Here is a 115,343-nt window from a genome sequence, read left to right on the forward strand (position 1 = left end):
CGGAGGCTGTCCTGGACAGCGGTGTACTCCGCTGTGCCGTCGTAGCTCGGTGGGGTGTCGTCCCGGAAGGCCGGGAGGGGTGTGTCCGTTCCGTGCGGCTGGAGTGCGTAGAACCGGGCCTGGCCGTCGGGGGCGGAGGTGTCCTCGAAGACGGCGACGGTGGGCAGGTCGAACACCGGGGTGGACGGTCCCGGCTGGGTCGGGTCGGTGTGGGGTGGCGCTGAGGGTGCCGGCCGGGTCTCGAGCCGGCCGGTGATGGTGGGAGTGGCGCCGCCCGTGCTGGTCGGGGTGTGGATCACCAGCCGGACGCCCAGGAGATCGGCGAGAACGCGCGGCAGATCGCTGCGAGACCGGTCGGCGGGGATGCTGTCGGCGTCCCGGAGGACGGTCACCTCGTCGAGCAGCGGCGAGGCCTGGCCGGGCTGGCCGTTGTGGGCGAGCGGGCCGAGGTGGTGCTGGTACAGGTCCGCGAGACCGGTGCGCAGCCCGGCGAGGAACCTCGTCGGAGCGACCGCGAGATCGTGCAGCATCTGCGTGAAACCGGAGCCGGGATGCTGCGCGGCGGCACTCGCGATGACCGCGGCCAGCAGCTCGTCGACGTCGCTCGGACTCGTGTTCGTGAGCTGCACCGTCCGCGCCGTCGACCCGTCCCCCAGCGTGACCAGGCTGCCCGGGCCGGGGTAGACCGGTCCGGGCGCGGCGATCTGCTCCGTGTTCAGGAGGCCGTCGAGCAGTCGCCGGACCTCGTTCTGGAAGCGGTTCAGCCGCTCGGTGTATCCCGCTTCGGCGGGGTTCCCCGGCTGTGTTCCCTCCGGGGTTCTGACCAGGAACCTGATTTCCGCCGGCAGGTTTCCGCGGTTCGCGGTCCGGCCGGCGTGGGCCGCGATGAGAAGCGCGACGACGTACGGTTCGGTGGGTACCGGAGCGCCGTCGAAGTACACGGCCATCCGGCCGTCCGGAAAGCTCCCGACGATGATCACCTGGCTGCCGGCGGCGACGGCCGCTCTGATGTGCGGGGGTGCCTGGCGGAGCGCGGTCGCACTGTCCGGCCCGGCCAGGTTGAGCGCGGTCGGCCGTCCGCCGCGGTCGGTGATGGTCTGCCGGCGGGACAGCCGCGTGATCCTGGGCCACTGTCCGGGCGGCTGAGGCCGGACGGGGCGCACACGCACCGGCATGTTCAGCGCGACGGCGAGCAGCGCCGGGAACGAGGTGAGGCCGAGGTCCTCCCGTGGCAGCGGCCGTGCGGTCACCAGCGCGACGGATTCCGGGGCACCGCTGTTCGGGGCACTGCTGTTCGGGGCACCGGCACCCGGGGTGGCGGGGGTGGGCATGTTCCGCCGGATGATGGCGGCGAGGGCTGGCGGGGGGATCATGACGGGTCCCCGGCCGTCGTCCAGTTGCACGGTCACGGAGTCGAGCCCGCCCTGGACGATCACCTGGAGGACGCCGGGGATCCGCCGGGGTGTCTGCGGGGCGTCACGTTCGTCGGGCGTCGGGCCGGCCAGGTCGACGGCGTAGACGCCGTGCTCGTCGGAATGGACCGTCATGAGCACGTCCGCGAACGGCTCCTCGAGCTGGTACCAGTGCGCGTAGTCGAGGCCGTCGCTGGTGAGGCCGTGGTCGAGGGGGACGAGCTGGCCGGTCAGGCTGTCCCGCACCCGGTCGATCCGCGGGGTGGTCCCGGCCGGTGACGCGGCCACGGGCACCCAGGCGACGGCCTGGATGTCGGCCAGATCGGCCACCGGGGTCGCGTCGTGGCCCACATAGATCGGCAGGCCGCCGAGCCCTTCCGAGATCTTCCGGGCGAAACCCTCCAGCCGGGCCCGCCCTTCCGGGCCGAGCATCCGGGGCGTGATCAGCCGGTACGGCGTCAGCGGGACCGCCGGGGCCGCTTTCCCCCCGCGCGCCGCGTTCGCCGGCCGGCCATGGGACCGGAGCACGCTCACGACTTCCCGAGCAGTGATCCGGACGTGGCGCTCCGACTCCCAGGAGGGCCGTCCGTCCTCGTCGGTGTGGATGACGAGCAGCGGGAGATCCGCCGGCCAGCGCAGTGCCGCGTCCCACTGCTCCACGTCCATGTTCCCGGCGGGCGAGTCCGCGCGGTCACCGAACATGTAGGAGCCGTTGTCGTAGGCGCGCGGTCCGTGGGCGTCGACCTCGTCGATCCTGGCCAGGCTGCCGTCCGACCCCACCTGGACGTAGGCCGGGAGCCCCTCCCGGCCATGTGGCATGACGACGGTGATGTCCGGTGTGTACAGCAGGCCACCCGGTGCCAGGCCGGTCAGCAGGCTGCTGCCCGGAGCCTGGCGGTAGGAGAACGGGTCGGTGCCGGGCACGATCCGGATGACCGGAACTCCGAGCAGATCCGCGAGCGCCTCCACGTCCTGGTCGAAGGTGATGGTGGCGAGATCGCCGGGGTTCTGGTCGGCGGCCGGGGCCGGCGGCTGCGACCACAGCGCCACCGCGCCGATCGTCGCCGTCGTGCCGTCGGGCCCGGTCGTCCTGCGGATCTGGGTGCGGAGTCGGTGGGACAGGCCCGCGAAGAGCGGTCGGGCCGTGCCGTCGCTGAAGGCCAGTCCCAGCCGCCCGTCGGGCAGGACCGGGAGGTCCAGCGCGAAGACACCGTCCGGATAGGCGATGCCGCCGTCCGCCACCGGATGGTCGTTGCGGGCTGAGGCCGGTGACGCCAGACCGAAGGAGGCCATCTGGACCCAGACGGGGTCCCCCGGCGGCCACAGCCGTCCGAGCGGGTCCGTCACCAGGGGCAGTCGGGTCCCGGGTGGGCGGTACAGCAGCTGCCAGCGCGGCTTCGGGTGGACCATGTTGGGCCACAGGTGGGAGTCGCCGCCGATGATGGTCGACAGCCCGAGGCTGACTCCGGGTGGTGGCGCGTAGACGTGGGCGCCGGCGGCGGCGCCGATCCGCGCCCAGGCGTTCCGGGCGGCGGAGTCCAGGCCGTTGCCGGCGATGACCAGTGGCTGGCCGGTCCAGCCGTGGGCGCCGAGGAAGGCGGGGACGTCGGCGGCGGGCAGGTCGTGGGTGGTGCCGTCGAAGCGGTGGACGACGAGTACCGCCTCGTCATCGTCGTCGAGCCGGACCTCGGCGTTGCGGATCTCGAACCGGTCGGGGCGGCTGGGGACGTCGCCGGGGGTGGGGAGCGCTCCGCGCCCGCCGGGCCCCAGCATCATCAGGCCGGCGGGCAGGTTGACGACGGCGTCGTCGGTGCGACGGTGTGTCTCACCGTCGACGGACGCCCATTTGCCGGCGCCGAGTTCGCCGGGGCGCCCCAGGGCCTGCCAGGTGCCTGGTGTGCTTGGGGCCGGGGCCGTGACGAGGCGCGGCTGGCTGCCGCCGGTCGGCGGGCTGGTCGGATCGGGGAAGGACACCCGGCTGCCGGGGGCCGGGACCAGGATCTCGATCTCGAAGGCCTCGGCCGTCTGCCGCAGTTCGGCTCCGGCCTCCCCGATACCCCCGTCCACCAGGATCCGCAGGTCCTCGGGGGGGCGCCACCCGCCACGGATCAGAGTGCCCACGGTGCTCGCCTGCAACGGCTTGAACCGCCCGTCGGGTGTCAGCGTGCCGGCACCGAGGGGTCCGCTGGGGAGGATGACGTCGAAGATCCCGGGCTCATCCCGGAYGATCATGGGCAGCACCGGCAGGGTCGCCAGGTAGGTTTCCAGCGTCATCACCGCCATGCCGCCGGGCCAGACCACCGAGCCTCCGATCAGCGGCGTCAGGCTGCCGTCCGGATCCGGCGTCAGCCAGGTGGGCGGGGTGATGAGCGGTCGGCCGCCGCGCGGCTGAGGCTGGGGAACGGCGGAGAACCAGCTGTCCGGGCTCCCGTCGGTGCGCAGCACACCGTTCTCCACGTGCGGCCGGGCATCGGGGCGGGGCGCCCAGATCTCCGTCCGCAGGGCTTCGGCGAACGACGCGAGCTGGTTCTTCAGCGCCGTGAGGCGGACCGGGTCCGCTCCGAGCGGTTCCGGGGGGACCCAGAACTGCACCGGGCCGCCGCGCCAGCCGGCCGCGTCGAGCAGCCGGCGCAGGCCGTCCACGCTGAGAGCCTGCGGGTCCTCGGCGCCGGCCGGGGCCGGCAGGGCGATCCGGCCGTCGGCGGCCCGTGGCAGGAACACCGTGGTCACATCGGGCAGGGGTCGCAGGCTGGCGGCCCTCCTGGCGGTCGCCGCGGTGAAGACCGTGCGGTTCTCGGGACGGGCCTCGACCCCGGGGTGGACCCGGGGTGCCGGGCCGGGCGTGCTCGGGTCCGCGGATTCGTCGACGAGCGTGTCGAAGTGGTCGCCGCCGTCGTGGAACAGGTACACCGCCTGGCCCTGGCCCTGGCCCTGGCCCGACCGCGACCTGCCGGAACCGTCGGGCATGCCGGAACCGTCGAGGGTGAAGGCACTCAGGCCGCCGCCGGAAGCGGGCCTGACCAGGACGAGATCCGTGCCGAGCGCCCGAGCCACCACCATCGGGACCGGCGCGAAGAACGGCGTCCGCCACATCTCGGGCAGGCGGACCGCCAGCGCCACGAGTTCGCCCATTCCGAGGGACGCCAGGCCGCCATCGGGTCCGCCCAGCGAGGCCAGCGCCGGATGTGTCCGCAGCAGCCGCTCCCACACGGGGCCGACCGGGTCGGCGGTGAGCTCGGCGACGGCGAGGTTCCGGAGGATCTCCAGGTCGGCCCGGCCGCCCGGCGGATTCCCGAGGACGGTCATCAGACCGGCGGCGTCGAGACCGGCCACCAGTTCCCGGATGATGTCCTGGTGGGTGTCGTTGTGGGGGTCGTCCAGCATGACCCGGGTCGACAGTCCGCCGGCGCCCAGGAGCCACTCGAAGGCGGCCAGCCGGAGGTCCTTGTCCGAGAACTGCCCGAGCGGGGCACTCGGGAGCTGGCTGCGCGCACTCGCGATCAACGCCTCGACGAAGGAGCCGCCGCCGGGGACTCCCCGTTCCAGCCGGAACCCGCGACCATCCACGAGCACGCGGTCGTTCCCGGACCGCACCACGACCGGTGCTGCGGGCTGCCCGGCCCGCGCCACGGCCGGCTCGCCGGGTCCGGGTCCGTTGCCGTGGAGGAAGCCGGGCTCCTCGCCGCGAAGGATGGCGTCGACGATGCCGGCGAGGTCGTGGGTCGTGGTCCGCTCGTGCTCCGTCTGCTGGGTCAGCGGGCGGTAGACGTCGAGGATCTCCTGGTCGGTGATGGTGCGCCCGGCGGGGCGGTTCTGGAGGCGGACGCGGACACCGCTGATGAGCTCGGTCTCGGTGCGGGTCACCGGTTCCGGATCGTCCGGCACCGGTGACGGCGGTGGGGCGGGCTCGTCCGCGGGCGCACGGGTGATCGCGTCGAGTTCGTCCTGCGCCGGGGGTGGCGTGACGGTGCCGGACGGTGCCGGGGGGCCGTCCGGGCTGGGCGGTGTGACCAGGCTCGGGGCTACGCCGAGAAGGTCCCGGACCTCCTCCTGGAATCGGGCGACCAGCTCGTCGTAACCGGCTTCGCGCTGTGCGCCTGCCTGGCTCTCCTCCGGTGTCCTGACCCAGAACTCGATCGCCGGCAGGGAAGGGCTCTGGTTCTGACGCCCGCTCTGGTTCTGGCTGGTCGACTCCACGATGAGGCGAGTGACGACGTCGGGAGTGGCGGGAGTGGGGACGCCGTTTACCCGAACGGCGATCCGGCCGTCCGGGAAACTGTCGACGATGACCACGTAGCCGCCGTCCCGGACCGTCCTCCTGATGTGGGCAGGTGCCTGGGCGAACGGATTCATGCTGCGGGTGGCGGTCAGGTCCAGGGCGAGTGGCCGGCCGCCCGAGCCGGTGATGACCCGCTGGTGGGGCAGCGGCTGCACCGGTCCCGTTGACTGCGGCGGTCTCGTTGGCTGCGCCGGCTCCGTTGGTTGCACCGGTCCCGTTGGCTGCGGCGGCTCGTTGCGCCGCTGCGGTGTGACGAGCTCGGTCTGCGGTGCCCGGCGCTGGGGGCCGGACGGCTGCACCTCGCTGCTCGGCACGTGCCCGTTGAGGAACGGGTCGGCTCCGGTGGCGATCCGGATGACCGGGAGCCCGAGCAGGTTCGCGAGTGCCTGGACATCCCGGTCGAAGGTGGCGATGGCCGCCCGGGCCGCCCGGGCCACCCGCGCTGCCTCGGCGGAGTTCGGGGGTGCGGAGGTCGGGGGCGTGGGGTTCGGGGGCTGTGACCAGAGCATCACCGCTGTGATCGCCGGTGTCGTGCTCCCAGGCGGTGTCGTGCCGCCGGGCGACGTCCTGCCGCGGGGTGCCGGTGTGCTGTGGATCCGGGTGGCCAGTGTGGGTGCCAGCTGCGGGAAGAGCGGGCGCACCGTGCCGTCGCGGAACGACGGCTCGAAATGGTGGACGGGTGGTCCTGAATCCGTCGGATCCTCGCTGAACATCAGGCCCAGCCGGCCGTCGGGCAGCACCGGGAGGTCCAGCACGAAGACCGAGGGCGAGTAGGGAAGCTCGGGGTTTCGCAGCGGGTGCTGGTTGAGCAGCGCCGGGGTGGGTGAGGCCAGGCCGAAGGCGGCCAGGTGCAACCAGACGGGGGCGTTCGGTGGCCACAGTCGTCCGAGGGGCTCCGTCACCAGCGGTGGCGGGGAGTCGTCCGGGCTGTGGAGCACCTGCCAGCGCGGGGACCGGTTCGTCTGGGTGGGTGTCAGGAACGTGGCGCCGTTCAGGGTGGTCCTTGCCAGCCCGGCGGTGGGGGGCGGCGCGAACACGTGTACCCCGGCGGCCGCGCCGATCTGGGCCCAGATCCGCCGCTGGTCGAAGGTTTCGGGAGGGTTTGTGAGGACCAGTGGTTGGCCGTTCCAGCCGTGTGCGGCGAGGAAGGTCGGGAAGTCGGCGGCGGGCAGTTCGAAGAACGACCCGTCGAAGCGGCCGACCTCGAGCGCCGTGCCGCGAGAATTCAGACTGAAGGTGTCGCCGCGGATCTCGAAGGTGTCTGGGCGGGTGGGGATGTCCTCGGGTACCGGGAACCTTCCGCGACCGCCGGGCGGGAGCAGGATCAACCCGGCGGGCAGGTGGACGACCGCGGGGTCGGTACGTCGGCGTGTCACACCGTTGACGGAGTGCCATCTGCTGGCGTCGTGGTCGTCCGCCCGGCTCAGACTCTGCCAGGTGCCCGGAGCTCCCTCGGCGGTGACGAGCCGTGGCCGCCCGCTCCCGGCGGGCGGGGCGGCGGGGCCGTGGAAGGACGGCGCACTGCCGGGAGCTGGGAACAGGACCTCGATGTTGAGCCCGTTGGCGAGTGCCCGCAATGCGGGCTGGGTCTCCCCGAGGCCCCCGGTCACCCAGATTCGCAGGTCCTCGCCCTGATAGCCGGCCTGTCGCAGCGCGCCGAAGATGCGCTCCTCCGGGCTGCTGGGGTCCCCCTCGGGTGCGAGTGCGCCGGCGCCCGCGGAGCCGTTGGCGAAGACGACGTCGAAGATTCCGGGCTCGTGCCGTTGCGCCAGGTGCTGCAGGACGGGCAGGGCTGCCAGGTAGGCGTCGAGTGTCATCAGCGCCATGCCCTCGGGCCAGCGGACCAGGCCGTCGCCGGAGGGCGCCAGGCTCCCGTCCTGGTGGGGGGTCAGCCAGATCGCCGGGGTGACCAGTGGCTCGCGGCGGAAGCTGGGAACACTGGCGCGCCAGCTGAAGGGGCTTCCGTCGGTACGTAGCGCGCCGTTCTCCACACGTGGCTGGGCACCCGGATCGGGTACCCAGATCTCGGTGCGCAGCGTTTCGGCGAACGATGCCAGCTGTCCGTCCAGCGCCTCCGCCCGGGTTTCTTCCCGGGTCTCTTCCGGGCCGGCTGTCTCCTCGCCGTCCGGGTTGACGTGGACTGGTTCCCCGTCCGACAGCCCCAGGTCGGCTGGATCTGTGCGGAACGATTCAGCGGTGGAGGATCCCGCAATTGAGGATCTGGCGTAGGACGATTCCGAGTACGATGATTCGGTGCTGTATGTGGATTCTGCATAGAAGGATTCCGGCGGAATCCAGAACTGCACTGGTCCGCCCTGCCAGCCAGCCATTTCCAGTAGTTCCCGCAGAGCGGTCACGGTGAGAGCCTGCGGGTTTTCTTCGGCCGGGGTGGGAAGGCCGATTCGGCCGTCGGGGTTTCGAGGCAAAAACAGGGTGGTGACGTGCGGCAGGGGGGTCAGGCCGGCGGCGAGTTCGGCGGTGTCCGCGGTGAAGACGGTGCGCTGGTCGGGGTTGATCCTGATGCGGGAGTTGTCCGGGCGCTCTGGGTCCGGCGCGGCAGGTCCGGATGCGCTGGGCTGCGCCGCCTCGGGAGCAGGCCCGGGGGCGTTCAGGTCGGCGGGTTCGTGGGTGAGGGCGCTGTAGCTGCCGCTTCCGTTGTCGAAGAGGTAGAGCCGCTGCCTCGGCCGTGGCCCGTTGGTGGGCCAGGTGATGCTGCTGGTGGTGAGGCCTCCGCCCGGCGCCGGGCTGATGAGGGTGAGGTTGACGCCGAGTGCGCCGGCCGCGACCGCGGGTACCGGCCGGAAGAACGGCGTCCGGTACCTCGGCGTCATGGCTATCGCGACGGAAACGTGTTCGCCGATCCGGTAGTGATTCACCAACAGGCTGCGGTCGGCGCCCAGGTCGTCCAGTGCCGGGGTTGTCTGGAGCAGTCGATGCCACATGTCGCCGTACGGCTCGTTGATGAGCGCGGAGACAGCGAGATCCCGCGAGGTGCTGTTCGGACCGGCCGTATTAGCCGTATTAGCCGTATTAGCCGGAGTGTCCGGCGGGAGAGCGAGAACTGTGTTCAGAGCCGCGTCGTCGAGGCCGTCGACCAGCCCCCGAACGATGTCCTGGTGGAAACTGTTCTGCGGGTCGTCCAGGGTTATCCTGGGTCTCCAGCCATCGCTTCCTCCCCGGCTGAACCAGGAGTTCAGCCACTCGCGGGCGCCGTCCTGGCTCAGCTGGCCGAGTGGGAGGTGCGGCAGCTGGCTGCGTGTGCTGGTGATCAGCGCTTCGAAGAAGGAGCCGCCGCCCGGGGCGGTGGGACGCACCCGGTACCGGGAACCGTCCACGAGGACGTGGTTGTCGCCGTTCTCCTGGGCGACCGGTGGTTCCTCGGTGTCCGGGTTCTCCGCGAGCGGCTGGACGAGGGCGTCATAGTGGCCAGCACCGTCGTGGAACAGGTACAGCGGCCGGGTTGGCGCCGGCTCGTCGAGCCCGTGGAAGGTGACCGTCCCGCCATCCGGCCCGACAAGGGTGAGGTCGATGCGGAAGGCCCGCGCCACGAGCTCCCGTACCGCGGCGATGAAGGGTGTCCGCCACAGGTCGTCGGTGCCGATCGCCAGTGCCACGACGTCGCCCATCCGCAGGCCGGTCAGGATGCTGCGGTCGCGCAGGGGGGCCAGCGCGGGGGTCACCTGGAGCAGCCGGTTCCACATGTCGCCGTGCGGTTCGGCGGTGAGCCCGCCGATCACCTGGGACCGGAGGTGCTCCGGACTGGTCTGATTGCCTGGAGTGTCGCCGAGAACCGTGGTGAGGGCGGCGTCGTCGAGACCGGCGACCAGCTCCCGAATGATGGAAACGTACTGCTGGCCGGCTGGGTCGTTCAGCGCGGCTCGCGCCGGTTCCCCGGCGGGCGAGGCGAGCCAACCGGCCAGGTCGCGCTGGAAACCCCACCGGGTCGCGTTGTCGAGCGAGGAGTTCCGGAACTGGCTGCGCACGCTGGTGATCAGCGCGTGGATGAAGGAGTGGTTGTCCGGGGCGGTGGGATGTATCCGGTACCTGACGCCGTCCACGGTGATGTGACCGTCGCCGGCCTGGTCCGCGGCCGGTGATGCGGGCCCGGGTGGCGGGTTCTCGGCTTGCTGGGTGGAACCGTCTGACGGGTGCTGGCCGGGCCGGGTCCGCTCGGGTGCGGGCCGCGGCTGGCCCGGGTCGGGCTGGGGCTGGCCCGGGTCGGGCTGGGTCTGCCCTGGTTCGGGCTGGGTCTGCTCCGGGTGGCGCGGCCCGCCGTCACCGGTCTGCGGTACGTCGGTCGTCTCGGGAGTGGGGCCGGTGGTCGGCGCGGCGATGGCATCTGCCGGTTCGAGGCCGCTGGCCGGTTCGGCGGCGTTGACCGGGGCTGGGCCGGGGGCCGGGGCCTCGTTGATCCATCCGAGGACCTGGCGTCGTTCGGCCGCGGACGGGGTGGCTGCCCGACCGTTGGTGGCGTGGACGGGTGAGTGGGTGGGGCGGGCGCCGCGGCTGGTGGTGCGGATGGTGACGAGGGTGGGGGGCAGGCCCGCCGCGGTGAGGCGCGCGGCGATCAGGGGGGTGAGGATCGCGGCACTGGAGGTGGCGCGCCGGTCGCCGCTGCGGATCGCGCGGGCTGGTTGGAAGGGGCGGCCGTTCCCACCGCCTTCGAGGTCAAGGATGAAGGACGGTTCCCTGGTGTTCGCGCGGTGGATGACTTCGGTGGCGATCTGGTCGGCGAAGGCGATGAACTGTGCCCGCTGCTGCGCGCCGAGGTCGGCGAGGGTGAAGAAGTGGACGCCCTCGTCGACGTTGAGGGTGAACCGGATCTGTTCCCACGGCCGGCGGTTGTCGCTGTGGTCGCCGGGTGCACCGGCATGGAGGAAGCCGGGTTCCTCGCCGCGGAGGCGGGCGTTGACGATGGCGGCGAACTCGGGGGCCGTCGTCCGGTGGTGTTCCGTCTGCTGGGTCAAAGGGCGGTAGACCTCGAGGATCTCCTGGTCGGTGATGCTGCGCCCGGCGGGACGGTTCTGGAGGTGGACCCGGACCCGGCTGATCAGTTCGTTCTCGGTGGGTGTCGGCGGCACCGATTCGTCCGGCACCGGTGCCGGCGGCTCCGCGGCCTCGTCCATGGGTGCGCGGGTGATCACGTCCAGGTCGTCCGGCGGCGGCATGACGGTGCCGAGCGCTTCGGGCCGTCCTGGGGCTGGCGTGGTGGATCCGGACCCGCCGGATGCCTGGACGAGTGCGTCGAAGCGGCCCGGTCCGTCGTGGAGGAGATAGAGCGTCTGGTCCGCCGGTGTTCCGTCGAGCCCGTGGTGCGTCTCGGACGTCAGACCGCCGACGGGTGCCGGCACGACGAGAGTGAGATCGATGCCGAGTGCACGCGCCACGAGCGCCGGTACCGGCGTGAAGAAAGGTGTCTGCCACAGCTCCGGAGTACTGATCCCGGCCGCCACCAGCTCGCTGATCGACAGGCTCACCATCTCGCCGCGCCGGTCACCCAGCGGGTCCAGCGCGGGCGACACCTCCAGCAGCCGGGTCCACGCGGCCCCGAACGGATCGTCGATCAGCTCGGCGATGAGATCCGCGGCCGCGAGCTCGTCGTCGATCGCCCGATCGGCCTCGCCGTCCGGCGGACGCCCGGCGCTGTCCGGCGGACGCCCGAGCGCGGACGTCAGACCCGCGGAGTCCAGACCAGCGACCAGCTCCCGGACGATGTCCAGGTAGATGCCGCCCTCCGGGTCGTCCAGAATCCCCGCCAGCGGACGCCCGTCGGGCCCCGGTCGCGCGAGCCAGTCCGTCAGCGCCTGCTGGACCCCCGCGCCGGTCAGCCGGCCGAGCGGAGTGTCCGGGAACTGGCTGCGCGCACTGGTGACCAGTGCGTCGACGAAGCTCGGACCATCCGGCGCGGTGGGCTCCACCTGGAACCCACGCCCGTCGACGGTCACGGCGTCGTCCCCGGAGCGTTCCACGACCGGGAGGTCTTCGGTTCCCAGGCGCACGCGCGGGCGGATGAGCGCGTCGTAGCCGCCCTGTCCGTCGCGGAAGAGGTAGAGGCTGCGGTCGGGCACCAGCCTGCCGGTGCCGTTGTGCATGGCGGCGCGCAGGTCGCCGTCGGGTCTCTGCTCGATGAGGACGAGCTCCACGCCGAGCGCGCCGGCCACGATCGCGGGCAGCGGCTCGAAGAACGGTGTCCGCGACAGCCCCGGCAGACTGGTCGCGGCCGCCACGATCTCACTGATCCGGGAACCCAGAACCCTGCCACGGAGGTCGCCGAGCGGGTCCAGCGCGGGGGAAAGCTGGAGCAGACGGTTCCAGGCGACGCCGAACGGTTCGATGGTGAGCCGGGTGGCGACGAGATCCCGCAGGACCGCCGGGTTGCCCTGACTGCCCGGCGCGCGTCCGAGGACGGCCGTCAGGCCCGCGGTGTCGAGGCCGTCCACCAGGCCCCGGACGATGCTCTGGTGCACGCTGCTCCGCGGGTCGTCCAGCGGGTGCGGCATCGGCAGCCCGGAGGGTCCCGTCCCCTGGAGCCGGTCGGTCAGGAGGCCCTGGATCTCGGTGTCCGTCATGCGGCCGAGGGCGGAGTCCGGGAACTGGCTGCGCGCGCTGGTGACCAGCGCGTCGATGAAGCCGGGGCCGTCCGGGGCCGTCCGCTCCACCAGGAACGTGTGACCGTCCATGGTCAGGCTGCCGATCCTGGGCTGCTCACCGGAGCCGCTGGCCGAACTCCGGCTGGCCCCGGACTGCTCGGACCCGGACTGCTGCGACCCGGACCCTTCTGACCCGGACCGTTCCGATCCGGGCTGTTCTGGCGGGGACTGTCCTGGGCTGCTGCTGCTGGTGCTGGCTGTCGACGCGCCGCCGGCCGGGAACGCGCCGGTTTCGGTGAGCCAGCCGAGGACCTGCCGCTGCTCCGCCGCCGACACGGATGCCGCCGGCCCGTCGGGGGCGTGGCCCGGGGCGCGGGTGGGAAACGGGCCGCGGCTGCCGCCCTCGAAGGTCACGAGGGTGGCGGGCAGCCCGGCGTCGGCGAGGCGCGCGGCGATCAGGGGGGTAAGGATCCGGATGGCGGCGTCGGCGCGTTCGTTGCCGTCGATGTAGGCGCGGAAGATGTCGCCGGATTCGTTGCTCGCACCGCCTTCGAGGTGGACGGTGAGCGGCGGCAGCCCGTTGTCGGCCCGGTGGACGGCCTCGGCGGCGATCTGGTCGGCGAACGCGGTGAGCAGCGCCTGTTCGGCCGGGCTGAGGTCGGCGAGGGTGACGGTGAGGACGCCTTCGCCGAGGTTGAGGGTGAGCCGGATCTGTTCCCACGGCCGGCGGTCGCCGCTGTGGTCACCGGGTGCGCCGGCGGGCCGGAAACCGGGCTCCTCGCCGGCCGACAGCGGCCCCGGTTCGTCCGGTACCGGTGCCGGCGGCTCCGCGGGCTCGTCCGCGGGCGCGCCGATGATCACGTCCGGGTCGCCCGGCGACGGCGCCACGGTGCTGGGCGCTTCGAGCCGTCCCGCGGCTTCGGGCTGATCTGGAGCTGGCGTCGCGGAGCCGGACCCGCCGGGTGCCTGGACGTCTGCGGGGACGGGGGTGGGGACGAGCGCGCCGTAGCGGTCCCGCCCGCCGTAGAAGAGATGGAGGGTCTGGTCCGCCGGTGTTCCGTCGAGCCCGTGGTGCGTCTCTGCGGTCAGACCACCGACCGGTGCCGGCATGACGAGGGTGAGATCGACGCCGAGGGCGCGCGCCACCAGGGCCGGTACCGGGCCGAAGAACGGCGTCCGCCACAGCTCCGGAGTACTGACCGCGGCCGCCACCAGCTCGCTGATCGACAGGCCCACCATCTCCCCGCGCCGGTCACCCAGCGGCGCCAGCGCGGGCGACACCTCCAGCAGCCGGGTCCACGCGGCCCCGAAGGGATCGCCGATCAGCTCGACGATGAGATCCGCGGCCGCGAGCTCGTCATCGATCGCCCGATCGGCCTCGCCGTCCGGCGGACGCCCGGCGCTGTCCGGCGGACGCCCGAGCGCGGACGCCAGACCCGCGGAGTCCAGACCGGCGACCAGCTCCCGGACGATGTCCAGGTAGATACCGCCCCCCGGATCGTCCAGAATCCCCGCCAGCGGACGCCCGTCGGGCCCCGGTCGCGCGAGCCAGTCCGTCAGCGCCGCCTGAACCCCCTCCTCGGTCAGCCGGCCGAGCGCGGTGTCCGGGAACTGGCTGCGTGCGCTGGCCACCAGCGCGGTGATGAAGCCGGGACCATCCGGCGCCGCGGGTTCCACCCGGTACCCACGCCCGTCGACGAGCACGCCGTCGTTCCCGGAGGGTTGCACGACCGGTGGGGCAGCGGTCCGCACGCTCACGGGCGCGGGAACGAGTGCGCCGTAGTGGCCCGCCCCGTCGGAGAAGAGGGGGATCGAGGCCGTTCGCGGTCCGCTGAGCGGCCTGACCACCTCGGTCGTCAGGCCTCCGCCGGGTGCCGGGCTGACGATGACGAGCTCGACGCCGAACCGCTGCGCCGCGAGTGCGGGCACCACCTCGAAGAACGGGCTCTGCCCCAGCGCCGACGTGAAGAGCGCCGCGGCCACGAGCAGGTCGATCCGGAAATCCAGCATGTCGCCGCGGACGTGGTTTACGGGGTCCAGCGCGGGGGTTGTCTGGAGCAGCCTGACCCACGCGGCGCCGAACGGGTCGCTGATCAGCTGGGCGACGACGAGCTCCCGCAGGGCCTCCGGCCCGACGGGACTGCCGGCACCGTCCCGGCCGTCCTGGCTGCCGTGCGGGGGTCCGAGGACGGTCGTCAGGCCCGCCGGGTCGAGGCCGGCGACCAGGCCCCGGATGATGTCCTGGTGGATGCCGCTCCGCGGGTCGTTCAGCGCGTCCAGGATCGCCGGCCTGCCGGGTCCCGGCTCCTCGAGCCAGTTGATCAGGTCATCCCGGATCTCCTCGTTGGTCAGGCGGCCGAGTGGGATGGGCGGGAACAGGCCGCCGGCGCCGGTGATCAGCGAGTCGATGAAGGATCCACCGAGCGAGGACGTCCGTTTCAGCCGGTAGCGGCGGCCGTCCACGATCACGTGGTCGTCTCCGGACCATTCCGCCTCCGGGGGTGCGGGCTGCGGCTCGGGCTGCGGGCCGTCGGCCCGGTGGCCGACGTCGCCTGGTGGGCTCGCCACGGGCTGAGGCGGTGTGGGCGTCTGCGTCTGCGGGCGGGCCTCGTCGTCACCGGTTCGTGGTCGTCCGGTGTCCGGTGCCGGCGCCGGCTCCGGCGCGGGGACGAGCGCGTCGTAGCGGGCCACCCCGTTGAACAGCAGACGCAGCGTCGTCTCCGGGGTGTCGAGCCGGTTGATCGTGCGGGTGACCAGGCCTCCGCCGTACGTCGGTGAGACGATGGCGAGCTCGGCCCCGAGCGCGCCGGCCGCGACGGACGGCACCGGCTCGAAGAGCGGGGTGTGCTCCATCCCCGGAGTGCGGATCGCCGTCGCGACGAGGTCGCTCAGCCGAGCTCCCGCCAGACTGTCGCGATCACCGACCGGCGCCAGCGCGGGAGACAGCTGCAGCAACCGGCGCCACTCGAAGCCGGCCGGATCGTTCGTGATCGCGGTGATGACGAGGGCCTCGATGTGGTCGGGATCGAGCTGACCGTCCGGTGGGCTTTCGAGGACCGTCGCGAGGGCCGCGTCGTCGAGACCGGCCAGCAGATTCCTGATGACGGGCAGACGGCTGTCACCGGTCGGTTCGTCCAGCCCGAGCCGGATCGACGCCCCCTCGGGGCCCATGAACCAGTCGGCGAGGAAGGCCCGGAACTCCGGCTCCGACATCGAGCCGAGTTGCCCCGGCCGCTGGCCCCGCAGGCTGGCGATCAGCGCGCTGATGAACGAGTCGCTGCCCGGCGCTGTGTGCTCCACCCGGTAGCCGCGGCCGTCCACCGTCACGTGGTTCAGGGGTTCGGGCGGCTCGGATGACGAGCTTTCGCTCTCGTAGGCGGAGGGGCCCGGCGAGACCGCCGTGAATCGCGGCCACTCCATGGGCGGAGCAGCGTCCGCATGGTCACCGGGCGCGCCACCGGCAAGCCCGCCCGGCGGTGCGCCGCGCAGCCTGTCGGCCACCAGCGGGGCCAGCGTCCGGACCGGCGTCCGCTGGACGGCGGACTGGGCGCCGAGCTCCCGGAACGCGGTCAGGATCTCGTCGTCGGAGACGGTTCGCGGGAGCGGGTTCCGCTGGAACTCGATGTGCACCAGCCGCAGCAGGTCGCGCTCGAGGTCGTCCGGCGGGCGCGGCGGTGCCGCCGGGACGTGATCGCCGACCACCGGGGTGATCGCGTCCGGGTCCGGGGTCGGTTCCACCAACCCGTGCGGTTCGCGCGCCTCTGGCGTGCCCAGGACGGACACCGTGTCCGCGGACGGGGTCTCCACGGGAGTGATGTCCACGGGTGCGGTCGCCCGCGGTGTCGGGTCGGCGCCGCGGGCCCAGCCGCCGAGTGGCGCGGCGGGTGCCGGGGCCGGTGCCGACGGCGGGACAGGCGCCGGAATCGCGGGCACAGCGGATGCGGACGCGGGTGCCGGTGGGGTGAGCCCTGGAACCGCGGGGGCCGGCGCGGGCACTGGCGGTACGGCCGGCGCGGGCGTGGGTGCCGGCGGTCCGTCCAGCAGGGGCACCGGCGCCGCGGGTACTGGCGGCGTCGGATTCGGGACGGGCGCGGCGGAGGTGGGGACGTCCGGCAGCGGGTTCGCGGATGGCGGTGCCGTCGGCGGCAATGGTCCGGGACGGGGATCGGGGGCACCGCCCGGTGGTTGCGCGCCGGCCGGGACGGCTGAGTCGAGCGCCCCGCCGGCAGCGGGCATCGGCTGCCCGGGTGCCGGGAGTGGCCCGGGAGGACTGGGGGAACTGGGGGGAACGGCCGGGGGTTCGGAGCCGCTCGGCGCTCCCCCGGGCGGCTGGTCGAGTGCCGGCGGCTCCAGCGGGGGCGGATCCTGGCGGGTGGTGAGACCCGGCACCGGATCGCCCTGACCGGGAGGGCTGGACGAGAGCGGCACGTCGTTTGCCGGCGGCTCCAGCGGGGGCGGATCCTGGCGGATGGTGAGACCCGGCACCGGATCGCCCTGACCGGGAGGGCTGGACGAGAGCGGCGCGTCGTTGCCGGAGGGTCCGGCGGCGGGTGCTCCGGGCGCGGGTGGCCCGGCGGCGGGTGTGCCCGCGCCGGGCTTGGCACCGTCGAAGCTGCCGGGGCCGGGTGCGGAGGCCGGCGGCGAGTCCGGGGCGGGCTGCGTGGTCAGTGGCGCCGCCGGCTCGTAGTCGTCGGGGTCGGTCAGCCGGCTGATCACCGAGTCGTTCGACGCTCCGCTGTTCACGGACCAGGTGTCGGATACCCCCGAGACGACGGAGCTGGCGTCGTCGTCGAAGTCGAAGCTGGAGCTCGCGCTGGCGCTGAGGTCGAGGTTGATCGGTGGAATCGTCAACGGTGGGATCGGCACCGGTGCCGGCGGCCCGCCGATCGGGGGGACCGTCGAGGCGTCGGGCTCGTCGCCGGTGGGGTGGTCCGGGCCGGCGAGGGGTGGGTGGTTGCCCTGCTCCGCGGCACCGGCCAGCGGCGCGATGACCAGCGGGGGCACGTTCACCGTGGGCGTGTCCTTCCCGCCCGCGAGACCGCCGCCGCCCCCGGGCCCGCCGTTCGAGGACGCACCGTTGTTCGAGTTGGCACCGTTGTTCGGGTTGGCGCCGTTGTTCCCGGCGGAGCCGTTGTTCGCCGACGTCCCGCCGGGGCCGTCGTCGCCGCCGGGACCGGGGGGGTCGCCGCCGTCGTCGCGGCCGCCGTTGCCGTCCAGGCCGGAGACGTCCAGCTTGTTCAGCATTTCCTGGATCGCGGCGATGTTGGGATCAGCGCCGGGTCCGTGGATGCCGCGCCCGGCGGCGCGGCCGCCGCCGCGGGCGACGCTCTCCGTCGATCCCTCGGTCGTCCCGGAGATGATGTCGTCGACCATGCTCTTGCCGCTCCAGTCGCCGTCCACCATTCCGGCGGCGAAGAAGCCCCCGCCGCTTTCCAGCAGGATCGACGCCACGGTGGAGGAGAACAGGTCGGCGAAGGGGTTCGCCGCGCCGCCGTGGACGCCCTGATTGATCAGGAGCTGGTTCCACTTGTTCATGGCGCTCTGGAGCCCCGGTACGGCGACGACGGAGGTGGCCGCTGCCGCCAGGCCATATTTGATCATGTGCCAGGTCTCGTCGCCGTCCAGATCGTCACGCTTGCCTTCGATGATCTGCCAGACCTGAGCCACGATCGACGAGCCGGGCATGAACAGCATCTGCATCGCGGTGATCTTGGCGACCGTCTTGGCGAACTCCAGCGAGAGGATCCGCTGGATGAACGTGCGGGTCGCGGCGACGCGGGCGGCGGCCTCGGGACCCGCGCCGAACGCCGCCTCGATCGCCGCGATCGCGAGCTGGATCTGCATGAACAGGAACATCACGAAGCCCTGCTTGCGGGTCAGCTCCATCTGCAGGGCCTGGGCGCGCAGCATCGCCGCCGCGGCGCGCAGCAGGTTGCCGCCCTGCGGCAGCACCTTCGGCTCGTCGACGACGAACTGCGCGGTCTGGGCGACGAAGCGCCGCCCGGCCTTGCTGTCGACGGTTGTCCGCACCGCCCGGATGACCTTGAGGAGGGCCAGGGCGAGCTGGTCGACGGCATCGGCGGCCGCGTCCAGGATGTCGGCGAGGGCCAGCATCATCCTGGTGCTGGCCCTGGGCAGCCGCATTCCGGTGAAGGCGTAGATCGCCTCGTCCATCGACTTCGACATCGTGCCGCGTCTCGTCCGGGTCGGTCGGTTGGTCGGTGGTCAGCCGCGCGCCCCGCCGCCGCCCGACCAGTTCCCGGCGGTGTCGGCGGCACCCGCCTCGGTCGCCTCGCCGATGTTGCGCACGATCCCGAGCCGGTCGCCCTGCACACCGATTGCCGTGCCGAGCGCCCCGTAGATCTTGTCGAAGGCCTGCATCACCTGCCGGAACATGGCGTACGCCAGCTTGGACGCCTCGTCCTCCGCGTCTGCGGCGAAGTTGTTCTGCGCGATCCCGTCGGCGAGCTCCTTCCCGAAGGCGACCACGTCGTCGCGGAACTCGGCGAGGATCGGCACCTTGTTGGCCAGCTCGTCACCGTCGAAGGTGATGTTCTCCCCGCTCATGCCCGGTGCCCGTTCTCCGGCTGCGCGGGGCTGGCGTCGTCGTCCGGGATGTTCCGGGTGAACATGCCGAGCAGTTCCTCGACGAGTTCGTCGGAGGACTGCACCTCGGCCAGCCGGCCGATCGAGGAGGGCAGTTCCAGCATCAGGTCCCGCATGCCGGCGAGCGCGGTGTCCAGGGCGCCGGATCGGGCCTGCTCGATGGTCTTCACCAGCAGGTCGGCGAACTCCGCGGGCGCCAGCTCGCGGTAGGCGTCCCCCCGGAACGAGATGTCGGTGATCTTTCCGTCCCCGCTCGCGGTAACCGTCAGGAGTTTGCCGCGGTCGCTGGCCCTGTGCCGGGCGGCGACGCCCTCCCGCCGGATGCGGGCGGTCACCTCCTCGGTGCGCGCCAGCTCGGCCAGCGCGGCCTCCATCAGGTCGTCGTCGAACAGCCCCACGCCGTTGTCCTCTCTGTACTGGTCGCGACTCGGGTGTCGTGACGCCGCGGGATGCGGATCCGGGGATGCGAATCCGGTGCGGTCAGCGGCCGCGGCGAACGCGGTCCCGTCCCGGGGCCGCGGGCTGCACGACGCCGGTGGAACGCTCGGTGCCGGCCTCGGCGGAGGTGTCGTCGCGGCCGACGACCGCGGGTGCGCAGTCCGGGTCGGTGCCCCAGACCTCCTCGTCCTCGGTCAGCCAGGTGCTGCGCTGACGGTCCCGGGAGGAGGAGCCGCCGGCCGCGCCGCCGCCCATCCCCCCCATCGGCATGAACGGCATGCCGCCGCCCCCACCCGCCGTCGATCCGGCTACGGCGGGAGTGGCCGCCGAGCCGAGGCCGCCGGCTGACAGCGCGCTTGCGGACTCCAGTGCGCCGCCGGCGGCCCCGGCGGCGAGGGGGGACGCGGCGGTACCGAGCGTGCTGCCCGTGCCGAGACTCGTCAGCTGCGCGCCGCCCAGGTTGACGCCGGACGTGCCGACCCCGCCGAGGAGATCGCCGGAGAGGGTGCGGACCATCGGCTCGCTGATGTCCCCGATGGTCACGCCGGAGCCCGTCGTCAGAGGCGACGCCACCTGGACACCGTCGATCTGCGTCGGGAAGGCCGAGCTGGGTGTGCTGATGTCGGGCATCGTCAGGCCACTGGCCGCACCCGACTGGGCGCCGAGCGATGACAGCGCGTCGGGGAGGCCGGCCTGACCCGAGGTGAGCAGACCGGCCTGGCCCAGGTCCGCGAGCTGGGCGGGGGTGACGGGCACCGAGTCGAGCAGCCCGGCGTCACTGAGCGCGTTCAGCTGGGCCGGAGACAGGTCCCCCAGCGAGCCCACGCCCTGACCCGAGCTGAGCAGCCCGCTGTCCCGCAGCTGGTCGAGCTGGGCGGGGCTGACCGGGATGTCGTCCAGGGCACCGGACGCGTCGAGCCGGGCGAGCTGAGCCGGGCTGAGATCACCCAGGTTGTCCAGGCCCCCGACACCGCTCAGGGTGCTGGCGGGCGAGCTGAGCAGGCCGGCGTCCGCGAGTGCCTGCTGGCCGGCCGGGCTGAGCGGGACGGAGTCGAGCAGCCCGGCGTCGCTCAGCACGTTCAGCTGGTCGGGGCTCAGCTCGCCCAGGGTCGCCGCGTCGGTGCCGAGGCCGGCGGCGCGCAGGGCCGCCGACTGCTCGGCGGTCAGCGGTGTGTCGGCCAGCACACCCGCCCGCCCGAGTGCCTGCAGCTGGTCGGGGCTGAGGTCACCCAGGTCCGACAGCCCGGACGAACCGAGCAGGGTGCCGGCCTCGCGCCGGGCCGCGCCGGTCAGGCCGGTCCCCCCCGAGCCGAGGCCGCCTAGACCGGCGAGGCCGGCTGCCCCCGCTCCGAGGCCGGTCTCGGCACCCGGCACGTAGTCGACCAGCTCGTACCCGGTGGCTCCGGTGCCACCCAGGCCGTTGCCGAGGTCGCCCAGGCCACCGCCGATGTTGTTGATGCCCTCGCCGAGCTGGTTCAGGCCGCCGCCGATCCCGTCACCCAGCTGGTTCAGACCACCGCCGAGCTGGTTCAGGCCACCGCCGAGGTTGTTGATCCCCCCGCCGATGTTGTTGATGCCCTCACCGAGCTGGTTCAGGCCGCCGCCGAGGCCGTTGATTCCTCCGCCGATGTTGTTCAGGCCCTTGCCGAGCTCGTTCAGGTTGGCATTGATCCCGTTACCGAAGTCGTTGACGCCCTCGAAGTTCTTGTTGACCCCCTCGAACCCCTTGTTGATTTCATCGAAGTTCTTGTTGATGCCCTCGAAACTCTTGTTGAGCTCCTCGTTGAGTTTCTCCAGGTATTCGTTGAGCTCCTCGTTGCCGCCGGCGAGGGCGGTCTCCGGGGCCGGGCGGGGTGGCGGCGGCGGAGGCATCCGGCCGAGCTTGACGGCGGCCTGGGCGGCGGCGAAGGCAGTGATCATCTCCTGTGCCTTCGTCACGGACGGCCTGAAGGCCTCCTGCACATGGTTGGCCCACTGGGCCCGCAGCTTGTTGTCGACGTCGGGCCAGGTCGGTTCCCGCAGCACGGCGTACTCGCCCTGTATTCCGACCCAGTCGGGAAACCTGATGTACATCTCCCGCCACTGGAGATCCGCCATCTGGCCGCGCCCGCCGCGGATCCAGCCCCTGTCCCACAGGCCGCCCGAATGGTTCCAGTTCTCCGTCTCGGTGGTCGGCCGGTCGAACACGACCGACCCGTTGAACATCTCGCCGACCAGCTTCCAGGGATCGGACCACACCCCGGGCGGCCCGGGGATGATCCCGCGGGGGTCACCGGCTTTGCCCGACCAGTAGTCGTTGTCCTTGTGCAGCTGTTCGACGAAGGCCACGGCGCTGAGGTACGCCTTGTTGATCGGATCGATCCAGGGCGTCGACTGTTCGCGGACGCCCTGGACGCCGGCCTGGGCGGCGAGGACCCGGGCACGGTACGCCTGGGCCGCGGAGCCCGAGAAGTTGTCCGCCTTCGTGTCGATGCGGGCGATGTCGTCGCCGAGGTTGGCGAACACGGTGGCCGACCAGGCCCCGATGCCGTCCAGCGCCTGCCCGATCCCGCGCAGTGTCTCCGGGTCGAACGGGGTGCCCAGACCGGCGAGCTGCGGGATGTTCGTCTCGACGGCCATCCAGGCCTTCCGCACGTCCATGAGCGGGTTCGAGGTGTCCTCCGCCGGGGTGAGCGAGTTCTGGGTGGGCGTCGACGACGAGCCCCGCTTGCCCACCCACACGGTGACCCATTCGGTGTTGCTGGCCCAGTCGTCCGACATCCACCGCCAGAAGGTGAGCGCGCCGTACTGGAAGGGCGGCGTCCAGCCGCCGCCGGTGTGGTACTGCTCCTTGCGCGGATCGGCTATCAGCCACGGCGGCCCGGAGGCCCGCACCGTGTCGGGCCGCAGGCCCGCGTCGATCGCGCCCCCGGTGGCCGCCGCGGGCGTGGTGGTCGAGGTCGTCGAGCCGGTCGCGGCCCCGGCCGCGGCGAGGTCGAGCGTCGCGCCGGTGCTCGACCCGATGGTGTAGCCGAGGATGTCGTGCAGGACGTCCTCGATCTTTCCGGGAGCGGCCATGGCGTCAGGTCCCGGTCGTGGACGACGATGTGGACGATGTGGACGACGACGTGTCCGGTGTGGTCGTCTGGCTGGGCATGAACGAGTCGAACAACGTGCCGGTGAGGGTCGAGGCGTTGGCGCTCTCGACCGCGTCGGAGTCCGCCAGCAGGTACTCCAGGCCCCAGCGCAGGTTGGACGTGTTCGTGTAGACGGTGTTGACCCGTTCGACCAGGTTCTGCCGCACCCGTTCGAAGTTCTGCGCCAGGCCGACCGCCTCGGTGAAGCCCGATCCGCCGAGCCGCAGCGGGAAGGGAGCCCCGAGGGCCAGCGTCGAGACCGCATCGGGGCCCCACTGGAAGGTGGACGACCGGCGGTCGATGTCGTCGAGCAGCCCGATGTATTCCTTCATGCGGTCCCGGAGGGCGGTTTCGTCCATCCTGATCGTGAGTTCTTCGCCCATGTCAGATCAGGGAGCCGAAGACGTTCGCGCCGCGGTTGTCGCCCAGCACGTACTGGTTGTGGATCTCCTCCAGCTTCACCTTCCCGACGGCGAGCGAGAGCTCCATCTCCTGCTGGCCGGTGTTCCACTGCTGCTGGGCGAGGACGTAGTTGTCGGGGGCGGCACCCGAGTTCCGGTCCGCGAAGACCCGGACGCTGTTGATCAGGGCCTCCAGCGAGTCCTGGAGCTTGGTCGTGACGAACTGCAGCTCGGCCGCTGTGTCGAGAGCGCCGTTCGGGTTGAACTGGTAGGTGGCCATGTCTCCCTCACGGAGGTTGGGGGGCGGGTGTGGGGCTCGCGTGCGACGGACGGGCTCAGGTGAGGCCCTGGGCCCAGGTCGAGCCGATCATGACGGCGTTGTCCTCGACCGTGGTCGTGGTGTTCGCGTAGACGACCATCGACTCGTTCAGGAGGTCCAGCCCCTGGCGGACCTTGTTGAAACCGTTCTGCCAGTTGGCGATCGCGTCGCGGTACCTGGCGGCCGCGACGCCGCCCCACTGGACGAACAGCATCGACGCGGCGGACTCGATGGTGTTCTGGATGTTGACGCACTCGTCCTGGCAGAGGTCGAACGCCTTGATCATCGCGACGGTGCTCGTTTCGTCGGAGATGAGACTCGGGTCGGGCATGGTGGCCGCCTTTCCGTTCGGTTCAGGATGTGGACGGACCGCCGGGTGGCGGTGCCGCGTTCAGGAGTGCCGTGCTCGGGGCGGCCGCGTTCGGAGCAGCCGAGTTCGGGGAGGTCGGGTGCGGGGAGGCCGCGGTCGGTGAGGCCGACTCCGCCGGGGTGGTCAGCCGCGGTCCCGTGGGCAGCAGGGTCAGCAGCGGCCACGGGCTGGCCACCGCCAGGTGGGCGTCGTAGCCGAGGGCCTGCATCGCGCGCCCGCTCAGTGGGTACGCCGTGCCGCTGCCGTCGACGAGCACGCCGCGCAGATCGTCGACCCGCAGCTCGTCCGGCGGCACGGGCTGTTCCATGAGCAGCGCGCCGCGGCCCGGGGCGACCCGCACCGCGATTCCCCGCGTCGTGACGCTGCCCGGCACGCTCGGGATCGACACCGTCACGACCGCCAGCGCGGCGGGTTCCGCTTCTCCGCTCGACTCGGCGCAGACGGCCTGGTCGGCCGCGAGGTGGCGAACGACGGGCGGCAGGGCCGGTAGTCCGTCCCAGGGTGCGGGCATGCTGGTCCGCGGCCCGGCCGCCAGGTCGGCCGGGGTCAGCTCGCGGGCGGGCGTGTCGCCGGTCTCGGCACGGGTGAGCGCGAACTGCACGGGGGTGAGCGGGGCCAGCCCGGCCGGCAGCAGGATGTAGTGCGTCGTCACCCCGCCCGTCACCGCGGCGGTGAAAAGGTCCCCCACCTTCGCCGGTGCGCCCCCGACCAGCCAGCCGGGGGCGCCGGGGTCGACGCGCACCGGGGCGAGGTCGGGGCCGGCCGGCACCACCTCCAGCCAGCGTGGGTCGACGGGCGTCGGTCGGACGTCGCCGAAGCCGAGCACGTCGGCGACCCACGGCCGGGCCAGCCGCAGCCGCCGCCCCTGCCAGAGCAGGTAGGTCTCGCTGCCGTCGGAGCTGTCCGCGGTGACCAGCACACCTTCGCGGACGCCGGGGCGGTCCGGCTGGCTCGCTGGGCTCACCCCGATGTCGAGGATGGCGGCGATGTCGGGCTCTCCGCTCGCGCAGATCCGCCAGACCCCGCTGTTCAGCGCCGCGGTGGCGGGCAGCAGGTCGGGAGCCGAGGCGATGCCGACGGGCGCTCCGCGGGGAGTGTGCTTCAGCCGGGAGGCCGGCACCACCTGCGGGTTGACGACCGCTCCGGTCAGCAGCCGGGCCGAGGCGATGTTGGGCACGGGACGCAGCTCGCCGTCGATGAGCAGGAAGCGGCTGCCGGTGCCCTTCTCGATGATCAGCGTGTTCGGTTTCCGCCACTCGGTCGACCCGGAGCCGGACACCAGCGCCCAGATCGCGACGACGCCCAGGGTCAGGGCGGCCAGCACCGTGCCGCCGACCAGGCCGCGGACGTCGCGGCGCCCCAGCGGGTCGAGGGTGTCGGGGTCGGCACGCACCAGTGCCGCCGACAGGCGGGTCAGCAGGTACCGCTGGGCGTCGACCTGGTCGCGGCGGGACTGCATGTCAGCCCACCACCGAGCGGATGAGCCCGATCAGCCCGAGCAGCCAGGAGACCAGCGGCACAGCGAGGACCAGTGCCGTGATGTGGGCGAAGTCCCCGGCCCGGCCCCACATCGGCGTCATCCGGCGGCGGGGCAGCACGCGGGCGCAGCCGGCCGCGGCGAGGGCGAACGCCAGGGAGACCGCCGGCGCGAGCCAGCCGGGCTCCGAGCCGTCGCCGGCACGCGCGCCGATCGGCAGCACGATCACGACCAGGCCGGCCACCGCCGGGAGGAGCAGCGCCGCCCGATGCCAGGTGCTCGTCATCGGCCGCGACGCCAGCGCCTGCGCCAGCCCGACGAGAACGACGAGAGCGGTGGGGATCCAGTGGTGGTCGAGAGCCATGGTGACCAGCGCGGCGGCGGACAGCACCCCGCACGCGGCGTGCAGGGCGGTCATGTTGACGTCGGCGGCGGCGGCGCGCGCCAGCACCTCCGCGCTGGGCTCCGGGTCGATGTCGTCCTGCAGCTCACCGGGCTCGACGGGCAGTGGCGGCAACGCCAGCCCGGCGCAGGTGAAGGCGGCCACCGGCACCAGCGGCCGGGCGCCGACGCACAGCAGCGCGATCACCGCCGCCGTCTGGGTCCGGTCGAGTCCGGCGAGGGTACCCAGCCCGCAGCCGACGAAGCCGCCGCACGCGACGGCTGTCCCGGCCAGCGCGAGCGGGCGAGCCGACGGGTGGCCGGCGGTGAGCAGCAGCAGGAGGCCGGCGCCGACGACGGCCGCGGCCGAGCCGGTCATCAGCATGAGCCGGGCGGTGGACGCCGGGTCCCCGCCCGCGCCCGCGTCGGCCACGCCGAGGGCCGCCGCCTCGATGACGAAACCGACCATCGCGGCGCCGGTGAGGGCGGCGACGGACCGGTCGACGACGAGGCGGGACGTCGCCACGGTGACCGCGCCGAGCAGCACGACGGCCTCCGCGGCGATCAGCGCGCGGTAGTGGTAGCCACTGGCGGGCAGGGCGGCCAGCGCGACCACCAGCCAGCCGGCGAGGGCCAGCAGGGAGGCGAGGCGGGTCGTGCGCGGGCGCCACAGCCCGGAGCGGGCCTTGATACCGCTGGACACTCCGTCGATGAGGTCGTCGAAGTCGAGCGGGGGGATCTGCTCCGAGCGTGGCCGCAGGTGCACGGTGTCGCCGTCGAGCAGGCCGTGCTCGGCGACACTGTCGTCCTCGTCCAGCGGCGGCTCGCCGAGGCGCTGTGCCACCCAGCCGCTGTGCTCCAGGCCGCGGTCGGCGAGATCCGGCCCGAGGCCGCGCAGCAGGGCGGGCATCAGGTCGGCGAGCGGCACATGGCAGGGCACCGACAGCTCGACCTGGCTCGTCGGCCCCACGACGAGCAGGCGGCATACCTCCGCCACGCTGGACTGGCCCATGACCTCGGCACGGCGTCCGCCGCCCATCGGGTTCACGGGAGTGACCCGCATCACATCGGCGGTCTGTCTGGTGTCGGTCGAAACGCCGAGGGCCCGCCAGCCGTGGTGCGGATATGTCCACGGTCGCCTTTCGCCGCCCGGCCCGCCGCTCCGGACCGGATCTGCCGCACGGCGAGATCACCCTGCAGGAACCGCCGACCATCCCCGAGACCCAGGGGCAGGGCCTGCGCACCCTGGCGATGATCGTGCCGTCACTGCTGATGTCCTGCGGGATGATGTTCTTCTTCTTCGGCTTCGGGACGAACGGCCCACTCGGCCTGATCATGATGGCGATGATGGGCGCCGGCATGGCCGGCATGGGCGTGACCCAGATGTTCACGCAGTCCGGCGACCGCAAGCACAAACTCGGCGGGGAGCGGCGGGACTACCTGCGCTACCTGTCCCGCACCCGCCGGCAGGTCCGCGGCTACGCCGAGCAGCAACGTGAGGCGCTGGCCTGGCGCCACCCCGACCCGGCGTCGCTGTGGTCGCTGGCCATGACCAGCCGGCTGTGGGAACGCCGCCCGGCGCACCCCGACTTCGGCGAGGTTCGGGTCGGCACCGGCAGCCAGCGGCTCGCCGTGCGCATCACCCCGCTGCAGACCAGCCCGGTGGAGGACCTCGAACCCGTCGCGGCCAAGGCGCTGCGCCGCTTCACCCGCGCATACACGACGATTCCCGCCCAGCCGGTCGCCCTGTACGTCCGCGGGTTCGCCAGGGTCCGGCTGGACGGCGACCGGGAGACCGCCCTCGGCGTGGCCCGTGCGCTGCTCGCGCACCTGGCCACCTTCCACGCCCCCGACGAGCTGCGGATCGCGGTCTGCACCGACACCGACGGGCGCGCCGAGTGGGACTGGGCGAAATGGTTCCCGCATGCCCAGCACGTCACCGACCGGGACGCCGCCGGGCCGGTCCGGCTGTTCGGGGAGTCGCTCGACGAGGTCGAGCGGCTGCTGGGCTCCGCCTTCAGCGAGCGGGCGCGGTTCGAGACGGGGACGGCCCCGTCCACCGCCGAGCCGTTCGTCGTCGTGATCGTCGACGGGGGCCGGATCTCCCCGGGTGCCCGCTTCCTCGTCTCCGGCTACCGCAACGCGGTGCTGCTCGACTTCGACGCCCACCCGGCCGGCAGCGGCCAGCAGGTGCTGTGCCTGGACATCGCCCCCGGCGACATCGAGATGGTGCAGACCGACCGGGTCGGGAGGGAGGTGCGTTCCCGGCTCGCGACACCCGACACGCTGTCGCGCGTGCGGGCGACGACGCTGGCGCGGCTGATGGCCCGGCACAGCGCCGGCGCCAGCGCGGAACCGGTCTCCGACGGTCTGACCACCAGCCAGGACCTGCCCGATCTGCTCGGCATCACCGACCTGGAGACCTATCAGCCCCGCGCGGTCTGGCCCGCCCGCCGTGGTGCCGAGCGCCTGCGGGTGCCGATCGGCCTCGCCGCCGACGGGTCGCCGATCGTGCTCGACATCAAGGAGTCCGCCGAGGACGGTATGGGCCCGCACGGCATGCTGATCGGCGCCACCGGCTCGGGCAAGAGCGAGCTGCTGCGCACCCTGGTGCTGGCCCTGGCGGCCACCCACTCCTCGGAGACGCTCAACTTCGTCCTGGTCGACTTCAAGGGCGGGGCGACCTTCGCCGGTCTCGACCGGCTGCCGCACGTGTCGGCGACCATCACCAACCTCGCCGACGAGGCGTCGCTGGTCGACCGGATGCGCGACGCGCTGCGCGGCGAGCTGGTGCGCCGCCAGGAGCTGCTGCGCCGGGCCGGCAACTTCAGCTCCGTGCGTGACTACGAGGCCGCTCGCATGCAGGGCGCGGCCCTCGACCCGCTGCCCACCCTGTTCGTGGTCGTCGACGAGTTCAGCGAGCTGATCGCCGCGCACACCGACTTCATCGAGCTGTTCGTCATGATCGGCCGGCTGGGGCGTTCGCTCGCCGTGCATCTGTTGCTGGCCTCGCAGCGGCTGGACGACGGCCGCATCCACCAGCTCGAGGGGCACCTGTCGTACCGGATCGGCCTGCGGACGTTCTCCGCGATGGAGTCACGGTCGGTGATCGGCGTACCGGACGCGTACGAGCTGCCCGCCGCCCCGGGCAACGGCTACCTGCGCTCCGACGTCGCGACGATCACCCGGTTCCGCGCGGCCTACGTCTCCGGGCCGTATCGGTCCCGCTCCGCGCGGGTGCGCCCGGACGTGATCGAGAGCCAGGTCGTCCCCTACGGCACCACGCACGTTCCGGTCGCCTCCCGTGCGGCCGAGTCGGATCCGCCGACCGGTTCGACCGGTTCGACCGGTTCAACCGGATCGACCTCGACCGGTTCCGCCGGGACTGACGGGTCGGACGGGTCGGACGGCGGGGCAGGGGCGGCGACCACCGCCGACACGGTCCTGAAGGCGCTGGTCGACCGGCTCGTCGGCCAGGGACCGCCCGCGCACCGGGTGTGGCTCCCGCCGCTGGAGCAGTCGCCCTCGCTCGATCAGGTCCTGCCGCCCCTGCTGCCGGACCTCGACCACGGGCTGCGTCCGGTGGACGCCGACGCCACGGACCGGCTGACCGTCCCCGTCGGCGTGATCGACAAGCCGTTCGAGCAGGTCCGGGACCTGCTGGTGCTGGACTTCGGCGGTGTCGGCGGGCATCTGGGCATCGCCGGCGGCCCGCAGAGCGGCAAGAGCACGCTGCTGCGCACCCTCGTCGCGGGGCTTGCTCTCACCCATTCGCCGCGCGAGGTGCAGTTCTACTGCCTGGACTTCGGTGGCGGCGCCCTGGCCGCGCTCGCCGATCTGCCGCACGTCGGCGGGGTCACCGGCCGGCACGACCCGGACCGGGTGGGCCGGACCGTCGCCGAGGCCGTCGCACTGCTCGCGGACCGCGAGCGGCGCTTCGCCCGGCTCGGGATCTCCGGGATGGCCGCCTACCGCGAGGCCGTCGCGGCCGGGAAGGTACCGGAGGAGGAGTTCGGTGACGTGTTTCTCGTCGTCGACGGCTGGGCCACCCTGCGCCAGGAGTTCGAGGCGGTGGAGGAACAGGTCCGCGACGTCGCCGCGCGAGGCCTGAACTACGGGCTGCACCTGGTGCTCACGGCGAGTCGCTGGTCCGAGGTCCACCATTCGATGCGGGACAAGATCGGATCGCGGCTGGAGCTGCGCCTGGGCGACCCGGTCGAGTCCGGCATCAACCTGCGGGCCGCCGCCTCGGTGCCCAAACTGCCCGGGCGCGGCCTCACCGACGCCGAGCTGCACTTCATCGCCGCCCTGCCGCGCATCGACGGCGCCGGGTCCGTCGCTGATCTCGCCCACGGCACCCGCCATCTGGTCGCCTCGGTGGTGGACGCCTGGACTGGGCCGAAGGTGCGGCCCGTCCGTACGCTGCCCGCCGTCCTGCCAGCGGAGTCGCTGCCCGAGCCGGAAAGCGAGGGAAGGGGGCATCTGCGGGTCGCCCTCGGCCTGGAGGAGAGCCGTCTCGAACCCGTCTGGCACGACTTCGGCCAGCTCCCGCACCTGACCCTGCTGGGCGACAACGAGAGCGGGAAGACCAACCTGCTGCGGCTGATGGCACGCGCCATCACCAGCCGGTTCACCCCGCAGCAGGCCCGCATCATGGCGGTCGACTACCGGCGCCGCCTCTTCGACGACATCCCGGACGCCTACCGGCTCGGCTACTCCGTCTCACCGGACAGCACGAAGAACACCATCCGCGATGCCGTCGCGGGCCTCACCCCCCGCCTGCCCGGCCCGGACGTCTCACCCGAGCAGCTGCGCCGCCGGGACTGGTGGACCGGGCCGCTGCTGTTCGTCCTCGTCGACGACTACGACCTGCTGACCGGCCCCGAGAACCCGCTGGTCCCGCTGGTCGGGTTCCTGCCGCAGGGCGGTGACGTGGGCCTGCACGTCATCCTCGCCCGCGCCGCGGCCGGGGTCATGCGCATGTCGATGGACCCGCTGCTGCGCCGGATGCAGGAGCTCAACACCCCCGACATCGCGCTGTCCTGCCCCCGGTCGGAGGGGCCGCTGCTCGGTGGCGCCCGGCCACGGGAGCTGCCCCCGGGCCGCGCGCTGCTGTGCAGCCGCCGCGGCAGTCGGCTGATCCAGACCGGCTTCGTCGCGACGGACCCGATCGGGGAGCCTGTCGCCGAGACGGCCGGGTAGCGTGCGGGCGTGTTGATCGGATCGGAGCTTGTGGCGCAGGTGCTGCGGCGGGCTGTCGAGCTCCCCGTGACCGGGCCCCGCGGCGGCGACCTCACGCCGCTCGCGGAGCTGATCGGCCGGCGGCTCGACCTCCCTGCGGTGCGGCTGCGGATGTTCGTCGACAGCCGCCCGGTCGACCACACCTGGCCCGCCGGGCGCGGCACGCCAGGCGGAGGTGGGCCAGGCGGAGGTGCGCCAGGCGGAGGTGCGGCAGCCGGCGGAGTGTTCGACGGCTCCGCGTTCGACGGCGGTGCATCCGGGGATGTCGCGTTCGCGGACGTCGCGTTCGGCGGTGGGCCCGATGGCGGTCCGGCCGCGGCGTGGGCGATCGTGTACCGGGGCGAGGAGATCGGCGGCCTGTTGGTCAGCACCCGCGCCGAGCACCCGGTCCCGGCCAGGACGCACCGGGCGCTCGGCGACATCGCCGGTGCCCTCGGTGCCGTCCTCGCCGCCGCCGCCGCGCAGGAGCGTCGCCGCGCCGCCGCGGACACGTGCTGGCAGGCCACCGCGCGGATCGCCGACGCGCGGACCCGCGCCGCCGCCGACATGGAGAGCGAACGCCACGCGCTGGAACGCGACCTGCACGACGGTGCGCAACTGCACCTCGTCTCGCTGCAGATGGCCGCCGCCGTGGTCGAGCACCGGCTGGCAGCCGGCGAGCTGCCCGGCCCGGACCTGCACGAGGCCCTCGCCGACCTGGGCGCGCGGCTGGAACGCGGGCACACCCTGCTGGTCGAGACCGCCGCCGGGATCACTCCGCCCCTGCTGCGCACAGCTGGCCTGGAGCCCGCGCTGGCCGCGGCCCTGCGGGAGGCTCCCGGGATGGCACTGGAGGTCGGGCGGGACGTGCGTTCACGCCGCTATCCGCCGCCGGTGGAGAGCGCGGTCTACTTCGCCTGCCTGGAAGCCGTCAGCAACGCGCAGAAACACGCGTCCGGCGCGTCCGTCCGGGTCCGCCTGCACAGCACCTACCAGGGGCTGGCGTTCACCGTCGAGGACGACGGGCCTGGAATGAACCTCTCCGGGGCGGTGTGGCTGCGCGGGCCGCGCGACAGGCTCGCCTCGGTGGGCGGCACGCTGTCCGTCACGTCGACGCCGGGCGCCGGAACGCGGATCTGCGGGGTCGTGCCCTTCTGAGGCCCGGGCAGCCTGGCCTCGGGCAGCCTGCCGTCCAGCCGCTCCGGAAGCCACAGGTCGATCCGGCCGGATCCGTCCGCCGCCACCGTGCAGTGCAGAGCGCCGCCGAGGGCGGACAGCCGCCGGGCATCGTCGCGCAGGCTGTCCCGGGCCCGGGCGACGGCACCTGGGGACGGATCGTCCACCCGCACGCCGAACCGGCCGTCACCGTGGACGAACCGCATCGACAGCGGCCCGGTCCCGGCCTCGCCCAGCAGGTTCAGCGCCGCGGCGCAGGCGTGGTAGACGCCGGATTCCACCTCCCACCCGACCCGACGTCCCGGATCACCATCGATCCGGACCTGCCGCGGCAGCCTGGATGCCAGCTCGGTCAGCGCGACGGCGGTCCCCGCCCTGCGCAGCAGGACGGGATGGACGGCCCGCACGACCGTCCGGAAGTCCTCCAGCAGGTCGTCGACGGCGGAGCGCAACTCCCGCAGCTCGTCGCCGGCCCGTGCCGGCTCGTCGCGGACAGCCGCCACGCACGCCTGCCAGCGATCCGTGACCTCGCCCAGCCGCCGGCTGACACCGATCAGCAGGCTGCCGCTCAACCGGTTCCGTTCCGCGTCACGGACGGCGGCGAGATCGGCCTCGACTCGGGCCAGCTCCTCCGCGCACCGCCGGGCCCGTGCCGCATGCTCGTTCGCGGCCAGGGTGAGCTCGTGCTCGCGCAGCACCAGAGCCAGGCAGTCCCGGGTCTGGTCGAGCAGGTCGGCGGGCGGCATGACCACGGCCCGGCCCGGCCACCCGCCGATCACGAGGGCCGCGGCCGGCGTCCGCCCCTCATCGCCATCGCCACCGCCACCATCACTGCCACTGCCACTGCTATCGCCGACACCACCGCCAGCACTGTCGCCGCGCCCTGGGCCGGGGATCCGCAGCAGGAGACGTACTCCAGGCCTGCTCCGCAGCGCGGCGAGATGCCCCGCCGCGCCCGCCCGCACCGCCATCGGCTCCATTCCGGCGGGCAGCCACGACGGCGACTGAGCCCAGCCCAGCACAACCCAGGACGCCACACCATCCACCGGGGTGGCCTCTTCCTGGGTGACCGCGGCCCACAACGCCGCGTAACAGCCCTCGCCCGCCCTCCCGAGATTCTCCAGGAGTGGCATGACCCGCTGCCGCAGACCGGCTTCGGCCGGCATCGGCGAAACCTCCCGGGCGAGCACCTCCGCCGGGGCGAGCACCTCCGCCGGGGCGAGCACCCCCGCCGGGGCGGGCGGCGAGCCGGCCGGCTCTCGCCGGACGTCCGTCATCGCGCGCCGAGGTAGGTGAGAACGGCCAGGACCCGGCGGTGGTGGGTCGTCGCGTCGAAGGGCAGGTCCAGCTTCGTGAAGATGCTGGCGATGTGCTTCTCCACCGCCTTGGCGGACAGCGACAGCAGGCCGGCGATCCCGGCGTTCGAGCGCCCCTCGGCCATCAGGCGGAGAACCTCCAGCTCCCGTTGGCTCAGCAGCGCCAGCGGCCCGGACACCCCGGCGGGGCGGTTGACGAGCCGCCCGGCGAGCGACGGCTCGATGACGAGCTCACCCGCGTTGATCCGGTCCAGGGTGTCCGACAGTACCTGCGTACCGGCTACCCGCTCCTTGAGCCGGTAGCCGATCCGCTCGGTGCCGATCTCCAGGCACCGCATCAGGTAGTGCGTCTCGGCGTAGTGCGACAGCAGCAGCAGCCCCGTCTCGGGGTACGCGGCCCGGACGCGTGCCGCCGCGCGCAGCCCGCCCTCGGTACCCGGCGGCATGCGGATGTCGAGGATCGCCACATCAGCCGGCTCGGTGCCCAGCAGCCCCATCAGCGCGTCCCCGTCCGCGACGCTGCCGACGACCTGGTGCCCGGCCGCGCCGAGCAGCAGGAGGAGCCCCTCACGGAACAGCGCGCCGTCCTCGGCGAGCGCTACCCGCACGGCACGAGGGCGCCGGGGCCGAGACGGCGGCCGACGCGGTGGCCCGGGCCGTGGCCGACGCCGCGGGCAGGTGCGCCGACATCCTCCCGATACGGAATATTTGTCATTCCGTAACCGCTTTTGCACAGCATGCGCCAATGATGCCGCCATGTGTGGGGCGCGCCAAGCGATCGCGGGGGAGGACGTCACCCGGATGCCTGGAAGCACATCCGGCCTGATCGGGTGACAACCAACGTCAGCGCCGTGGCGCGGCCGACCGCGTGCCTGCGTGGCGCCCCGCCCGTCGGCCGGGCGTTCGCAGGCCTGGCCGGGCTGGCCCTCCCGGTCGGCCTGGCCGGTTGAGCCGGTCGAGCCGGTCGAGCCGGCTGGGTCGTCTGCGTTGGCTGAGCTGGCTGGGTCGTCTGGGTTGGCTGAGCCGGTTGGGTCGGTTGGGTCGACTCGCGCGGGACGGCGCCGGCGGATGGTGCCGCGGCGGGAGTGGCGCGTCGGACATGCTGGGGAGCGGGAACGGCGAGGCGCAGGCGCCGTGCCGCCAGGTCGTCGGTGCCGGCGGAGAGGACGAGCCGCAGCCGGACCCGCGCCGCGGCGGGCAGCGCGTCGGCGAACCGGCTCAACGCGGTCAGCACGTTGTCGGTCAGCTCCGCCACCGGGCCGTCGACGGCGAGATCGAGACGGGCCGGGTCGAAGGGCGCGAGGTCGGTGGCGGCGTCCGGGGTGAGCCCCACCCGGCGTAGCGCCAGGCCTGCCGGTACGACCCGGACGAACCAGGGGCCGACGAGGCGGTAGCCCGCCCTGCCGTGCGGCACCATCCCGGCCACCGGAGGGTGCCAGTGCACGAGCCGCGGCGGCCCGTCCGGCGGGTGGAGGACGCGCTGCGCGAACGGCGCCCACGACTCCCGGCGGCCGGCGTCGGTGGCGAGCACCCGCGACACCCCGTCCTGCCCGGGCATCAGCAGGCCGTACTCGGCGACGACAGGCCGGCCGGCGGCCACGGCGAGCCCCTGGGCGAGGCCCGGACCGTCACCCGGCTCGCAGCCGTACAACGAGACGATCACCGTCGCCTGCGCGGACAGGTCGTCGAACGCACGGTTGACGTCCGGCAGCGCGGGTGGCTGGCAGCCGGGCGCGCCGACGATCAGCGTCCGGACGTCCGGTGCGTGCGGAACGGTCGTGAACGCGGGGTCATCCGGCTGGGTCTGCGGGTCCTGCGCAGAGCGGATCCACAGCCCGGCCGGCACGGTGGTGATCCGCGGCGGCGCGCCCGGCGGTGACGGCGCTGTCGCACCGTCCGCGGTGCTGTTCGTCAGCCTGTCCGTCACGGGGRAGCCTTCCGGGTCCGGTCGGCGCGTCGAGCCGACGGTCAACCCATGTCACGGCTGCCGCCCTCGGCATGGTTCAGCGCGACCCGCTCGGTTTCACCACCACCGCTCGTAGGTCCCGCCACCGCCGGAGATGCAGATCCCCGCGAAGACGTAGGAGGTGGCGTTGGTGGACAGGCACCTGCCGCTCGCGACGTTGACGAACATCTTCGACGCGTCTGACTGTGTTGAAACCCGCCACTGCTGGGTCGAGCCGCTGTTGCAGGTCCTCGTGTAGGCCGATCCCGCTCCGTCGCTGTCCAGGCAGAGGCCCGTCCCGGCATCGGTGAGCACCACGGTGCCGGAGCCGGAGGTCCTCCACACCTGGTAGGAACCGCCGTTGCAGTCCATCGTGTAGATCTTGCCGTCCCCGTTGCTGTCGAGGCATTCACCCGTCACGTAGTTCACCAGGGTGCCCGGGCCGCCGGCCGCCTGCGCCTGCCCGGTGGAGGCGGCCGCGGCCTGGGTGACGGGTGCGGCCGCGGCGGTGGGTGCGGCCTGCGCGGTGGGTGCGGCGGAAACCTGACCCGCTTTGGCCTGGGTGGTCGCGGCCGTCGGCGTGGTGGGCCGGGAGGGCGACGAGCCCGCGCGCCCCGGTCCCGTTCCGCCCGACGACACCGCCCCGCCGAGCTCGGGCGGAGCCTGCCCGTCGGCACCGGGCTCGCCTGTCGAGTCTGCCGCGGCTGTCTGGCCGGGTGCCGGCGGCGATGTCATCCAGGCACTGCCGGGGCCCGTCATGCCGGCCGTGGGAGGGCCGGCGGCGAAGGCCCCCGAGTTCGTCCCCTCCTGCCCGGCGGCACGCGCGCCGGGCGGCCTGGTGTGGCCGACCATGCCCTGCACCGATTCGGAGGCCACGAGGAAGAGCAGTCCAGCGACGGCGCCGTACGCGGTCGCTGCCAGCACGCGGGTCAGCCAGCGCCGCCGCGGCCAGTTCGGCCACCACCGCGACAGGGCCCGCAGCTCCGGTGGATGCCACCGCGCCGCCGACCGCTGGCCACCGGGTATGCCCTCGCCGGGCGGTGTCCCACTGCCCGGCGGGATGATCTCGCCGGGCGGAACAATCTCGTCGGGCGGGATGATCTCGTCCGACGAGCTGCGACCGTCCAGTGGACTGTGCCCGTCTGGTGGACTGTGACCATCTGGTGAGGACGGCTGATCCGCCTCGGCCTGGTCGGCTGACGGGTGCTGCCCGTGCGGAGCCGAATGATCCGCGGCCTCGAGTTTCATGGCGTCTGGGCCCTTTCCCTGGCCGCCACCGGGCATGAATGTTCCGCGGTGCCGCGAGATCGGCGCGGTACATCTGATTTCGAGCGATTTCGTTCCCGATGTGCGCGGAGAAGGATAGCCGAGCCCACAGTGTGTCGCGGGCCCGCGGGCAGCACGCGATCCGTGCCCACGAGCCGCCATCGGCTGAGGTCAGTCGGTGACAGTCGCCTTCTGAAGGCGCTGACCAGGGCGAACGGTGAACATAAAGGCTGAGCCGTCCGGTCGGCCTCCGGCGGTGATAGCCGGCCATGGCGCCACAGTTTCACGTGGCGTTCACCTCTGGTTTGTCGCGTCCGGAGGCGGCCCGATCGGAGGCAGGGCTGTTCGTGGTCTCGTCCCCAGGCTGCCAGCCGGCCGCCTCCCAAGGTGGAACAGCCGGCGCGGCGGATACCGGACCTTGCGGTGCCCACCGCTTCGACGTCTCGACGACCCGCGCCTCGGTGGGTGTCTCGGCCGAGCCACCAGTGGTCAGCGCGGCCCAGGGTGCGGCCATCCGAATGCGGGCTCCAGAAAGCCCGTCGCGGAATCCCGGGCCTCGGACTTTCGCTACTGCCGAGCAAGAGGTGGGAATGTTGGCTGCCGAAACAACCGAAATCCTCAGTTCTTGTCAATTGTCAAGGGTAAATTTCGGGCTCTGTGGGCTCTGTGGGCTCTGTTGGGTTGAACGTGTGGTCGACCTTCCGGATTTCTGACAGCACTGGTCAGCATTCGACGGGCCCATGACTGTTCTGTTTGCGCGACTAAAGGGCCACGTGTACCTCTTTCTTCGGGTCTCTTGACATCCATTTTCTTGTCGGTTTTGCAAGGCTCTTGGGGGTGGATAGTGGAAGAGCAACGAAGAGCCCTTTAGCTGCCGATCCCGCGCACCTCGCCGGGTCCCGCGGGGGTCGGATTTCTTCCGCCCAGGGAGCCGTGGACGCCGCCGACGAACCCTGAAACCACTGGTCACAGGGGCTGTTCAGGTCTCGCCGGCCGTCCTGGCGCGGTGCCGGGCCGGCGATGTCGGACGCGCGGACTGTCCGTGGCGGCGATTCGCCCGCGATGACCGATTACCGGAGACCCGCAATTCATCCACCGGATGGTGACGATTCATTTTTCTGGCACCTCTGTCAGTTTGCTGATGTGCCGGGAGCGGGTCCGGACGGCCGGGTGACCGGACGCCAGTGACCATGGCCGAAACAGCTCGGAGCCCGTGAGTACGCCGGCTCCCCGGCCCCGGCCCCGGCCGCGGCCGAGCACGAGTGAGGACTGAGGAGTGAGTAGTGAGCGGGCGTTGAGAATCTCGGGTGTTCTGGCGACCAAAATCCTCAACGCTGTGCGCCCGGCATGGGCAGTCCCTTGGAGGTGGAAATTCTCTGGGGGGGAGGTGGCTGCGCCCGAGCGTCGGTGATGATCCGTGGCGGCGCGCCCGGCGGTGGCGGTGGTGGCGCCGCCGCACCGTGCGCGGTGCTGATCGTCAGCCTGTCCGTCACAGGCGAGCCTTCCGGGTCCGGTCGGCTCGTCGAGCCGACGGTCAACCCATGTAACGGCTGCCGCCCCCGACCTGGTTCACCGCGACCCGCTCGGTCTCACCGCCACCGCTGGGTGGGCCCGCCGGAACCGCTACAGGTCCCCGTGAAGATGTAGGTGGTGCTGGAGTCGGTGTCCAGGCACTTGCCGCTCGCGACGTTGACGAACGTCCGCGTGCCTGACTGGTATGCCACCTGCCACTGCTGGGTTGAGCCGTTGTTGCAGATCCGCGTGTAGGCCGATCCCGATCCGTCGCTGTCCAGGCAGAGGCCCGTCGCGGAATCGTTGAGCGCCACGGCGCCGGAGCCGGAGGCCGTCCACAGCTGGTAGGGACCGCCGTTGCATTCGAGCGAGTAGAGGTGGCCGTCCTCGTTGCTGTCGAGGCATTCGCCCGTCACGTAGTTCACGAGGGTGGTCGGGCCGCCAGCTGCCTGCGCCTGCTGCGTTGCGGGTGGGACCTGGGTGACGGGCGCGGCCGCGGCGGCGGGTGCGCTCTGAGGGGCGGGCGCTGGCGATACCTGGGCCGGCTTGGTCTGGGCGGGCGCGGTCGTCGGCCTGGTGGGCCGGGAAGGCGATGGGCTCGGGCGCCCCGTCTCAGCCTGGTCGTTCTCGGGCAGCGCCTGYGCGCCGGCGTCGGGCTCATCTGTCGCGGCTGTCTCGCCGGGTGCTGGCGTCGATGTCAGCCAGGTGCTGGTGGGGCCCGTCATCCCGGCCGTGGGAAGGGCGCCGGCGCCCGGGTTCGTCTCCTCCTGCCCGACGGCACGCGCGCCGGGTGACTGGGTGCGGCCGGCAATACTCTGCACCGATTCGGAGGACACGAGGAAGAGCAGTCCGGCGACGGCCCCGTACGCGATTGCCACCAGCACGTGGGTCAACCAGCGCCGCCTTGGCCAGTTCGGCCACCACCGCAGCAGGGCCGGCCGCCCCGGTGGTCGCCGCCGCGCCGCCGACCGCTGGCCGCCGGGCACGCCCTCGCCGGGTGGTGTCCCACTGTCCGGCGGGATGACCTCCTCCGGCGGAATGATCTCGTCCGACGAGTCGATCGGGTCGATCTCATCCGACCGGCCGTGACCGTCTGGCGGCCTGTGACTGTCTGGCGACGACGGCCGATCCGTGTCGGCCTGTTCAGCTGACGGGTTCTGCCCGTGCGGAGTCGAATGATCCGCGGCCGTGAGTTTCATCGGGAATCCCGGAGGAGACCCTGGCTCGCAGGCAGGGGAGGAATCCGGGTTCCCGCGGAGCGGGGCAGCCTGCGGTGGTTCGCGGTCAGGCGGACCACCGATTTAGAGCCCGGTGCACCGGGTAGATGATCTCGCTGTTCGATGACTGGTCGTCGTTCGTCGTCGCCGTGAGGAGCCGGGTGCGCGGGTCGTCGGGAGATCACGCGGAGACCTCCTTGACGGTCCTGTCGTGTTCCCCGGCGCCACGGAGCCAGCGCGGTACATCTGATTTCGGGTGATTTCGTTACCCGATGTGCGCGGATAAGAATAGCCGAGCCCACCGTGTGTCGTGGGCCTACGGGCAGTGCACGATCCGTGCCCGCGAGCTGCCAGTGGCTGAGGCCGGCCACTGAGAGCCGGCTTTTGAAAGCACTGACCAGGTCGAACGGCAAGCATGAAGGTTGAGGCGTCCGGTCGGCCTCCGGCGGTGACGCCACAGTTTTCCATGGGGTTCACCTCTGGTTTGTCGCGCCCGGGTGTCGTGGCCTGATCGGCGGCGTGGCTGTTCACGTCCTGCTCGGTAGCAACGGCAGCCCGAAGTTCGGGATGTCGAGGATCAACGCGGGGAGGGGGTACGCCACCTGGGCGACGAGCACTCCGAGACAGCCGGCGATCAGGGTGAGGACGAAGCGGGTCGGCGCCTGTGTCGGCGCCTGCGCCCGCATTGGGGCACTCGTCAGTGCTCCGTTGCAATGGTGATCACTGTGCCCGTTGTCGCCTGCGGGTAGGGATGCTCGCGCCAGATTTACGGTGGATCAAGTTTTTGTTCGTGATGTATAAAAAACGGTGTCGACGGCCGGATAACGGACGACCACGCTAGGCTTCGGTCATGGCCAAGCTCCGGGAAGCACAGAAGCGCCTGACCCGTCAGCTGCTCCTGGGTGCCGGCCTCGAGCAGTTCCAGGCGAAGGGCTACGCCGCGACGACCGTCGACGACATCGCGAACGCGGCCGGCACGACCCGGGTGACCTTCTACGCCTACTTCCCGTCCCGGGGAGCGCTGATGAAGGCGCTCATCGACGAGCAGCTCAACGAGGCGCTGGCGCGGGAACGGTCCTCCGAGCACGGCTCGACCGCCCACGACCTGGTGGCGACCGTCGCCGCCGGCACCCGCGAGGCAATCGACGCCTGGGTCCGGCGCACCGCGCAGTCCTGGCCCGACATCCGGCCGATCATCCGCATCGGCCGCGACGCCGCGGTGATCGAACCCGAGCTCGCCCACCTGGTGGAGAAGTGGATGGAGGAGGCCATCAGTGACGTCGCCGACGGCCTTGCGCAGGCCGGTCGCTTCGCACCGCACCAGCGTCACTTCAAAGGCGTCCTGGCCATGGCCCAGCTCGACTATGTCGCCCAGAACTGGGGCGACGCCGACTGGAAGATCACCCGCGACCAGATGCTCGACGAACTAGTCGACAGCTGGGCCGGCCTACTGGTCTAGTCCAGCCTGATCCCCGAGGCGAACACCCCCAGTCGTGGATCTGGGACGTGATCGTGACTACTGCGAGCCCTGTGGCCTACGGCGTACAGTGAGCGCCATGAAGCGGATGGTCCAGATCCCTTATGAGCTGGAGCAGGAGGAGGACGGCACCTGGGCCGCGCACGCGTCGTTCCCCAGCGGTGGTGCGCACGGGCTCGGTGCTTCTCCCGAGGAGGCGGTCGCTGATCTCTACGAGGCGGTCAGCCTGGTCATCGAGGAGCTCGGTGTTCCACCGGTCCTGACGATCGTGCAGGACGTCGCCTGATGCCACCTCTTCCCGTGCTACCAGGCGGGGATGTGGTCAAGACTCTGGAGAAGCTCGGCTTCGAGGTGATCCGCGTCAGGGGAAGCCACCACATGATGCGGAGCGCGGCAGACGGGCGTTTCACGGTTGTGCCCGTTCACCCAGGTCGCGACGTCGCCGCCGGGACATTGCGTCGGATCATCCGTGACACCGGGTTGTCGGTCGAGGAGTTCGTCGCCGCGCTCTGAAGGTCCAGCGTGACCACGACGTCAGTCCAGCTCGAACGCCTCGACCCCAGTCGGTCGCGACTCGCTGCCCGATGATCAAATCTCCTGCAGATAGTGCGCGAGCGCCTCTGGCTGTGACAGGGCGAGCAGATGGCCGCCTGGCAGGACGTCGGCATCGATGCCCAGCCGGTCCCGCGCCACCTGGCGTTGGAACTCCACCGGGAAGAACCGGTCGTCGGCGCCGGCGACCACGCGGATCAGGACCGGTGGCCATCCGCCGAATTCGCAGACGGAACCGAACACGACGTCATCCTCGGGGCGAGGATCCGCCGAGATCGCTGCCGCGTCGTCAGCGGACAGGTCGTGCAGGAAGTACGTCTCGAGGTCGAACTCGGGGCTGTAGCCGCCGCGCTCGGCTGCGGTGGCGAGGGCTTGGGCCTGCCCGGTGCTGTCCCACCAGGCGCCCGGGGTCTCGCCGGGAACGGGGATCATCGCGTTCACGAACACGATCGCGCGCACCGGAACCAGCTCGGCGACCAGCGGCGCGGTGAACCCGCCGAGCGACTGCGCGACCAGCACCACGTCAGGTCGCCCTTCTACCGTCGCGCCGATCGCCGCCTCGACGACGGCGGCGTACTCCGGCAGAGCGGCGCCCGGGTCGCCCCCGGGCAGATCGACGGCGACCACCTCATGGCCCGCCGCGCGCAGCAACGGCACGACCCGGTGCCAGTAGATCCCCGCACCACCGGCCCCGGGGATCAGCGCGAACGTCCGCCGCCGTCCCGGCACCCGCTCGTCCATCCCGGTCATCTCGCTCATCTCCGCCATGTTGTCCACACCTTCCTCGCCTCATCTGTCAGACCCCTGCTGGGGGCGCGAATCATCGGTGCGGAGCGGCGAAGTCGGAAATCGGGCGTGGATGGGGCGCGTGGCGAGAAGGTCGCCCCGTACCCAGGCGATGACCACCTAAGCACCCGAGCGGGAGCCACCATCGCCCGGAATTCATCCGACCTCCATGCGGACCTCGTCGCACAGTGCTTGGCTGGGTCGGTGCAGAGCTGCCAACCGACGCCGAAGGCACAGCCGGCGTGGGCCTGATCGCCGTGACCGGCGCGTCCGGGCGGCTGGGCGGTCGCGTCGCGCGCCGGCTGGCCGCGGCAGGTGTCGCGCAGCGCCTGGTGGTCCGGGATCCGGCGCGCGCACCAAGTCTGCCCGCGGCCTCTGTCGCCCGGGCGTCGTTCGACGAGCCGGACATCGCACGCGCCGCGCTGGCCGGGGTCACGACGCTGCTGATGGTGTCCGCCGCGGAGACCTCGGACCGGTTCCGGCAGCATCAGACGTTCGTCGACGCGGCGGCCGCCGCCGGCGTTGAGCACCTGGTGTACGTCTCGTTCTACGGCGCGACGCCGACCTGCACGTTCACGTTGGGGCGCGACCACGCCGCCACCGAGCAGTACATCCGCGACGCGGGCAAAGGCATGAGGTTCACCTTCCTGCGCGACAACCTCTACGCCGATTTCATGACCGCGCTGGTCGGCTCGGACGACGTCATACGGGGCCCGGCGGGGAACGGGAAGGTGGCCCCCGTCGCCCAGGACGACATCGCCGACGCCGCCGCGGCGATCCTGCTCAACCCGCTCCCATACGCTGGCCGGACCTTCTCGCTGACCGGTCCTGAGGCACTGACCCTTGATGAAGTCGCCGCCGTTATCTCCGACGCAGCTGGCCGGCGGATCGTCTACCGTGCGGAGACGGTCGGCGAGGCGTACGCCTCCCGCGCCAGCTACGGGGCACCCAGGTGGCAGGTCGACGCCTGGGTGTCGACGTACACGGCCATCGCCGCGGGTGAACTCGCCACCGTCACCTCGGACGTGCCAGAGCTGACCGGCCATCCGGCGACCTCACTAGCCGACCTTCTCCGCCRGGGCCGTTCCGCCTACCCCGCCGACTGACCGCTCGCACGCTGTTCTCGCAGGTCCTGTGCCCCGAAAGGACGCCAGGAGCGTGGTGCGGCGCGTCGTTCAGGCGGATGGGTGGTGCTGGGCCTGGGCGATCCGTCTCGGTGAGAGGCGGGCGATGGGCAGGAGCATCAGCGTCGCGACAGCGGCCAGCAGGCCGAAGCCGAGCTGGAAGTCGCCGGTGGCGTCACGCAGACCGCCGACGACGACCGGGCCGGCGGCGGCGCAGGCGTAGCCGATGAAGAACGCCATGGCGCTGAAGCGCCCGGCCTGGGTGGCGTCCCGGCTGGCAGCCACCGGAAGTGTCATCACCAGGGTGAACAGGCCGCCGTGCCCGACTCCCATGGCGACGATCCAGAGCCAGGCGCCCGCTCCCGGGCTGAGGGCGAAACCCAGGAAGCCGATCGCGGTGAGCACCGTGGTGGCGGCCAGGCCGGCGCGCCTGTCCTGCCGTTCGCCGTGCAGTGCCGGGACGGCGAGCATCGCCGCGACCTGAATGGCGATCATGGTGGTCAGCATGAGGCCGGCCTGCGACTCGCTCCGTCCGCCGTCGTCGTGGAGCAGGGGTGCGATCCAGGCCAGCTCGCAGTAGTACAGCGCCGAGTTACCGGCCGACACGGCGGTGATCCGCCACGCCAGTGGGGAGCGCCAGGGCAGGCCGGAGGTGACGATGCGCCTCGGGTCACCCGCCTGCTCCAGCTGAAGCGATCCTTTTGCCGCGGACCACAGGACCAGGCCCGCGACCGCGAGGACGGCCCAGCAGGCCAGTGCGGCCGGCCACGATTCGAAGGCGTCGGCGAGCGGTGTGCTCACCCCCGCCGCCACCGCGCCGCCGAGGCCGAGGCCGGTGGTGTAGATGCCGGTCACCAGACCGGGTCGGTCGGCGAAGCGTGCCTTCACCACGGCCGGCAGCAGGGTCTGGGAGAGCGCGATGCCCATGCCGACCGCGGCGGCGCAGACCAGCTGCAGCCAGGCGGACTGGCTGAGCCCGCGGGCCGCGGTGGCGAGGCCGACGACGGCCAGCCCAAGCTGGACGCCCCTGTGCAGCCCCCATCTGCGCCCGACGGTGACGGCCAGGGGTGCGCACAGCCCCATGGCCAGTGTGGGGATGGTCGTCAGCAGCGACACCTCCGTCGCCGACAGGCCCAGATCGGTGCGGATCCGGTCGACGAGGGGGGAGAGCGCGGCGATCGCCGGGCGGAGGTTCACCGCGGCCACGAACAGGGCGATCACCGCGAATCCAAGCGTGTTCCGGGTCTGTCGAGGTGGGGCGGCGGTCGATACCTTCGGCCGATCCTGAATCTCGGACACCAGCTGGACCTCCATCTCGGATATTTCCTGTCCGCGTTTATAGCAGAGTCGCGGATGGTTTCTATCCGGGATAGGTAGGCTGGCTGCCGTGAAGCTGTCCAACGGCGTCGAGTGGGCGCTGCACTGCTGCGTCTCGATCGGGCAGAGCGAGGCCCCGGTGCCGGCGGCACGGCTCGCCGAGCTGCACGGCGTCGCGCCGGCCTACCTCGCCAAGCATCTCCAGGCGCTCTCACGGGCTGGCATCGTGAGATCCACTCCGGGTCCGACCGGCGGGTACGCCTTCACCCGACCCGCCGCGCAGATCACTGTTCTGCAGGTCGTGCAGGCCATCGACGGCCCCGAGCCCGCGTTCCGCTGCACCGAGATCCGCCGGAACGGCCCGCTGGCCGTGCCCGATGATCAGTGCTCCGGGCAGTGCGCCATCGCCCGGGCGATGGCAGCCGCGGAGCAGGCGTGGCGTGACGCGCTGGCCGGTGTCACCATCGACGACCTCGGTCGGGGCATCGACGAGGACAGCTCGGGCACCGCGATGCGCGCCGTACGGGAGTGGCTGGCCGACGCGCGATAGCCGGATGCAGTGCGGTCGGCGGCGCCGTGTGGCCCGCCGTGGCCCGGTGCGGTCGGAGGCGCCCGTGCTGGTCGGCGGCGCTGTGGTCAGAGGTGCAGCGTGGTCAGAGGTGCAGTGTGGTCAGAGGTGCTTGGGGACGCGCGGGCCGGTGACGCCCCAGAAGACCAGCCTGGTCATGGCTTCCCGCATCTCGTCGATCGGGATCTCCCACGCCTCGAAGCCGGCGCGGTGCGAGGCCACGTGCGCGAGCATGGACACCAGCGCCCCGGCCATCGCCATCGGGGCGACCTCCGTCACCCGGCCGGCCCGGGTCTGCGCCTCGGCGATGACCGCGGCGAGGGCGCGGGTGATCTCGTTGAGCATGGCCACCCGCACCCGGCGGAAGCGCTGGTCGCCCTCCTCGGTGAGCAGGTCGACGACGCGGAGCACGGGCTGGTGGTGGGCCCAGAAGGTGAGGATGCCGTCCACGAGGGTGCTGGCGTTCTGCCAGCCGGCGGCGCCCCGCCACGGCCGCTGGTCGACGAGCTCCGACAGCTTCGCGCCCTCGGCGGCGACCTGGTCGGCCAGCGTCAGCATGGCCGCCTCGATGTCGACGAAGTACTGGTAGAAGGTGGCGGCCGAGGTGCCGGCGGCGCGGCCGATGTCGGCGACCGTGAGCTCCCGGTACGGCGTGGTGCGCAGCAGCTCGTAGGTCTGGTCGAGCAGCCGCTGCCGGGTCGCCATGCCGCGCCGGCCAGGAACCCGCCCGTCCGAGGCGCGAAGTGTGTTCACCGCGGTGCCGATGCCCGTGGTGTCGATGCCCGTGGTGTCGATGCCCGTGGTGTCGACGACTGCAGCGCCGACGCCTGCAGTGCCGGTGCCGGTGCTCGCGTCGGCGATGGGCGCCGGTGTAGTCCTGATCGCCGCGGTGGCGACCGCAGGGGTCTCGCGCACCGGGGTCTCGACCACCGGGGGGACCGCGACGGCAGCGTCAGCTCTGCGCACGTAGCAAGCGTACTGGCGGTTTCTGGCGACCCGTCAGATTCGTGTTGTGACGCCAGCCACCCTGTGCGCCGATCTCGTGCTCCGGGGCGGCCGGCGACGGCGCCGGGAGGCCGGATCACGCCGGACGCGCCCGGGGCCGGGGGCGACGCCGGGATCAACGGGCCGAATGCCGGATCAGGTGGCCGCGGGCCGGTCAGCGGGTGCGGGGCCAGGACCGGGGTGCGCCGACGACTCGAGCTCGGGGCGCAGCAGGTCGGGGCGGCGCGCGGCCACGCTGCGACGCAGCCCCTCCCGCCAGTCGACCCGGGCGTGCCCGGCGAGGGTGTGCATGGTCGTCAGATCGAGCACGACCCCGCGCAGGTTCTCCGGCGACGGCTCGATGACCGGGGTCAGGCCGGTGAGAGCGGCCAGCTCGGCGCACCATTCCTCGACGCTGACGGCCTCGTCGCCGGCCCAGTTCACGAGCGTCGCCGGGACGTCGGCCGCGGCGAGCAGCGCGGGTACCATCGCCACGATGTCGTCGTCGTGGATCAGCTGGTAGCGGCTGGGGCCGTCGGGGTGCACGGTCACCGGCATGCCCGCGGCGATCATGTCGAGGTGGTAGAGGGGGAGACCACCGAAGGGCCCGTACGGCATGTTCAGGCGGGCGATCGTCGTCGGCAGCCCGAAGCGGGTGGCACCGTACCGGGCCGCCCCCTCCGCGGCGATCTTGCAGACGCTGTAGGTGGCCAGGAACGGCAGGACGTGGTGGCTGTCCCCGAGCCGGTCGCCCTCGGCGAGGGGCCGGACCGCCTCCGCCGAGCCGCCGCCGCCCGTGCCCGAATCGGCGTCCGCCGGGCCGCCGCACCCGCCCGCCGGGCCGTCGCCCGCGTCGCCCGTTCCGCCTGCGTCGCCCGTTCCGCCCGCGTCCGCGTAGACGGCGCCGGAGGAGCAGTGCAGGAAGGACCGGGCGGTGGCGTAGCGCTCCATGAGCGCCAGCGTCCCGCCGACGTTTCCGTCGAGGTCGACGCCCCACCGGTTGCTCTTGACCACGCCGAAGTGGAGCACGTGGTCGACCTGCTCGGGCAGGGCGGCGAGGCCGTCCCGCCCGGCCGTCACCAGGTTGACCGGTACGCAGCGCACACCGGCAGCGCTCAGTTCGTCGCGGATGCCGCTGTCGCGGAAGCGGGCCGCGCCGTAGACGGTGTGCTCCCGGGCGAGGGCGGCGGCCAGGGGCCTGGCGACCTGCCCGGTCACCCCGGTGACGAGGATCGTGCTGCCGGTGCGCATGCCGTCAGTGCCCGTGCAGGATGACGCCGCGGATGTTGCGGCCGGCTCGCATGTCGTCGTAGCCGGTGTTGATCTCGTCCAGGGTGTAGCGGTTGGTGATCAGCTCGTCAAGCTTGAGCTGGCCGGACCGGTAGAGCGACAGCAGCCGGGGGATGTCGGCCTGCCCGTTCGACGCGCCGAACAGGGTGCCGCGCAGCTCCTTCTGAAAGATGGTCAGATCGAACAGGGACAGGGTCACCTCGGTCTCGACGGCCGGCGCGACCGCGGTGACGATCGCCCGCCCGCCCTTCGACACGAGCCCGAGCAGCGGCGCGATCTGGTCACCGTGCGCCACGCCGACGGTCAGGATCGCCGCGTCGGCCATGACGCCCCTGGTCAGCTCGCGGACGAGCTCGGTGGCCTGCGCCATCGACGGGCTGGTGTGGGTCGCCCCGAAGACCTTCGCCTGGTCGCGCTTGAACTCCACCGGGTCGACCGCGATGATCAGCTCCGCGCCGGCGATCCGGGCGCCCTGGATCGCGTTCATGCCGACCCCGCCGGCGCCGACCACGACCACCGCCTCCCCGGGGCGCACCCCGGCGGTGTGCACGGCGGAGCCGAAACCGGTGGGCACCCCGCAGGCGACCAGCGCGGCGGCGTCCATCGGCAGGTCGTCGTCGATCCTGATGACGGACGCCTCGTGCAGCACGGCGTACTGGCTGAACGTGCCGAGGAAGCACATCGTCGTGACGTCCTTGCCCCGGGCGTGCAGCCGGGACGTCCCGTCGACGCCGACACCCATCATCAGCGACCCGCCGAGGTCGCACAGGTTCGTCCGGCCGGTGGCGCACCAGCGGCAGTGCCCGCAGCTGGGCATGAACATCACGACGACGTGGTCACCCGGGCGGACCCGGGTGACGTTCGGCCCGACCTCCTCGACGATCCCCGCGCCCTCGTGGCCGGCGACCATCGGGAGGACCGACGGCATGTCACCGGTCGCCAGATGGTCGTCGGAGTGGCATAAGCCGGCTGCGACCACCCGGATGAGCACCTCACCGGCCTTCGGCGGGTCGAGGTCGACCTCCTCGACGCTCCAGGGATCACCGACGTTCCAGAGCACTGCGGCCTTCGTCTTCATCTGCGGACCCGCTTCCTGTGCGGTCGGCGCCGGATCGCGGCGCGGTTGTCTCGCTGGGTCAACGAACCTTCTGGACGTACTCCCCCAGAAGGTAGGAGTCGGCGGCGTAACGGTCCACGTCCGCGCCGGGCCGCAGGTGCACCAGATCGACCGAACGCAGATCGGGGCCTTCACCGATCGTTTTCAGGACGTCATATCTGAGGTGGTCGCGGACGAGCTCGTCCGGTGGGTCCGGCATCGGCCGGACCGGGCCGCTGTCACCCAGCTCGAGCCGGGCCAGCGTCACCCCCGGTGAACGCGATCCCGGCACATGATCCTCCAGCTCACCGGATCGGTCCGCGGCCCGAAGCACGGTGCGGCGGACCTGGTAGATCGGGAAGGGGGCGAGGAAGTTCAGCGAGTCGGTGATGACCTCGACGGCGTCCTCGGGGGAGGTGAAGCCGCGGTCGGGGTCGAAGAAGACGTCGGCGGACGGGGTCACGATCTCGGTGACGGCGTCGACGGGGACGGGGCCGTGCCCGTCCTCGGTCAGCCGGACGACATACCGGCCGGTCGCCGTCGACGTCCGGATCGCCAGCGGCACGTGTACGTCGAGGTAGTGGCGGCGGAAGGCGTCGACCGTCATGCCCGCGCGCCGCATGAACAGGAACAGCAGGACGTCCATCACGAGATCCGCTCGATGATCGTGCCGGTGGCCAGCGCGCCGCCGGCGCACATCGACACCAGGGCGGTGGTGCCGCCGGAGCGTTCCAGCTCGTGCAGCGCGGTGGTGAGCAGCCGGCACCCGGTGGACCCGACGGGATGGCCGAGCGCGATCGCGCCCCCGTTGACGTTGACCCGGTCCGGGTCGGGGCGCAGCGCCCGGGCCCAGGAGAGCACGACGGCCGCGAACGCCTCGTTGACCTCGAACCGGTCGATGTCGGCGACGGACATCCCGGCCCGGTCGAGCACCCGCCGGCTGGCGGCGATCGGGCCGTTGAGCAGCAGGTACGGGTCGTCGCCGACGAGGGCCTGGGCGACGATCCGGGCCCGGGGCCGCAGCCCCAGCGCCCGCGCGCGGTCAGCGTCCATGATCAGCAGGGCGGCGGCCCCGTCGGAGATCTGCGACGACGTCCCCGCGGTGTGCAGGCCGTCGGGCAGCACGGGCCGCAGCGCGGCGAGCTTCTCGACGGACGTGTCGCGCAGCCCGCCGTCGACGTCGACGGTGACCGACTCGCCGGTCGGGTCGCCCGCGTCGTCCAGCACGGGCGCCTCCAGTGGGGCAACCTCGGCCTTGAACCGGCCCTCGGCCCACGCGCGGGCGGCGAGGGCCTGCGAACGGGCGCCGAACTCGTCCAGCTCGGCGCGGCTGACGCCGACGCCGCGGGCGATGCGGTCGGCCGCGGTGAACTGGTCGGGCAGGCCGCTGTCCCAGCCCGGCGGGCGCGGCAACCCGGGGCCGCCCTGCACCGCCGCGCCCAGGCCGACCCGGCTCATGACCTCGACGCCGCAGGCGATGCCGGCGTCGATCGTGCCGGTGGCGACCAGCCCGGCGACGAGATGGGCCGCCTGCTGCGAGGAGCCGCACTGGCAGTCGACCGTGGTGGCGGCCGTGGTGGTGGGCAGCTCGCTGGCCAGCCAGGCGTAGCGGGTGATGTTCGACGCCTGCTCGCCGGCCTGGGTGACGCAGCCCCCGACGACCTGCTCGACGCTCGCGGGGTCGAGGCCGGCGCGTTCGAGGACCGCGCGCTGCGTGTGGCCGAGCAGGTGGGCGGGGTGGACACCCGCGAGCGCCCCGCGCCGTCGGCCGATGGGTGAGCGGGTCGCCTCGACGATCACTGGATTCGGCATGGGACGCCTCTCGGTCGTCGCCGGCTGCCGCCGGCGGATCGGCGCCCTCCAAACTAGTACGTGTTCTAGTTTCCGGCAATCATCATCTGATGACCTGTCAGGAGTTCTTGCCAGCCGTGGTAGAACGCGTTCTCATCGGAACGGTGACGTCGAGACGCGCGCGGGCCCGGTGCGGGCGAGCGGCGGCCGGGGCGCGGCGGCGGTGCTAGTGGACGAGCTCGCGGACGACCAGTTCCAGGTCGTCGAGCACCTGCCGGGCCTTGGTGCGGCCGGACAGCCACTGGATCTCGCTGACGAACCACACCTTGGCGATCAGGCCCGCCACCGCGATGTCACGCGGGGTCGGATCGCCGTCCTCACCGCGCATCATGCGAATGATGATCGAGTTCATCCGCTGGGTGACCTGGTCGACCTCGGCGGTGGCCGACGCGTCCGCGAACATGACCGCCCGGACCAGCGCGCCGGCCAGGTTCGGATCCCGCTGGAAGACCTTGGTGGCGCGGCTGAGGACGGCCAGGATCCGGTCCGCCGGGGTGAGGCCCGCCATGCGCTCGGCGGACGGCAGCCGGATGCCGTCGATCTCGCGGGCCATCGCGGACACCAGCAGCTGCACCTTCGACGGGAAGTAGCGGTACAGCGTCCCGAGCGCGACCCCGGAGCGCTCCGCCACCGCCCGCATCTGCACGGCGTCGTACCCGCCCTCGGAGCCGAGCGCGACGGCGGCGTCCAGAATCCGCTCCCGCCGTGCTCGCTGGGCGGGCCTGTCCAGCCCGTCACTGTCCGCTGGGGGCGGAACCGCCGGTGACGCCATGGACCGGAGCGTACCCGTGATCAGCCCGAACCCGGGTGCGGACATCCGAGCAGCCGGCAATCCATCTGCAACCAGGACATAACGCCATCCAGGAGGATTGTTGTGACCGCTGATCTGGCACTCGGCCTGATGCTCGGCTACTGGCCGGCGGTGCCACCGGACGATCATCTGGAGCTGACGCTCGCCGCCGAGGAATACGGCTACGCGTCGGTGTGGACGGCCGAGGCCTACGGCTCCGACGCGATCAGCCCGTTGGCCTGGCTGGGCTCGCGGACGAGCCGGATCACTCTCGCCACCGGGCTGGCACAGCTGTCCGCCCGCACGCCGGCCTGTCTCGCGATGACCGCGGCGACCCTGGACCACCTGTCCGGTGGGCGGTTCCTGCTGGGGCTCGGCGTGTCCGGCCCGCAGGTGGTCGAGGGCTGGTACGGGCAGCCCTTCGCCCGGCCGCTCGCCCGCACCCGGGAGTACGTCGACATCCTGCGGGCGGTGTGGCGCCGCGACGCCCCGGTCACCAGCGACGGGCCGCACTACCCGCTGCCACTGCCCCCGGCGGCACCGCCGGGGGTGCCGCCGTCGGCCGGGGCCGGGGCCGGGGCCGGAGCTGGGGCCGGGGCTTCGGGTCTGCCGCCGGCGGGCGCTGGCCCGGCGCGGGGCGTCACCGGGCTCGGCAAGCCGCTGAAGATCACTACGCATCCACTGCGGCCGCGGATCCCCGTCTACCTCGGCGCCGAAGGCCCGGGGAACGTGGCGCTGGCCGCCGAGATCGCCGACGGCTGGCTGCCGATCTTCTACCACCCCGAGCGCGGGCCCGCGGCGTACGCGGCGGCCCTGGCCGGGGCGCCCGCCGACTTCTCGATCGCCTGCCCGGTGACGGTGGTCGTGGACGACGACGTCGAGGCGGCGTTGCTGCGCATCAAGTGGACGCTGGCGTTCTACCTCGGCGGCATGGGCGCCAAGGACGTCAACTTCCATGTGGACGTCGTGTCGCGGTTCGGTTTCGGCGACGCCGCCGCACGGGTGCAGCAGCTGTTCCTCGCGGGGGAGCGGGAGGCCGCCGTGCGGGCCGTCCCGGACGATCTCGCCGACGGCATCGCGCTGGTCGGGCCCTGGGCGCGGATCCGGGAGCGCCTCGAGCTGTGGCGGGCCTCGCCCGTCCACACCCTGCTGATCGGCGGCGTACGCGACCCGCAGGCGTTGCGGAAGCTCATCGAGCTGCTCTGACGCGGGGGAGGGCGCCAGGGGCCGGCGGTCAGGAGGCCGGCGGTCAGGAGTGAGCAGCCAGCGGCCCGGCGGTCAGGTTGCCAGGGGGTTGGCGGCCAGGGGCGCTGGTCGGGGGCGGTGGTCAGGGGGTCAGCAGGGGCCCCACCTCGGAGCCGAACGCCGCGATCTGATCGATCAGCTCGACCGGGCCGCGGCTGGGGAACCGCACCTGCAGGTGGTCGACGCCGACGTCGCGGTAGCGGCGCAGGTGCTCGGCGAGCCGCGCGGGCGTCCCGGCCCGGCAGGGGCGGCCGACGTCCCAGGTGGGCTGGCCGAGGTGCAGCCAGTCGGTGATCGCGCCGATGTCGCAGGGCTGGGTGACTCCGGCCGCGGCGCGTTCGGTGCGCAGCAGCTCGACCAGCGGCGGCAGCTGGTCGAGCGGGGTGCCCTGGGGTAACCACCCGTCGCCGAGCCGCGCGGCCCGGCGCACCGCCGCCGGCGACGAGCCGCCGATCCACAGCGGCGGGCGCGGGTCCTGCACCGGCCGGGGCGCGAGCCCGAGCTGCCCGTCGACGGTGAAGCTGTCGTTCGCGGCCGTCGGGAACTCGGTGCGCAGGGCCGCGTCGACGACCTCGATCGCGTCGTCGAGCATGCGCCCGCGGCGGGCGAAGTCCAGCCCCAGGCCGGCGAACTCGTCCGCGACGTGCCCCGCGCCGACCCCGAGGATGACCCGGCCGGCGGAGAGGCGGTCGAGGGTCGCGAAGGCCTTCGCCGTCACCAGCGGATGCCGGTAGGCCAGGTTGTAGACGTGGCTGAGCAGCCGCACCCGGGTCGTCGCCGCGGCCAGCCAGCTCAGGGTCGCGACGGAGTCGTACCAGGTGGTGCCCATGGCGGCGGCGAGCCGGCGGGGGATCGCGACGTGGTCGCAGACCGCGACGTAGAGGAAGCCGTGCTCGTCCGCCGCGCGGGCGATCGCCGCGAGGTCGTCCGGCGTGGCCGTGGCCTCCCACGGCTCGGCGAACAGGCTGCTCTGCGCCTGGATCGGCAGCTGGATCCCGAAGGCGAGTGCCCCGCGGGGCACGACGGACGGGCCGCGAGAAACGATCATGGCAGCAGAGTGTATTCAAAGATTTTCTGACGGGTCACCAGATTCCGTGCTTGAGTGGACCGCGTTCCGGGCCGACGTGCGCCCGGGGCGGAGGGAGTTCAGCCGTGCCGGACGACGCGGTGGCAGATTCCGTCGACAGCCCCGACTCCGACAGCCCCTACTCCGTGCTCCCCGCCGCCGGCCCGTACGGCGTCGCCATCGGCTCCGCGCTGATCACGATGGTGGAGCCGCATCCGGGTGCCGAGGCCGAGTACAACCGCTGGTACGAGGACGATCACTTCTACGCGGGTGCCATGGCGATGCCCTGGATGTTCGCCGGCCGGCGCTGGGTGGCGCCCAGGGCGCTGCAGGCGCTGCGCGAGCCGGCCGACTCGGCCGTCGCGCGGCCGCTGGAGGCCGGCAAGTACATCGCGGTCTACTGGCTGACCCGCGGCCGCTACCGCGACCACATGCGGTGGACCGTCGCCACGAACCAGCGGCTCAACGCCGACGGACGCATCTTCCACCGGCGTGACCACGTCTTCACCGCTTTCCAGGACTATCTCGGCGCGGTGTATCGCGACGGCCGCGGCGGTGCGCGCGATATCCACGCGCTGGACCATCCGTACGGTGGCCTGGTGGTCGAGGTCGTCGACGCGGTGGGCGAGGCCGCGGTGGATGATGCCTCGGCTGGTGCGGCTGGTGCGGCTGGTGCGGCTGGTGCGGCTGGTGCGGGTGGCGCGGCCGTCTCCGCCCTCGTCGACTGGCTGCGCGCCGAGCGCGCGCCGCGGGTGCTCGCACCCGGTGGCGCGGTGGCGATGGGCCTGCTGTTCACCCCGTTGCCGCTGCCCGAGGACCGGATGGCCTATGTGGACCAGGTCGCCGGTCTCGGACGCCGCCTGACCGTGCTGTGGTTCACCGAGACGACGCCGGCGCGGTGCTGGGCGCCTGGCTTCACCGCGGCCGCCGCGGACTGGGAGAAGTCGGGCCTCGGCCGGCTGGAGCTGCTCGCCCCGTTCGTCCCCACCCTGCCCGGCACGCAGACCTACGTCGACGAGCTTCGCTGACCCGCTCGGCTCGTCCGGCCCCCAATGCTGTTTCTGATATTGCGTCAGGAAACGAGACGCGAGAACCTGTTCTAGTTTTGAGCTTGGCGGACGCGACGGATCTCGGAGGTCCCGACATGTCGCTCGACCAGATCGATGTCTACGACCCCGGCCGCTACGTCCAGGGGCTGCCCCATGACGAGTTCAGGATCCTGCGGGCCCAGGCACCGGTGTTCCACCACCGCGACCCGGAGCGCGAGGCCGGCTTCTGGGCGGTGACCCGGCACGCGGACGTCGTGCACATCTCCCGCAGCCCGGACCAGTTCTCGTCCAACCGGGAGACCTGCCTGCTGCCCGAGCTCACCCCGGAAGCCCTGGCCGAGCAGCAGCTCATGATGGTCAACCAGGACCCGCCGGAACACACCCGGCTGCGCAGCCTGGTGAACCGGGGCTTCACCCCGCGCATGATCGGGCGCCTCACCGACAGGATCCGGACCTCGTGCGAGAAGATCGTCGACCGCGCGATCGAGGCCGGCGAGGGCGACTTCGTGAAGATCTGCGCGGCGGAGCTGCCGCTTGTCGTGATCGCGGAGCTGATCGGCGTCCCGCATGAGGACAGGCACCGGCTGTTCAACTGGTCGAACCGGATGCTGGCCAGCGACGATCCCGAGCTGTCCGCCGACGCGGCCGACCAGCAGGCCGCCGCGATGGAGGCGTACGCCTACGCGAACGAGCTGGGCGCGGCGCGGCGCGGCTGCCCGGCCGACGACATCCTGACCAAGCTCGTCACCGCCGACGAGAACGGCCACGAGCTGTCCGAGATGGAGTTCGACCTGTTCTTCATCCTGCTCATGGTCGCCGGCAACGAGACCACGCGAAATGCCATCTCCGGTGGCATGCAAGCGTTGCTGGACCATCCCGAACAGTGGGAGAAGCTCAGGGCGGGCAGGTCCGACCCGGCGGTGCTGACCAGGGCGGCGGACGAGATCGTCCGCTGGGTCAGCCCGGTGATGGGCTTCCGCCGCACGACCACGACCGACGTGGTGCTCGGCGGCCAGCCGATCGCCGCCGGAGAGAAGGTCGTCATGTACTACTCGTCGGCGAACTACGACGAGTCGGTGTTCGCCGACCCCTACCGTTTCGACATCGGCCGCGACCCGAACCCGCACGTGGGCTTCGGCGGCGGCGGCCCGCACTTCTGCCTCGGCAGGCACCTGGCGATGCGCGAGATCGAGCTGATGCTCGAAACGCTGGTCACCCGGCTGGACCGGGTCGAGCCGATCGCGCCTGCCCGCCGCCTGCGGTCGAACTTCATCAACGGCGTGAAGGAAATGCCGGTCCGTTTCGTGCCGGAGCGCGCCCTGTGAGCGGCGACAGCTCCGGAAGCTCGGCGGGTTCCAGTGGTTCTGGTGGTTCTGGTGGTTTCGGTGGTTCTGGTGGTTTCGACGGTGCGGTGGCGATCGTCACCGGCGCGGCGCGCGGCATCGGCGCGGCGACGGCGCATCGGCTCGCCACCCGCGGCGCGACCGTGGCCTGCCTCGACGTCCGGATCGACCAGGCGGAGAAGATCGCCGCCGGCATCGTCGAGGCCGGCGGCGCGGCCCGCGCCTACGTCTGCGACGTCTCCGACGAGGAGTCGGTCGCGGCCGCCGTCCGCGCCGTCGAGGATGACCTGGGCGCACCCAGGGTGCTCGCGAATGTCGCCGGGATCGGCTGGTTCGCGCACACAGCGGAGCAGCCCCTCGCCGACTGGCGCCGGATCATCGACGTCAACCTCACCGGAACGTTCCTGATGAGCCGGGCCTGCCTGGCCGGTTTCCTGGCTCGTGACGGCGGCACCATCGTCAACGTCGCGTCCAGCGCCGGGCTGCGCGCCCAGCCCTACAGCGCCGCCTACTGTGCGTCCAAGGGCGGCGTCGTCATGCTCACCAAGGCGCTGGCCTGGGAGTACGTCAGCAGGAACATCCGGGTGAACGCGGTGGCGCCCGGCGGCATCGACACCGACATCATCGCCGGTTTCATGCCGCCGGAAGGGGCGTCGATGAAGCTGCTCGGCAAGCTCACGGTGCCGGGGGGCTTCGGCGAGCCGGACGACGTCGCGCGCGTCATCGCCTTCCTGGCATCCGCCGAGGCCAGCCTGATGACCGGGACGATCGTCCCGGTCGACGGCGGCATGACCGCCTGAGAAACGGCAGGTTCGAAGTCCGGGGACGCTCGACCGCCCGCCGATAATCCCACCCCGCCGCCACCCCGCCACGCAGCGCCGAAAATTCACGACAAGTGGGCCAAATTGGATGCAGAGTGCCTTGACAACCCGCAAGTAAGAAGGATTTTGGTCGTCAGAACGACCAAAATCCTTCACGCTTCGGTCGCACCGCTCGGCCACCCCCGCATCATTCGCCCGGTAGTGGCGGCAGCCCGAAGCCGCGGTTCGGGAATCTGAGGATTTTCGTCGTTCCCGCGACCAGCTTCCTCAGATCTTGCTCGGCGGCAACGGCGGCAACGGCGGCAACGGCCGCTCGGGGCTCGGGATTCTGCTGTGCACTCCCGAGTGACCAGAATTGGCGGATCTTGCTCGGAGGCTGTGCCGGTCGGGACGACGGCATTCCGGGGCCTTCCATCACTCTCGAAAACATGCTTGTATACATGCAAGTTAATTCTCCAGAGGAGGGCGTATGGCCCGTACTCCTGTCTGTGACCTGCTCGGTATCGAGTTCCCGATCTTCGCCTTCTCGCACTGCCGGGACGTCGTCGCGGCAGTCAGCAGAGCGGGCGGGTTCGGGGTGCTGGGGGCGCTCGCCTTCAACCCCGAGGAGCTCGAGGTCGAACTGTCCTGGATCGACGAGCATGTCGACGGCCGGCCCTACGGCGTCGACATCGTCATGCCGAACTCGTACGTCGGGAAGGGAGGCGGAGCGGAGATCACCAGGGAGAGGATGGTCGAGCTGGTGCCCGACGAGCACCGCCGCTTCGCCGAGTCCGTCCTGGCCGAGCACGACGTCCCGCCGCTGCCCGCGGACGCTGCCGCCGGGGGTGATCTGAAGGCGGCCGGGCTCGGTATCGAGCAGGAGGGTCCGGGGCAGGTCGAGGTGTCCCTCAAGCATCCGGTGAAACTGCTGGTCAACGCGCTGGGGCCGCCACCGAGGGAGGTCATCGACCGCGCCCATGCCCAGGGTGTGCTGGTGGCCGCGCTCGTCGGCGCGAAACGGCACGCCGTCAAGCAGGTCGAGATGGGCGTCGACATCATCGTCGCCCAGGGCACCGAGGCGGGTGGGCACTGCGGCGAGGTCAGCACGATGGTCCTGGTGCCCGAGGTCGTCGACGCGGTGGGGCCGGGCGTCCCGGTGCTCGCCGCGGGTGGGATCGGTGGCGGCCGGCAGATCGCCGCCGCGCTCGCGCTCGGCGCCCAGGGCGCCTGGACGGGTTCGATGTGGCTCACCGTCACCGAGGCCGACACCGCCGAGCCCATCGTCGAGAACCTGCTCGCCGCCACCTCGCGGGACACGGTGCGTTCCCGCGCGATGACGGGCAAGCCCGCCCGGCTGCTGCGCAGCGCCTGGACGGACGCGTGGGAGCGCGAGGACGCCCCGAAGACCCTGCCGATGCCGTTGCAGGGCATTGTGTGGGGGGAGGCGTCGCGGCGCTGGACCCGCGCCGGAACGAAGGCGCTGAGCGGTTTCCCCGTCGGGCAGATCGTGGGCAGCCTCGACCGCCGGCGCCCGACGGCCGAGGTCATGCGCGAGATGGTGGAGGAATGGATCGAGACGACCCAGCGGCTCGGGGCGGTGCTGGAGGACTGACCGGCTCCCTCGGTGGTGACCGCGGCAAGGACAGCGACGGCGTGGACCGCGTGGATGCGAGCTGCGAACCGGGCCAGGGGCCGGATCAGGACCGGGGGCTGGAGCCGGACCAAGGGCCGGAGCCGGACCAAGGGCAGGACTGGGGGCCGGAGCCGGACCGGGAGCTGGATCAGGACCTGGCCCGCATCCACGAGTTCGTCGAGCTGGTCGGGCTGGCCGCACGCAGCCCACGGCAGCGGGAGCGGATGCTGCGGGCCGCCGGCGCACCGATCACCGGCGCGAGCCTCACCCTGCTGCGGTGGATCGCCCGGCACGGCAGCGCGACGTCCTCCGACCTGGCCCGCTGGCTGGATCTCGACCAGTCGACGGTGAGCCGGCAGCTGCGGCCGCTGGAGGAACATCGCCTGGTCGGCCGGTCCGCGGACGGGACGGACCGGCGGGTGGCCCGACTCGCCCCGACCGAGCACGGCGAGGCGCTGCTGGCCGCGGTCCGCGAAGTGGGCCTGCACGACATCGGCGTGGCGCTCGACGGCTTCACCGCCGCCGAGCGTCGTCAGCTCGCCGAGCTTCTCGACCGTATGCGTCTGGGAATGCTGGACGCCCAGGTCGACCCGACCGGCCGCTCGGTCCCTCCGGGACGCAAATCCTGCGCCGTCGAATTCTAGTCATCGTTCGCTGTCGGGAAAGGCTCGCGGATTCAGGTCACCGGAACGGCCCGTCGCAGGATTCCGGGCTTCGGCTTCGGCTGTCGCCGCTGTCGCTGCTTCTGAGTAAGAAGTGAGGATTTCGGCTGCTGCAACAACCAAAATCCTCACTTCTTGCGGACGGCCAATTGACTCTCCGTCCTTTTCGTGACTATTGGGGTGAAATCCTGGCGCGGCGTGACGGCGCGGGATCCCCGGTGGGTCGCCGCGTGGCGAGCGGCGGCTCTCCGAGTCGCAGCTTCTAGCTGGTGCTGCTGCCGAGCAGTTGGTGCTGATGCCGAGCGGGAACGCCGGTTCAGAGGGGTGGGATGACCACGGCGCGGCCGTGTAGGGCGCCGGCTGCCAGGGCGGCGTAGGCCTCGTCGATGTCGGCCAGGGCGAACCGGTCGACGAGGGGACGGATGCGGCCCGCCTCCGCGAGCGCGATCACGTCCTGGAGGTCGGCGATGGTCGACCCCTGGAAGGTGAAGATCTCCGCCTCGCGGGGCAGGGTTCCGTACCAGCCGCGGCGCAGGGTGCCGCCGGCCGCTCCGACCAGGCCGAAGGCGCCCGCCGGGGCCAGTGCGCGCAGGCCGGTGGCGATGCTGGCGTCGGTCCCGACGAAGTCGAGGACGACGTCCGCCGCCTGCGCGCCGCACACGTCGGCAAGGTCATGTGCGGTGGCTGAGGTGATCCCGTCGATGGCCTCGTCGGCGCCCAGCTCGCGGGCGAGGGCACGGCGCCCCGCGGCGCGGTCCACTGCCACCACCCGGGCGGCGCTGAGCGCCTTCAGGTGCTGGATGGCGAACGCGCCGAGGCCGCCCGCGCCGAGGACCACGGCCCACGATCCCGGGCCGAGCCGGGGGAGTGCGCGGCGAACCGCGTGGTACGAGGTGGCGCCGGCGTCCGTCAGCGGTGCGGCCTCCACCGGGTCGAGCGTGGTCAGCGGGACGACTCCGCGCCCGGCCGGCGCGATCACGTACGGGGCCAGCCCGCCGTCCCGGCCGTAGCCGCGGCCCGCCAGGCCGTCGGGGCAGGCGCTGTCCAGCCCGCGCAGGCAGTAGCGGCAGCGCCCGCAGGAGGCCGGTGACACCAGCGCGACGGGCGTGCCCGGAGCGGCGGTCACCGCGGCTGCCTCGTCGCCGGCGTCGGCGATCCAGCCGGCGATCTCGTGCCCGAGGGTGAACGGCACCCGCCAGCCGAGCGCGGCCCCGATCTCCGCCGAAATCTGATGTATGGTCAGATCTGAGTGGCACAGCCCGTTGCCTGCGACCCGCACCAGGACCTCTCCCGGGCCCGGTCGTGGGACCGTGATGTCCACGATTGCTGGCTGCTGGAGCCAGTCGGTGAGGCGGTAGGCGGGCATGCTGGCCTCGGGCACCGCGACCCCCTGGATGTCGGCTTTACTGTTTCCTGATGAACCGTCAGATCTGATGTTAGCGTGATTGCGTTCCTCGCCGTGCAAGCCGGAGGGATCCGCCGTGACCGACTCGCACCAGACGGACTCGCACCAGACAGCGCCCGCGGCGCATCGCACGGGTGAAGGTCCCGCTCGCTCCTTCGGCGAGCCCGCCCACTCCTTCGGCAAGCCCGACCACTCGTTCGGCGAGCTGCCGCGGATCATCAGCGTCGACGATCACGTCGTGGAGCCGGCCCACCTGTGGCAACGCTGGCTGCCCGCCCGGCTGCGCGACGCCGGCCCCCGCGTCCAGCGGCGCGGCATCGGGCGCATGGAGCACATCGGCGGCGGCAACTACCGGCAGACGTTCGACGAGGACGGCCCGCAGGCCGACTGCTGGGTGTACGAGGACCTCGTCTACATCCACAAAAGGCACGTCGCGGCGGTCGGCTTCGACCGAGACGACATGACGATGTCCCCGATCACCTACGACGAGATGCGTCCCGGGTGCTACGACCCGGTCGCCCGGGTCGCCGACATGGAGCTCAACCATGTCGAGGCGTCCCTGTGCTTCCCCACCTTTCCCCGCTTCTGCGGCCAGACGTTCGCCGAGGCGCGGGACACCGACCTCGCGCTGGCCTGCGTCCGGGCCTACAACGACTGGATGATCGACGAGTGGTGCGCGGACTCGGGCGGCCGGCTGATCCCGCTGTGCCTGATTCCGCTGTGGGACGCGGAGCTCGCCGCGGGGGAGGTCCGGCGTAACGCGGCGCGCGGCTGCCGGGCCGTCTGCTTCAGTGAGATCCCGCCGCATCTGGGGCTGCCGAGCATCCACAGCGGCAGCTGGGAGCCGTTCCTCGCCGCCTGCGTCGACACCGGGACCGTCGTGTGCATGCACATCGGCTCGTCGTCGCGGATGCCCGCCACCTCCGGCGACGCGCCGCCCGCGGTCGCCGCGACGCTGAGCTTCAACAACGCGATGGCCTCGCTGGCCGACTGGCTGTTCTCCGGCGTGCTGGTTCGCTTTCCCGAGCTGGTCCTCGCCTACTCCGAGGGGCAGATCGGCTGGCTGCCCTACGCGCTGGAACGCGCCGACGACGTCTGGCGGGAGCATCGGGCCTGGGGTGGGGTGCGTGATCTCGTGCCCGAACCGCCGTCGAGCTACTTCCGCCGGCAGGTGTACGGCTGCTTCTTCCGTGACCGGCATGGGCTGGCGTCCCTGGACGCCATCGGGGTCGACAACGTCACCTTCGAGACGGACTACCCGCACACCGACTCGACCTGGCCGAACACACGGCGCGTGGCCGAGGAGATGATGGCCGGCCTGCCCGCGGCGACCGTCCGCAAGATCGTGCGCGGCAATGCCATCCGCATGCTGGGCCTCGACCTGGCCTGAGCGCCGTAGGAACCCGAGTGCCGCCGAGGAGGCCGGCCTCGGTCGGTCCTCGGTGGCCCGAAAGGTCCTGGGGGGCGGTTTCGGGCATCCTGCTGGGAGCCGGCTGCCGGGCTGCCCGCAGCCCTCCGCGTCAGCCGCCGGCTGCCCGTGGCTGCCCGTTGCCCGCTGCCTGCCGCGTGCCGGCCTCGCGCTCCCGGAGAGTGGCGTGCGGACATCGTCGATATGTCCGGTATGTGGCTTATCTCCAGAGTTTCGTGATTCACCTCGTCGCGTCGGGCAGGAAAAAAGGAGCCTTGTATCGCATATAGCTGATGTGGTCCCATGAGCGCGGCGGCCCTGATACAGAGAATCGGATATTGTTTCTTTGTATCCACCCTTGGGTCGTCGGGCTCTGGGGAGGACTAAAGATGGTTGAGCGAAGCAGGCGTCAGGTACTGGTCACCGGCGGCATGTTAGGGGCCGCCGGGGCGCTGGCCGCGGCGACTCCGGCGTGGTCGTGGTCGTCCGAGGGCTCGGTCGCCGGGGCCGGCGTCGGCGTGGACCCGAAGTACGTCTGGGATGCCGAGGCCGACCCGGTGGTCGCCGCGATCATCGACAGCGGCCAGACGACCGCGGTCAACAAGCTGCTGAAGACATGGACGAAGAACGGCCAGGCACTGCCCGCCGGGCTGCCCACGCAGCTGCGTGACTTCATGGAGCACGCGCGCCAGCTCCCGACGTGGACCGACACGGCCAAGCTCAAGGACGCGGTCAACTTCAACCAGAAGCGCGGCCTGTACCTGGGCGTCACCTACGGCTTCGTCAGCGGCATGATGAGCACGGTCATCCCGCGCGAGGCCCTGGCCGTCTATTACTCCAAGGGCGGTGCGGACATGCGGGACCGCATCACCAAGACCGCCAAGCTGGGCTACGACGTCGGCTCGAACAACGCGTTCGACCCCACCGGCGAGATGATCGTGACCTGCGTCAAGACGCGGCTGGCCCACGCCGGCGTGCGCCACCTGCTGCCCCAGCTCGCGGCCTGGAACAACGTCGCCTCGGAGGACATCCCGATCTCCCAGGCCGACATCATGGTGACCTGGCACAGCCTGCCCACCACCGTCATGCAGAACCTGAACGCGTGGGGCGTGCCGATCAACGCCGTCGAGTCCGCCGGGTTCCTGCACTCCTGGCAGGTCACCGCCCACATGCTCGGGGTGCTCGACGAGTACATCCCGAACTCCTGGGCCACCGCGAACACCCAGGCGGCGCAGGTTCTCACCCCGATCCTCGCCCCGACCCCCGAGGGCATCAAGCTCGCCGACATCCTCGTCAACCTGGCGTCGTTCATCGACGGCTCCCTCCTTAGCAAGCCCATCCTGTGCGCCCTCACCCGCTACTTCCTGGGTGACGAGATCGCCGGCTGGCTCAAGCTGCCGCGGTACCCCTTCTGGGACACGGCCTTCCAGGTCGCCTGGAAGCCCTTCGTCGCCGTCCGCGAGGGCCTGCTGAGCCTGGAGAAGGCCCCCGGCCTCCTGCAGGCGGTCTACTGGGCCTTCGACGAGATCCTGCGTATCGGCGTCCTGACCCTCCTGTCCGGCGCCCAGTTCCCCATCGCCATCCAGATCCCGGACACCAACAACCCCAACTACTGACGGACGCTGCCTCCCCGCGTGGCCGAGGCCACGCGCCGGCGACGCCAGGTGAGAGATGGCCAAGGCTGGGTGGCCAAGGCTGGGTGGCCAAGGCTGAGGGGAGGTCGGGACGAGGTCAGGGGTTGACCGGTGCCACTGCGGTGGCACCGGGCACCTCGTCCCGATCGCCGCCCGACACCGTCGTCGTGGGCGGCGGGCACCGGCAGCGGCCGGTTGTCGCCCATCGCGGCGGCCATCTCGGAGCTCGGGTTCACGGCCCGCTGCTGTTCGGTGCGGGGCAGCGGCGGGCTGTCGTGTCGGCCTCGGGAAGGACGACGCGCCGCGCGGTCGCGGTCAGCGACAGGCCGGCGGCGTCGGAGGAGGCCTCGACGACGGTGAGGTCGAACGGCAGGGCGCCGACCGGAATCGGGATGGCGGGGAGCAGCCCGCCGAGGCCGCCGGGCACCGGGATGTCCACGTTGATGGACCCGTGCAGGGCGATCTCGGACGGGATCAGCGTGAGCTTGTTGTCCCGCACCTCGAACGCGATGACCCCGCCGATCTCCTGGGCGCCGAGCACCGGTACGTCGGCCAGGCCGGCGACCTCGACCTTCTTCCCGCCGTCCACCGGATTGATCTGAAGATCTCCGGGCTGGTCGGCCAGGAACGCGTTCACGTCGGCGTAGTCGAGATGGACCGTCGCCTCGACGTTGTCGACCGGTATCTCGCCGACATCATTGGCAAGCATCTTCCGGATTGGAAGATGAATTCCTTTGAGGTGTGCCTCGACCGAGGAGATGCGTGGACCGGGCGTTGGTACTCCGTCGATAATCACCCCGATGTTCCTGAACCTTCCGAATGCAATCTGGGTGAGGAACGGAAATCCGCCGATACTGACGTCGCGGACCGTCGGCGGAGTGACGTCGCAGGCGAGGCTCCTGATGACACTCGCCTTGATCTGGGTGGCCATCTCACTCTCGGCGGTTGAGACCGCGAACCGGTCACCCGCGATGAGGACGACGAGCAGGATCACTGCGCCGAACGCGAGAGCACTGCGTCGCCGCCGCGGCCGCCGATCCCGCGGCCACCACCGCCGGTGCCACGGGGTGAGCGATGTCGTCCCGGCGTGGGCAGGCGGCTGTTGACCACCTGGGCCGGTGAGGACTTCGTCGTCGGGTCTGTGATCCACCGAGTGCCCTTCGCTTCGTGCGGTATCCCGGATATCCCGCGAGGCGCCGCCGGTTCGGGATTCCGGCTGCGCCGGAAACAGGCCAGGGCCACTGTGCGGCAGAACAGCCTGTTCTCGCATCGGCCGGGCGCAGTCACTTCCGGCTACGGCAGACGCAGTACGTGGGCAGCGGTAAGTGCCGGCAGGCGCACGACGACGGGACCCACCGGGCCGGAGCAGTCTTGTGGGGTACCCGAAAAGATATGGAGAACCACTCCATGGCGACTCTTCTGTACCGGCTGGGGCGGTTTTCCTTCCGGCGCCGCCGATACGTTCTCCTCCTGTGGATCGCGGTTCTCGCGGCCATGGGTTTCGCCGCGATGAAGGCCCCCGACGCCCCCAAGGACGAGTTCTCCATTCCGGGAACCGAATCCCAGCGGGCGTTCGACCTCCTGGACGAGCGTTTTCCCGGCTCCGGGTTGGATGGCGCGGTCGCGCGCATCGTCTTCGGCGCTCCGGCGGGGGAGAAGCTCACCGCGGCCGAGAACCGGGCCGAGGTCGAGAAGGCCGTCGCGCGGGCCGCCTCCGGTCCGCAGGTCCTCACCGCGGTGAATCCGTTCCAGGGCGGCGCGGTGAGCCAGGACGCGGCGACCGCCTACGCGACGGTCTCCTACACCGTGGCCGGCGACGACCTCACCGACGCCACCCTGGAAAGCCTGAAGGGCGCGGTCGCCGACGGCCAGGCCGCCGGTCTGACCGTCGAGATCGGCGGGGATGCGCTGACCACCCGGCCGGCGGCGGGCGGCATCGGCGAGGTGGTCGGGATCGCGCTCGCCGCGATAGTCCTGCTGGTCACCTTCGGATCGCTGGCGGCGGCCGGGCTGCCGCTGCTGACCGCTGTCGTGGGCGTCGGGGTCGGCATGCTCTCGATCATGGCCCTGGCCAGTACCTTCGGCCTGTCCTCGACCACCAGCACGCTGGCGATGATGCTGGGCCTGGCGGTCGGGATCGACTACGCGGTCTTCATCGTCTCCCGCTACCGGGAGGAACGGTCCCGCGGGCATGAGCCGTCGGAGGCCGTGGCCATCGCCACCGGCACCGCAGGCTCCTCGGTGGTGTTCGCCGGGCTCACCGTGGTGATCGCCCTGGCCGGGCTGTTCGTCGTCGGGATACCGACGCTGACCAAGATGGGCCTGGCTGCCGCCGGAACAGTCGTCGTCGCCGTCCTCGTCGCGCTGACCCTGGTGCCGGCGCTGCTCGGCTTCTTCCAGCGCGCGGTGCTCCCACGCGCCGCCCGCAGGGGACGGGCGAAGGCACGACAGCGCGGGCCCAGTGTGGGTACCCGGTGGGCCCGACTGGTCCTGCGTCGCCCGCTGCCGATCCTCGCCCTCGCGGTGCTCGCCCTGGTCGCGATCGCGCTGCCGGCCCTCGACCTGCGCCTGGGCACCGCTGGTGACGAGGCGAAACCAACGTCCACCACCGAACGCCGCGCCTACGACGACCTCGCCCGGGGCTTCGGCGCCGGATTCAACGGCCCGCTCACCGTCGTGGTCGACACGGCGGCTTCCGACGATCCGGCGGCGGCGATCGCCACGACGATCGAGAGCCTCGCCGGCACGCACGGAGTCGTCTCGGTCTCACCGGCCCGGTCCAATCCCGCCGGCGACGCCGCGCTGCTCACCGTCGTTCCCACGACCGGCCCGAGCGACGCGGCGACCGTGGACCTCGTCCACGCCATCCGCGCCGAACGATCCGCGGTCGAGTCCGTCACCGGCGCGACGTTCCAGGTCACCGGTACCACCGCGGTCAACATCGATATGGCCCAGAAGGTCCAGGGCGCGCTTGTGCCCTACCTCGCGGTAGTGGTGGGCCTCGCCTTCCTGCTCCTGATGGCGCTCTTCCGGTCGGTGCTCGTCCCGCTCAAGGCCGCCTGCGGATTCCTGCTCTCGGTGCTGGCCGCTCTCGGCGCGGTCGTCGCGGTCTTCCAGTGGGGATGGCTGGCGGGCCTCATCGGCCTCGAACAGACCGGGCCGATCATGAGCATGATGCCGATCTTCATGGTGGGCATCGTCTTCGGGCTCGCCATGGACTACGAGGTCTTCCTCGTCACCCGCGTGCGCGAGGCCTACATCCACGGCGATGACGCCGGGCACGCGATCGTCTCCGGGTTCGGGCACAGCTCCCGGGTCGTGGTCGCCGCAGCACTGATCATGATGGCGGTCTTCGCCGGATTCGTCAGTGCGACCGAGCCGATGATCAAGATGGTCGGCTTCGGCCTCGCCACCGCTGTCCTGCTCGATGCCTTCGTCGTCCGGATGACGATCGTGCCGGCCGTGCTCGCGCTGCTCGGTGAACGGGCCTGGTGGATCCCGCGCGGCCTCGACAAGGTGCTGCCCCGGGTCGACGTCGAAGGCGAGGCACTGAGCGGGCCGCGCGCCACGGTGCCGTCCACCGCAGTGGACGGTGCCCTCTCCATGGACCCCGGTTGCGTGGAGGCGGCATCCGCCTCCTGGGCACCAGCCTCCGGTCGATGAACACCACTCGTCCGAGGAACGCGGAGGCACGGCGCGTTCCTCGGACGGTGGCGACCCCGTACGGTGAGGGGCACGGCTCCAGCATTCGACGGGAACCAGCAATGACGATCACCACCTGGCGGTGGGTCGGGAATCATCGCCGCAACACGGTGGTGATCGTGATCGGGGCGTTCGTCGCCTCCGGTCCCGGCAGCAGAATCACGCCACCCGCCAACGCCCCCATCGGCGGGTGGGTGCCCGCGGTCGTTCTCGCGGCCATCGCCTGCGCCGCCCTGTTCTGGCATGAAAGCCACCCGCGCACCACCGCCGCGGTGGCGATCGTCTGCGCCGTCGCGGTGACGGCGCTGGGCTACCTGCTGACCCCCCTGTTGCTGGCTCCGGTGATGGCCGCGCTCTACTGGCTCGCCGCCCGCACGGACCGCCGGACGAACCTGGTCTTCGCCGTCTCGACGTGCGTCCTGGTGGTGGGGACCGCGCTGGTCGCAGATCCCGCCAGCTACGGCTGGCCGCTCAAGAGCGTCGGACCGACCGCCTGGCTCCTGATGTCAGCCGCGCTCGGAGACGCACAGCGCACCAAGGAGGGTTACCTCGACGCCGTCCGGGCCCGCGCCGAGTACGCGGAGCGCACCCGGGAGGCCGAGGCCCGCCGCCGGGTGGCCGCCGAGCGCACCCGGATCGCCCGCGAGCTGCACGACGTCGTCGCCCACCACGTAACCCTCGCCCACGCTCAGGCAAGCACCGCCGCACATCTCGTTCGCACCCGCCCCGACCAGGCGGCACAGATCCTCACCAGCCTGACCGCCACCACGTCCTCCGCGTTGCGTGACCTCAAGGCCACCGTCGGCCTCCTGCGCGACGGCGACGACCCGGACGCACCCCTGGAACCCGCACCGTCGCTCGCGCAGCTCCCCGAGCTCGCCCGCGTGTTCGCCGCGGCCGGGCTCACCGTCACCATCACCACCCGCGGTGACCCGCCATCGCTCTCCCCGGTGGTGGACCTCACGGCCTTCCGGATCGCGCAGGAAGCGCTCACCAACGTGGCGAAGCACGCGGCCACCGGCAGCGCGTACGTCGACATCACCTACTCGCCGAGCGACCTGACCTTGAAGATCATAAATGGTGCCGATGACGGGCGCCGTCGCAGTGGCAGGCCCGATGGCGTGCCTGGTGAGAAGGCCGGTGAAAGGCCCGGTGAAAGGCCCGGTCACCGGGCCGGCGAGGGGGCCGACGGCGGGTTCGGCCTGATCAGCATGCGTGAACGAGCGAGTTCTGTCGGTGGGCATCTCGAGGCCGGCAGTCATCCCGAGTTCGGATTCCACGTCACCGCCGTCCTGCCGCTCCAGCCCAGAAAACCGACGAAAACGGAACAGAGATGACCATCCGCGTACTGCTCGCCGACGACCAGGCGCTCCTCCGAGCAACATTCCGGATACTGATCGATTCGTGTGACGACATGACGGTGGTCGCTGAGGCGGCTAATGGTAACGAAGCCGTCGCTGCCGCCCGCGAATATCGTCCGGACGTCGTGGTCATGGACATCCGAATGCCCGGCATGGACGGGCTGGCCGCCACCGCGGCCATCTGCCGGGACGAAGAGCTCGCCGCCACCCGCGTTCTCATTCTCACGACCTTCGAGATCGACGAATATGTCGCCCGGGCGCTGCGTGTCGGCGCGAGCGGCTTTCTCGGCAAGGACGTCGAAGCCGACGGGCTCCTCGCCGCGGTCCGCACCGTCGCGGCTGGCGAGGCGCTCCTGTCCCCGGCGGCGACCCGTGCACTCATCGCGCAGTTCATCGCCATCCCCGAACCCACGGCCACCGCTGCGGCGAACCACGCGGCCCTCGACACGCTCACCGCCCGCGAACGGGAGGTCATGATCCTGGCCGCGGAAGGCCACTCCAACCAGGAGATAGCCGCCAAACTCGTCATAAGCCCGCTGACCGCTCGCACCCATGTTCACCGGGCAATGGCGAAACTCGACGCCCGCGACCGGGCTCAGCTCGTCGTCATCGCGTACCAGACCGGCCTGCTGCACGGCAGTCCGCCAGAATGACCGAGGCCGGTACCGGTACCGGCCCCGGTCCCGGTACCGCGACCAGGTGGCCGCATTACGCATGATCCGCCGGCCGCCTCGCGGAATTGTCGCGGATTCCCACAACCCGTCGACATGCGTGTTTCGGCGACAGGCCGCGCGGTACGCTGTTGTCGATCGACGGGGGCGATCATCGGCTGTTGTCGCGTCAGCCTGCGCCGGTGGCGGCGGCTGCGCCTGAGTTCGGCTGTGCATTCGACTGCGGCTGACGGAGCGAGAATGGAGTGAAGCGGTGTACCCATTCTCATGATCTCCCTGGTTGTTCTGCTGCGCCTGCCGCTCTGCGTCGGTGCCGGCTATGCCCTGTCGCGGGTGCTCGGATCGGTGGGAATGGTCGACACCGCGGCCTATGGATACCTGACCACCGCATTGCTCGGTCTGGGGCTCTACGGCGCCACGTCGACGATTCCCCGCGCGGCCAGGAGCGACGCGCGCCTGATTGTCTCCGTGGTGACCGTCGGTGTCGTTCTCAAGGTCCTCCTGATCGGCTGCCTTCTGGCGCTGATCTTTCGTGACCCGGTGTACTTCCTCCTGGCCGGCATCATCGCGCAGATAGATCCGCTCTCGGTCGCCGCCCTGCTGAAGAACTCGCCCATGTCCCGCCGGGCCAGGTCGTTGCTGATCGCGTGGTCCTCGTTTGACGACCCGGTCACCGTGCTCGCCACGCTGGTGCTGCTGGCGGTGCTGCCGTCCATGGCGATCAGCGGCACGAACCACGCGGGCCTCATGGCGGATGCCGGGTTCGGCACCCTCGCGGCGGATCTGGTCGTGAACGGTGCTCTGGTGGTCGCGGCCTGGACCTTCGCTCGAACCATCCGCCACCGCCGGTCGGGCCACGACCGGCTGATCATCGGCGCGGTGGGCGTCGTCTATGCCGTGGCCGTCTGGCGCTTCCTGATGTTCGGCCTGGCGGTCGCCGGCCTTTTCCTGCGGCCCAGGTCGCTCGCCTGGGGCCGCTGGGTCGACCGGGCTGTTCAGGCGGCGCTGCTGGCGGCGGCCGTTCTGCTCGGCGTCCTTCTGGGCGGCGCGGACATCGATCTCGCGGCCGGTATCTCCCTGGGAGCCGCGGCGTTCGCCGCCCAGATTCTGGTCGGGCTGCTCCTCACCCGGGGCCTCCAGCCGACCGACCGGGTGTACCTGTCCCTCTCCCAGCAGAACGGGATCACCAGCATCGTGCTCGCGCTGACCTTCCAACCGATCGTTCCGTCGGCTGTCGGGGTGGTCGGCGTGGCGATCGCGGCCATCAACATCCTCCACTTCGCCTGCAACCGGGCGATTGCCCGGTTCCCGCGCCTGATGCTGGCGGTCGCCGGTCGGATCGGCGGCGAGGAGGCGCCGGAGCCGGTCACGCGGTCCGCGGGTTGACCACCGCGCGACCTGCTCGGCCAGGCCGCTCCACGGCAGGGGGCCGGGAACGTCGGGTATCCGCGTCGTCGACGTCGGCGATCCAGGCCGCGAGGGCATCGAGGTCGGGGGTGTCTCCCGAGGCCCGCCTGATCGCCAGCCACAGTTCCCGGACAGTCTCCGGCCGGGTCGAGTATCCGCGCGCGGAGCGCCCACCGGTGCCGAGCCGGCTCAGCACCAGCCCCGACCAGGCGGCAAGCGCGTCGCCGTCGGCGAGCACCGCCCGCCGGTACTCGGCAGCGGCCTCCTCGGTCCGACCGGTCAGCAGGAGCACGTCGGCGCGGGCCCGGCCGGACGCGTCCACGGTCTCGCCCGCCAGCAGGCGGCGCGCGACGTCCACCCGGTTTCCCCCGGCGGCGCTCGGCGTACCGGCCCGCACGCTGCAGACCGGTGCCCCCGACGGCGGGCATGGATCACCTCGCAGCCACGCCCGAGCCCACGATGAGATCACTTCTGGCTCCGGCGTCAGGTTGCGCAGGCGCCATCGAACCCGGCAGTCGCCGACCTCCAGCATGCCCAGCCGGTGGGCAAGCTCCGGCACGGCGGCGCCCGACCAGCGGCGGACCTGATCGGCGATCCCCGCGGTCAGCCGCCGGCCCGCCGGGGTGAGCGTTTCGTCCGCCTCCAGCGTGACCACCACATCGCGGACGGACTCCCGGCACCAGACGAACTGGTAGGCGGCCAGGAGGGCCTGGCCGCCCTCGTCGATCAGGGACCGCTCGTACCAGTAGCCGGCGACCGCGAGGAAGGCGAAGGCGCCGTGCAGCAGCCCTTCGACCGGGCGCGGATCGAGGCGCCACGGCGCGTAGTGCACCGCCGGTGAGCGCCGTGCGACCAGGGGCGAGAGGTCGTCGATGGCCGCCAGCTTCGAATGCTGGGTCTCATGGATGAGGGTGACGGCCAGCTGCGCGCTGTCGGTCGGAGCGGACAGGAGCACGGAACCGAAGGCTTCAAGCGAGCTGGCGCTGATGGACGTCACACCGGCCGGAGCGGCCAGTGGCACCAGCGACCGCAGCAGGCCCGCGACGCCGTCGACGCGGTGCGGATGGTCGCGGACGAGCAGGTGCCAGGCCTCGCCGAAGACGGCACGCCAGTGACGGAACTCCGCCGCGGTCAGCCGTCGGGCCGGCACCAGCGCGCCTGGCTCCCGAAACGGGTCGAGATCGTCGAGCACGATGCGCGACCCGCCGGAGGCCCCAGCGAGCTGGAGCGGCCGAACCGGCCACCACCGGTCCGGGTGGTTGCCGGGGGACTGGCTGGTCGGGGAGCCGTCGCGTTCGCGGCCCGTGTCCGTGTCCGTGTCCGTGTACTCCAGCGACTGCGACGTGAGCTGCACGTGATCGTCGGCCGTGTCGACGGCCAACCGCACCGCAACGCGGCCGGCGGGATCAGGAGGGTGGGCCCAGATCCGGATCCGGGCTCGGTCACCCTGCCCGCGGAGTCGTATCTGGCCGTACGTCGGAAGAGTCACGACGCCGGCCCGCACAGGTGCGCGGATGTCCACGGGGATCCGCGCACGCAGCGCGATCGCGGCGACGAGGCCCCCGAGGTAGCCGAGATCCTCCTCGATCGTGTGCTGGCCGGCCGCCTGCGAGGGCTGGTCCGGCCGTGGGGGCTGGTCCGGCCGTGGGCGCAGCCGCCGAAGGCAGTGATGCAGCCAGGTACCCACCGGCGGGTGGAGGACGACCGCCTCCACCTCCCCGGGATGCTCACGCCACAGGGCGGCGAGGATGCCGAAGAGGCGTTCGACATCCTCGCGAGCGGCGACGGTGAGCTCGCTGTCGTGGACCTGGCCGACCAGTGACCAGAGCATGAGCAGGCGCTTGCTCGCCTGTGCCGACCGCAGGACCGACGACGCCTGTGCTCCGCCGAGGCCACCGGCGAGCTCGTCGAACTGCGACCAGGAAAGCTGGTGCCAGCGCGGTTCCGCCGCGGTCGCCCGAATGTAGTTGTCGAAAAGCACTGCCGCCTCAGCCTCCGGGCCAGGTGCCGGTCGCCCGGCCGGTCGCCGGCCCTGTGGTATCAGCCGAAAAACCCTGGTGAACTCCGCCCGGGTCGGGGCGGATACTGAATCCGGAATCGGCGCCCGGCATTCCATGGGTACGGCTGCCCGGATGCCGGTCGTGGTCGGAACTCATTGAGTCTTTTCCATCGCACGGTGGACGGTCGGAGATGCCGCAGGTCGGAGGCGACGGTGGAAAGGCTCACCCGCGCCGATCACCAGTCGCCTTCCGACTTGCCGGGGTATTGGGAGTAGCCGGCGATCGCCTGGTCTGTCTCGACGGCGCGCAGCACGTGCTGGAGGCACCGGATGAGTGCCCCGGCCGGCAGCCTGTTCAGATCGTTCAGGTCGACCCCGGTCAGATCCAGCACCGGAGACTCGATGCGTTCCGCGGAGCCGACTTGCCCTGAAGAGCCGAGCTGCGCTGAAGAACCGAGCTGCGCTGAAGAGCTGATGCGGCTGGCAGTGGCCTCCATCAGTCGACCTCCTCGACCACCTGGTGCGAGAACACTATAACGACTGCCCGGCGACGTCACGGGATATCTGTGCCCACCGTTCACGGCACCCTTGGTCCGCGGTGGTGATCCGAAATTCCCCGGGCCACCACCGATTTAGACGGTTTCCGGTGTCAGCGGCTATCCAGGAATCGCGCGGCGAGGTCCTGGAATCGTCGCTCCGCCTCGCTGACCCGCTGCTGGTCCAGCGTTACGCCGAGCAGGTATTCACCGGCGCCCACGTCGTGGACGTAGAGGGCGCCGGCTTCGACGTCCACGACGCTGGTCCGCAGCGGGGTGCCCAGCGCGGCTCTGGCTGCCCGCGCGAAGTTCGCCGTCAGTGTCGACAGGTCGCGGCAGATCGTCTCGTACAGGTCCCGGTGCCGTCTGACACCGACGGTGAGAAAGAACGAACCGAGCGCGGGAGCGTCGAACACGTCCACCACCACGTTGACACCGTTGTCCTTGCACCGGGCCGCGTAGTGCAGGTCGTCCGGTCGCACGGCGTGCCGGCCGAGTTCGGAGAACCTGAGGTCCTCGGGATCCGCGTCCGGGGAAAGCTCCACCAGGGGGGGTGTGATGTGGCTGCCGCTGGGCGGGCCCTGGGTGTCGCTGTCGACCCCGCCCGGGTTCTGGCCCGGCAGGCCGAGTAAGGACCTGCACCTGGTGGCGAGCTTCGACATCGCCACATCGGCCGCGGCGAGGCCTTCGGGGCGAAGCGCCGCGCCGATCAGATACTGCCGGGTGTTGACCCGGTTGTAGATCAGGCCGCCGATGCCCGCGTCGAACACCACCCGGATGAGAACACCGGTGTCGAGCGGCTCCAGGACCCGGTTGAGCTCCTCCACCGCCCGGTTTATCTGGCGGCCGAAGCTTTCCAGGTCACGGCGTCGCCGGCCGGTGCCCGCCGAACGGCGCGAGGTGGCCGGCAGATCGGCCTGTTCCAGAACGTCGAAGGAGAGCCCGAGCACTCCCTCCGTGTAGTAGCTCACGTGCTGGAGGATCTCCGGATCAAGCTCCCGCAGGCAGAGATCCTCGACGTCGCGGAACTTCGCGGCCTCGATATAGGGCGCCCGGTAGTGGTAGGGGGCCCGCGCTGACAGCATCTCGTTCGTCATGTAGACCTGCCTCTACCGTCAGGTGCCCGTGATGTCGACGTCGGCGCCGCGCCGCCCCGACAGGACGTCGTCTCCCGCGGCGAGGCCTGCCGGCGGGCGGCCGTTCGGTTCCTCCGAGCCGTGGTGGAGGCGGCTGATGCGGGTGTACGGGTGGTTGGCGCCGAGCGAGGCGACGCATTCGTCCAGCGTCTGCTGGTCGAGCTTGGCCGCGTCCTGCGCCTGGCCCGCGGCCAGCAGGCAGTTGGCGTGGTTGATGGCCGCCGCCAGCACCGCCGGGTGGTATTCGTAGAGCTCCTCGCGCAGGCCGTCGTGGGCTCGCTGGCTCAGCGCAAGTGCCTCGTCGACCTGCCCGGCGCCGAGCAGGCAGATCGAGGCGTTCGTCCGGGCGATGTTCAGGACGGGGTGGTCGTCGTCGCCGTACAGGTCCGTGTAGGCCGCCAGTGCCTCCCGGGCGATCGTCACGGCGTCGAGGTGGCTGGCGGCCGCGTGCAGGTCGAGGGCCCGGTTCAACAGGCAGGCCAGGCGGCCCGGATGCCGCCTCGGGTAGCGGTGGACGTAGTGGTCCAGGGTCTCCTTGGTCAGCACACGGGCCGCGCTCGGGTCATCGCCGCGCCGCAGGGTGACGGCCAGATGCTTGCTCGCGAGCAGGCTCCGGGTCGAGGTCGGGCCCTCGATCTCGCGCAGCCGCTCGCGCGCCTCGTGAATGAGCTGCCAGGCCTCGGTCGAGTCACCGAGCTCGCGCACGCACAGGCCGACCAGGATCTGGGACCACCAGGTGTCGGCGTTGTCCGTGCCGAGCGTGGCCAGCCGGCCGCGCAGGACGGCGCGGACGGTTCGCTGGGCCGCCGCGACGTCCCCGTCGAGGTACTGCGCCACGGCGAGGTTGTCCCCGGCGTCCAGCGCCGACCGGTCGTTCGGCCCGAACTCACGGCAGTAGAGGTCGTAGGTGGTCTGGTCCTCGGCGCGAGCGTCGTTGTACCAGCCGAGCTCACACTTGTCCGCGCCGAACCCGCCCGCCGTCAGCAGCGTGCGCCGGTCGGCGAAACCGAGCAGATGGCGCTGCGCGGCGAGGGTCTGCTCGTCGAGCGCGAACGCCTCGTCGATGCGCCCGGACGAGCGCAGCACGGTCGCCCGCCACGTGCACATCTGCAACGTGATCGGATCATCCGCTCCGAGCGGCTGCCAGTTCGCCAGGCACTCGTCCGTGAGCTCCAGGGCGTCGCCGAGCTCGCCGACGCGCCAGCGCCGGTACACCTCGTAGATCATCCAGCGGCGGACGTCCGGGTCTGGCGACCCGGCGGCGCCGGACGGGCGGATGTGCTTGCGAAGCTCGACGAACATGTCCCGGCCGCTGGGGTCGTCCAGCGCGGTGAGGGACGCGTGCGCGGTCAGCACCCGCCAGACCTCCGCACGGATGAGCGTGGCCTCCGGCTCCGGCAGCCGTTCACGGACGTACAGCTGGGACCGGCCGGGCACGATCAGCCGGTCCCGGGTCGGGTTGACGGTGGCGAGGTTGAGACGTTCGATCCGGTCGATGACGGAGTCGACATCCGGTGGCGCCGCGGCGGTGGGGGCGTCGGAGCCGATGTCGTGGAGCCGCTGGACCATCGCGGCGGACCGCAGCAGCGCCAGCGAGACGCCCTCCTCGGCGAGGAAGGCGCACATCTCCAGCAGCTTCGCGGCGGCCCGGGCGACGGGATCGGCGCTCGTCTTCAGCTCGTTGTACTCCATCGCCCAGGCGCTGCCGCCGCTCCACCGGCCGCGCTCGAGCAGCCGCGCCTGGTAGGACCTGACCGCGTCAGCCGCCGGCAGGGTGCTGCGGCTCAACGAGTTGGCCGCCTGGTTGATGTCGAACGGGAAGTTGTCGACCTGCTCGGCGAGCGGGGCGAGCATGGCGTCGGAGGCACCGGGAAGGCCACGGCGCAGCAGCCGAATGCTCTCCGCCGGGGCGAAGTTGCCGATCTTCACAGCGGAACCGTCGTCCCAGGCGGTGTGGTACGAGGTGATCAGGACGTGACCGAAGGCGGTGCCGGTGGGCATCAGCTCGGACACCGCGTCCGGGTGAGCGGCGTTGTCATAGATCAACAGCCAGCGCCGCAGTGGCGGCTCGCCCAGCGAGAGCGCATCGAGCGCGGCATTGGCGAGCTCGGGCACGTTCTGCGGGACGGGCGCGGATCCGCCGGGCCCGCCGACACCGGCAGCGCCACCGCCGACACCGACGCCCCCAACGCCGCCGACACCGGCGCCGACGCCGCCAGCGCCGAAGCCGGTAGCGCCACCGACGCCGCCACCGACGGCATCGAGGCGCAGACGGCCGGCGAGATCGACGAGGCTCTGGCGAATCGACGCCGGGTCGTCGGCCGGGATCCACCAGACGACGTCGTAGTCGGAGCTGAAACGGTAGGCGAACTCGGCCGCGACCAGGGTCTTGCCCACGCCGCGCGGGCCCGCCAGCACCTGGCGACCGGTGACCACCGAACCCGGTGTCAGCCGGTCGCGCAGTCGCGTCAGCTCCTGCTCCCGGCCGACGAACCAGCCGTAGCGCGGTGGTACCCGGCCCCAGGCGGCCGGCTTCAGCGTGGGGAACCGCGGCCCGCCCGCGTCGCCGTCGGGGGTGGCCACGTCGACGAAGCCAAGATGGTTGAGCAGCCGCTCCCGGGCCGCGGCCTCGTCGAGCCCGCTGATGGTGACGGGTTCCCCGCCGGTGTCCCGAGAAAGCCACTCGGTCTCCGGAGGAGTCACCTGCACCACGGTGATGCGCTGGTCAGGCGCACCGGAATCCTCGATCAACCGCAGGAGATCCGCTCGAGCCGTGCTGCCCTCGGGTGCCTCGCGGTCCAGCGAGGTCGAGGCGATCACGAGCAGCGCGCTGGACCTCGGCAGCCGCCCGGGTGAGCTCAGCGTGCCGGTCGAGGTCACCCGGATACCGAAGCGGCGCAGCTGGCCGGCCACCCAGTCGCCCCAGACCCGGTCGGCCGGGGCCGCGAGAACCACGGCCGAGCGCAGCATCGGCGTGTCCGCGAGCTCGAACTGCCGCACGATGCGCTGCCGTTGCGCGTAGGGGATGAGCGCCCGCTCCGGTAGCGGGCCGCCGTGAATCGTCGCCGCCAGCTCCTCATAGGCCGACAGCAGACTGGACCGAACGCCGGGAGTGTCACCGAACGAGGCGAGAAGCTCCTCATAGGCGTACAGCTGCTTGTAGGGAATCTCCACCTTGGCGAGCCGCTGGACCTGCCGGTCCGAATCGGCATCCAGGTCGAGGACGTCGTTGAACCGGAAGGCGGCGAACAGGCGCCGCCGTTCCAGCCGCCGCTGCTCGCCGTCCTCCACCCGCATCGGGACCGGGATCACCTGGACGGGACGGGGCGCGCTGGAGCGAATACGCTTGGCGACCCAGGTGGCACCGATGATCGACTGGTTGTTCATGACGAAGCCGATGACCGCCACATCCGGGAGCAGCATGGTGCAGATCCCGGAGGCGTCCGAGACGCCGGTGCGGCTGTCGATCAGCACGTAGTCGTAGCCGGCGGACAACATGTTCTCGCGCAACCGGCTGATGAAAACGGTCTCGTCCGGGCCGTCGAACAGCTGGTTCCAGGGAAAGGTCGAGACCCTGAGCTCGTAGAGCGACTGGTACTCGGCGTCGCTGTCCCGCGACTCCTGGCGGCCCGGGCCGAGGAAATCCAGCCGGCCCCCACGCGGAAAGTACTGCCACCGCAGCGTCTCCACGTGGTTCGCGAAGTCCGCGTGCCGCAGCGGGTCCGGCGCGGCGGGGTCGTTCACCGGGTACAGGTCCCGTTCGGTGACGAATTTGGTCAGAATATCGATGACGCCGTCACTGCTGGTCAGGTCCCGGTCGGTGAGAAACGGCCGAAAATAGCGGTGCAGACCGGGTGACTCAAGGTCCCAGTCGATGACCAGGACCTTCATTCCCGCACTCGCCAGGATGAAGGCGACGTTCGCCATCGCCATCGTGCGCCCGGTGCCACCCTTGTAGGAGTAGAAGGTGACGATTCGGGTGGTCGACGGTACCGCCGCCGGCACCGTCACGGGTGCCGTCGATTCCACCGGCACCGCGGCCCGGCCTGAAGCTGAGTCTGTGATCACGCTGTTTCCACCCCCGCGCCGAGCGTTCGATGTGAGGCCGGCCGGGTGGTGTCAGCGGCATCCGACATCCACATCCGATGGTATGGCCTGGCCCACACATTCCTTTCCGGAGCCAGCCGGTCGGTGGCCGGCCCGCCAGTCGCGGCGCTGGACACCAGCGCGGCCCGGCGGCGTTCCGCGAGCAGGCGGTTGCGAGCACGGACGACAAAGGGCCGTGCCGACGACGCGAGCCGCGCGGCATCATCCACGGCCGGCAACCAGGTGCGGGAGCGGAACAGCGCGGCGTCCTCCTTCAACAGATGCCGCAGGCGGTTGGTCAGCACGGCTGCCTGCGCCGCCGTCTCCTCGTCACCCTCAGCGGTGATCAAAAATATTCCCACCACGGCTCCGCTGCGGCGTCGCCATTCCGCCAGCCGGGCCAGCGCATCGTCCGCATTGCCGCCGGAGGCAATCCATGGATCAACAAGAACCGCGACGACGCGCTCATCGTCAAGGGCTGATGGCGGGTTCTCGAACATGCGCACGCTCAACTGTTCGCAGACAATGTCGTGGATTCCGACGTCTTCCATGGTCGCGCGAACGACGTCGAAGGCGGACGCGCCGGTGCCGGGGAGGAAGGGCCGCCATTCGGCCGCGGTGCGTCCGTAGTAGCCGCGGTCACGCCGTTCCGGTGGCAGGTCCTCCTGGGCTGGTACCGCCAGCACCACGGTCGCGCGTCCGCCGCCCGCCCGGCTCCGCTCCCAGGCCGGCGGGGAGGGGACGCCCGGCGGTGCGCCTGCCGAGGCCGCGGTGGGAATCCTCGGTACGAACCGGACATCCTCCTCGCTCATCACCGGGACGGGATCGTGAGCCGCGTCCAGGATCCGTCGCGCGATGCCGACGACGAGCCGCCGGTAGGACTCCGACTCCGGGGCGGTGCGCAGCAGGCGAAGCGCTCCGGTGGTGGCGTACTCGGGCCCGAGGTCTGCGTCGATCAGTGCGTCGGCGGTGGTGGGAGCCGGACTGGCGGCGTCGCTGAACCAGCGGACGCCGATGTGTGCCGGTGACGCTCTGCCGGTGAACTGCAGGTGCCAGCGAAGGCGTTCCCGGAAGAGCCGCCGCTCCCACATCCTCTGCTGATCCCGGAGATAGCCGTCTGTGTTGAGTGAGACCAGAGCGACACAGCTCAGGATTACCGGGTCGATTACCTGGGAGCCGTCTGCTGGAATGCCGAAGCGGGTGCCCGTGACCCGGGTGAACCGGCCACGTATCGACTCAGTGTCACCGGCGCCGGTGCCGACTGCCCGGTCGACTTCGTCCTGGATGTCGTCAAGGAACTGCTCGGCATAGCGGTCCTCGCCGGGTGTGCCGGCGTGATGCAGCACGAAGTTCCTGGTCACGTCGGTCTCCCAGGGATACGGCCGCCGGTCGTCTGTGCTGTTTTCCACCGCCGGGGCAGGCCGCGCGGCACGCTGGCGAAATCCTTATGCTGTGACTCTCCGTCATTCAACGGCATTCCTGCCCCCGTCGCCAGACCATGGTTCAGCATTTCTACACCTCCCAGGCCGTGCGCGCGGCCGAGCGACGGCATCGGAAGCACGGTTGCTGCCGGGTGTGCTGCTTCGCCCGAAAACTCTGCCGACCATTCGCCTGGATGGCCACCGATGGCGCGGGGTGGGTCGTTCATCCTCGGGTCGACCCGAACAGGGGCTCGACCAGTTCCGTCAGATCTCGTTCGAGCGGCGGCAGCGCGGCTGCCGCGATCTTCATCATTCGCTCGGTGAGCAGCCGCATAAGGCGGAGCACGACGCTCTCGTCCTCCTGGATGAGATCCATCACCGGCAGGTCGGACCGGGTGGCGCCGCTGACGTCCAGCATCTGTACCGCCTGCGCCGGTTCGGGCGGTTCACAGGTCAGCGGGAGCCACCGAACCGGAATAATCGCCGCCGGCGGCATGCCACCCGGCGCGGTCGCCAGCCGGATCCGTTCCTGGAAGACCGCCCATTCACGGCCGCACCAGGAGCTGCTGAAATAGTCGTCCGAGCAGAGTGCGATCATCATCGGGCTGCGGCGGACGGCTTCCTGGAGCTCCGCCCGCCAGTGCGCGCCGCCCTCCATGCTGACCCGGTCCAGGAACCCTTTGGTGTTCACCTGCCGCCTGGCGCGCCGGCCGATCTCCGTCTCGAGGCGGCGGTGGAACCGCTCCACCAGATCGCTGTCACGGCGGCGGGCATAGCTCAGGAAGAAATACGGAACGACTCCGTCTGCCAGGTGGGTGGCCGCCGTACCGCCCGGATCGACGAGGAAGGTGCTGTCGAGCGATCCGCTTCCGCTGTGCTGGCCCCAGCGGTGCCGGACGTTGTCGACGTGTCGACGGAACTGCCGGACCGACGGGTCGCCGGCGGCCCGTTCCTCCAGCGCCCGCGCCATGGCGTCGAGCAGTTCCGGCTCGGTCTGCGCCAGGGCGTGCCGGATGAGTGCCATCACCCGCACGGCAAGCGGCTCGTGCCGAGGAAGCAGGATTCGACGCTCGATGCGCTCGGACAGCAGTGCCATCCAGGCGTCGAACGCATCCGGATCGTTGATGATCCAGACACCCATGAGCGCGGCGTGAATGCTGAAGACGTCCCGTTGGGGCACGGAGGGCTGGCCGGCCTCGTCCGCCGTGGGATGGGTGCCTTCGGTCAGGTCGATCGGCGGCGCAGACGCCGGGTGCGGCTCCGTCGGCGGCCGTCTCCTGCCGCCGGCCGGAGGCTGTGGTGTCTGTGGTGTCTGTGATGTCTGCGGAGATTCCACGGGGGGCGCGGAAAGGCTCGGCTGGGCCGCTCGGGGATCTGCTCCTGGATCGTCGACCATCATGCTCATCAGCCGGAGGTGGAGGTCTCGCGGCAGGTCGTTGTACCGCTGGGAGTCGGTCAGGAGCGCGATGCACCGCTGCAGCGATATCTCGCGGCGGACGAGGTGGCCGGCCACCTCGGCGATGAGACCCGGGCGATCCCGCAGCAGGCGTGCGAGGTGGTCGGCCTCTCCCCGGTTCACCGGCGCCGTCTCCGTGAGCAGAAACACCGACTCGGCTCTGCTCAGCGGACCGATCGCGACGGTGTTCTGGGCCCAGGAGCCGGCATTTCTGGCCACAACCAGGACGTGCGAGCCGTCCTGGGGGAAATACTCCTTGATGGAGTCGGGATCATCGGCCGCGATGAATACCAGCAGCCGCCTGGGCGTGTCGCCGGCCGGCCGGGCGGCGCCGCCTTCTTCCGGTGGGCCTCCAGCGGGTTCGAGGGATTCCTGGGATTCCTGGAATCCCGGCGACTCCTCCGCGGGTAGCCGATCGAGCTGCTCGTCGATACTCAGGTCGCCCTGGCAGGAAATCCACCAGATCACGTCGTACCGCATCCGGAACCGGTTCGAGTACTCGATCGCCACCTCGGACTCACCCAGGTCCGGCAGTGCGTCCTTCGCCACCACCACGGCGTGTCCGTCCCGGCCGAGCAGCGCCGCGATCCGGTCCAGGTCGTCGTCCCGCCCGGTGAAGAAGTCGTTCTCCACCGGTGCGTTGGACCGTGGCGGCGAGTGCGGGCCCCGGGCCGGCAGGGGCGTGGCCTGCGGCGCGGGGTGGCCAGCCCGGCCCCGGCCCCGGACCTGGCCCTGGACCTGGACCTGGGCCAGCAGTCGCTCCAGCGCGGCTGCCGAGGCGCCCCGCAGGTCGATGGTGGACATCGAGCGCAGCGGTTCGGGCAGCGGCTCGGGATCGAGCACGACGCGCAGGATCCTGCCGCGCAGTGCTCCCTCGCCGGCGAGTAACTCCCACTGCTCCAGCTCGGTCACCGCGGCGCTCAGGTCCGCGCGGGCGACGCAGTACTCCCGGGACAGCAGGCAGATCAGCCGGTCCGCGCCGGACTGCTCGACCGCGCGCAAGGTCTCGGACAGCCGGTCACCGCGCAGCGGATTCCAGCGGATCAGGTCAACCTGATGCCCGCGTGCGCGGAGAAGATCCCTGATCCAGTCCGCCCAGGGCTGGTTCGGCCCGACGTAGCTGACCGCGACATGTGCGGGGCCGGCACGGTGACCGGCCCCCGTGTCGGACGGGCCCTGGTCGGCCGGGTCGCCGGCGGGCGAGCTCGCGGTGGGAGAGCTCACGGCGGACGGATTCGGGGGTGGGAACCAGGGAGATGTGGTGCGCAGAGATGCGGCGGGCCGGGGCCCTTCCGCCGGCACCCCGAAGGCGGGCGGCAGCGCCTCCGCGGCCGCGGTGGACAGGACGGGCGGCGGTGTTCGGCGGGCCGCCGCGACCAGGTCGGCGATCAGCTCCACAACCTCGAAGTAGCCGCCCTTTCCCCATTGCTGGGTCCGGATCAGCGTGTGCAGGTCGTGCGCGGCATAGGAACGGCCGAGCCTCGCCGCCACCCGTTCGGCCGGGTTGCCAGGCAGGCCATGGACCGCCGACCAGTGCGCGGACTGACCGCGTCTCCACACCAGGGGCAGCAGATGAGGGGTGTCCGCACCGCGGGTGGCCTGCGCGGGGTTGGTGGGACGCAGCCGCAGCCGTTCGGTGAACACCGCCCACTCCCGGCCGCACCAGTCGTCCTCGAAGAAATCATCGCGACACAGGGCGACCATGACAGGCAGGSGGGCCGCGGCGTCGATTCCGCGAACCGGCACGTCAGGGGCGCCGGGGCGTGGACGTGCATTCAGTACACCGGTCATCGAAGCGCCCTCACGGACGCGCAGCGCACGCTCGAGATCGGAGTGAAAGTGCCTGATCCAGGGGGTGTCGGCGTCGAAGGCTGAGCTCAGGAGAAAACAGTCCTTCATATCGCCCCCGTCAAGCCGGGTACCACATCCCACACTGCCGGGACCCGGGCAGGCGGCACCGCGCGTATTTCTGTCTGCATGCTAGCCCAACCGACACGCGGAAGTGCCCGGGTATATGCCGGTCTTTGATGACGGCTGGCTGACAGGTGGCTGCGCCGGGTAGGTATCCGGCTTGGCCGTCGACTGTGCCGGAGGCCACTTTTTGCTCCCGGGCGAGGTTGCCATGCGCCCGGCGGGCGTTGTTCGTATTGCGTTCAGAGGGCGGTTGCCCCGCCGCGGGAGCCTCCGTCAGGAGCGCGATTCTGCTCCCTTCTGCCTGTGTCCCTGCGAGAAGGAGTGGCTGCGTTGTTCGGATCTTCCCGAGGAAGAGTGCGACTGGCTGTCGCCGGTGCCCTCGCCCTGGCGGCGCTGGGGCTGTCCGGCCTGCCGGCGTCGGCCGACGGCCCGACGAGTGTGCGGATCAACGAGGTCGAGTCGAGCGGTGGTTCGCCCGGCGACTGGGTGGAGCTGGTGAACACCGRCGCCACCGCGGTGGATCTGTCCGGATGGGTGGTGAAGGACAACGACGACTCGCACGTGTTCACGATCGCGTCGGGCACGTCGCTGGCCGCCGGCGGGCGGGTGGTCGTCGATGTCGAGTCGGCCTACGGGCTGGGCAGCTCCGATTCGGTGCGGCTGTACCAGTCCGGCGGCACCACGTTGATCGACTCCTACACCTGGACGTCGCACGCGTCGACGACCTACGGGCGCTGCCCGGACGGGACGGGTTCGTTCGCCACCACACTCGCCTCGACCCGGGGCACCACCAACTCCTGCTCCGGCTCGGCCTGGCCCGGTGACTCGGCGGTGGCGGTGGCCGACGCCACGAACGTCTTCGGATCGAACCTCAGCGGTGTGTCGTTCCAGAGCTCGAGCGTTCTGTGGGCGGTGAAGAACGGCACCGGTACGTTGTACCGCCTCGTTCCCAGCGGTTCGACCTGGATCCGTGACACGACCGGCGGCTGGTCCAGCGGCAAGGTGCTGCACTACGCGAACGGCTCCGGCGACCCGGACGCCGAAGGCGTCGTCGTGARCCCGGATGGCGTCCTGGTGGCAACCGAACGGAACAACAGCAACGACAACGTCAGTCTGCTGAAGGTCCTGCGGTACGACGGTTCATCCACCGCGACGTCGTTGAACGCCACCGCGGAGTGGAACCTCACCGCGGACCTGCCGTCGTCGGATCCCAACAGCGGGCTCGAATCCATCGCCTGGGTGCCGGACACCTATCTGACCGCGCATGGCTTCCGTGATGAGCACACCAACAGCACCTACAACCCGGCCAACTACGCCGGCCACGGCACCGGCCTGTACTTCGTCGGCCTCGAGTCCAACGGGACGATCTACGCCTACGCGCTCGACCAGGCCGGCGGTGGCTACACCAGGGTCGCCACCTTCGGCAGCGGCCTGGCAACGCTGATGGATCTGGAGTTCGACGCGGTGACCGGCCATCTGTGGGCCGTCTGTGACAACACCTGCGCGGGTAGGGCCACCACGTCGGACATCAACGGCCAGGGCCAGTTCGCCGTGACCGCCACCTACCAGCGGCCCACGGGGATGGGCAACTACAACAACGAGGGCTTCGCCATCTCGCCGCAGGCCTGCGCGGCCGGCCGCAGGCCGGTCATCTGGGCCGATGACAGCAACGACGCCAGCCACGCGCTGCGCAGCGGAACCCTGACCTGCTGACCTGCTGAATCTGTTGTCCTGAGCTGGTTCCGCCTCTCGGGTCCTGGACTCGGGACCCGAGAGGCGGGAGGCGGGAGGACGCCGAGGATCACCCGTGCCGGCGGGGGGCGGCACCGTCACGTGGTGATCGTCGGACCGCCCGCCGCTACGGAGCGGGCTGGCTGCCCGCAGTGGGTTCCGGCGATCCGCCGGAGGTTGCCGTGGCCGTGGCAGCCGACCTGGCCTGCTGCAGGGCGGCCATCTCACGCTCGACCATCGCCTCGTGCACCCGCTCGTCCTCGCGGGCCAGCCGAGGGCTCCACCGTCCGGTCAGCAGGAAGATGAACGGGACGAACACGATCTGGCCCGCGACGCACACCCACCACCAGTTCTGCCACTGGCTCGGGTTGTCCTTCTGGGCGTCGGCGACCTCCGTGCCGTGGGCACCGAGGTAGGCGAGGTCGTCCGGTGGGATCGCGGCCTCGGCGGAGGTCAGGACGGCGCCGTACTTCTGCACGAGGGCGAGATCGGCCTTGACGTCGGGGTCGCCCAGCCTGGTGAGCAGCTCGACCGCCGTCGGCTGCGGGACGCCGAGCTCCTTGACGATGTCGGCGAGGGCCGCGCCGATCGCGGTGCCGTCGGGCGGGTCCTRCTGCAACGCCTTCAGCGTGTCCGGGTCGATCGCCTGCGCGGTGGCGAGCTCCCGGGACCGCTCCCGCACGGCCGTCGACACCGCCGCTGCCTCGGTGGCGGTGGCACCCTGCTCGGCCGCGACCTGGCCGAGCGCCCTGGACAGCGCCGCCGTGTCCTCGGGGTTCCTGGCCAGTGCGGCCGAGGTCGCCGGGTCGATCGCGGAGAGAACCGCGACCTCCTTGGGATGCGCCGTGACGATGTGCTCGACGCGGGTCCCCTTGTCGACGAGGACGGATGTGGCGGGCAGCGCGAACGTGAAGAGGATCAGTGCGACGCTGACGACGACGCGCAGGATCCAGCCCCAGATGGCGAGACCGGTGGCGGTCGCCGAGGGGCTGTGCTTCTCGACCGTCTCGGTGAAGGCCGCCATCCAGGCCACGTAGGCGATTCCGCTGCCGGCGGCGCTGAGCACGAAATAGAAGGCGATCGCGTAGTAGCCGGTGTCGGGGTCGGTCGTCGACAACGCGAACAGAATGTTCCCGACGACGCTGATCGCCATGCCGACGACCATGAAGGGCTTGCGGACCCGGAAGTGGTCCGACAACGCTCCGGCGACGACCAGGGCGATCGCGTTGGAGATCCAGTACCAGTTGGCCACCGCGTTCGCCCGCGCCTCGGAGTACCCGTGGACGGTGGCGAAGTAGACGACGGCGAAGCCGACCAGAATGTAATAGAGCAGCAGGAAGGTGCTGATCGCGAAGGCGGGCCCGATCACGTTGGGTTTCAGCACCCGTCGCCAGGACCCGGCGGACGCCTGTTCGGGGTCGATGCCCGCGGCCCGGGCCTCGATCAGCGCGCGGTCGCGCATGCTGACCATGAGCTGGTCACGCAGCGCCGGTGCCAGCTCCCGAAGCCCGACCAGGGCGACCACGAACATCACCAGACCGACCACGCCACAGACGTAGAACTGGAAGCGCCAGTCGGGGTGCTCGTCCAGGGTGTTGCTCGACACGCTGGTGACCGTGAGGCTGCCGAGTACCGGGCCCAGGGTCCAGAAGCCCATGGCGAGGCCCCGCCCGACCTGCGGTGAGAAGTCCCGGACCAGTGCCGGAGTGGCCACCAGCACGATTCCCTCGACGAAGCACAGCACTGAGTACATGACGGTGAAACCGGCCTTGCCGGGTGCGTTCGGCAGCCCCAGCAGTGCGATCAGGGCCACCGCGAGCACGCCGACCACGACGAGGTTGGCCCGGCCCCAGCGGTCGGTGAGACCGGCGAAAAGCGATGCGAAGGCGCCGATCGCATTGCCGATGACGCTGACGAAGACGAAGGCCGTGAACGAGAAGTGGTAATGCTCGATGATCTGCGTCGCGACCGCGCCCTGGGTGTACAGCGCGTAGTAGAGAAAAACGGCCACGAGGACGGTGATCGCGAGATAGAGGCCGCGGGGTCCATTGGCGGGGTAGTGGGCGAGCTGGCGTAACCAGAGCCTGCGGATGCCATTTCGATCCGGGCTGCGGGTGTCGGCCGGCGGATCGATCGTCAGACTCAAATGACTGTCCTCCGCGGTCGTCGGTCGGGGCCGAGGCGAGACGCTCGCTCGGCGCGACAGGCGGCGCGCGACCGGCGGGCGATGTGGCGTGCGCCACAGCTAGGCACGGTAAGCGACGGGGCGGCAACTAAGCAAGCGATTAGTCAGCACCAGGTTCCTGGACTGTGAAGGGGAGCCTGTGACCTGCACCGACGTGCTGGGCGCCCGGAGCGCCCTGAGCGCCCTGAGCCTGGGTGGGGCGAGTCCGAAGAGCGGATGGGCGTCGTTCCGGAGCCAGCCGCGAGATCGCGCAGATCAGGATCGACGATCGGTTGAACGCGGTCTGAGGTCGCCGGGGGCAGGTGAACCCGGGCTGCCCGGCAAGGGCGGCAACTCGACGTCGTGGCTCGAAATTCTGAGGATTCTGGTCGTACCAGCGACCACGATCCTTAGGCTTTGCCGGGCAGCGGCAGCGGACCGGAACCGCAGCTCGAGGCGTAGCTCGAGGCGTAGCTCGAGGATATGATGGTTTTCGTCGTTCTTGCGACCAGAATCCTCAGATCTTGCGGGCGGCAGTGGCAGTCCGAAGCTCGGAAACGTGCTACAGGCTCCCCGGCGACCGAAATTCTCATTTCCTCGTGACTGCCGGCCGCCCTGTGGTCGCTTCGCCGCTTTTGGTGCGCGTTTTCACCGGCCCGCGGCCGCTGTCAACGCGCCTCCTGCAGACCTCGCCTATGGAAGAGCTGCGCCGACCATCCGCAGCGACAGCTCGGCGTACCGGCGGCCGATCTCCGCCGGGGTCCACGAGCCGTCGTCCCGGTACCAGCGGCCGATGTCGATGGCGAGGGAGACCAGTGCGGTCGCCGTCATCGCCGGATCGGGCGCGACGAACACCTTCGCGGCGACACCTCGCTGCACGATTCCGCCGATCTCCGCGGCGATCTCCCGCCGAATGGCGTGAATCTCCTCCCGATGCTCCGAGCTCAGTGCGGCGAGCTCGTAGTTGACCACCCGGGCGGTGGTGTGATCGCGAGCATGCGACTCGGCGAAGGTCTGGGCCACTCTGCGCAGTTGCTCGACCGGGTCATCCGAGTGGGCGAGCGCCGCGCGCAGCCTCGCGAGCGTCCGTTGGTGCCCGGTCAACGAGATGAGGTAAAGCAGTTCTTCCTTCGATTTGTGATGGACGTACAGGGCTGCCGAACTCATTCCCGCCGCCGCCGCGATGTCGCGGGTGGTGGTGCCGTGAAAACCTTTTGTCGCGAACGCGTCGAGGGCGGCCGCGAGAAGACGCGCGCGGGTCGCGTCGGCGCGCGAAGCCTCCGGGATCCGAGTCAAGGCGTGTCCGTTCTCGTCCGCGGCCATGGCGAGTGCCCGGCGCGCGGAGCATCAGGTAGGTATGCGGGCCGTTGCCGCATCGGTCGGGGCGGGCCGCCTGATCGGCCACGCTCACCGGGCACGCCCTCGGGCGGCCAGGCTCGATGTGGCCCTCGACCGCCCCCGCTCCCGCGAGACGGTCTCCTGCTCCTGTCCTCCACACTATCCGGGCGTGGGCAGATGTGGATCCGTCCCGCTCGTCAGGACACGGCCGCTGTGTTCCCGGCCGGTACCTTCACGCTGGTGGATGTGCTTCCGAACAGTCCCGCATCGTCCGAGACCGCTGCGCTGCCGGAGGCCGCCGTGCGACCGGAGCCGATGCTGCCCACCGCCGCGATCGACGCCGCCGTGCGGGCGCTCGACCTGAACGATCGAAGGATGGCGATCGGTCCCGACGAGGGCCTCGCGCTGCGGGTGGTCAAGGTGGCCGAGGAGTGCGGCGAGGCGAGCGCGGCGCTGATCGGCCTACGCGGACAGAACCCGCGCAAGAGCCGCGGTTCGGAGCAGGAGCTGATCGACGAGCTCCTCGACGTGGCGCTTTCCGCGCTGGTCGCCGCCGCCTCGACAACCGGTGACTGGGCGGCCCGGTTCACGGCCCATGTCGAGGCGAGGACGGCCCGGCTGATCGCGGCCGTGGGGGAGCGGCATCCCGGCGAGTGATCGGCGCGAGTGATCGGCGCATGGTGGCGGTGCGCGGAGATCGGATCGAGGTGCGTGGCGGTCGGCCGCCGGAGGTCGGTGGGCAGGTGGCGGAGGCCTGCGGTCGGCCGGCGGAGGTCGGTGGGCAGGCGGCAAGGCGCGTCGCGCGGGCGGATCTCGTCGCAGGTGGGCGGCATAGGCTCGGGCCCATGTCATCTTCGGAGCCGGCGGCCGCCGGGAACGACCCGGCCCAGCACTGGGGCGACCAGCGGCACAAGACCATCACCTGGTACGACCCGGCCACCAGCGCGGCCCAGGGCCTGACCATGTCCGGCCTGGAGTTCCTGCGTGCCATGATGGACGGCACGGTCCCACCGCCGCCGATCTCCCAGGTGTTCGACTTCCGGCCGGTCTCGGCGGACGTCGGTGATGTCGTCTTCACCTGCGAGCCGGACGAGTCCGCGTACAACCCGATCGGACTGGTGCACGGCGGCCTCGTCTGCACGCTCCTCGACACGGCGGCTGCCTGCGCGGTGCACACGACCCTGGCCGCCGGCACCGCGTACACCTCGCTTGAGATCAAGGTCAACTATGTTCGCCCGGTCCAGATCGTGCCGGGCGGGACGAACACGCTGACCGCCCATGGCTGGGTGACCCGCCCCGGCCGTCGGGCTGCGTTCGCGGAGGCGGATGTCCGTGACGCCGCCGGGCGCGTGGTGGCCACCGCGAGCAGCACCTGCCTCGTCATGAGCTAGCGAACAGGCCGTCGGTGCCCGCCGGCTCCGCGCCCGCCGGCTCCGCGCCCGCCAGTACCGTGCCGGCCTACAGCGGTGCCGGGCCAAGGCGGCGCCACGCCGGTGCCGTCGCCCGAAACCTGTCAGGTGGGACGTGTGGGGCAGGTGAACAGGCGTTGAAATCCCAGCTTGGCGTGCCATGCGCGGGCGGGCCGATGATGGGATCGGGGCTGATGAGCCCTACCGGAGGCTGCCATGAGCGAGACGACCGCAGGAACATCCGACGTGCGGCTGGTTGTTGATTCACTTCCCTTCACGCCACCCACCGAGTACCTCGGCGCGGACGTCCGTTCACTGACAGTGGTCGAGGATGACGCGGACGACGCGACCCTGTTCCGTCCGGACGGCACGTCCATCGACACCTGGCGGGAGAACTACCCGTACACGCACCGGCTCTCCCGCGACGCCTATGAGCGGGAGAAGCGGCTGCTGCAGATCGAGCTGCTCAAGCTCCAGTACTGGGTGAAGGACACCGGTCAGAAGGTCGTCCTGCTTTTCGAGGGCCGGGACGCCGCAGGCAAGGGCGGCACCATCAAGCGGTTCACCGAGCACCTGAACCCGCGTGGGGCCCGGGTCGTGGCGCTGGAGAAACCGACCGAGACCGAGCGTGGGTCCTGGTACTTCCAGCGGTACATCGAGCATCTGCCGACCGCCGGCGAGATCGTGATGTTCGACCGCTCCTGGTACAACCGGGCCGGCGTCGAGCGGGTCATGGGCTTCTGCACGGAAGCCCAGTACCACGAGTTCCTCGGCCAGGCGCCCGCGCTCGAGGAGATGCTCATCGAAAGCGGCATCCACCTCATCAAGCTGTGGTTCTCGGTCTCACGCAGCGAGCAGCAGACGCGGTTCCTGATCCGTCAGATCGACCCGGTGCGGCAGTGGAAGCTCAGCCCCGTCGATCTCGCGGCCCTGGACCGGTGGGACGACTACACCAAGGCCAAGGAAGCCATGTTCGTCCACACGGACAGCAAGAAGGCGCCCTGGACCGTCATCAAGAGCAACGACAAGAAACGGGCCAGGCTGGAGGCCATGCGCCACGTCCTGTCGCAGTTGGAGTACGCCGGCCGGGACGAGTCGGTCATCGGGCAGCCGGACCCGCGAATCGTCGTCTCCGCGACGGAACTGCTGAAATCCGGCGAATAGTCGGCCGGCAGGCCACGATGGTCGCATGTACCTGGACCAGTCGGGCCTGGCTGGCGGCGGTGACGCCGTGGCTCGCCCCCTGCGGCGAGGCCCCGCTCGTCCCGAGGTGGGGCCGGTGTGCCCGTTCGCCGTCGAGTGCCCGGCTTCGATCCAGCGCTGGGAGCGGCTGACCTTCCTGCACTGGCCGTTCGAGCCCGAGGTGGTGCGCCGCCGGCTGCCGCCGGAGCTGACCGTGGACACCTTCGACGGCCAGGCCTGGGTCAGCCTGGTGCCCTTCGCCATGCGGGTGGCGACCGGCCGCGGGTGGTCGTTGCCGTGGATGTCCGCGTTCCCGGAGACCAACGTCCGCACCTATGTGGTCGATCGGCGGGGTCGTCGCGGGGTCTGGTTCTTCTCCCTGGACGCCGCCAGGCTCCCCGCGGTTCTGATGGCGCGCGGGGGTTTCCGGCTTCCCTACCTGTGGTCCGCCATGCGGGTCGTCCGCACCGGGGAAGGCTGGCCGGGCCCGCGTCGCACGCTCGGCCAGGACGGGATCGGCCAGGACGGGATCGGTCGGGACGAGATCCTCTACCGGACGCGGCGTCGCTGGCCGGGGCCGCGGGGGGCGTCCAGCCGGGTGCGGGTCCGGATCGGCGCCGCGTATCAGGCCGGCGAGCTCAGCCCGTTGGATCACTTCCTCACCGCCCGCTGGCGCCTCTACAGCTCGACCGGGCCGAGCCATCGGACCGTGCCGGCCTGCCACGAGCCCTGGCCGCTCCACCGGGCGGATCCCGTGGAGCTCGACGACGGGCTGCTGGGCGCGGCCGGACTCGCCCCGCCGGCGGTCGAGCCGCTGATGCACTACTCGCCCGGTGTGCAGGTGCGGATCGGCCGCCCGGAACGGTACCTGTGACCGCTCCCGGCCAGTCCGCCCAGGGAGTCGGCCGGTGGGCCTACGGCAGCCTGCGGGCGAGGGTCAGCCCGTCGGCGACGGGCAGCATGACGACCTGGACCCGCCGGTCACGGGCGAGCGCCTCGTTGAAGGCCCGCATGGCGACGACGTTCGGGCTGGCCTCGGTCTCGGCTCCGTCCTCGGCGAGCACCCGCCCGGACTGCAGGACGTTGTCCACGATGATCAGGCCGTTCGGGTTCAGYCGGGGCAGCAGCAGCTCGAGGTAGGTCTGGTACGCCTCCTTGTCGGCGTCGATGAAGGCGAGATCGAAGGTGGGCCGCGCGGGCAGCCGCGCCAGCGACTCGGCTGCCGGGCCGAGGCGGAGCTCCACCCGGTCGCTCACCCCGGCCCGCTCCCAGTAGCGCCGTGCGATGGACGTCCACTCGTCGCTGACGTCCAGGCACAGCAGCCGGCCGCCGGGCGGCAGGGCGCGGGCCACGCACAGCGAGGAGTAGCCGGTGAAGGTCCCGATCTCGATGGCGCGGGACGGCGCGATCGCCGCGGTCAGGATCGTCAGCAGGGCGCCCTGATCGGCGGGGATCTGCATCCCGGCGGCGCCGCCCAGGGCCGCGGTCTCGGCCGTGAGGTCCGCGAGGATGTCGTCGGTCGGCGACCCGTGGGTGACGAGGTACCGATACAGCTGCGGGGGCAGGAAACCGGACTTGCCGTGGAAGGAGTGCCCGTCGGCGGGCGGGATGTCCGAACGGGAGGTCACGCGTCGAGGCTATCGAAGCGGCTCGGCGTCCGGCCGCCCGCGCGGTTGCCGGGCCGCGGCGGGCCGCGGTGGGCAACGGCGGGCGGCAATCGCGCGAACGGGCACGAGGTGGGCGCGTGGTGGATACACCGTGCTGTCGGGCTGTCACTTCTCCGGAAAAGATCCCTGATCGGGGTCTTCATGTGTCACGGTGGGTATTCCCGAAGAATTCCACTGCTCCGACCGGGGGTGGGGCCGATACTCTCGGGGGCGTGCTCAGAAGGCTCGATCTGCGTTCCGTGAGACCCAGCGCCTCGGAGGTCCGCCGCCTCATCCCGCGGGCGGCCGTCGACGTCGACGTGGCGATCGAGGCGGTGCGCCCGGTCTGTGATGATGTGCGGGCCCGCGGTGACGCGGCTGTCCTCGATGCCGCCGAGCGGTTCGACCGGGTTCGGCCGGCGAGCCTGCGGGTGCCGGCCGAGGATCTCGAGGCCGCGCTGGCGGCGCTCGCGCCGGCGGTGCGTGACGCGCTGACCGAGGCGATCCGGCGGGCACGGCTGGTGCATCGGGCTCAGCTGCGCGAGCCGGTCGTCGTCGAGGTCGCCCCCGGCACGACGGTCACCGAGCGGTGGATCCCGGTGGAGCGGGTCGGCCTCTACGTGCCGGGTGGCCGGGTCGCCTACCCGAGCAGCGTCGTGATGAACGTGGTGCCCGCGCAGGAGGCCGGTGTCGGGTCGCTGGCGGTGGCCTCGCCGCCCCAGGTGGACAACGACGGCCGGCCGCACCCGGTGGTGCTGGCGGCGTGTGCGCTGCTCGGCGTCGACGAGGTCTACGCGGCCGGTGGGGCACAGGCGGTCGCCATGTTCGCGCACGGCACCCAGAGCTGCCCGGCGGTCGACGTGGTCACCGGTCCCGGCAACGTGTACGTCACGGCGGCGAAGCGGCTGCTGCGGGGCGTGGTCGGCGTCGACGCGGAGGCGGGCCCGACGGAGGTCGCGATTCTCGCCGACGACTCGGCCCGGCCGGATTTCGTCGCCGCCGATCTGATCGCCCAGGCCGAGCACGACCCGATGGCGGCCTGCCTGCTGGTCACGACCTCGGTCGAGCTCGCTGACGCCGTCGATGTCGAGCTGGACAAGCAGGTTCCCCGCACCCGGCACCGCGAGCGGGTGGCGGAGGCGCTGGCCGGGCAGGGCGCGGTGGCGCTGGTCGCCGACCTCGACGCCGGGCTGGCCGTCGCCGACGCCTGGGCGGCGGAGCACCTGGAGATCCAGACGGTGGACGCGGCGGCGGTCGCCGCCCGGGTGCGCAACGCCGGGGCGATCTTCGTCGGGCCGTACGCCCCGGTTCCGCTGGGTGACTATCTGGCTGGTTCCAACCACGTCCTGCCCACGGGCGGGACGGCACGGCATTCCGGTGGTCTCGCGGTGTCCGCCTTCCAGCGGCAGGTGCACGTCGTCTCCTGCGACGCCGACGCGCTGGCCGACATCGCACCGCGGATCGCCGCGCTCGGCACGGCCGAGGATCTGACCGGGCACGTTGACGCGGTGGAGGTGCGGGCACGATGACCGAGGATTCGGTGGATGCGACGAGCGACGCCGCCGGCCCCCTCCAGGCCGACGCCCCCGCCTTCGACGGGATGCGGGTGGAGCCGATCTCCGCGCCGGCCGCGGGCCTGGGGGGCGGTCCGGGCGTGGGCCCCGGTCTCGACCGCGGATCCCGTCCGGGTGCGGCGACGTCGGGCGGACGTCCGGCGCGGCGCGTGGTCACGCTGGACGACCTGCCGCTGCGTGACGACCTGCGCGGCCTGTCGCCCTACGGCGCGCCGCAGATCGACGTCCCGGTCCGGCTGAACACGAACGAGAACCCGCATCCGCCGTCGGCCGGCCTGGTCGACGCGCTGGGGAAGGCCGCGACCCTCGCCGCGACGGAGGCGAACCGCTACCCGGACCGCGACGCCGAGGCCCTGCGCGCCGATCTCGCCTACTATCTGACCTCGGACGCCGGTTTCGGTGTGCACACCGCCCAGGTGTGGGCGGCGAACGGGTCCAACGAGATCCTTCAGCAGCTCTGCCAGGTGTTCGGCGGGCCAGGCCGGACGGCGGTCGGCTTCGAGCCGTCGTACTCGATGCACCGGCTGATCGCGCTGGCCACCGCCACCGGCTGGGTCGGGGAGCAGCGGGCGGAGGACTTCACCCTCGACGCCGAGCGGGTCGCCGGTGCGATCCACCGGCACCGGCCGGCGTTGCTGTTCCTCGCCTCGCCGAACAACCCGACCGCCACCGCCCTGGGCCTGGATGTCATCGCCGCCGCCTGCGACGCGATGGAGGAGGTGGGCTCCGGGGTGGTCGTGGTGGACGAGGCCTATGCGGAGTTCCGCCGGGCCGGCGTGCCCAGCGCCCTCACCCTGCTGCCGGATCACCCCCGCCTGGTCGTCACACGGACGATGAGCAAGGCGTTCGCGCTGGCCGGAGCCCGGGTCGGGTACCTCGCGGCGCATCCGGCGGTCGTCGACGCCCTCGCGCTGGTCCGGCTGCCCTACCACCTGTCGTCGTTCACCCAGGCGATCGCGCGTACCGCGCTGGCGCACGCCGACGAGCTGCTCGGCACGGTCGAGGCGGTGAAGGCCCAGCGCGACCTGCTCGCGCGGGAGCTGCCGCAGCTCGGGTGCGAGGTGGCGCCGAGCGACGCGAACTTCGTGCTGTTCGGGCATTTCACCGACCAGCGGGCGGTGTGGCAGGGCCTGCTCGACGCCGGGGTGCTCGTGCGGGACGTCGGCCTCGGCGGCTGGCTGCGGGTGACGGCGGGCCTGCCCGCCGAGACGGACGCCTTCCTCGCCGCCCTGCGCGCGGTGCTCACGGGCAACCCGTCGCTGCTGCGGACCGGGCCCGCGGCGCCGGCCGACACCAGCGTGGTCGGATAGCTCGAACAGCACCGACGCCGTCGAACACGTAGTAGACGTTCAAGACCCACGAGGGATCACACACGTATGGCGCGAACCGCTCGGATCGAGCGCAAGACCAAGGAGTCGCACGTCCTGATCGAGCTCGATCTCGACGGGACGGGGCTGGCCTCGTCCGAGACCGGCGTCCCGTTCTTCGATCACATGATGGAGCAGCTCGGCAAGCACGGTGGCTTCGACCTCACCGTGCGGACCGAGGGCGACCTGCACATCGACGCCCACCACACCGTCGAGGACACCTCGATCGCCTTCGGTGCGGCGCTGCGCGAGGCGCTCGGTGACAAGGCCGGCATCCGGCGGTTCGGGGACGCGACCGTCCCGCTCGACGAGGCGCTGGTGCAGTCGGCCGTCGATCTTTCCGGGCGGCCCTACTGCGTGCATGTCGAGCCKGAGCTGGTCGGGCTGATCGGCACCTACGACACGACGCTCACCCGGCACGTCTTCGAGTCGATCACCGCGTCGGCGCGGATCGCGCTGCACGTGCGGGTGCTGTCGGGGCGCAACGCGCACCACGTCGTCGAGGCCCAGTTCAAGTCCGTCGCCCGCGCGATGCGCGACGCCGTCGCCCTGGACGCGCGGGTCGCCGGGGTTCCCTCGACGAAGGGTGTGCTTTGACCAGCGCCCGTCCGAAGGTCGTCGTCCTCGACTACGGCTCGGGCAACCTGCGGTCGGCCGAGCGGGCGGTCGCCCGGGTCGGCGCGGAGGTGACCGTCACCGCGGATCTCGACGCGGCGCGTGCCGCTGACGGGCTCGTCGTGCCCGGGGTCGGCGCGTACGCGGCCTGCATGGCGGGCATCGAGGCGATCGGCGGCGGCGCCGTCGTGCACGAGCGGCTCGCGGCCGGCCGCCCGGTGCTGGGGATCTGCGTCGGCATGCAGATCCTCTACGAGGTCGGGGACGAGCACGGGGTGCGCACGGCGGGCCTCGGCGTGCTCACGGGCAGTGTGGACCGGCTGTCCGCGCCGGTCCTGCCGCACATGGGCTGGAACCTGGTCGCCCCGCCGCCGGAGTCCGTCCTGTTCGCCGGTGTGGACGCGGGCACGCGTTTCTACTTCGTGCACTCCTACGCCGCCCGGCCCCAGGCGGGGGACACCGTGGCCGAGCACGGCGAGCCGTTCGCGGCCGCGGTCGAGCGTGGTCCGCTGATGGCCACCCAGTTCCACCCGGAGAAGTCCGGTGACGCCGGCGCGCACGTGCTGGAGAACTGGCTGCGCACGCTGAACTGACCTGCCGCGCACCGGCGCCGGTCGGAGCACCGGTGCCGGCCAGCGCGGTGCCGGTGCCGGTCAGCGCGCCGGGCCTGGTCACCCGGGCGGCACCGCCCGGAGTCGGTTGGTGGTGTAGAGGCGTGCGACGACGTCCTCGATCGCCGGTTCGCCGACGGCGAGGTCAACCAGCGGGTAACGGGCCGCGACCGCGCTGACCAGTGGTGCCGCGCTGTCCTGGGAGCTGAACTCCAGCCACTGCCGGGCGCCGTCCACCCGCACGACCCGGGCGCCCTCGATCGTCATCGCCGGATGTGGCTCGGCGAGGTCGACCCGCAGTGTCCGGACGCCGCCGATGCGGGTACGCAGCTCGTCCAGGGTGCCGTCGAAGCCGAGCCGGCCGTGGTCGATGACCATCACCCGCCGGCACAGCTGCTCCACGTCGGTCATGTCGTGTGTCGTGAGCAGGATCGTCGTCCCCGACTCCCGGTTGGTGCGGGCGAGGAAGGACCGCACGGCGGCCTTCGAGACCACGTCGAGGCCGATGGTCGGTTCGTCCAGGTAGACGATCTCGGGCTCGGGCAGGAAGGCGGCGGTGACGCTGCCGCGCATCCGCTGCCCGAGCGAGAGCTGGCGGACCGGTGTGTCGATGAAGGAGGCGAGATCGAGAAGCTCGATGAACTCGTCGAGGTTCCGGCGGTATCGCGCCGGCGAGATCCGATAGATCCGTTGGATGAGGTCGAAGCTGTCGCGAAGCGGTAGATCCGACCACAGCGCGGACCGCTGCCCGAACACGACACCGATGCGCCGCGCGAGGCGCAGCCGCTGCCGGGACGGGTCCAGCCCGGCGACCCGCAGCCGCCCCGCGGACGGAGTGAGGATCCCGACCAGCATCTTGATGGTGGTGCTCTTGCCGGCGCCGTTCGGCCCGAGATACCCGACGATCTCCCCGGCCCGCACGCTGAACGACAGGTCTCGGACCGCGTGGACGTCGCTGCGTTCCCGCCGCATCCACCCCGTCCTCCGCCGCAGCACGAACGTCCGGGTGACCTCGCTGACGTCGATCACGGAAGCATCGGATGGAAGGGTCACCCGCCCTCCCCGCGGTAGTGACGGATCCCGGCGCTCCACGCGATCCCGGCGGCCAGGCAGCTGGCCAGCGCGACCAGCGGCGAGAGGAAGCCGGTGAAGCCCGGCAGGCCGAACGGGTCGGGCCGGCCGAGGATGAACAGCGCGGGCTGCCAGTTCACGAAGGCGACCGGGAAGACGAAGGTCAGCAGCATCGCCATCCGGCGGCCGTAGATCGTCAGCGGGTACTGCGTCGCCAGCGCGGAGCCCTGGCGGACCGCCGCGATGGCGACGCTGGCATCCGGGGCGACGAACAGGACGGCGGCCACCCCCACCGCGAGGCTGATACTGATCACCGTTCCGCAGAGGACCATCATCGGAAGGATCGCGACCCGTCCGGGGCTCCAGTCCACCGGGAGCGCGGCGAGGCTCACCGCGAACACGGCGGTGGGCTGCGCCAGACGCCCCAGCCGCTGGGCCGAGAAGTCCATCGTCGCGCTCTGCACGAGCACGCTGACCGGCCGGGTGAGCGTCGCGTCCATCCTTCCGTCCTTGATCTGCCAGCCGAGCTGGTCAAGCGGGCCCACCAGGGCCTCGGCGAGGGCGAAGGGCAGGGCGGAGGACCCGTAGAGGAACGCGACCTCGGACAGCGCGAACCCGTCGAGGTCGGGGAGATGGGCGAAGATGATGCCGATCGTGGCCAGGTCCAGCGCGGCGCCCGCCATCTCCACGAGCGTGTACATCACCAGTGAGACGCGGTACTGCGCCGCCGACCGGAACGCCGCACGGACGAGGAGCAGGTAGAGCGCGGCCTCGTCGCGCACCAGACCGAGCCGCCCGCCGCCGGTGGCGCTGCGAGCACCACCGGTCATCCGTCCCGCATCGTCGGCCATCGGTTCCGCGCTGCTCGTCATCCGTTCTGCACCACCAGACGCCGGATCGCCCGGGATGTCAGCGCCTGCCCGGCCAGCAGCAGCACGAGGGCCCAGGTGGCCTGGAAGGCCAGTGCGCGGACCGGGCCGTCGTCCGCGGTGCCCAGGTAGAGGTCCATCGGGGTCTGGACGACGGCGCCGAAGGGCAGCAGGCCGGCGATGGTGCCGAGCGCGCCCGGGAACAGGACGAGCGGCAGGATCGCCCCGGAGAAGAACATCATCACCAGCGCCGAGACCGCCTGCACGCCGCGGAAGTCGGTCATCCAGAACGCGCTGAGCGCGACCAGATAGCGCAGGCCGAAGCTCACCAGCAGCGCCAGCCCCAGGCTCACGGCGAAGGCGGCTGCCGCGCCGGCTGTGCGCGGCAGCCGCAGGTCGAACAGCAGCACCCCGACGATCGCCGCCGGCAGGGCGCGGCTGGCCAGGTACACGGCCGCCCGCCCCACCTCGAGCCCGAGGTACCAGCGTTGGAAGCCCAGCGGCCGGACCAGGTCGACCTCGATGCTGCCGTTCCGGACCCGCCAGGGGATGTCGATCATTCCGCCGAAGACGGCGAAGGTCGTCACCAGGGACTGCCCGAGCACGGTGAAGGTGACCGCGGTGGTGCTGTCGTAGCCGGCGAGGCCGGGGCGGTGCGTCCACACGGCCAGCGCCAGGTGCCCGCGCAGCACGGTGAGCACGATGTTCGACACGATCGAGGCCAGGATCGCCGCCCGGTAGCGGAGCATCCGGCGTGCGGAGGCGGACGAGATCGCGCCCCACATCCGCGCCGACTCCCACGCGCTGCCGGGCCTGTCGAGCCTGCCGGTTCTGTCGAGCCTGGACAGGCTGCCGACCAGCCGCGTCGGGGAGGGCGATTCGGTGGGTGCCGCCGCTGGCGCAGCCGGTGCCGCCGCTGTCGGTGCCGCCGCTGTCGCCGGCAGCTCCGCGGACGCCGGCAACGTCGCCAGATTCGCCTGTGCCGGTGGGGGATTCGCCCGGTCGGGAATCATCGCTGCAAACCTAGAATGCCGGCCGCGGGTACGGAGACGTTTTGCGTGAGCCCGTGTGGTCTGCACCAGGCGGGGCCGCGACCCGTAGGGTGGGCGCGTGACGTTGACGCTGCTACCCGCGGTGGACGTGGCTGACGGCCAGGCCGTCCGTCTGGTCCAGGGCGAGGCCGGATCCGAGACCTCCTATGGCGACCCCCGTGAGGCGGCGCTGACCTGGCAGCGTGACGGCGCCGAGTGGATCCATCTGGTCGATCTCGACGCGGCCTTCGGCCGTGGCTCCAACCGGGAGCTGATCGCCGAGGTCGTCCGCTCCGTCGACGTCGCCGTCGAGCTCTCCGGCGGCATCCGCGACGACGAGTCCCTCGACGCCGCGCTGGCGACCGGGGCGGCCCGGGTCAACATCGGCACCGCCGCGCTGGAGAACCCGGACTGGGTCCGCGCGGCGATCGACCGCGTCGGTGACCGGATCGCGGTCGGCCTGGACGTCCGCGGAACCACCCTCGCCGCCCGCGGCTGGACGCGTGACGGCGGCGAGCTCTACGAGGTTCTCGCCCGCCTCGACGCCGACGGGTGCGCCCGTTACGTCCTCACCGACGTCCGCCGGGATGGAACGCTGACCGGTCCGAACGTCGAGCTGCTGCGTGCCGTGACGGCCGCGACGAAGCGGCCGGTGGTCGCCAGCGGCGGGGTCTCCTCCCTGGACGATCTGCGGGCCATCGCCGCGGTGCCCGGTGTCGAGGGCGCCATCATCGGCAAGGCGCTCTACGCCGGCGCGTTCACCCTGCCCGAGGCCCTGGCCGTCGCGGCGGGCGCGGGTGCGGCGGCGGGGACGGCGTCGGGCTCGCCGTGACGGTCGCGGTCCGGGTGATCCCCTGCCTCGACGTCGACGGCGGCAGGGTTGTCAAAGGGGTGAACTTCACCGACCTGCGCGACGCCGGTGACCCGGTCGAGATGGCCCGGCTCTACGACGCCGAGGGCGCCGACGAGCTCACTTTCCTGGACATCACCGCGTCCAGCGGCAACCGGGAGACCACGTACGACATCGTCCGGCGCACCGCCGAGCAGGTCTTCATCCCGCTCACCGTCGGCGGGGGAGTGCGTGCGGTCGATGACGTCGACCGGCTGCTGCGGGCCGGCGCCGACAAGGTCGGCATCAACACGGCCGCGGTGGCGCGCCCGGAGCTGGTCCGCGAGTGCGCGCTGCGGTTCGGCAGCCAGTGCATCGTGCTCTCCGTCGACGCGCGCCGCTCCCGTGAGCCGGGTGGCCCGCTGTTCGAGGTGACGACGCACGGCGGGCGTCGCGGTACCGGCATCGACGCGGTGGAGTGGGCGGCGCGCGCCGTCGAGCTGGGCGCCGGCGAGATCCTGCTGAACTCGATGGACGCCGACGGCACGCAGGACGGCTACGACCTGAAGATGATCAGTGCGGTGCGGGCGGCGGTGGACGTGCCCGTGATCGCCAGCGGCGGGGCCGGTCGGCTCGACCACTTCGCCCCCGCCGTCGCCGCCGGAGCCGACGCGGTGCTCGCGGCCAGCGTCTTCCACTTCGGGCGGATGCGGATCTCCGAGGTGAAGAAGGAGCTGCGCGACGCGGACATCCCGGTCCGCTGACGCGCCGCCGGGCGTGCGCGGCGCTGTGGGGGAGCACCGCGCGAACGTTGACGGAACTTCGGCTGTCCAGCTGAGGTCAGCTCACCCATGACGGTGTGAAACACCCCCGCGGCAGGCCAGGATGGCGGCGCGCCGGAGAACCGCGGGGGCGTCCACCGGCCACGGCCGCCGTGAAACAACGACCCACCCACCGGGTGCTCGGACCCGCTGACCTGCTGACCGGGACTTTTGGCCAGGACAGCCGCGTTGGTGACGAGCAGTCGATGCTGGTGATCGRCGGTCTGACAGCGACCGCGAAACGGAGGAGTGCGGTGCCCGGTGACCTCGCGTCCAGCGTTGCGGCCAGCCTCGCTCCCCGCAGACGGGCGCGGGCGTGCGTGGCGGATGTCGCCGTGGGTGCCACGGATGGCGCCGAGGCCGTAACAGCCGCCGAGGCCGAGGCCGAGGCCGTTGCCGCGGAGGCGGACGCCGCCGCGGGTGCCACCGGCGCCACAGCCGCCACCGTTGACGTTCCTGCGCCCCGGGCCGGGGCGGCCCGGCCGGCGGTGGCGGGCGCGGGCGGTCACGCGCCCGGGGTGATCGGGCGCGGGCTGGGCATCCTCGCGAACGCGGTGCGAGAGGAGCCGCGGATCTTCGCCGCGGCCTTCGTCGGCAGCTCGCTGTACGCGTTGGCGACGGTGGCGACCTCGCTGGCGCTGGGCGAGATCACCGAGCGGGTGGTGGTCCCGAGCATCCGGGACGGTCACGCCGACTGGGGCACGCTGCTCGGCGCCGGTGCGATCATGGTCGGTATCGGGTTCGCGCGCGCGTGCGGCCTGTTCCTGCGCCGGCTGGTCTCCGGGATGATGCAGTACCGGCTGCAGGCCACCTACCGACGCCGGGTCACCCGCCAGTACCTTCAGCTGCCGCTGGCGTGGCACCAGCGGCACTCCACCGGCTCGCTGTTGTCGAACGCGAACGCCGACGTCGAGGCGACCTGGGCACCGATCGCGCCGCTGCCGTTCGCCGCGGGCGTGCTGGTCATGCTGGCCGCCGCACTGGGGCTGCTGGTCGCGACGGACCCGCTGCTCGCGCTGGTGGGGTGCGTGGTGTTCCCCGCCTTCGGCGCCGTCAACATCATCTACGGGCGCCTGGTGTCACCGCTGTACGGGCGGGTCCAGCAGCTGCGCGGTGAGGTCAGCGGCGTCGCACACGAGTCGTTCGACGGGGCGCTGGTCGTCAAGACGCTCGGCCGGGAGGCCGATGAGACGTCCCGCTTCGAGGTGAAGGCGCAGGAGCTGCGCGACGCGATGGTCCGCGCCGGCCGGATCCGCGGAATGTTCGACCCGGTCATGGAGGCGCTGCCCAACCTGGGTGTGCTCACCGTGATCGTGGTCGGCGCGGTCCGTATCGACGCCGGCTCGCTCACGGTCGGCGAGCTGGTGCGGGTGGCGTACCTGTTCACCCTGCTGGCGTTTCCGATCAGGGCGATCGGATGGGTCTTCGGCGAGCTCCCGCGGTCGGTGGTCGGTCATGAGCGGGTGGCGGCGGTGCTCGCGGCGAGTGGCGGGCTCACCCACGGCACCGCCCGGCTCGCCGGGTCCGGTCCGGCCGCGCTGCAGGTGAGCGGAGTCGGCTACCGGTATCCCGCGCCGGCGGCGGGCCGGCCCACCGCCGAGGACGTCGCCGACCCTGCCGGCACCGTGGATCCTGCCGGCACCGTGGATCCCGCCGACAGCGTGGACGTCGCCGCCGACGCCGTGGACGCCCTGGACGCGGTGGGCGTCGGGCGGGCGGCGCTGTCCGGCGTCACGTTCGACGTGCCGCCCGGCCGGGTGGTGGCGCTCACCGGCCGCACCGGCTCGGGCAAGTCAACCCTGGTGAACCTGCTCGCCCGCCTCATCGACCCGAGCGGTGGCACGATCCGTCTCGACGGGGTGGACCTGCCCGAGCTCGCGGCCGGCGAGGTCACCGGCGCGGTCGCGCTCGTCCCTCAGCAGACGTTCCTGTTCGACGACACCGTGCGGGCCAACGTGGCGCTGGGCCTCGACGTGGGCGACGACGAGATCTGGGAGGCCCTGCGCCGCGCCCAGGCGGACCGTTTCGTGCGCGCGCTGCCTGCGGGCCTGGACACCCGCGTCGGCGAGCGAGGAACCACGTTGTCCGGCGGCCAGCGCCAGCGCATCGGCCTGGCCCGCGCGCTGGTCCGCCATCCGCGGCTGCTCATCCTGGACGACGCGACCTCCAGCGTCGACCCGCGGATCGAGGCGTCCATCCTCGCCGATCTGCGGGCCCGGGCCGGCGCCGCCACGGTGGTGATCGTCGCCTATCGCCGCTCGACGGTCGAGCTCGCGGACGAGGTCGTCTTCCTGGCCGGCGGCCGGGTGGTCGCGCAGGGTACGCACCGGGAGCTGCTGAGTCGCTCGCCTGGTTATGCCGAGCTGCTTACCGCCTACGACGAGGCGGCGGACGGGCGGTCGCCGGCCGCCGCGGTCCCGGCCGTTCCGGAGGTCGCGCCGTGAGTCGCAGCGCCGTTGGTCGCAGTGCCGTGAGTCCTGGTGCTGCTGTGGGCGCCGGTGCTGTGGGCGCCGGCGCGGTGAGGGATGGCGCGGTGCACGGTGGTGCAGTGGTGGGTGGAGGTGCGGTGGTGGGTGGAGGTGCGGTGGGCGAGGGGCTGTGGGCGACCCTCGGCCGGCTGCACCGGCTGGTGCCGGAGCTGACCGCCGGGATCCTCGGCACGCTCGGACTGGCGATCATCGCCACGGTGGGCAAGGTGGTCGTCCCCGTGGTCATCCAGCAGGCACTGGACCGCGGTGTGTGGGACGGCGGGGCCGACCTGGGGGTCATCGGGATCTCGGTGGGTTTCGCGGCCGTCGCCATCGGAGTCACCGCCGTCGCCGCCTACCGGATGAACGTCCGGCTCTACCGCCTGTCGGAGAGCGCGCTCGCGACCCTGCGGGTCCGGGCGTTCCGGCACGTGCATGACCTGTCGATGCTCAGCCAGTCCGAGCAGCGGCGCGGGTCGCTGACCTCGCGGGTGACCACCGACATCGACACCATGTCGCAGTTCCTGCAGTTCGGCGGCGTCATGTTGATCGTCTCGCTGGGGCAGATGGTCATCGCGACGGTCCTGATGTTCGTCTACTCCTGGCAGCTGACGCTGGTGGTGTACGCGTTCTTCGTGCCGCTGGTCCTCGCGACCCACCGGTTCCAGAAACGGCTGGCCCGCCGGTACGGCGTGGTGCGGGAGCGGGTCGGCGAGATGCTCGGCGCGATCGCCGAGTCCGTGGTGGGCGCACAGGTGGTGCGCGCGTACGGGTCGCAGCAGCGGACGGCCCGACGGATCGGGACCACGGTGGAGGACTACCGGGTCGCCCAGACCCAGGCGCAGACGCTGGTGGCCGGGGTGTTCGCCGGGGTGGAGATCGTCGCCGCGCTGACGACGGCGTCGGTGGTCGTGCTGGGGGTCGCGCTCGGCGTCGACGACTCGCTGACGACCGGCCAGCTCGTGGCCTTCCTGTTTCTGCTGACGCTGTTCGTGATGCCGATCCAGTCGCTGACCGAGGTGCTGAACGAGGGCTCCAACGCCATCGCCGGGCTCCGGCGGGTCGTCGACGTGCTCGACACGCCGACCGACATCCGCGACCCCGGTGCCGACGGCGGGGGGCGCCTGCTGCCGGACGGCCCGCTGGGGGTCCGGTTCGACCAGGTCGGCTTCGCCTACCCAGGCGGACCGCCGGTGCTCCACGACGTGACCCTCGACCTGGCGGCCCGGACGAGGGTGGCGGTCGTCGGCGAGACCGGCTCCGGCAAGACGACCATGGCGAAGCTGCTGACCCGGCTGATGGACCCCACCGACGGCACCGTCCTGATCGGCGACGTCCCGCTGGGCGAGGTGCGTTTCGACTCGCTGCGCCGCCGCGTGGTCATGGTGCCGCAGGACGGCTTCCTGTTCGACCTGACCGTGGCGGGCAACGTCCGCTATGGGCGCCCCGACGCCACCGATGAGGAGATCATGGTGGCGTTCGAGCAGCTGGGGCTGGGGGAGTGGCTGGCCGGCCTGCCGGCCGGGATCGCCACCAGGGTCGGTGAACGCGGCGATCTGCTCTCGGCCGGCGAGCGCCAGCTCGTCGCGCTGGCCCGGGCCCAGCTGGCCGACCCGGACCTGCTGGTCCTCGACGAGGCGACCTCCGCGGTGGACCCGGCCACCGAGGTCCGGATCGCCTCGGCCCTGCTGGCCCTGACCCGCGACCGGACGTCCGTCACGATCGCGCATCGGCTCTCGACGGCCGAGGCCGCGGACGAGGTGATCGTGGTGGACGCGGGCCGGGTCGTCCAGCGCGGCACGCACGCCGACCTCGTCGCGGTTCCCGGGGTGTATCGGCGGCTGCACGAGTCCTGGGCCGCCGGGGTCTCCTCCCGCTGACGGCGGGCCGGCCCGCCGGCGGCAGTGTGCCGGCGCCAGGGGCGCCAGGTCGCGCCCGGCTCACAGCGCCGGGTTACGCGGCCGGCTCATGGGGCCGGCTCACAGCGCGGGCTCGCGGCCGGCCTCGCCGCGGCAGGCAGAATAGGGTGGGTGACCGCACCAGCCTCAGCTCTCGATCCCGCCATCGCCCGCCAGCTCAAGCGGGACGGGGCGGGCCTGTTCCCGGCCGTAGCCCAGCAGTACGACACGGGCGAGGTCCTCATGCTCGGCTGGATGGACGATGAGGCGCTGCACCGGACCCTCACCACCGGCCGCGCCACCTACTGGAGCCGAAGCCGGTCCGAGTACTGGGTCAAGGGAGACACCAGCGGGCACGTGCAGTGGGTTCGCTCGGTCGCTCTCGACTGCGACGGGGATACCGTGCTCGTCCGGGTGGACCAGGTGGGGGTGGCTTGCCACACGGGGGAGCGCACCTGCTTCGTCGGTCGGGAGCTGCCCGTCGAGGCCGGCCCGGCCGCGTCGGAAGTGTCGGCCGCGGCAGCGTCGGGCGCGGCAGCGTCGGCCGGGGACCGCGCCTCCGTGACGGCGTCGACGAGGGGAGCAGGTCGATGACGACCGGCGTGATCACGCCCACCCGCGAGGAGTTCCACCAGCTCGCGGCGCACCAGCCGGTCGTGGCGGTGTCCCGGCGCCTGCTGGCCGACGGCGAGACCCCGGTCGGGGTGTACCGCAAGCTGGCCGGCGGCCCGGGCACGTTCCTGCTGGAGTCCGCCGAGCATGGCGGTGTGTGGTCGCGGTACTCGTTCATCGGGGTACGCGCCGCCGCCACCCTCACGGAACGTGATGGCCAGGCCGTCTGGGTGGACGGGGTGCCGCCGCCGGGCCTGCCGAGCGGTGGTGATCCGCTGGAGGTCCTGCGGGCCGTCGAGCGGCAGCTCTGCTCGCCCCGCCCGGAGGGGACCCCGCCGCTGCTCGGTGGCCTGGTCGGCTACCTGTCCTACGACATCGTCCGGCGCATCGAGCGGCTGCCGGCGAACTCCGTCAATGATCTCGGGATTCCCGAGCTGCGGATGTTGCTGACGACCGACCTCGCCGTCCTGGACCACACCGACGGGTCGTGCCAGCTGGTGGCGAACGTCTTCACCGGCGTCACCGGCGTCACCGGCGTCACCGGAAGCGGCGGGGGGGCAGAGGGCGCCGGTACCGCCGGTACCGCCGAGCTGGACGCGGCTTACGACGACGCGGTGCACCGGATCGAGGTGATGACGGCCGATCTCGGCAAGTGGAGCGAGCCGACCGTGGCTACCACGACCGGGGCCGTCACCGGGGTAAGGGACTTCGTCTCCGCCACCGAGGCCGGTGGCTACCGGGCCGCGATCGAGCGGTCGATCGAGGAGATCCGCGCCGGCGAGTGCTTCCAGATCGTCGTCTCGCAGCGTTTCGAGCGCCCCACCTCCGCCGACGCGCTGGATGTGTACCGGGTCCTGCGGGCGTCCAACCCCAGCCCGTACATGTATCTGCTGCGCTTCGCCGATCATGACGTCGTCGGGTCCTCGCCCGAGGCACACGTCAAGGTCACGGGCCGCCGAGCACTGCTGCACCCGATCGCCGGCAGCCGGCCGCGGGGCGAGACTCCCGAGCACGACGCCGAGCTGGCCGCCCAGCTGCTGGCCGACCCGAAGGAACGATCCGAGCACGTCATGCTGGTGGACCTGGTCCGCAACGATCTCGGGCGGGTCTGTGTGCCGGGCTCGGTGCGGGTCGTCGAGTTCGCCGCGGTCGAGCGGTTCTCGCACATCATGCACATCGTCTCCACCGTGATCGGTCAGGTCGCGCCCGAACGCAGCGCCGTCGACGTGCTGGCCGCCACCTTCCCCGCGGGCACCCTGTCCGGAGCCCCGAAGGTGCGCGCCATGGAGATCATCGACGAGCTGGAGCCGACCCGGCGTGGTCTCTACGGGGGCGTGGTCGGCTATCTCGACTTCGGCGGCGATCTGGACACCGCCATCGCCATCCGCACCGCGGTGCTGCGCTCCGGCATGGCCTATGTGCAGGCCGGCGCCGGCATCGTCGCGGACTCGGTGCCGGAGACGGAGGATCTGGAGAGCCGGACGAAGGCCGCCGCGGTGCTCCGCGCGATCGAGGTGGCGGAGTCGCTCCGCTCGCCGTCATGACCTCGACGCCCGACATGCCCACCACGACACCACCCGACCGGCATCCCGATGGCAGCACCGCGGCCGACGGGGCCGCCGCGCCGGCTGCTGACCAGGCCCGACGGGCCCGTCGGGAACGGATGCTGGCCATCGTCGGGTGCCTGGTCGGCGCGGCAGCGGTGCTGTTCAGCGCTGGTTCCACCTGGGTGTCGGCCCGTGTGCAGTCAGGGGTGGGGGAGAAGGTGGTGGCGGCGCCGCTGGCGGTGAACTGGTCCGGCAGCTCGCTGGCACCGGCGGTGACCGCCCTCGGGCTGCTCGGCCTCGCCGGGACACTGGCGATCATCGCGACCCGGCGGCTGGGCCGGACCGTGGTGGGAATCCTCGTGCTGCTCGCGGGCATCGCCATTCTCGTGACGGCGGGTGGGATCGCCATCGATCCGATGGGCGCTGTCCGCGGCACGGACGAGGTTCAGGCCGTGGTACCCGTGGGGGAGCCGACGATCACTGGGCTCTCCCGCACCGCCGGACCCTGGTCGGCCTCGTTCGGCGGCCTGGTACTGGCCGTCACGGGCGCTGCCGTGGTCGCCCGCGCGCGGACCTGGCCGGCCATGTCCGGCCGTTACCAGGCCCGCGTAGCCGCACCCGTTGACGCCTGGGACGCCATCGAGCGGGGCCAGGACCCCACCTGATCATCGGAGCCGCCCTTCCTGGCCAGCGAGGCGCGGCGAGCCGCTCGTGCCGGGCCGGCCGGTGTGGGTCTCGGGCGGCCGCGGCGGGAGCGTACGCGGGGACTGCTGGCGGCCCAGGGCCGCCAGCGTCAGGTGGTTGCGCTCAACATCCGCCTCAAGCAGACGGATGAGCACGTCCATTCGGGCGATGCGGCGGTCGAGCTCCCGGATCTGAGCAAGAAGTAGCTGGTGCTCCGTGTCGGTGTCGAGAAGCCGCCGTGAGCCCGCGCCCGTGGCGGCCCCTGGGCGACCTGCGGGCGCGCTCCCCGGTGGCCCTGCGGGCGTGGGCCGGGGCGGGACGGCGGTCGCCCGCCGGGGCGCGACGGCGCCCGGGGCGCCCGCTGGGCTGGCCGCTGCCGGGCCCGTGGGCTCGGTAGCCGTGCCGCCGGCGTGCAGCGGCTCCGCGGGGCTGGAGACGGGCGTGCCCGGCGCGGTGCCGGGAACGGCTGACGATGATCCTGCATTTCGATCGGTCCTCTCGTCCGGACCACCTTCCGGCCCGCCCGAAGCGGGCTGCCCATCCGGCTCGGAACCGCTGCCGCTGGCGGGACGGGCGGACCACACAGCCGAGGACGCCCAGGCCGCGATGGGCCATCGCGCGCCCATCGCCTGCCCCGCGGAGCCGGCCGGATCTGACTCCCATGCCGCGTTCGGTGCATTGCCGATCTCCACCGCCGCGCTCCATGCCAGGCCCACCTGATCTGTCACCCGATCCGTCATCACGCTTCCCCCAAGCAGCTCCGTCGAACGTGTGTTCGATGATACGGGTCGGTCGTGGGGCGTCAAAGTCGCCGGGGGGCGGGCGTGTCGCGACGCCGAGCGCCGGTTTCGTGACGTGTCCGTGTCGGTGCGGCGGGTGTCAGTAGCAACGGCGTCACCACTACGCTCGCGAACCATTCCGTCACCGGGTGGGAGATACCTCTAATTCATCTGGCCTCGACGTCGACGTCAGGGCGGTATGGGCCCAAATCGACAACGGAGAAGCAACGACAGGTCGTGACCGCTCGACGCCGTGAGTGGGGGTGGCGGGCCGGCGTCGTGCGCCTGTCCTACCATCGGCCCCATGGCCGCGACTGGCGCGAGCGCGGGGCGATGAACGCTCTCGACGAGATCCTCGACGGGGTCAGAGCAGATCTGGCTGAACGCGAGCGAGAGACGTCCCTGGCAGCTCTCAAACAAAGAGTGGAACGTGTACCGGACCCCCGGGACGCGCTGGCGGTGCTGCGTGCGCCGCGGGTGTCGGTGATTGCGGAGATCAAGCGCCGCTCACCGTCGAAGGGGGCACTGGCGGCGATCACCGAYCCGGCCGGGCTGGCCTCGCTCTATGAGCAGGCCGGCGCGGCGGCGGTGAGCGTCCTCACCGAGCGGCGGCGCTTCGGCGGGTCCCTTGCGGATCTTGATGCCGTCCGGGTAGCGGTGGACATCCCGGTCCTGCGCAAGGACTTCGTGGTGTCGCCGTACCAGGTGCTGGAGGCGCGGGCGCATGGTGCCGACCTGGTCCTGCTGATCGTGGCCGCGCTCGACCAGCCACGCCTCATCGGGCTGCTGGAGCGGGTCGAGTCGCTGGGAATGACCGCGCTGGTCGAGGTGCACGACGAGGAGGAGATGGTCCGTGCGCTCGACGCGGGAGCCCGGCTGATCGGGATCAACGCCCGGAACCTGCGCACGCTCCAGGTCGACAGGGAGACGTTCGCGCGGCTGGCACCGATGGTTCCCCACGGAGTGCTGAAGGTCGCCGAGTCCGGCGTGCGCGGTCCCCACGACCTCCTCCAGTACGCCGGCGCGGGTGCGGACGCCGTTCTGGTGGGCGAGGCCGCCGTCACCGGTGGCGACCCGCGGCAGTTCGTCGCGGACCTCGTGACGGCCGGAACCCATCCGGCAACCCGCATCGCGCACTGATCCCGCACGCGGCCGACGCCCCGGCCCGGATCCGGGGCGGCGTCCCGCGCATGCCGGGTGGGCCGCATGCCGGGCGGGCCGGGGCGTGACGTGATGCCCGGCCGGGAGCGGGACCGGGAGCACGGTGCGGTGCCCATGGCGTCCCGCCGTGTCCGGACGGTCCCCGTCTGGCCGCAGCTCTCCCGCGGTCACCTTGGTGGGGTCGGGCGCCGGTACAGTCAGGGCCGTGACTGCTCGATCCGCTGGAACGCTTGCCGGCTCCTCCGACGCGACTGACCCGACCCGCCCGGGCGCGGTCGGTGCGGCCGATCAATGGTCGTCCGTCGAAGCGGCCCGGAGCTGGCAGTCGGTTCCGGACGTGTCAGGTCACTACGGGCGTTTCGGTGGGCGTTTCGTGCCCGAGGCGCTGTTCGCCGCGCTCGACGAGCTTTCGGCCGCCTACGAGGCCGCCCGGGTCGACCCGGCCTTCACCGGTGAGCTCGACCGGCTGCTGTCGACCTATGCCGGCCGCCCGACGCCGCTGACCGCCGCGGATCGGCTGACCGAGAAGATCGGTGGCGCGCGCATCCTGCTCAAGCGGGAGGATCTCGCCCACACCGGCTCGCACAAGGTCAACAATGTGCTGGGGCAGTGCCTGCTCACCCGCCGGATGGGCAAGACGCGGGTGATCGCCGAGACGGGCGCCGGTCAGCACGGTGTGGCGACCGCGACCGCCTGCGCCCTGCTGGGCCTGGAGTGCGTCGTCTACATGGGCGAGGAGGACACCCGCCGGCAGGCTCTCAACGTGGCGCGGATGCGCCTGCTCGGCGCGGAGGTCGTCGCGGTCGCGTCCGGCAGCCGCACCCTGAAGGACGCCATCAACGAGGCCATGCGTGACTGGGTGGCCACGGTCGACTCGACGCACTACTGCATCGGGTCGGTGATGGGGCCTCATCCGTTCCCGATGATGGTGCGTGACTTCCAGCGCATCATCGGGGTGGAGGCGCGTCAGCAGACCCTCGACCTGCTCGGCCGCCTGCCGGACGCGGTGGTCGCCTGTGTCGGCGGCGGGTCGAACGCGATGGGCATCTTCCACCGTTTCATCCCGGACACAGAGGTCGCGCTGATCGGTTGCGAGGCCGGTGGTGACGGGGTCGCCACCGGGCGCCACGCGGCCGCCATCGCCGGCGGGGCACCCGGTGTCCTGCACGGCATGCGGACCTTCCTGCTGCAGGACGAGGACRGGCAGACCCAGGTCTCCCACTCAATCTCCGCCGGGCTCGACTACCCGGGCATCGGCCCCGAGCACGCGTTGCTGCACGAGACCGGGCGCGCCACGTACCGGGTGGTCGACGACACCGCGGCGATGGACGCGCTGGGGCTGGTGGCCCGCACGGAGGGCATCCTCGTGGCCATCGAGAGCGCRCACGCCTTCGCCGGCGCCTTCGAGGTCGCCCGTGAGCTCGGCCCCGAGGCCGTCGTGCTGGTCAACTGCTCCGGTCGCGGCGACAAGGACGTCGACACGGCTGCCCGCTGGTTCAACCTGTTGGACGAGGGCGCCGAGTCCCCGGGCGCAGGCGACGCCGCGGGCACCTCTCCATCCGCCTGATCACGACGACGAGGAACGGATCCACGGTGCGGAGTCAGTTGGCACAGAGCGCGTCAGTGCAGGTCCAGTCGGGCGCCCAGGCCCAGGCAGGCGAGGCGGAGCGGTTCAGCCCGCTGGACCGGGCCTTCGCCCGGGCCCGCGACGAGGGGCGTGCCGTCCTCGTCGGCTACCTTCCCGCGGGCTTCCCGACAGTGGAACGCGGGATCACCGCGATGCGGGCCATGGTTGCGGYCGGGGTGGACGTCGTCGAGGTCGGTCTGCCCTACTCCGACCCGACCATGGACGGGCCGGTCATCCAGGACGCCGCCGATGCCGCCCTGCGCGGCGGAGTCACGACGCGGGATGTGCTGCGTACGGTCGAGGCGGTCGCCGAGACCGGAGCGCCGACACTGGTGATGACCTACTGGAATCCGGTGGAGCGATACGGCCTGGAGGCGTTCGCGGCCGACCTGGCCGCGGCCGGCGGGGCGGGAGCGATCACTCCCGACCTGCCGCCCGAGGAGGCCGACCGCTGGCTCGCGGCCTGTGCCGCCCATGGCCTGGACCCGGTCTTCCTGGTCGCGCCGAGCTCCACGCCCGAGCGGCTGCGCCTGGTCACCGGGCACAGCCGTGGCTTTGTCTACGCGGCGTCGACAATGGGTGTCACCGGGGCACGCGCCGAGGTCGGGGCCAAGGCCGGTGATCTTGTCGCCCGGGTGCGTGAGGTGACCGGCCTGCCGGTCGCCGTCGGGCTGGGAGTCAGCAACGGGGCCCAGGCCTCGGAGGTCGCGAGCTTCGCGGACGGGGTCATCGTCGGTTCGGCCCTCGTCCGTGCGCTCGCCACCGACACCGCGACCGACACCGGGGCCGGTCAGGGCGGTGACCCCGGTCTCGCCGCGGTCACCAGTCTGGCGGCCGAGCTTGCCGCGGGTGTGCGCTCGGCCTCTGTCTGACCTGTTCCCGTGAACATCCCGCGGTCGCTCCGTGGGCGCTCCGTTGCTGTTCTGTGGTCCACCCGGGCCCGGTCTGTCTGATTGCGCCAGGTATATCCCCTGTGGTCTCGTGGGTTGCGGGAAGTGTGCCCGGCGCATTCCCGATTGCGGCTGCGTTGCTCGTGGGACTGGCCTCGCAGCATCGGACGTCCGGGGCGATAGCCTGACCCCCGTGGTGCTCGCTGCTATACCCAGTCCATCCCGAGGAGTCGTGCATCTGGGGCCCGTCCCCCTGCGCGCCTACGCTCTGATGATCGTCATCGGGATCATCGTCGCTGTTGTCGTGACCGCTCGGCGGTTGCGGGCACGCGGCGTGGATCCCGTGGTCGCCAGCGAGGTCGCGTACTGGGCGGTCCCGTTCGGCATCGTCGGCGCGCGGATCTACCACGTGGTCAGCAGCCCCGAGGCCTACTTCGGCAAGGACGGCGACCTGGTCGCGGTCTTCGAGGTCTGGAACGGTGGCCTGGCGATCTGGGGCGCGGTCGCCGGTGGGGCGCTCGGCGCCTGGATCGCCTGCCGACGGATGGACGTGTCGTTCGGCCTGTTCGCGGACGCGCTCGCGCCCGGCCTGGCTCTCGCGCAGGCGATCGGGCGGTGGGGGAACTGGTTCAACCAGGAGCTGTACGGCCGCGCGACGGATCTGCCCTGGGCGGTCCGGATCGATCCGGCGCACCAGATGATCCCGGGAGTCTCGACCTACCACCCGACCTTCCTTTACGAGTCGCTGTGGAACCTGGTCGTCGCGGGGGTCCTGCTGCTCGTCGACAGGCGTAAACGGCTTGGCCGCGGGCGGTTGTTCTTCCTCTACGTGGCGCTTTACACGATCGGGAGACTGTGGATCGAGGCGCTGCGGATCGACACCGCGGAGAAGGTCCTCGGCTTCCGGATCAACATCTGGGTCTCGATCGTGGTCTTCCTGCTCGCGGTGTTGGCGCTGGCGCTCGTTCGGCGCCCGATCGACGCCAACGTCGGCTGGCCCCCGGCGCCCGGCGTCGGGGACACCCCGGACGCCGAGGCCGGTGCGGGCGCGGACAGCGAGGCCGGCGTGGAGGGCGGGACCGACTCGGCCGGCAAGGCGGAGACGCCAGGCAGGACGGACCCGGCTGGCAAGGGGACCGGGGCCGGCGATACTGGCGCGACTGGCAAGGCGGGCCCCGAGGGCAGGGCGGCCGCGGCCGGCGCGACGGAGGCGACCGCGCCCGGTGGGCCGGGCATCGACGCCGGCAAGGGCGCTGCCACGGTCAGCGCGGACCATCCCGGTGACCGGGCGACCGAGCCGGCCGTAGCCGTCCCGGCTCCGGGCGGCTCGGCCGCCGCGGTCGCGGTGCCGACTGCTGGTGCCGGTGCTGGTGTCGGCGCGGATGCGACGGCTGGGAACGCGCCCAGCGGTCCGGATGTCGCCGCCGGTTCCGCCGTCCCGGGTTCTGGCACCGCCGGTCCTGCCGGGACTGCGGGTGCGGGCTCGGCCGGCCGGGACTGACCGAGGCAGGCCGCCCTCGACGAACAGGGTGGCTTGCCGTGACAGGGCGGAATACCGGAGATCGCACGGAGGGTGGGCGGATCCACGACAAACTGGATCCGTACACTGCTTATAGGCAGGAGATCCTCACCCTGCTCGTCCGGTTCGCGGCGGCTGGCTGCCTGGCGGTGCGCCCTGTGACGGGAATGTTGCCTCCCTGTCACTTGTCCGCTTTTGGTGGCCCCTTACCGGAAGTTCTTTGATCACCTGTGAAATCTGGCGTCATCTCGCTGTGATCTGACGGACATGAGCGACCACGGCGGATGCGGCTTGCGCATGGCACACTCGGTAGAGGCGCGGAGCTGATGAGCAGCCCGTCATTCGCCGCGCCACCCTCCGGACAACGTCGTCCGCTCCCATCGGCCCCTGAAGATGGACGGGACACCTCCGGATGTCGACTGCGCAAGGTCTCTATGACCCCTCGTTCGAACACGATGCCTGTGGCGTCGGCTTCGTTGTCGATGTGCATGGCCGGCGTAGCCACGAGCTGGTCGATCAGGGGCTGACAGTCCTGCGCAATCTTGATCATCGCGGTGCGTCCGGCAGCGACCCCGACACCGGCGACGGTGCGGGCATCCTGGTTCAGGTGCCGGACGGCTTCTTCCGTGACGTCGTGCAGTTCCCGCTGCCGGCGCCGGGCCGGTACGCCGTCGGCACGATCTTCCTTTCCCAGATCGCCGGCGAGCGCGACGACGCCGTCCGGGCGATCAGCCGGATCGTGCGCCAGGAGGGCCTGCGGATCCTCGGCTGGCGGGAGGTCCCGACGGTCGGCCACCTCGTCGGTACCGCGGCGCGTGAGGTCGAGCCGTGGATGCGGCAGATCTTCCTCGCGCTGCCCGGCGAGCCGACCGGGGCCGCCGCGGCTGATCCGGCGCAGGCTCAGGACGGGTCCGGGGCGGCCGGCGCGGCGGGTGCGACCGGCTCCGCGTCCGACGACGGATTCGACGTGATGGAGCTCGAGCGCCGCGCCTACTGTGTACGCAAGCGGGTCCGGCGCGAGACCGGTGCCTACATGCCGTCGCTGTCAGCCCGCACCATCGTCTACAAGGGCATGCTGACGACGCAT

General features: G+C 71.7%; 77 protein-coding genes and 1 pseudogene (1 of these 78 running past the window's edge). 40 read left to right on the forward strand and 38 right to left on the reverse strand.

All coding sequences use genetic code 11. From position 1 onward, the window contains the following. The 9 genes and pseudogenes from CcI49_RS00920 to eccD all read right to left on the reverse strand — a co-directional run. A pseudogene (locus tag CcI49_RS00920) lies at window positions 1–18,467 on the reverse strand (hypothetical protein); the annotation flags it as partial. Window positions 18,468–18,506: 39 nt separating this feature from the next. After that, a complete protein-coding gene (locus CcI49_RS00925) occupies window positions 18,507–18,848 on the reverse strand; it encodes a hypothetical protein (RefSeq protein WP_076823688.1) in 342 nt (113 codons plus the stop codon). Then, entirely contained in the window at window positions 18,845–19,285 is a 441-nt protein-coding gene (locus CcI49_RS00930; protein WP_076823689.1) for a YbaB/EbfC family nucleoid-associated protein, read from the reverse strand. Before CcI49_RS00930 ends, CcI49_RS00925 begins: the two co-directional genes overlap by 4 nt. Window positions 19,286–19,367: 82 nt before the next feature. Beyond that, entirely contained in the window at window positions 19,368–22,382 is a 3,015-nt protein-coding gene (locus tag CcI49_RS00935) for a hypothetical protein (protein ID WP_076823690.1), read from the reverse strand. Between the two features lie 4 nt (window positions 22,383–22,386). Then, window positions 22,387–22,824: a hypothetical protein gene (locus tag CcI49_RS00940; RefSeq protein WP_054564273.1), complete on the reverse strand. Its 438-nt coding sequence runs from the start codon at window positions 22,822–22,824 to the stop codon at window positions 22,387–22,389. A gap of 1 nt (window position 22,825) precedes the next feature. Next, window positions 22,826–23,122, reverse strand: coding sequence for a WXG100 family type VII secretion target (locus CcI49_RS00945; RefSeq protein ID WP_054564272.1), 297 nt, complete (start codon window positions 23,120–23,122; stop codon window positions 22,826–22,828). A gap of 55 nt (window positions 23,123–23,177) precedes the next feature. Then, window positions 23,178–23,492 carry a WXG100 family type VII secretion target gene (locus CcI49_RS00950; RefSeq protein WP_054564271.1) on the reverse strand — a complete coding sequence of 105 codons (315 nt, stop codon included), beginning with the start codon at window positions 23,490–23,492 and terminating at the stop codon, window positions 23,178–23,180. 22 nt (window positions 23,493–23,514) lie between these two features. Continuing rightward, entirely contained in the window at window positions 23,515–24,990 is a 1,476-nt protein-coding gene (gene eccB, locus CcI49_RS00955) for a type VII secretion protein EccB (RefSeq protein WP_076823691.1), read from the reverse strand. A gap of 1 nt (window position 24,991) precedes the next feature. Beyond that, window positions 24,992–26,452, reverse strand: a complete 1,461-nt coding sequence (gene eccD, locus CcI49_RS00960) for a type VII secretion integral membrane protein EccD (RefSeq protein WP_054564270.1) — start codon at window positions 26,450–26,452, stop codon at window positions 24,992–24,994. A 62-nt stretch (window positions 26,453–26,514) separates the two neighbouring features. On the opposite strand from eccD, the gene eccCa reads away from it, so the two are divergent. After that, window positions 26,515–30,591, forward strand: coding sequence for a type VII secretion protein EccCa (eccCa, locus tag CcI49_RS00965; RefSeq protein WP_076823692.1), 4,077 nt, complete (start codon window positions 26,515–26,517; stop codon window positions 30,589–30,591). Window positions 30,592–30,600: 9 nt separating this feature from the next. After that, window positions 30,601–31,767, forward strand: a complete 1,167-nt coding sequence (locus CcI49_RS00970; RefSeq protein ID WP_131830964.1) for an ATP-binding protein — start codon at window positions 30,601–30,603, stop codon at window positions 31,765–31,767. 1,291 nt (window positions 31,768–33,058) lie between these two features. Here the strand turns inward: CcI49_RS00970 and CcI49_RS00980 are convergent. The 5 genes from CcI49_RS00980 to CcI49_RS41885 form a co-directional block, all read right to left on the reverse strand. Then, window positions 33,059–33,709: a response regulator transcription factor gene (locus CcI49_RS00980; RefSeq protein WP_054564266.1), complete on the reverse strand. Its 651-nt coding sequence runs from the start codon at window positions 33,707–33,709 to the stop codon at window positions 33,059–33,061. A gap of 185 nt (window positions 33,710–33,894) precedes the next feature. After that, window positions 33,895–35,028 carry a hypothetical protein gene (locus tag CcI49_RS00985; RefSeq protein WP_076823695.1) on the reverse strand — a complete coding sequence of 378 codons (1,134 nt, stop codon included), beginning with the start codon at window positions 35,026–35,028 and terminating at the stop codon, window positions 33,895–33,897. A gap of 96 nt (window positions 35,029–35,124) precedes the next feature. Next, window positions 35,125–36,294, reverse strand: a complete 1,170-nt coding sequence (locus tag CcI49_RS39450) for a ricin-type beta-trefoil lectin domain protein (RefSeq protein ID WP_158230683.1) — start codon at window positions 36,292–36,294, stop codon at window positions 35,125–35,127. Window positions 36,295–37,901: 1,607 nt separating this feature from the next. Next, window positions 37,902–39,023: an RICIN domain-containing protein gene (locus CcI49_RS39455; RefSeq protein ID WP_083749239.1), complete on the reverse strand. Its 1,122-nt coding sequence runs from the start codon at window positions 39,021–39,023 to the stop codon at window positions 37,902–37,904. A gap of 545 nt (window positions 39,024–39,568) precedes the next feature. Next, window positions 39,569–39,727, reverse strand: a complete 159-nt coding sequence (locus tag CcI49_RS41885) for a hypothetical protein (protein WP_158230684.1) — start codon at window positions 39,725–39,727, stop codon at window positions 39,569–39,571. A 164-nt stretch (window positions 39,728–39,891) separates the two neighbouring features. Between CcI49_RS41885 and CcI49_RS01000 the strand changes: the two genes are divergently transcribed. The 3 genes from CcI49_RS01000 to CcI49_RS01010 all read left to right on the forward strand — a co-directional run bounded on the left by CcI49_RS01000 (window position 39,892) and on the right by CcI49_RS01010 (window position 41,031). Next, entirely contained in the window at window positions 39,892–40,500 is a 609-nt protein-coding gene (locus CcI49_RS01000; protein WP_076823696.1) for a TetR/AcrR family transcriptional regulator, read from the forward strand. A gap of 97 nt (window positions 40,501–40,597) precedes the next feature. Then, window positions 40,598–40,804 (forward strand): hypothetical protein, encoded by a 207-nt coding sequence (locus tag CcI49_RS01005; RefSeq protein ID WP_054564259.1) that lies wholly within the window; start codon window positions 40,598–40,600, stop codon window positions 40,802–40,804. Further along, complete coding sequence (locus tag CcI49_RS01010) at window positions 40,804–41,031, forward strand: type II toxin-antitoxin system HicA family toxin (RefSeq protein WP_054564258.1); 228 nt, start codon at window positions 40,804–40,806, stop codon at window positions 41,029–41,031. The genes CcI49_RS01005 and CcI49_RS01010 overlap by 1 nt, the downstream gene beginning before the upstream one ends. 75 nt (window positions 41,032–41,106) lie before the next feature. On the opposite strand, the gene CcI49_RS01015 is transcribed toward CcI49_RS01010, so the two are convergent. Then, window positions 41,107–41,829 (reverse strand): alpha/beta fold hydrolase, encoded by a 723-nt coding sequence (locus CcI49_RS01015; RefSeq protein ID WP_054565323.1) that lies wholly within the window; start codon window positions 41,827–41,829, stop codon window positions 41,107–41,109. 269 nt (window positions 41,830–42,098) lie between these two features. On the opposite strand from CcI49_RS01015, the gene CcI49_RS01020 reads away from it, so the two are divergent. Continuing rightward, window positions 42,099–42,962 (forward strand): SDR family oxidoreductase, encoded by an 864-nt coding sequence (locus CcI49_RS01020; protein WP_241839844.1) that lies wholly within the window; start codon window positions 42,099–42,101, stop codon window positions 42,960–42,962. A 69-nt stretch (window positions 42,963–43,031) separates the two neighbouring features. On the opposite strand, the gene CcI49_RS01025 is transcribed toward CcI49_RS01020, so the two are convergent. After that, window positions 43,032–44,201, reverse strand: a complete 1,170-nt coding sequence (locus tag CcI49_RS01025) for an MFS transporter (RefSeq protein WP_198955433.1) — start codon at window positions 44,199–44,201, stop codon at window positions 43,032–43,034. A 166-nt stretch (window positions 44,202–44,367) separates the two neighbouring features. Here CcI49_RS01025 and CcI49_RS01030 point away from each other — a divergent pair, with 166 nt between their 5' ends. Next, the gene (locus CcI49_RS01030; RefSeq protein WP_054564257.1) at window positions 44,368–44,847 is read left to right on the forward strand and encodes an Rrf2 family transcriptional regulator; all 480 of its coding nucleotides are present in this window, start codon (window positions 44,368–44,370) and stop codon (window positions 44,845–44,847) included. 120 nt (window positions 44,848–44,967) lie between these two features. Here CcI49_RS01030 and CcI49_RS01035 read toward each other — a convergent pair whose 3' ends face one another. The 6 genes from CcI49_RS01035 to CcI49_RS01060 all read right to left on the reverse strand — a co-directional run bounded on the left by CcI49_RS01035 (window position 44,968) and on the right by CcI49_RS01060 (window position 50,858). After that, on the reverse strand, window positions 44,968–45,795 hold the full coding sequence (locus tag CcI49_RS01035) for a TetR family transcriptional regulator (protein WP_241839845.1): 828 nt from the start codon (window positions 45,793–45,795) through the stop codon (window positions 44,968–44,970). Between the two features lie 210 nt (window positions 45,796–46,005). Then, window positions 46,006–47,100, reverse strand: a complete 1,095-nt coding sequence (locus CcI49_RS01040; protein ID WP_076823697.1) for an NAD(P)-dependent oxidoreductase — start codon at window positions 47,098–47,100, stop codon at window positions 46,006–46,008. Between the two features lie 4 nt (window positions 47,101–47,104). Continuing rightward, window positions 47,105–48,217 (reverse strand): NDMA-dependent alcohol dehydrogenase, encoded by a 1,113-nt coding sequence (locus CcI49_RS01045; RefSeq protein WP_076823698.1) that lies wholly within the window; start codon window positions 48,215–48,217, stop codon window positions 47,105–47,107. 58 nt (window positions 48,218–48,275) lie between these two features. Beyond that, window positions 48,276–48,881, reverse strand: coding sequence for an EthD domain-containing protein (locus tag CcI49_RS01050; RefSeq protein ID WP_054564254.1), 606 nt, complete (start codon window positions 48,879–48,881; stop codon window positions 48,276–48,278). Continuing rightward, window positions 48,881–50,047, reverse strand: coding sequence for a steroid 3-ketoacyl-CoA thiolase (locus tag CcI49_RS01055; RefSeq protein ID WP_076823699.1), 1,167 nt, complete (start codon window positions 50,045–50,047; stop codon window positions 48,881–48,883). Before CcI49_RS01055 ends, CcI49_RS01050 begins: the two co-directional genes overlap by 1 nt. A gap of 205 nt (window positions 50,048–50,252) precedes the next feature. After that, a complete protein-coding gene (locus tag CcI49_RS01060) occupies window positions 50,253–50,858 on the reverse strand; it encodes a TetR family transcriptional regulator (protein WP_076824166.1) in 606 nt (201 codons plus the stop codon). A 102-nt stretch (window positions 50,859–50,960) separates the two neighbouring features. Here CcI49_RS01060 and CcI49_RS01065 point away from each other — a divergent pair, with 102 nt between their 5' ends. After that, entirely contained in the window at window positions 50,961–52,082 is a 1,122-nt protein-coding gene (locus CcI49_RS01065; RefSeq protein ID WP_083749242.1) for an LLM class flavin-dependent oxidoreductase, read from the forward strand. Window positions 52,083–52,203: 121 nt separating this feature from the next. Here the strand turns inward: CcI49_RS01065 and CcI49_RS01070 are convergent, their stop codons facing one another. Beyond that, window positions 52,204–53,169 (reverse strand): TIGR03619 family F420-dependent LLM class oxidoreductase, encoded by a 966-nt coding sequence (locus CcI49_RS01070; RefSeq protein WP_076823700.1) that lies wholly within the window; start codon window positions 53,167–53,169, stop codon window positions 52,204–52,206. Window positions 53,170–53,273: 104 nt separating this feature from the next. On the opposite strand from CcI49_RS01070, the gene CcI49_RS01075 reads away from it, so the two are divergent. The 5 genes from CcI49_RS01075 to CcI49_RS01095 all read left to right on the forward strand — a co-directional run bounded on the left by CcI49_RS01075 (window position 53,274) and on the right by CcI49_RS01095 (window position 58,659). Further along, window positions 53,274–54,215: a hypothetical protein gene (locus CcI49_RS01075; protein WP_076823701.1), complete on the forward strand. Its 942-nt coding sequence runs from the start codon at window positions 53,274–53,276 to the stop codon at window positions 54,213–54,215. A gap of 116 nt (window positions 54,216–54,331) precedes the next feature. After that, entirely contained in the window at window positions 54,332–55,561 is a 1,230-nt protein-coding gene (locus CcI49_RS01080; RefSeq protein ID WP_054565317.1) for a cytochrome P450, read from the forward strand. Next, complete coding sequence (locus CcI49_RS01085; RefSeq protein WP_083749243.1) at window positions 55,558–56,379, forward strand: SDR family NAD(P)-dependent oxidoreductase; 822 nt, start codon at window positions 55,558–55,560, stop codon at window positions 56,377–56,379. Before CcI49_RS01080 ends, CcI49_RS01085 begins: the two co-directional genes overlap by 4 nt. A gap of 490 nt (window positions 56,380–56,869) precedes the next feature. After that, the gene (locus CcI49_RS01090) at window positions 56,870–57,994 is read left to right on the forward strand and encodes a nitronate monooxygenase family protein (RefSeq protein ID WP_076823702.1); all 1,125 of its coding nucleotides are present in this window, start codon (window positions 56,870–56,872) and stop codon (window positions 57,992–57,994) included. Window positions 57,995–58,035: 41 nt separating this feature from the next. Further along, window positions 58,036–58,659 carry a MarR family winged helix-turn-helix transcriptional regulator gene (locus tag CcI49_RS01095; RefSeq protein ID WP_158230685.1) on the forward strand — a complete coding sequence of 208 codons (624 nt, stop codon included), beginning with the start codon at window positions 58,036–58,038 and terminating at the stop codon, window positions 58,657–58,659. A gap of 334 nt (window positions 58,660–58,993) precedes the next feature. Here CcI49_RS01095 and CcI49_RS01100 read toward each other — a convergent pair whose 3' ends face one another. Further along, on the reverse strand, window positions 58,994–60,058 hold the full coding sequence (locus CcI49_RS01100) for an alcohol dehydrogenase catalytic domain-containing protein (protein WP_241839846.1): 1,065 nt from the start codon (window positions 60,056–60,058) through the stop codon (window positions 58,994–58,996). Between the two features lie 229 nt (window positions 60,059–60,287). Here CcI49_RS01100 and CcI49_RS01105 point away from each other — a divergent pair, with 229 nt between their 5' ends. Together CcI49_RS01105 and CcI49_RS01110 are read left to right on the forward strand one after the other, a co-directional pair. After that, complete coding sequence (locus CcI49_RS01105) at window positions 60,288–61,472, forward strand: amidohydrolase family protein (RefSeq protein ID WP_054565315.1); 1,185 nt, start codon at window positions 60,288–60,290, stop codon at window positions 61,470–61,472. A 407-nt stretch (window positions 61,473–61,879) separates the two neighbouring features. Continuing rightward, on the forward strand, window positions 61,880–63,106 hold the full coding sequence (locus tag CcI49_RS01110; protein WP_076823704.1) for an oxygenase MpaB family protein: 1,227 nt from the start codon (window positions 61,880–61,882) through the stop codon (window positions 63,104–63,106). A 250-nt stretch (window positions 63,107–63,356) separates the two neighbouring features. Here CcI49_RS01110 and CcI49_RS01115 read toward each other — a convergent pair whose 3' ends face one another. Beyond that, entirely contained in the window at window positions 63,357–64,274 is a 918-nt protein-coding gene (locus tag CcI49_RS01115) for a DUF2993 domain-containing protein (protein ID WP_241839848.1), read from the reverse strand. Between the two features lie 257 nt (window positions 64,275–64,531). On the opposite strand from CcI49_RS01115, the gene CcI49_RS01120 reads away from it, so the two are divergent. The 4 genes from CcI49_RS01120 to CcI49_RS01135 all read left to right on the forward strand — a co-directional run bounded on the left by CcI49_RS01120 (window position 64,532) and on the right by CcI49_RS01135 (window position 70,244). Continuing rightward, window positions 64,532–66,787, forward strand: coding sequence for an MMPL family transporter (locus CcI49_RS01120; RefSeq protein WP_076824171.1), 2,256 nt, complete (start codon window positions 64,532–64,534; stop codon window positions 66,785–66,787). 101 nt (window positions 66,788–66,888) lie between these two features. Then, window positions 66,889–68,163, forward strand: a complete 1,275-nt coding sequence (locus tag CcI49_RS01125; RefSeq protein ID WP_076823706.1) for a sensor histidine kinase — start codon at window positions 66,889–66,891, stop codon at window positions 68,161–68,163. Next, window positions 68,160–68,840: a response regulator transcription factor gene (locus CcI49_RS01130; protein WP_054564244.1), complete on the forward strand. Its 681-nt coding sequence runs from the start codon at window positions 68,160–68,162 to the stop codon at window positions 68,838–68,840. The genes CcI49_RS01125 and CcI49_RS01130 overlap by 4 nt, the downstream gene beginning before the upstream one ends. Window positions 68,841–69,125: 285 nt before the next feature. Continuing rightward, window positions 69,126–70,244 (forward strand): hypothetical protein, encoded by a 1,119-nt coding sequence (locus tag CcI49_RS01135; RefSeq protein ID WP_076823707.1) that lies wholly within the window; start codon window positions 69,126–69,128, stop codon window positions 70,242–70,244. Here the strand turns inward: CcI49_RS01135 and CcI49_RS01140 are convergent. The 6 genes from CcI49_RS01140 to CcI49_RS01160 form a co-directional block, all read right to left on the reverse strand. Continuing rightward, window positions 70,225–72,246 (reverse strand): HEXXH motif domain-containing protein, encoded by a 2,022-nt coding sequence (locus CcI49_RS01140; protein ID WP_054564242.1) that lies wholly within the window; start codon window positions 72,244–72,246, stop codon window positions 70,225–70,227. The two genes, CcI49_RS01135 and CcI49_RS01140, sit on opposite strands and share 20 nt — an antisense overlap. A gap of 254 nt (window positions 72,247–72,500) precedes the next feature. After that, window positions 72,501–72,761 (reverse strand): hypothetical protein, encoded by a 261-nt coding sequence (locus CcI49_RS41375; RefSeq protein WP_131830965.1) that lies wholly within the window; start codon window positions 72,759–72,761, stop codon window positions 72,501–72,503. A gap of 152 nt (window positions 72,762–72,913) precedes the next feature. Then, window positions 72,914–73,897 carry a hypothetical protein gene (locus CcI49_RS01145; RefSeq protein WP_054564241.1) on the reverse strand — a complete coding sequence of 328 codons (984 nt, stop codon included), beginning with the start codon at window positions 73,895–73,897 and terminating at the stop codon, window positions 72,914–72,916. A gap of 18 nt (window positions 73,898–73,915) precedes the next feature. Continuing rightward, the gene (gene fxsT, locus CcI49_RS01150) at window positions 73,916–78,004 is read right to left on the reverse strand and encodes an FxSxx-COOH system tetratricopeptide repeat protein (protein ID WP_076823708.1); all 4,089 of its coding nucleotides are present in this window, start codon (window positions 78,002–78,004) and stop codon (window positions 73,916–73,918) included. Next, window positions 78,001–79,383 carry an FxsC protein gene (gene fsxC, locus CcI49_RS01155; RefSeq protein WP_235497481.1) on the reverse strand — a complete coding sequence of 461 codons (1,383 nt, stop codon included), beginning with the start codon at window positions 79,381–79,383 and terminating at the stop codon, window positions 78,001–78,003. Before fsxC ends, fxsT begins: the two co-directional genes overlap by 4 nt. A 283-nt stretch (window positions 79,384–79,666) precedes the next feature. Then, window positions 79,667–82,603, reverse strand: a complete 2,937-nt coding sequence (locus CcI49_RS01160; protein ID WP_158230686.1) for a TIR domain-containing protein — start codon at window positions 82,601–82,603, stop codon at window positions 79,667–79,669. Window positions 82,604–83,143: 540 nt separating this feature from the next. On the opposite strand from CcI49_RS01160, the gene CcI49_RS01165 reads away from it, so the two are divergent. Beyond that, window positions 83,144–84,526 carry a lamin tail domain-containing protein gene (locus CcI49_RS01165; RefSeq protein WP_083749270.1) on the forward strand — a complete coding sequence of 461 codons (1,383 nt, stop codon included), beginning with the start codon at window positions 83,144–83,146 and terminating at the stop codon, window positions 84,524–84,526. A gap of 145 nt (window positions 84,527–84,671) precedes the next feature. Here CcI49_RS01165 and CcI49_RS01170 read toward each other — a convergent pair whose 3' ends face one another. Next, complete coding sequence (locus tag CcI49_RS01170) at window positions 84,672–86,690, reverse strand: MFS transporter (protein WP_076823710.1); 2,019 nt, start codon at window positions 86,688–86,690, stop codon at window positions 84,672–84,674. A gap of 711 nt (window positions 86,691–87,401) precedes the next feature. Further along, complete coding sequence (locus CcI49_RS01175) at window positions 87,402–88,031, reverse strand: TetR family transcriptional regulator (protein WP_054564237.1); 630 nt, start codon at window positions 88,029–88,031, stop codon at window positions 87,402–87,404. 228 nt (window positions 88,032–88,259) lie between these two features. Between CcI49_RS01175 and CcI49_RS01180 the strand changes: the two genes are divergently transcribed. The 4 genes from CcI49_RS01180 to CcI49_RS01195 all read left to right on the forward strand — a co-directional run bounded on the left by CcI49_RS01180 (window position 88,260) and on the right by CcI49_RS01195 (window position 91,511). Beyond that, entirely contained in the window at window positions 88,260–88,703 is a 444-nt protein-coding gene (locus CcI49_RS01180; RefSeq protein WP_083749245.1) for a MazG-like family protein, read from the forward strand. Between the two features lie 188 nt (window positions 88,704–88,891). Then, window positions 88,892–89,437: a PaaI family thioesterase gene (locus CcI49_RS01185; protein ID WP_076824175.1), complete on the forward strand. Its 546-nt coding sequence runs from the start codon at window positions 88,892–88,894 to the stop codon at window positions 89,435–89,437. A gap of 234 nt (window positions 89,438–89,671) precedes the next feature. Further along, on the forward strand, window positions 89,672–90,619 hold the full coding sequence (gene ppk2, locus CcI49_RS01190) for a polyphosphate kinase 2 (RefSeq protein ID WP_054564234.1): 948 nt from the start codon (window positions 89,672–89,674) through the stop codon (window positions 90,617–90,619). Between the two features lie 25 nt (window positions 90,620–90,644). Next, window positions 90,645–91,511 (forward strand): DUF2071 domain-containing protein, encoded by an 867-nt coding sequence (locus CcI49_RS01195; RefSeq protein WP_083749246.1) that lies wholly within the window; start codon window positions 90,645–90,647, stop codon window positions 91,509–91,511. A 40-nt stretch (window positions 91,512–91,551) separates the two neighbouring features. On the opposite strand, the gene CcI49_RS01200 is transcribed toward CcI49_RS01195, so the two are convergent. Beyond that, complete coding sequence (locus CcI49_RS01200; RefSeq protein WP_054564232.1) at window positions 91,552–92,265, reverse strand: O-methyltransferase; 714 nt, start codon at window positions 92,263–92,265, stop codon at window positions 91,552–91,554. A 251-nt stretch (window positions 92,266–92,516) separates the two neighbouring features. Here CcI49_RS01200 and hisD point away from each other — a divergent pair, with 251 nt between their 5' ends. The 4 genes from hisD (at window position 92,517) to hisH (ending at window position 96,432) form a co-directional block, all read left to right on the forward strand. Beyond that, window positions 92,517–93,812 (forward strand): histidinol dehydrogenase, encoded by a 1,296-nt coding sequence (gene hisD, locus CcI49_RS01205; protein ID WP_035955297.1) that lies wholly within the window; start codon window positions 92,517–92,519, stop codon window positions 93,810–93,812. Then, a complete protein-coding gene (locus CcI49_RS01210; RefSeq protein ID WP_083749247.1) occupies window positions 93,809–95,167 on the forward strand; it encodes a histidinol-phosphate transaminase in 1,359 nt (452 codons plus the stop codon). The genes hisD and CcI49_RS01210 overlap by 4 nt, the downstream gene beginning before the upstream one ends. Window positions 95,168–95,233: 66 nt before the next feature. Continuing rightward, window positions 95,234–95,821 carry an imidazoleglycerol-phosphate dehydratase HisB gene (gene hisB / locus CcI49_RS01215; RefSeq protein ID WP_054564230.1) on the forward strand — a complete coding sequence of 196 codons (588 nt, stop codon included), beginning with the start codon at window positions 95,234–95,236 and terminating at the stop codon, window positions 95,819–95,821. Next, window positions 95,818–96,432, forward strand: coding sequence for an imidazole glycerol phosphate synthase subunit HisH (gene hisH / locus CcI49_RS01220; RefSeq protein WP_076823711.1), 615 nt, complete (start codon window positions 95,818–95,820; stop codon window positions 96,430–96,432). The genes hisB and hisH overlap by 4 nt, the downstream gene beginning before the upstream one ends. A 78-nt stretch (window positions 96,433–96,510) precedes the next feature. Here hisH and CcI49_RS01225 read toward each other — a convergent pair whose 3' ends face one another. The 3 genes from CcI49_RS01225 to CcI49_RS01235 are packed head-to-tail and all read right to left on the reverse strand — an operon-like array spanning window position 96,511 to window position 99,403. Next, window positions 96,511–97,503, reverse strand: coding sequence for an ATP-binding cassette domain-containing protein (locus CcI49_RS01225; RefSeq protein WP_054564228.1), 993 nt, complete (start codon window positions 97,501–97,503; stop codon window positions 96,511–96,513). Further along, complete coding sequence (locus CcI49_RS01230) at window positions 97,500–98,393, reverse strand: ABC-2 family transporter protein (RefSeq protein ID WP_347280098.1); 894 nt, start codon at window positions 98,391–98,393, stop codon at window positions 97,500–97,502. The genes CcI49_RS01225 and CcI49_RS01230 overlap by 4 nt, the downstream gene beginning before the upstream one ends. Next, window positions 98,390–99,403 carry an ABC-2 family transporter protein gene (locus CcI49_RS01235; protein ID WP_083749248.1) on the reverse strand — a complete coding sequence of 338 codons (1,014 nt, stop codon included), beginning with the start codon at window positions 99,401–99,403 and terminating at the stop codon, window positions 98,390–98,392. Before CcI49_RS01235 ends, CcI49_RS01230 begins: the two co-directional genes overlap by 4 nt. Window positions 99,404–99,500: 97 nt before the next feature. On the opposite strand from CcI49_RS01235, the gene priA reads away from it, so the two are divergent. The 7 genes from priA to CcI49_RS01270 all read left to right on the forward strand — a co-directional run bounded on the left by priA (window position 99,501) and on the right by CcI49_RS01270 (window position 108,261). After that, window positions 99,501–100,253, forward strand: a complete 753-nt coding sequence (gene priA / locus CcI49_RS01240) for a bifunctional 1-(5-phosphoribosyl)-5-((5-phosphoribosylamino)methylideneamino)imidazole-4-carboxamide isomerase/phosphoribosylanthranilate isomerase PriA (RefSeq protein ID WP_054564225.1) — start codon at window positions 99,501–99,503, stop codon at window positions 100,251–100,253. Then, entirely contained in the window at window positions 100,250–101,014 is a 765-nt protein-coding gene (hisF, locus tag CcI49_RS01245; protein WP_006544432.1) for an imidazole glycerol phosphate synthase subunit HisF, read from the forward strand. The genes priA and hisF overlap by 4 nt, the downstream gene beginning before the upstream one ends. Window positions 101,015–101,277: 263 nt before the next feature. Continuing rightward, window positions 101,278–103,515: an ABC transporter ATP-binding protein gene (locus CcI49_RS01250; protein WP_241839850.1), complete on the forward strand. Its 2,238-nt coding sequence runs from the start codon at window positions 101,278–101,280 to the stop codon at window positions 103,513–103,515. Window positions 103,516–103,655: 140 nt separating this feature from the next. Next, window positions 103,656–105,419, forward strand: a complete 1,764-nt coding sequence (locus CcI49_RS01255) for an ABC transporter ATP-binding protein (RefSeq protein WP_076824185.1) — start codon at window positions 103,656–103,658, stop codon at window positions 105,417–105,419. 150 nt (window positions 105,420–105,569) lie between these two features. Then, complete coding sequence (gene hisI / locus CcI49_RS01260; RefSeq protein WP_076823712.1) at window positions 105,570–106,031, forward strand: phosphoribosyl-AMP cyclohydrolase; 462 nt, start codon at window positions 105,570–105,572, stop codon at window positions 106,029–106,031. Next, a complete protein-coding gene (locus CcI49_RS01265) occupies window positions 106,028–107,593 on the forward strand; it encodes an anthranilate synthase component I (RefSeq protein WP_076823715.1) in 1,566 nt (521 codons plus the stop codon). Before hisI ends, CcI49_RS01265 begins: the two co-directional genes overlap by 4 nt. After that, window positions 107,590–108,261 (forward strand): Trp biosynthesis-associated membrane protein, encoded by a 672-nt coding sequence (locus CcI49_RS01270; protein WP_054564221.1) that lies wholly within the window; start codon window positions 107,590–107,592, stop codon window positions 108,259–108,261. The genes CcI49_RS01265 and CcI49_RS01270 overlap by 4 nt, the downstream gene beginning before the upstream one ends. On the opposite strand, the gene CcI49_RS41380 is transcribed toward CcI49_RS01270, so the two are convergent. Beyond that, on the reverse strand, window positions 108,262–109,008 hold the full coding sequence (locus CcI49_RS41380) for a hypothetical protein (protein ID WP_131830967.1): 747 nt from the start codon (window positions 109,006–109,008) through the stop codon (window positions 108,262–108,264). It abuts the gene before it with no gap. Window positions 109,009–109,392: 384 nt separating this feature from the next. Here CcI49_RS41380 and trpC point away from each other — a divergent pair, with 384 nt between their 5' ends. The 5 genes from trpC to gltB form a co-directional block, all read left to right on the forward strand. Beyond that, window positions 109,393–110,199 carry an indole-3-glycerol phosphate synthase TrpC gene (gene trpC, locus CcI49_RS01280; protein ID WP_006544439.1) on the forward strand — a complete coding sequence of 269 codons (807 nt, stop codon included), beginning with the start codon at window positions 109,393–109,395 and terminating at the stop codon, window positions 110,197–110,199. A gap of 358 nt (window positions 110,200–110,557) precedes the next feature. Beyond that, window positions 110,558–111,787, forward strand: a complete 1,230-nt coding sequence (gene trpB / locus CcI49_RS01285; protein ID WP_241839851.1) for a tryptophan synthase subunit beta — start codon at window positions 110,558–110,560, stop codon at window positions 111,785–111,787. Between the two features lie 113 nt (window positions 111,788–111,900). Then, window positions 111,901–112,719, forward strand: a complete 819-nt coding sequence (gene trpA, locus CcI49_RS01290; protein WP_241839867.1) for a tryptophan synthase subunit alpha — start codon at window positions 111,901–111,903, stop codon at window positions 112,717–112,719. A 211-nt stretch (window positions 112,720–112,930) separates the two neighbouring features. Next, window positions 112,931–114,238, forward strand: a complete 1,308-nt coding sequence (lgt, locus tag CcI49_RS01295) for a prolipoprotein diacylglyceryl transferase (RefSeq protein WP_076823721.1) — start codon at window positions 112,931–112,933, stop codon at window positions 114,236–114,238. A 430-nt stretch (window positions 114,239–114,668) separates the two neighbouring features. Continuing rightward, window positions 114,669–115,343 carry the 5' end (the start) of a glutamate synthase large subunit gene (gltB, locus tag CcI49_RS01300; RefSeq protein ID WP_076823723.1) on the forward strand. The gene runs 3,936 nt beyond the window's last position, so the window shows 675 of its 4,611 coding nt (coding positions 1–675); the start codon lies at window positions 114,669–114,671; the stop codon falls past the right edge of the window.

It is taken from the genome of Frankia sp. CcI49 (assembly GCF_001983215.1).
GTDB lineage: Bacteria > Actinomycetota > Actinomycetes > Frankiales > Frankiaceae > Parafrankia > Parafrankia irregularis.

Coding starts and splice junctions, on each gene's coding strand:
- CcI49_RS01045 (WP_076823698.1), bottom strand. CDS start 48,217: ATGAAGACGAAGGCCGCAGTGCTCTGGAACGTCGGTGATCCCTGGAGC.
- CcI49_RS41885 (WP_158230684.1), bottom strand. CDS start 39,727: ATGCGGGCGCAGGCGCCGACACAGGCGCCGACCCGCTTCGTCCTCACC.
- CcI49_RS01010 (WP_054564258.1), top strand. CDS start 40,804: ATGCCACCTCTTCCCGTGCTACCAGGCGGGGATGTGGTCAAGACTCTG.
- CcI49_RS01130 (WP_054564244.1), top strand. CDS start 68,160: ATGACCATCCGCGTACTGCTCGCCGACGACCAGGCGCTCCTCCGAGCA.
- CcI49_RS00935 (WP_076823690.1), bottom strand. CDS start 22,382: ATGGCCGCTCCCGGAAAGATCGAGGACGTCCTGCACGACATCCTCGGC.
- CcI49_RS01000 (WP_076823696.1), top strand. CDS start 39,892: ATGGCCAAGCTCCGGGAAGCACAGAAGCGCCTGACCCGTCAGCTGCTC.
- CcI49_RS01135 (WP_076823707.1), top strand. CDS start 69,126: ATGATCTCCCTGGTTGTTCTGCTGCGCCTGCCGCTCTGCGTCGGTGCC.
- CcI49_RS00940 (WP_054564273.1), bottom strand. CDS start 22,824: ATGGGCGAAGAACTCACGATCAGGATGGACGAAACCGCCCTCCGGGAC.
- CcI49_RS01235 (WP_083749248.1), bottom strand. CDS start 99,403: ATGATTCCCGACCGGGCGAATCCCCCACCGGCACAGGCGAATCTGGCG.
- CcI49_RS01145 (WP_054564241.1), bottom strand. CDS start 73,897: ATGACGAACGAGATGCTGTCAGCGCGGGCCCCCTACCACTACCGGGCG.
- eccD (WP_054564270.1), bottom strand. CDS start 26,452: ATGCGGGTCACTCCCGTGAACCCGATGGGCGGCGGACGCCGTGCCGAG.
- CcI49_RS39450 (WP_158230683.1), bottom strand. CDS start 36,294: ATGAAACTCGAGGCCGCGGATCATTCGGCTCCGCACGGGCAGCACCCG.
- CcI49_RS00925 (WP_076823688.1), bottom strand. CDS start 18,848: ATGAGCGGGGAGAACATCACCTTCGACGGTGACGAGCTGGCCAACAAG.
- CcI49_RS01060 (WP_076824166.1), bottom strand. CDS start 50,858: ATGGCGTCACCGGCGGTTCCGCCCCCAGCGGACAGTGACGGGCTGGAC.
- CcI49_RS01080 (WP_054565317.1), top strand. CDS start 54,332: ATGTCGCTCGACCAGATCGATGTCTACGACCCCGGCCGCTACGTCCAG.
- CcI49_RS01175 (WP_054564237.1), bottom strand. CDS start 88,031: ATGGCCGCGGACGAGAACGGACACGCCTTGACTCGGATCCCGGAGGCT.
- eccB (WP_076823691.1), bottom strand. CDS start 24,990: ATGCAGTCCCGCCGCGACCAGGTCGACGCCCAGCGGTACCTGCTGACC.
- CcI49_RS01040 (WP_076823697.1), bottom strand. CDS start 47,100: ATGCGCACCGGCAGCACGATCCTCGTCACCGGGGTGACCGGGCAGGTC.
- ppk2 (WP_054564234.1), top strand. CDS start 89,672: ATGAGCGAGACGACCGCAGGAACATCCGACGTGCGGCTGGTTGTTGAT.
- CcI49_RS01270 (WP_054564221.1), top strand. CDS start 107,590: ATGACCTCGACGCCCGACATGCCCACCACGACACCACCCGACCGGCAT.
- CcI49_RS01195 (WP_083749246.1), top strand. CDS start 90,645: ATGTACCTGGACCAGTCGGGCCTGGCTGGCGGCGGTGACGCCGTGGCT.
- CcI49_RS01005 (WP_054564259.1), top strand. CDS start 40,598: ATGAAGCGGATGGTCCAGATCCCTTATGAGCTGGAGCAGGAGGAGGAC.
- CcI49_RS01050 (WP_054564254.1), bottom strand. CDS start 48,881: ATGGACGTCCTGCTGTTCCTGTTCATGCGGCGCGCGGGCATGACGGTC.
- CcI49_RS01090 (WP_076823702.1), top strand. CDS start 56,870: ATGGCCCGTACTCCTGTCTGTGACCTGCTCGGTATCGAGTTCCCGATC.
- CcI49_RS01110 (WP_076823704.1), top strand. CDS start 61,880: ATGGTTGAGCGAAGCAGGCGTCAGGTACTGGTCACCGGCGGCATGTTA.
- eccCa (WP_076823692.1), top strand. CDS start 26,515: ATGTCCACGGTCGCCTTTCGCCGCCCGGCCCGCCGCTCCGGACCGGAT.
- CcI49_RS01230 (WP_347280098.1), bottom strand. CDS start 98,393: ATGACGAGCAGCGCGGAACCGATGGCCGACGATGCGGGACGGATGACC.
- CcI49_RS01125 (WP_076823706.1), top strand. CDS start 66,889: ATGACGATCACCACCTGGCGGTGGGTCGGGAATCATCGCCGCAACACG.
- CcI49_RS01120 (WP_076824171.1), top strand. CDS start 64,532: ATGGCGACTCTTCTGTACCGGCTGGGGCGGTTTTCCTTCCGGCGCCGC.
- CcI49_RS01210 (WP_083749247.1), top strand. CDS start 93,809: ATGACCGAGGATTCGGTGGATGCGACGAGCGACGCCGCCGGCCCCCTC.
- CcI49_RS01070 (WP_076823700.1), bottom strand. CDS start 53,169: ATGATCGTTTCTCGCGGCCCGTCCGTCGTGCCCCGCGGGGCACTCGCC.
- CcI49_RS00950 (WP_054564271.1), bottom strand. CDS start 23,492: ATGCCCGACCCGAGTCTCATCTCCGACGAAACGAGCACCGTCGCGATG.
- CcI49_RS01185 (WP_076824175.1), top strand. CDS start 88,892: ATGTCATCTTCGGAGCCGGCGGCCGCCGGGAACGACCCGGCCCAGCAC.
- CcI49_RS01055 (WP_076823699.1), bottom strand. CDS start 50,047: ATGCCGAATCCAGTGATCGTCGAGGCGACCCGCTCACCCATCGGCCGA.
- CcI49_RS01265 (WP_076823715.1), top strand. CDS start 106,028: ATGACGACCGGCGTGATCACGCCCACCCGCGAGGAGTTCCACCAGCTC.
- CcI49_RS00945 (WP_054564272.1), bottom strand. CDS start 23,122: ATGGCCACCTACCAGTTCAACCCGAACGGCGCTCTCGACACAGCGGCC.
- CcI49_RS41375 (WP_131830965.1), bottom strand. CDS start 72,761: ATGGAGGCCACTGCCAGCCGCATCAGCTCTTCAGCGCAGCTCGGTTCT.
- CcI49_RS01015 (WP_054565323.1), bottom strand. CDS start 41,829: ATGAGCGAGATGACCGGGATGGACGAGCGGGTGCCGGGACGGCGGCGG.
- CcI49_RS01160 (WP_158230686.1), bottom strand. CDS start 82,603: ATGGTCGCCCTGTGTCGCGATGATTTCTTCGAGGACGACTGGTGCGGC.